General features: G+C 67.9%; 116 protein-coding genes and 5 tRNA genes (2 of these 121 cut by a window edge). 23 read left to right on the top strand and 98 right to left on the bottom strand.

Translation table 11 applies throughout. The annotated features are described in order from the left end of the window. The 4 genes from QJ043_RS06505 to QJ043_RS06490 form a co-directional block, all read right to left on the bottom strand. Nucleotides 1–528 carry the 5' portion of a vitamin B12 dependent-methionine synthase activation domain-containing protein gene (locus QJ043_RS06505; protein ID WP_283712850.1) on the bottom strand. 195 nt of this gene lie to the left of the window's left edge, so only the first 528 of its 723 coding nucleotides appear in the window; it begins with the start codon at nt 526–528; its stop codon lies off the left edge, out of view. A gap of 109 nt (nt 529–637) precedes the next feature. Beyond that, a complete protein-coding gene (locus QJ043_RS06500) occupies nt 638–1,495 on the bottom strand; it encodes a methylenetetrahydrofolate reductase (protein ID WP_283712849.1) in 858 nt (285 codons plus the stop codon). Nucleotides 1,496–1,623: 128 nt separating this feature from the next. Then, the gene (locus tag QJ043_RS06495) at nt 1,624–2,586 is read right to left on the bottom strand and encodes a DMT family transporter (RefSeq protein WP_283712848.1); all 963 of its coding nucleotides are present in this window, start codon (nt 2,584–2,586) and stop codon (nt 1,624–1,626) included. 163 nt (nt 2,587–2,749) lie between these two features. Next, entirely contained in the window at nt 2,750–3,697 is a 948-nt protein-coding gene (locus QJ043_RS06490; protein WP_283712847.1) for an undecaprenyl-diphosphate phosphatase, read from the bottom strand. Nucleotides 3,698–3,895: 198 nt separating this feature from the next. Between QJ043_RS06490 and QJ043_RS06485 the strand changes: the two genes are divergently transcribed. The 9 genes from QJ043_RS06485 (at nt 3,896) to QJ043_RS06445 (ending at nt 15,282) form a co-directional block, all read left to right on the top strand. Continuing rightward, entirely contained in the window at nt 3,896–4,342 is a 447-nt protein-coding gene (locus QJ043_RS06485) for a universal stress protein (protein WP_283712846.1), read from the top strand. Nucleotides 4,343–4,668: 326 nt separating this feature from the next. Beyond that, nucleotides 4,669–5,772 carry a coiled-coil domain-containing protein gene (locus tag QJ043_RS06480; RefSeq protein WP_283712845.1) on the top strand — a complete coding sequence of 368 codons (1,104 nt, stop codon included), beginning with the start codon at nt 4,669–4,671 and terminating at the stop codon, nt 5,770–5,772. Between the two features lie 79 nt (nt 5,773–5,851). Continuing rightward, nucleotides 5,852–6,811 carry a DMT family transporter gene (locus QJ043_RS06475; RefSeq protein WP_283712844.1) on the top strand — a complete coding sequence of 320 codons (960 nt, stop codon included), beginning with the start codon at nt 5,852–5,854 and terminating at the stop codon, nt 6,809–6,811. Between the two features lie 144 nt (nt 6,812–6,955). Further along, the gene (locus tag QJ043_RS06470) at nt 6,956–9,874 is read left to right on the top strand and encodes an insulinase family protein (protein ID WP_283712843.1); all 2,919 of its coding nucleotides are present in this window, start codon (nt 6,956–6,958) and stop codon (nt 9,872–9,874) included. A gap of 23 nt (nt 9,875–9,897) precedes the next feature. Beyond that, entirely contained in the window at nt 9,898–11,247 is a 1,350-nt protein-coding gene (locus QJ043_RS06465; RefSeq protein ID WP_283712842.1) for a 2-hydroxyacyl-CoA dehydratase subunit D, read from the top strand. Further along, nucleotides 11,248–13,122 carry an acyl-CoA dehydratase activase gene (locus QJ043_RS06460; RefSeq protein ID WP_283712841.1) on the top strand — a complete coding sequence of 625 codons (1,875 nt, stop codon included), beginning with the start codon at nt 11,248–11,250 and terminating at the stop codon, nt 13,120–13,122. Nucleotides 13,123–13,288: 166 nt separating this feature from the next. Then, nucleotides 13,289–14,128 carry a tyrosine-protein phosphatase gene (locus QJ043_RS06455; RefSeq protein WP_283712840.1) on the top strand — a complete coding sequence of 280 codons (840 nt, stop codon included), beginning with the start codon at nt 13,289–13,291 and terminating at the stop codon, nt 14,126–14,128. Nucleotides 14,129–14,257: 129 nt separating this feature from the next. Further along, complete coding sequence (locus QJ043_RS06450; RefSeq protein ID WP_283712839.1) at nt 14,258–14,626, top strand: YxeA family protein; 369 nt, start codon at nt 14,258–14,260, stop codon at nt 14,624–14,626. Between the two features lie 83 nt (nt 14,627–14,709). Then, entirely contained in the window at nt 14,710–15,282 is a 573-nt protein-coding gene (locus QJ043_RS06445; RefSeq protein WP_283712838.1) for a GNAT family N-acetyltransferase, read from the top strand. Between the two features lie 361 nt (nt 15,283–15,643). Here the strand turns inward: QJ043_RS06445 and QJ043_RS06440 are convergent, their stop codons facing one another. Continuing rightward, nucleotides 15,644–16,420 carry an IclR family transcriptional regulator gene (locus QJ043_RS06440; RefSeq protein ID WP_283712837.1) on the bottom strand — a complete coding sequence of 259 codons (777 nt, stop codon included), beginning with the start codon at nt 16,418–16,420 and terminating at the stop codon, nt 15,644–15,646. 165 nt (nt 16,421–16,585) lie between these two features. Between QJ043_RS06440 and QJ043_RS06435 the strand changes: the two genes are divergently transcribed. The 6 genes from QJ043_RS06435 to QJ043_RS06410 all read left to right on the top strand — a co-directional run bounded on the left by QJ043_RS06435 (nt 16,586) and on the right by QJ043_RS06410 (nt 22,084). Further along, nucleotides 16,586–16,894, top strand: coding sequence for a UxaA family hydrolase (locus QJ043_RS06435; protein ID WP_283712836.1), 309 nt, complete (start codon nt 16,586–16,588; stop codon nt 16,892–16,894). Continuing rightward, nucleotides 16,887–18,065, top strand: a complete 1,179-nt coding sequence (locus QJ043_RS06430) for a UxaA family hydrolase (RefSeq protein ID WP_283712835.1) — start codon at nt 16,887–16,889, stop codon at nt 18,063–18,065. Before QJ043_RS06435 ends, QJ043_RS06430 begins: the two co-directional genes overlap by 8 nt. Nucleotides 18,066–18,179: 114 nt before the next feature. After that, nucleotides 18,180–18,971, top strand: coding sequence for an SDR family oxidoreductase (locus QJ043_RS06425; RefSeq protein WP_283712834.1), 792 nt, complete (start codon nt 18,180–18,182; stop codon nt 18,969–18,971). A 71-nt stretch (nt 18,972–19,042) separates the two neighbouring features. Then, entirely contained in the window at nt 19,043–20,308 is a 1,266-nt protein-coding gene (locus QJ043_RS06420; RefSeq protein WP_283712833.1) for an MFS transporter, read from the top strand. Nucleotides 20,309–20,360: 52 nt separating this feature from the next. Next, the gene (locus tag QJ043_RS06415) at nt 20,361–21,182 is read left to right on the top strand and encodes an amidohydrolase family protein (RefSeq protein ID WP_283712832.1); all 822 of its coding nucleotides are present in this window, start codon (nt 20,361–20,363) and stop codon (nt 21,180–21,182) included. Continuing rightward, on the top strand, nt 21,182–22,084 hold the full coding sequence (locus QJ043_RS06410) for a dihydrodipicolinate synthase family protein (protein WP_283712831.1): 903 nt from the start codon (nt 21,182–21,184) through the stop codon (nt 22,082–22,084). The genes QJ043_RS06415 and QJ043_RS06410 overlap by 1 nt, the downstream gene beginning before the upstream one ends. A 121-nt stretch (nt 22,085–22,205) precedes the next feature. Here the strand turns inward: QJ043_RS06410 and QJ043_RS06405 are convergent, their stop codons facing one another. Then, on the bottom strand, nt 22,206–23,162 hold the full coding sequence (locus QJ043_RS06405) for a linear amide C-N hydrolase (protein ID WP_283712830.1): 957 nt from the start codon (nt 23,160–23,162) through the stop codon (nt 22,206–22,208). A 311-nt stretch (nt 23,163–23,473) separates the two neighbouring features. On the opposite strand from QJ043_RS06405, the gene QJ043_RS06400 reads away from it, so the two are divergent. Next, nucleotides 23,474–23,662, top strand: a complete 189-nt coding sequence (locus QJ043_RS06400) for a hypothetical protein (protein ID WP_283712829.1) — start codon at nt 23,474–23,476, stop codon at nt 23,660–23,662. A gap of 329 nt (nt 23,663–23,991) precedes the next feature. After that, nucleotides 23,992–25,293, top strand: a complete 1,302-nt coding sequence (locus QJ043_RS06395) for an MFS transporter (RefSeq protein ID WP_283712828.1) — start codon at nt 23,992–23,994, stop codon at nt 25,291–25,293. A 40-nt stretch (nt 25,294–25,333) separates the two neighbouring features. Here QJ043_RS06395 and QJ043_RS06390 read toward each other — a convergent pair whose 3' ends face one another. The 15 genes from QJ043_RS06390 to QJ043_RS06320 all read right to left on the bottom strand — a co-directional run bounded on the left by QJ043_RS06390 (nt 25,334) and on the right by QJ043_RS06320 (nt 41,986). Beyond that, nucleotides 25,334–26,668 (bottom strand): sensor histidine kinase, encoded by a 1,335-nt coding sequence (locus QJ043_RS06390; protein WP_283722775.1) that lies wholly within the window; start codon nt 26,666–26,668, stop codon nt 25,334–25,336. 80 nt (nt 26,669–26,748) lie between these two features. Next, nucleotides 26,749–27,441, bottom strand: coding sequence for a response regulator transcription factor (locus tag QJ043_RS06385; RefSeq protein WP_283712826.1), 693 nt, complete (start codon nt 27,439–27,441; stop codon nt 26,749–26,751). Between the two features lie 40 nt (nt 27,442–27,481). Beyond that, nucleotides 27,482–28,237, bottom strand: a complete 756-nt coding sequence (pstB, locus tag QJ043_RS06380) for a phosphate ABC transporter ATP-binding protein PstB (protein ID WP_283712825.1) — start codon at nt 28,235–28,237, stop codon at nt 27,482–27,484. A 185-nt stretch (nt 28,238–28,422) separates the two neighbouring features. Continuing rightward, a complete protein-coding gene (gene pstA / locus QJ043_RS06375) occupies nt 28,423–29,394 on the bottom strand; it encodes a phosphate ABC transporter permease PstA (RefSeq protein ID WP_283712824.1) in 972 nt (323 codons plus the stop codon). After that, nucleotides 29,381–30,409, bottom strand: coding sequence for a phosphate ABC transporter permease subunit PstC (gene pstC, locus QJ043_RS06370; RefSeq protein ID WP_283712823.1), 1,029 nt, complete (start codon nt 30,407–30,409; stop codon nt 29,381–29,383). Before pstC ends, pstA begins: the two co-directional genes overlap by 14 nt. 2 nt (nt 30,410–30,411) lie before the next feature. Further along, nucleotides 30,412–31,329, bottom strand: a complete 918-nt coding sequence (locus QJ043_RS06365; RefSeq protein ID WP_283712822.1) for a phosphate ABC transporter substrate-binding protein PstS family protein — start codon at nt 31,327–31,329, stop codon at nt 30,412–30,414. Between the two features lie 345 nt (nt 31,330–31,674). After that, the gene (locus QJ043_RS06360; protein ID WP_283722774.1) at nt 31,675–32,865 is read right to left on the bottom strand and encodes a transglutaminase domain-containing protein; all 1,191 of its coding nucleotides are present in this window, start codon (nt 32,863–32,865) and stop codon (nt 31,675–31,677) included. Between the two features lie 149 nt (nt 32,866–33,014). After that, entirely contained in the window at nt 33,015–34,121 is a 1,107-nt protein-coding gene (gene leuB / locus QJ043_RS06355) for a 3-isopropylmalate dehydrogenase (RefSeq protein WP_283712820.1), read from the bottom strand. Between the two features lie 4 nt (nt 34,122–34,125). Continuing rightward, nucleotides 34,126–34,644, bottom strand: a complete 519-nt coding sequence (locus QJ043_RS06350) for a 3-isopropylmalate dehydratase small subunit (protein WP_283712819.1) — start codon at nt 34,642–34,644, stop codon at nt 34,126–34,128. 128 nt (nt 34,645–34,772) lie between these two features. Further along, nucleotides 34,773–36,047 (bottom strand): 3-isopropylmalate dehydratase large subunit, encoded by a 1,275-nt coding sequence (gene leuC, locus QJ043_RS06345; protein WP_283712818.1) that lies wholly within the window; start codon nt 36,045–36,047, stop codon nt 34,773–34,775. 60 nt (nt 36,048–36,107) lie between these two features. Then, on the bottom strand, nt 36,108–37,640 hold the full coding sequence (locus tag QJ043_RS06340) for a 2-isopropylmalate synthase (protein ID WP_283712817.1): 1,533 nt from the start codon (nt 37,638–37,640) through the stop codon (nt 36,108–36,110). Between the two features lie 604 nt (nt 37,641–38,244). Next, entirely contained in the window at nt 38,245–39,432 is a 1,188-nt protein-coding gene (locus tag QJ043_RS06335) for a hybrid sensor histidine kinase/response regulator (protein WP_283712816.1), read from the bottom strand. Between the two features lie 205 nt (nt 39,433–39,637). Beyond that, on the bottom strand, nt 39,638–40,363 hold the full coding sequence (locus QJ043_RS06330; RefSeq protein WP_283722773.1) for a DNA/RNA nuclease SfsA: 726 nt from the start codon (nt 40,361–40,363) through the stop codon (nt 39,638–39,640). Between the two features lie 76 nt (nt 40,364–40,439). After that, on the bottom strand, nt 40,440–41,027 hold the full coding sequence (locus tag QJ043_RS06325; RefSeq protein ID WP_347177736.1) for an FKBP-type peptidyl-prolyl cis-trans isomerase: 588 nt from the start codon (nt 41,025–41,027) through the stop codon (nt 40,440–40,442). Between the two features lie 260 nt (nt 41,028–41,287). Continuing rightward, on the bottom strand, nt 41,288–41,986 hold the full coding sequence (locus QJ043_RS06320; RefSeq protein ID WP_283712814.1) for a YczE/YyaS/YitT family protein: 699 nt from the start codon (nt 41,984–41,986) through the stop codon (nt 41,288–41,290). Between the two features lie 179 nt (nt 41,987–42,165). On the opposite strand from QJ043_RS06320, the gene cydC reads away from it, so the two are divergent. Together cydC and QJ043_RS06310 are read left to right on the top strand one after the other, a co-directional pair. Beyond that, on the top strand, nt 42,166–45,654 hold the full coding sequence (gene cydC, locus QJ043_RS06315; protein WP_283712813.1) for a thiol reductant ABC exporter subunit CydC: 3,489 nt from the start codon (nt 42,166–42,168) through the stop codon (nt 45,652–45,654). Further along, on the top strand, nt 45,655–46,044 hold the full coding sequence (locus QJ043_RS06310; RefSeq protein ID WP_283712812.1) for a nitrous oxide-stimulated promoter family protein: 390 nt from the start codon (nt 45,655–45,657) through the stop codon (nt 46,042–46,044). Between the two features lie 451 nt (nt 46,045–46,495). Here QJ043_RS06310 and QJ043_RS06305 read toward each other — a convergent pair whose 3' ends face one another. The 63 genes from QJ043_RS06305 to QJ043_RS05995 form a co-directional block, all read right to left on the bottom strand. Then, entirely contained in the window at nt 46,496–46,867 is a 372-nt protein-coding gene (locus QJ043_RS06305) for a YbaN family protein (protein ID WP_283712811.1), read from the bottom strand. 110 nt (nt 46,868–46,977) lie between these two features. After that, nucleotides 46,978–47,952 (bottom strand): electron transfer flavoprotein subunit alpha/FixB family protein, encoded by a 975-nt coding sequence (locus QJ043_RS06300; protein ID WP_283712810.1) that lies wholly within the window; start codon nt 47,950–47,952, stop codon nt 46,978–46,980. A 42-nt stretch (nt 47,953–47,994) separates the two neighbouring features. Continuing rightward, on the bottom strand, nt 47,995–48,192 hold the full coding sequence (locus tag QJ043_RS06295) for a 4Fe-4S binding protein (protein ID WP_283712809.1): 198 nt from the start codon (nt 48,190–48,192) through the stop codon (nt 47,995–47,997). After that, complete coding sequence (locus QJ043_RS06290) at nt 48,189–48,986, bottom strand: electron transfer flavoprotein subunit beta/FixA family protein (protein WP_283712808.1); 798 nt, start codon at nt 48,984–48,986, stop codon at nt 48,189–48,191. The genes QJ043_RS06295 and QJ043_RS06290 overlap by 4 nt, the downstream gene beginning before the upstream one ends. 1 nt (nt 48,987) lies before the next feature. Further along, nucleotides 48,988–50,607: an FAD-binding oxidoreductase gene (locus tag QJ043_RS06285; protein ID WP_283712807.1), complete on the bottom strand. Its 1,620-nt coding sequence runs from the start codon at nt 50,605–50,607 to the stop codon at nt 48,988–48,990. Nucleotides 50,608–50,740: 133 nt separating this feature from the next. Further along, nucleotides 50,741–51,172, bottom strand: coding sequence for an FKBP-type peptidyl-prolyl cis-trans isomerase (locus QJ043_RS06280; protein ID WP_283712806.1), 432 nt, complete (start codon nt 51,170–51,172; stop codon nt 50,741–50,743). A 117-nt stretch (nt 51,173–51,289) separates the two neighbouring features. Then, nucleotides 51,290–52,357, bottom strand: coding sequence for a glycosyltransferase family 2 protein (locus QJ043_RS06275; protein ID WP_283712805.1), 1,068 nt, complete (start codon nt 52,355–52,357; stop codon nt 51,290–51,292). Nucleotides 52,358–52,561: 204 nt separating this feature from the next. Then, a complete protein-coding gene (locus QJ043_RS06270; RefSeq protein WP_283712804.1) occupies nt 52,562–53,596 on the bottom strand; it encodes a putative manganese transporter in 1,035 nt (344 codons plus the stop codon). 25 nt (nt 53,597–53,621) lie between these two features. Further along, on the bottom strand, nt 53,622–54,215 hold the full coding sequence (locus tag QJ043_RS06265) for an HD family phosphohydrolase (RefSeq protein ID WP_283712803.1): 594 nt from the start codon (nt 54,213–54,215) through the stop codon (nt 53,622–53,624). Nucleotides 54,216–54,374: 159 nt separating this feature from the next. Beyond that, nucleotides 54,375–55,196, bottom strand: a complete 822-nt coding sequence (gene truA, locus QJ043_RS06260; RefSeq protein WP_283712802.1) for a tRNA pseudouridine(38-40) synthase TruA — start codon at nt 55,194–55,196, stop codon at nt 54,375–54,377. A 3-nt stretch (nt 55,197–55,199) separates the two neighbouring features. After that, nucleotides 55,200–55,985, bottom strand: coding sequence for an energy-coupling factor transporter transmembrane component T family protein (locus QJ043_RS06255; RefSeq protein ID WP_283713142.1), 786 nt, complete (start codon nt 55,983–55,985; stop codon nt 55,200–55,202). Then, complete coding sequence (locus QJ043_RS06250) at nt 55,982–57,547, bottom strand: ABC transporter ATP-binding protein (RefSeq protein ID WP_283712801.1); 1,566 nt, start codon at nt 57,545–57,547, stop codon at nt 55,982–55,984. The genes QJ043_RS06255 and QJ043_RS06250 overlap by 4 nt, the downstream gene beginning before the upstream one ends. 121 nt (nt 57,548–57,668) lie before the next feature. Next, complete coding sequence (gene rplQ, locus QJ043_RS06245) at nt 57,669–58,121, bottom strand: 50S ribosomal protein L17 (protein WP_283712800.1); 453 nt, start codon at nt 58,119–58,121, stop codon at nt 57,669–57,671. Between the two features lie 41 nt (nt 58,122–58,162). Then, nucleotides 58,163–59,104 (bottom strand): DNA-directed RNA polymerase subunit alpha, encoded by a 942-nt coding sequence (locus QJ043_RS06240; RefSeq protein WP_283712799.1) that lies wholly within the window; start codon nt 59,102–59,104, stop codon nt 58,163–58,165. 24 nt (nt 59,105–59,128) lie between these two features. Then, nucleotides 59,129–59,722, bottom strand: coding sequence for a 30S ribosomal protein S4 (gene rpsD, locus QJ043_RS06235; RefSeq protein WP_283712798.1), 594 nt, complete (start codon nt 59,720–59,722; stop codon nt 59,129–59,131). Between the two features lie 24 nt (nt 59,723–59,746). Then, the gene (gene rpsK, locus QJ043_RS06230; RefSeq protein WP_283712797.1) at nt 59,747–60,151 is read right to left on the bottom strand and encodes a 30S ribosomal protein S11; all 405 of its coding nucleotides are present in this window, start codon (nt 60,149–60,151) and stop codon (nt 59,747–59,749) included. A 9-nt stretch (nt 60,152–60,160) separates the two neighbouring features. Continuing rightward, nucleotides 60,161–60,532 carry a 30S ribosomal protein S13 gene (gene rpsM / locus QJ043_RS06225; RefSeq protein ID WP_283712796.1) on the bottom strand — a complete coding sequence of 124 codons (372 nt, stop codon included), beginning with the start codon at nt 60,530–60,532 and terminating at the stop codon, nt 60,161–60,163. Nucleotides 60,533–60,553: 21 nt separating this feature from the next. Then, entirely contained in the window at nt 60,554–60,667 is a 114-nt protein-coding gene (rpmJ, locus tag QJ043_RS06220) for a 50S ribosomal protein L36 (protein WP_006363204.1), read from the bottom strand. A 128-nt stretch (nt 60,668–60,795) separates the two neighbouring features. Beyond that, the gene (gene infA, locus QJ043_RS06215; protein WP_135978829.1) at nt 60,796–61,014 is read right to left on the bottom strand and encodes a translation initiation factor IF-1; all 219 of its coding nucleotides are present in this window, start codon (nt 61,012–61,014) and stop codon (nt 60,796–60,798) included. Between the two features lie 171 nt (nt 61,015–61,185). Then, nucleotides 61,186–61,974 (bottom strand): type I methionyl aminopeptidase, encoded by a 789-nt coding sequence (map, locus tag QJ043_RS06210; RefSeq protein WP_283712795.1) that lies wholly within the window; start codon nt 61,972–61,974, stop codon nt 61,186–61,188. After that, complete coding sequence (locus QJ043_RS06205) at nt 61,971–62,597, bottom strand: adenylate kinase (RefSeq protein ID WP_283712794.1); 627 nt, start codon at nt 62,595–62,597, stop codon at nt 61,971–61,973. Before QJ043_RS06205 ends, map begins: the two co-directional genes overlap by 4 nt. Before the next feature lie 108 nt (nt 62,598–62,705). Then, nucleotides 62,706–63,995: a preprotein translocase subunit SecY gene (gene secY / locus QJ043_RS06200; protein WP_283712793.1), complete on the bottom strand. Its 1,290-nt coding sequence runs from the start codon at nt 63,993–63,995 to the stop codon at nt 62,706–62,708. A 2-nt stretch (nt 63,996–63,997) separates the two neighbouring features. Continuing rightward, nucleotides 63,998–64,438, bottom strand: coding sequence for a 50S ribosomal protein L15 (rplO, locus tag QJ043_RS06195; protein ID WP_283712792.1), 441 nt, complete (start codon nt 64,436–64,438; stop codon nt 63,998–64,000). A gap of 9 nt (nt 64,439–64,447) precedes the next feature. After that, on the bottom strand, nt 64,448–64,642 hold the full coding sequence (gene rpmD / locus QJ043_RS06190) for a 50S ribosomal protein L30 (RefSeq protein ID WP_283712791.1): 195 nt from the start codon (nt 64,640–64,642) through the stop codon (nt 64,448–64,450). Between the two features lie 3 nt (nt 64,643–64,645). Beyond that, nucleotides 64,646–65,167: a 30S ribosomal protein S5 gene (gene rpsE, locus QJ043_RS06185; RefSeq protein WP_283712790.1), complete on the bottom strand. Its 522-nt coding sequence runs from the start codon at nt 65,165–65,167 to the stop codon at nt 64,646–64,648. 13 nt (nt 65,168–65,180) lie between these two features. Beyond that, complete coding sequence (gene rplR / locus QJ043_RS06180) at nt 65,181–65,549, bottom strand: 50S ribosomal protein L18 (protein ID WP_283712789.1); 369 nt, start codon at nt 65,547–65,549, stop codon at nt 65,181–65,183. A gap of 65 nt (nt 65,550–65,614) precedes the next feature. Next, entirely contained in the window at nt 65,615–66,151 is a 537-nt protein-coding gene (gene rplF / locus QJ043_RS06175; RefSeq protein WP_283712788.1) for a 50S ribosomal protein L6, read from the bottom strand. Between the two features lie 27 nt (nt 66,152–66,178). After that, a complete protein-coding gene (gene rpsH, locus QJ043_RS06170; RefSeq protein WP_283712787.1) occupies nt 66,179–66,577 on the bottom strand; it encodes a 30S ribosomal protein S8 in 399 nt (132 codons plus the stop codon). Nucleotides 66,578–66,677: 100 nt separating this feature from the next. Beyond that, a complete protein-coding gene (locus tag QJ043_RS06165; RefSeq protein WP_283712786.1) occupies nt 66,678–66,863 on the bottom strand; it encodes a type Z 30S ribosomal protein S14 in 186 nt (61 codons plus the stop codon). Between the two features lie 70 nt (nt 66,864–66,933). Further along, nucleotides 66,934–67,500, bottom strand: a complete 567-nt coding sequence (gene rplE / locus QJ043_RS06160; protein ID WP_283712785.1) for a 50S ribosomal protein L5 — start codon at nt 67,498–67,500, stop codon at nt 66,934–66,936. 300 nt (nt 67,501–67,800) lie between these two features. After that, complete coding sequence (gene rplX / locus QJ043_RS06155) at nt 67,801–68,121, bottom strand: 50S ribosomal protein L24 (RefSeq protein ID WP_283712784.1); 321 nt, start codon at nt 68,119–68,121, stop codon at nt 67,801–67,803. Nucleotides 68,122–68,136: 15 nt separating this feature from the next. Further along, the gene (gene rplN, locus QJ043_RS06150; protein ID WP_283712783.1) at nt 68,137–68,505 is read right to left on the bottom strand and encodes a 50S ribosomal protein L14; all 369 of its coding nucleotides are present in this window, start codon (nt 68,503–68,505) and stop codon (nt 68,137–68,139) included. Nucleotides 68,506–68,593: 88 nt separating this feature from the next. Then, entirely contained in the window at nt 68,594–68,854 is a 261-nt protein-coding gene (rpsQ, locus tag QJ043_RS06145; protein ID WP_283712782.1) for a 30S ribosomal protein S17, read from the bottom strand. A gap of 19 nt (nt 68,855–68,873) precedes the next feature. Next, a complete protein-coding gene (rpmC, locus tag QJ043_RS06140) occupies nt 68,874–69,080 on the bottom strand; it encodes a 50S ribosomal protein L29 (RefSeq protein ID WP_283712781.1) in 207 nt (68 codons plus the stop codon). A gap of 5 nt (nt 69,081–69,085) precedes the next feature. Then, nucleotides 69,086–69,511, bottom strand: coding sequence for a 50S ribosomal protein L16 (gene rplP, locus QJ043_RS06135; protein ID WP_283712780.1), 426 nt, complete (start codon nt 69,509–69,511; stop codon nt 69,086–69,088). Beyond that, nucleotides 69,511–70,218: a 30S ribosomal protein S3 gene (gene rpsC, locus QJ043_RS06130; RefSeq protein WP_283712779.1), complete on the bottom strand. Its 708-nt coding sequence runs from the start codon at nt 70,216–70,218 to the stop codon at nt 69,511–69,513. The genes rplP and rpsC overlap by 1 nt, the downstream gene beginning before the upstream one ends. 4 nt (nt 70,219–70,222) lie before the next feature. After that, on the bottom strand, nt 70,223–70,588 hold the full coding sequence (gene rplV, locus QJ043_RS06125; protein ID WP_283712778.1) for a 50S ribosomal protein L22: 366 nt from the start codon (nt 70,586–70,588) through the stop codon (nt 70,223–70,225). Between the two features lie 21 nt (nt 70,589–70,609). Then, nucleotides 70,610–70,867, bottom strand: coding sequence for a 30S ribosomal protein S19 (rpsS, locus tag QJ043_RS06120; protein WP_283712777.1), 258 nt, complete (start codon nt 70,865–70,867; stop codon nt 70,610–70,612). A 27-nt stretch (nt 70,868–70,894) separates the two neighbouring features. Next, on the bottom strand, nt 70,895–71,728 hold the full coding sequence (gene rplB, locus QJ043_RS06115) for a 50S ribosomal protein L2 (protein ID WP_283712776.1): 834 nt from the start codon (nt 71,726–71,728) through the stop codon (nt 70,895–70,897). Between the two features lie 148 nt (nt 71,729–71,876). Beyond that, nucleotides 71,877–72,173 carry a 50S ribosomal protein L23 gene (gene rplW, locus QJ043_RS06110; RefSeq protein WP_283712775.1) on the bottom strand — a complete coding sequence of 99 codons (297 nt, stop codon included), beginning with the start codon at nt 72,171–72,173 and terminating at the stop codon, nt 71,877–71,879. Continuing rightward, a complete protein-coding gene (rplD, locus tag QJ043_RS06105; RefSeq protein WP_283712774.1) occupies nt 72,174–72,800 on the bottom strand; it encodes a 50S ribosomal protein L4 in 627 nt (208 codons plus the stop codon). A gap of 48 nt (nt 72,801–72,848) precedes the next feature. Continuing rightward, nucleotides 72,849–73,469, bottom strand: a complete 621-nt coding sequence (rplC, locus tag QJ043_RS06100) for a 50S ribosomal protein L3 (RefSeq protein WP_283712773.1) — start codon at nt 73,467–73,469, stop codon at nt 72,849–72,851. 346 nt (nt 73,470–73,815) lie between these two features. Continuing rightward, nucleotides 73,816–75,162: an MFS transporter gene (locus QJ043_RS06095; protein ID WP_283712772.1), complete on the bottom strand. Its 1,347-nt coding sequence runs from the start codon at nt 75,160–75,162 to the stop codon at nt 73,816–73,818. Nucleotides 75,163–75,399: 237 nt separating this feature from the next. After that, nucleotides 75,400–76,902 carry a M20/M25/M40 family metallo-hydrolase gene (locus QJ043_RS06090; RefSeq protein WP_283712771.1) on the bottom strand — a complete coding sequence of 501 codons (1,503 nt, stop codon included), beginning with the start codon at nt 76,900–76,902 and terminating at the stop codon, nt 75,400–75,402. Between the two features lie 615 nt (nt 76,903–77,517). Continuing rightward, nucleotides 77,518–77,826: a 30S ribosomal protein S10 gene (gene rpsJ / locus QJ043_RS06085; RefSeq protein WP_283712770.1), complete on the bottom strand. Its 309-nt coding sequence runs from the start codon at nt 77,824–77,826 to the stop codon at nt 77,518–77,520. Nucleotides 77,827–77,870: 44 nt separating this feature from the next. Continuing rightward, entirely contained in the window at nt 77,871–79,979 is a 2,109-nt protein-coding gene (fusA, locus tag QJ043_RS06080) for an elongation factor G (protein ID WP_283712769.1), read from the bottom strand. Between the two features lie 24 nt (nt 79,980–80,003). Then, entirely contained in the window at nt 80,004–80,474 is a 471-nt protein-coding gene (rpsG, locus tag QJ043_RS06075) for a 30S ribosomal protein S7 (RefSeq protein WP_283712768.1), read from the bottom strand. Between the two features lie 35 nt (nt 80,475–80,509). Next, on the bottom strand, nt 80,510–80,878 hold the full coding sequence (gene rpsL, locus QJ043_RS06070) for a 30S ribosomal protein S12 (protein ID WP_283712767.1): 369 nt from the start codon (nt 80,876–80,878) through the stop codon (nt 80,510–80,512). Between the two features lie 250 nt (nt 80,879–81,128). Beyond that, nucleotides 81,129–81,377 (bottom strand): helix-turn-helix domain-containing protein, encoded by a 249-nt coding sequence (locus QJ043_RS06065; RefSeq protein WP_283712766.1) that lies wholly within the window; start codon nt 81,375–81,377, stop codon nt 81,129–81,131. A 274-nt stretch (nt 81,378–81,651) separates the two neighbouring features. Continuing rightward, entirely contained in the window at nt 81,652–86,097 is a 4,446-nt protein-coding gene (locus QJ043_RS06060) for a DNA-directed RNA polymerase subunit beta' (RefSeq protein ID WP_283712765.1), read from the bottom strand. A 6-nt stretch (nt 86,098–86,103) separates the two neighbouring features. Further along, complete coding sequence (gene rpoB, locus QJ043_RS06055; protein WP_283712764.1) at nt 86,104–89,598, bottom strand: DNA-directed RNA polymerase subunit beta; 3,495 nt, start codon at nt 89,596–89,598, stop codon at nt 86,104–86,106. Between the two features lie 271 nt (nt 89,599–89,869). Further along, a complete protein-coding gene (gene rplL / locus QJ043_RS06050) occupies nt 89,870–90,247 on the bottom strand; it encodes a 50S ribosomal protein L7/L12 (RefSeq protein WP_283712763.1) in 378 nt (125 codons plus the stop codon). Nucleotides 90,248–90,334: 87 nt separating this feature from the next. Then, nucleotides 90,335–90,865: a 50S ribosomal protein L10 gene (gene rplJ, locus QJ043_RS06045; RefSeq protein WP_283712762.1), complete on the bottom strand. Its 531-nt coding sequence runs from the start codon at nt 90,863–90,865 to the stop codon at nt 90,335–90,337. Nucleotides 90,866–91,174: 309 nt separating this feature from the next. After that, complete coding sequence (gene rplA, locus QJ043_RS06040) at nt 91,175–91,879, bottom strand: 50S ribosomal protein L1 (RefSeq protein WP_283712761.1); 705 nt, start codon at nt 91,877–91,879, stop codon at nt 91,175–91,177. Between the two features lie 91 nt (nt 91,880–91,970). Next, the gene (rplK, locus tag QJ043_RS06035) at nt 91,971–92,402 is read right to left on the bottom strand and encodes a 50S ribosomal protein L11 (protein WP_283712760.1); all 432 of its coding nucleotides are present in this window, start codon (nt 92,400–92,402) and stop codon (nt 91,971–91,973) included. A gap of 95 nt (nt 92,403–92,497) precedes the next feature. Then, entirely contained in the window at nt 92,498–93,040 is a 543-nt protein-coding gene (nusG, locus tag QJ043_RS06030) for a transcription termination/antitermination protein NusG (RefSeq protein WP_283712759.1), read from the bottom strand. Nucleotides 93,041–93,044: 4 nt separating this feature from the next. Further along, on the bottom strand, nt 93,045–93,440 hold the full coding sequence (gene secE, locus QJ043_RS06025) for a preprotein translocase subunit SecE (RefSeq protein WP_283712758.1): 396 nt from the start codon (nt 93,438–93,440) through the stop codon (nt 93,045–93,047). An 88-nt stretch (nt 93,441–93,528) separates the two neighbouring features. Next, a tRNA-Trp gene (locus QJ043_RS06020) sits at nt 93,529–93,604 on the bottom strand. A 15-nt stretch (nt 93,605–93,619) separates the two neighbouring features. Then, a complete protein-coding gene (gene rpmG, locus QJ043_RS06015) occupies nt 93,620–93,769 on the bottom strand; it encodes a 50S ribosomal protein L33 (protein WP_283712757.1) in 150 nt (49 codons plus the stop codon). A 330-nt stretch (nt 93,770–94,099) separates the two neighbouring features. Continuing rightward, the gene (tuf, locus tag QJ043_RS06010) at nt 94,100–95,290 is read right to left on the bottom strand and encodes an elongation factor Tu (RefSeq protein WP_283712756.1); all 1,191 of its coding nucleotides are present in this window, start codon (nt 95,288–95,290) and stop codon (nt 94,100–94,102) included. A gap of 110 nt (nt 95,291–95,400) precedes the next feature. Further along, nucleotides 95,401–95,477 (bottom strand) — tRNA-Met (locus tag QJ043_RS06005). A gap of 10 nt (nt 95,478–95,487) precedes the next feature. Continuing rightward, nucleotides 95,488–95,563: transfer RNA gene (locus QJ043_RS06000), tRNA-Thr, on the bottom strand. A 1-nt stretch (nt 95,564) separates the two neighbouring features. Then, nucleotides 95,565–95,648: transfer RNA gene (locus QJ043_RS05995), tRNA-Tyr, on the bottom strand. 275 nt (nt 95,649–95,923) lie between these two features. On the opposite strand from QJ043_RS05995, the gene QJ043_RS05990 reads away from it, so the two are divergent. Next, nucleotides 95,924–95,999, top strand: a tRNA-Thr gene (locus QJ043_RS05990). A gap of 69 nt (nt 96,000–96,068) precedes the next feature. On the opposite strand, the gene QJ043_RS05985 is transcribed toward QJ043_RS05990, so the two are convergent. The 8 genes from QJ043_RS05985 to disA form a co-directional block, all read right to left on the bottom strand. After that, on the bottom strand, nt 96,069–96,686 hold the full coding sequence (locus tag QJ043_RS05985; RefSeq protein WP_283712755.1) for an NYN domain-containing protein: 618 nt from the start codon (nt 96,684–96,686) through the stop codon (nt 96,069–96,071). Beyond that, nucleotides 96,687–96,896: a CBS domain-containing protein gene (locus QJ043_RS05980; RefSeq protein WP_283712754.1), complete on the bottom strand. Its 210-nt coding sequence runs from the start codon at nt 96,894–96,896 to the stop codon at nt 96,687–96,689. Beyond that, nucleotides 96,889–97,971 (bottom strand): 23S rRNA (guanosine(2251)-2'-O)-methyltransferase RlmB, encoded by a 1,083-nt coding sequence (gene rlmB, locus QJ043_RS05975; protein ID WP_283712753.1) that lies wholly within the window; start codon nt 97,969–97,971, stop codon nt 96,889–96,891. Before rlmB ends, QJ043_RS05980 begins: the two co-directional genes overlap by 8 nt. A gap of 10 nt (nt 97,972–97,981) precedes the next feature. Then, entirely contained in the window at nt 97,982–99,463 is a 1,482-nt protein-coding gene (cysS, locus tag QJ043_RS05970; protein WP_283712752.1) for a cysteine--tRNA ligase, read from the bottom strand. Between the two features lie 2 nt (nt 99,464–99,465). Then, nucleotides 99,466–100,200 carry a serine O-acetyltransferase gene (cysE, locus tag QJ043_RS05965; RefSeq protein WP_283712751.1) on the bottom strand — a complete coding sequence of 245 codons (735 nt, stop codon included), beginning with the start codon at nt 100,198–100,200 and terminating at the stop codon, nt 99,466–99,468. Between the two features lie 87 nt (nt 100,201–100,287). Then, nucleotides 100,288–100,782 carry a 2-C-methyl-D-erythritol 2,4-cyclodiphosphate synthase gene (gene ispF, locus QJ043_RS05960; RefSeq protein ID WP_283712750.1) on the bottom strand — a complete coding sequence of 165 codons (495 nt, stop codon included), beginning with the start codon at nt 100,780–100,782 and terminating at the stop codon, nt 100,288–100,290. Between the two features lie 28 nt (nt 100,783–100,810). Next, nucleotides 100,811–101,584, bottom strand: a complete 774-nt coding sequence (gene ispD / locus QJ043_RS05955; protein WP_283712749.1) for a 2-C-methyl-D-erythritol 4-phosphate cytidylyltransferase — start codon at nt 101,582–101,584, stop codon at nt 100,811–100,813. 4 nt (nt 101,585–101,588) lie between these two features. Continuing rightward, nucleotides 101,589–102,617: a DNA integrity scanning diadenylate cyclase DisA gene (gene disA / locus QJ043_RS05950; protein WP_283713140.1), complete on the bottom strand. Its 1,029-nt coding sequence runs from the start codon at nt 102,615–102,617 to the stop codon at nt 101,589–101,591. A 220-nt stretch (nt 102,618–102,837) separates the two neighbouring features. On the opposite strand from disA, the gene QJ043_RS05945 reads away from it, so the two are divergent. Next, the gene (locus tag QJ043_RS05945) at nt 102,838–103,662 is read left to right on the top strand and encodes a spermidine synthase (RefSeq protein WP_283712748.1); all 825 of its coding nucleotides are present in this window, start codon (nt 102,838–102,840) and stop codon (nt 103,660–103,662) included. Between the two features lie 96 nt (nt 103,663–103,758). Here the strand turns inward: QJ043_RS05945 and QJ043_RS05940 are convergent, their stop codons facing one another. The 5 genes from QJ043_RS05940 to QJ043_RS05920 all read right to left on the bottom strand — a co-directional run bounded on the left by QJ043_RS05940 (nt 103,759) and on the right by QJ043_RS05920 (nt 110,096). Continuing rightward, on the bottom strand, nt 103,759–106,344 hold the full coding sequence (locus tag QJ043_RS05940) for an ATP-dependent Clp protease ATP-binding subunit (RefSeq protein ID WP_283713139.1): 2,586 nt from the start codon (nt 106,342–106,344) through the stop codon (nt 103,759–103,761). A 285-nt stretch (nt 106,345–106,629) separates the two neighbouring features. Beyond that, nucleotides 106,630–108,126 carry a lysine--tRNA ligase gene (gene lysS / locus QJ043_RS05935; RefSeq protein ID WP_283712747.1) on the bottom strand — a complete coding sequence of 499 codons (1,497 nt, stop codon included), beginning with the start codon at nt 108,124–108,126 and terminating at the stop codon, nt 106,630–106,632. Between the two features lie 121 nt (nt 108,127–108,247). Then, entirely contained in the window at nt 108,248–108,721 is a 474-nt protein-coding gene (greA, locus tag QJ043_RS05930; protein WP_283712746.1) for a transcription elongation factor GreA, read from the bottom strand. Nucleotides 108,722–108,772: 51 nt separating this feature from the next. Further along, a complete protein-coding gene (tatA, locus tag QJ043_RS05925; RefSeq protein WP_283712745.1) occupies nt 108,773–109,006 on the bottom strand; it encodes a twin-arginine translocase TatA/TatE family subunit in 234 nt (77 codons plus the stop codon). Between the two features lie 280 nt (nt 109,007–109,286). Continuing rightward, a complete protein-coding gene (locus QJ043_RS05920; RefSeq protein WP_283712744.1) occupies nt 109,287–110,096 on the bottom strand; it encodes an MTAP family purine nucleoside phosphorylase in 810 nt (269 codons plus the stop codon). 159 nt (nt 110,097–110,255) lie between these two features. On the opposite strand from QJ043_RS05920, the gene QJ043_RS05915 reads away from it, so the two are divergent. Continuing rightward, on the top strand, nt 110,256–110,720 hold the full coding sequence (locus tag QJ043_RS05915; RefSeq protein WP_283712743.1) for a low molecular weight protein-tyrosine-phosphatase: 465 nt from the start codon (nt 110,256–110,258) through the stop codon (nt 110,718–110,720). An 80-nt stretch (nt 110,721–110,800) separates the two neighbouring features. Beyond that, a complete protein-coding gene (locus QJ043_RS05910; RefSeq protein WP_283712742.1) occupies nt 110,801–111,583 on the top strand; it encodes a GntR family transcriptional regulator in 783 nt (260 codons plus the stop codon). 10 nt (nt 111,584–111,593) lie between these two features. Here the strand turns inward: QJ043_RS05910 and vsr are convergent, their stop codons facing one another. Beyond that, a protein-coding gene (gene vsr / locus QJ043_RS05905; protein WP_283712741.1) for a DNA mismatch endonuclease Vsr crosses the window boundary here: on the bottom strand, nt 111,594–112,151 show its 3' portion. 564 nt of this gene lie beyond the right edge of the window; 558 of the gene's 1,122 nt are visible here — the last part of the coding sequence; its start codon lies beyond the right edge, outside the window; its stop codon occupies nt 111,594–111,596.

The following is a 112,151-nucleotide window of genomic DNA, read 5'->3' as shown; positions in this document are numbered from 1 at the left end:
GCCCACGGTGCGCTCCGCGTCGAGGGCCGCGAGCACGGCCGGCTGCACCGCGAGGGGAAGGTCGCCATAGCCGGGGCTGAAACGCCAGCCGGTGACGAGGCCCTGCTCGGCGGCGAAGGCGGCCACCTCGGCCCCTGCGGCGTCGGCCGCGAGTTCCACGGCGTCGATGCCGCAGGCGTCCCAGACGAGCGCGGCCACCGGCTCGCGCCGCTGGAGCGTCCGGGTCTTGAGGTCCGGCGTCGAGCCCGCAGTGGCGCAGAGCAGCGCCGCCTGCGTGGCACCGGACAGGTGCTCGGCGATCGAGGCGCCCGGAAGGGTGACGCCGGACCCCGCGAGCCCGATGCCGTCGCCCGCGTGCTCGACGGGCCAGGTCTCCCAGACCCACCGGCACTGGATCTGCTCGGCGGCCTGGGCGCGCACGGACTCGATGCGCGCGGCCAGCTCGTCGTCCACCGCCTGGCCGCAATGGCCGAGGTACCGGAGCACCTCGCCCTCACGCGCCTCGAAACGTCCGTGTCCTCGCTGCACGATGTCTCCCCTCCGACGGAACGCGCACGGGACGCACGTGTCCGGCACCTCTGTCCCTGGCCGCCGGGTGGGACGCACGTGTCCGGCACCTGCCTCCCCGGCCCGTGCCCTACGCCCCCGCCAGCGCCTCCATGGCCGCTTGTGCCACGGACGGGCGGTTCATGATGTACACGTGCAGCCCGTCGACGCCGTGGCGCTTCAGATCCACGAGCTGGTCGCAGGCGTACTCGATGCCGGCCTTGCGAAGCGACACCGGGTCGTCCTCGTAGCGGGCCAACAGCTTGATCACCTTGCTCGGCAGACTCGCGCCGCACATGAAGATCATGCGGCTGACCTGCGACTTCGAGAGGAACGGCATCACCCCGTAGGAAATGGGGACCCGGATGCCCGCCTTCTCCGCCTTGTCCTGGAAGCGATAGGCCACCTCGTTGTCAAAGAAGAGCTGCGTCACGAGGAACTCCGCACCGGCGTCCTGCTTCTCGCGCACGTGTTTGACGTCCTCGTCCAGGTCCAGGCAGCCCACGTGTCCCTCGGGATAGGCGGCCGCCCCCACGCAGAGGCCCTGCTCGGCCAAGAGCGGAATGAGGTCGGACGCGTGGGCAAGGTCGCCCTGCTCGCCGGGCACGGGGTCGCCGCGGAGCGCCAGCACGTTCACGACGCCCGCGTCCTTGAGCGTCTGGGCCACACCGGCCACCTGCTCGCGCGGAAGGCCCTGGCAGGTAAGGTGGGCCACCGCCGTGACGCCGTAGTCGCGCTGGATGAGGGACGCGACGTCGCAGGTGGCGCGCTTGTTGCCGGAGCCGCCCGCCGAGTACGTCACCGAGATGTAGGCGGGGTCGAGCGGCGCCAGCCGGCTCGCCAGCGTGACGGCGTCCTCTTGGGCCAGGTCGCCCTTGGGCGGGAAGACCTCGAAGGAGACGGGCTGCGTGCGCTCCTGATGCACCTGCGTGACGGTCTTGGCGGTCATGGGGCCTCCCCCAACGAATCGGCGCGGCTCGATAACAACCGATAAGAAAGGCGAGGGTACCAGTCCCGTGTTACCGGGACGGGTCGGACGATGCCGCGCCGTCCCGAAGCGTGCGAACCCGCTGCCGGTTACGCCCCGCGCCGCGCCTTCTCGGGGCGGTCCACCAGCCAGATCCCCAGGCAGATGAGCACCAGCGCGAACACTCCGCGCAGACCGAAGGGGTCGCCCTCGTCGCCGAGCGTCACGAGCGCGATGGTCACCCCAAAGAACGGCTGGGTGAACGAGAACGCGACCACCGAGCTCACGGGGTGGCGCGTCAGCAGCACCGACCAGAGCGAGTACGCGACCGAGGACACGAACACCAGCCACAACAGCACCGTGAGCGCCGGTACGCCGTCGAGCCGGATGGAGCCGCCCATCGCGGCGCCAATGAGCCAGAGCACCGCGCCGCCCATCGCGAACTGCGTGCCCGCCAAAAGCACCGGGTCCCAGGTGCTGCCGTAGTCGGCCGTCATCACCGACGCGACGGCCGCGAAGACGGTGCCGCAGACGAGGATCCCCTCCCCCTGCCACGTGAAGCCCACTTGTCCGCCCCAGTTGAACAGCGCCAGGCCCGCGACGCCGATGAGCGAGCCGGCCACCTTGCGGGTGGTCAGGCGCTCGCTATGGAACAGGCAGGCCGAGACCACGAGCGCCACGAACACCTCGAAGCCTTGGATCAACGAGGTGGAGACGCCCGTCGCATGCGCGATGCCCAGGTAGTAGCAAAAGTACTGGCCCACGGTCCAGAAGAGGCAGATCCGGAAGGCCTCCCACAGCTCGCGAGCCGTGTACCTCGGCAGGCGCCGCTCGCACACGGACCAGAACGCGATGATGGCCACGCCCGAGAGCAAGAACCGAACGCCCGCGAAGACCAGCTGGCCGGCCGGGTCGTTCTCCGCGATGCCGAGGATCGCGTACCCGCCGCGCGTGACCGATATGGCGCTCCCCCACAGAAGGTTGCAGAACAGGGCCGCGGCCACGAGGCCCCCGGTGGTGGAGAGGAACGGACGCCCAGCGCGCAGGGCTGGCTTCTCGGGAATATCGGGCACGAACGGCTCCTTGGGGACGGCGCGGCAACCGCACCATTGTAGGGAGCGCCGCCGGTTGCAGGGGCGTCGCCGGTCTCGCGAGAAACGTCCCCGGCCCGCAAGTGCCGCATAAAGAAAACGGCCCCGTGCCCCAAGGACACGAGGCCGGACGCACCGCGAGGGTCTAGCGCACCAGCAGGAAGTACGCGATGACCACGACGCCGAGGACGATGCGGTACCAACCGAAGGGCTTGAAGTCGTGACGGCGGATGAAGTCCAGCAGGAACTTGATCACGACGATCGACACCGCGAACGCCACGGCGCAGCCAATGGCGAGCACCCAGCCCTCGGTGGCCGTGATCGCGTTGCCGCCGAGGAAGAACTTCACAAGGCGAAGCCCGCTCGCGCCGAGCATCACGGGGATCGCCAGGTAGAACGTGAACTCCGCGGCCACCTTGCGCGTGCAGCCCAAAAGCAGGCCACCGATGATGGTGGAGCCGGAGCGGCTCGTGCCCGGCACAAGCGACAGCACCTGGAAGCAGCCGATGCCCACCGCGCGCTTCATGTCCAGCTCGGCGATGGACTGGATGGGCTGGTCCTCGTCGGCCAGCTCCGCCACCGTCTGGCCGACGAGCAGCTCGCCGCCGTCACCGGCCGTGCGCATGTGCCGCGGCGCGTGCGCGTGGGCGCGCTCCTCGGCGATCGCGATGGCCTTACGCTCGCGGACGTTCTCGATCACGATGAACGCGACACCGTACACGATGAGCGCGGCCGCGATCACGAAGGGGCTCGAGAGGTGCTCCTCCATCCAGTTGTCGAGCGGCAGGCCGATCACTGCGGCCGGGATGCAGGCCACGACGATCTTGCCCCACAGGCCCCAGGTGGCGTGCCGGCCCTCGGCGCCCTTGCTCGGCGAGAACGGGTTGAGCTCGCGGAAGTACAGCACCACGACGGCGAGGATCGCGCCCAGCTGGATCACGACGAGGAACGTGTTCCAGAAGGCCTCGCTCACATCGAGCTTCATGAACTGGTCCAGCAGCAGCAGGTGGCCGGTGGACGAGACGGGCAGCCACTCGGTGACGCCCTCCACGATGCCGTAGACCGCGGCCTTGATCATCTCGATCAGGTTCACAAGAGTCCCCTCTTCAACAAAACTGCAATCACATGGGGTGTGCGCGCCCGGAGCCACTATGAACGCGCGACGGCACGGGTGCCCCATATCCACGGGAACTCCCGCAAGCTGGCGAGCCCGCCGACGCCCACGCGGCTTGCCGCTAGAATCGTTTCAGCGACACGCCCGGCACAGCCGGGCGCAATCAAAGGAGAAGGAATGAGCACGTACCAAAACCTTGGTTACAAGAAGGTCTTCGTGTCCCTGGACGGGTCCGAGCAGATGCCCGAGGTCCTCGACCGGGCCATCACCGTTGCCGCCAACAACGGCGCCGAGCTCGTGGTGGGCCACATCGTCGACACCGCCTCGCTGGACGGCGCCCCCATGCCCGAGGGCTACTTCGAGGAGCGCGAGCAGAAGTTCCTCGACGCCGTGACCCCGCAGCTGGACGCCGCCCGCGCCCTCGACGACATCCCCGAGGTCACGGTCCTCATCGAGGCCGGCCGCATCCGCGAGACCCTCAAAGAGAAGCTCGTGGACGTCGTGAAGCCGGACATCGTGATCTGCGGCGCCCGCGGCCTTTCCAACATCAAGTACGCGCTGCTCGGGTCCATCTCCACGTTCCTCGTGCGCAACTGCGACTGCGACGTGCTCGTGGTCAAGTAGCGCGACCTGCACGCCCAGCACGCCCCGGCCGCCGTCCGGCGGGCTTTTTTGTGCCGCCGGACCGCAGCTCACAGTCCAAAAACGAGGCCGAGCGCGACCGAGGTTCCCGGGTTCAGCCCTCTGGAGAGTGTTTGGAGCGCCCCGAGAACGGCACTGGCCGGACCTAGACTGGTGTGCGCATTTGCTGAACCGTCCCTGTCGCATGGCTTGAAGACCGGCCGCACGGGGTACACGACGGCCGCGTCCGGGCCGTCCTTCCGGGCCTTTTTCGGGTGTCTCGTCCCCGCCAGGCCAGAGCCCCGTCAAAAGGAGCGTCCGTGCGTCCGATGCGTTCTGTTCTCACCCTCGCCTTGACCGGCCTGCTGGCCTTCGGCGCGATGCCCGTCTCGGCCTTCGCCGACACCGAGGAGAGCCTGGACGAGCTCCAGGCGAAGGTGGAGCAGTCGGGCGCGACCTACGACGAGGCCTGCTCCGCGCTGGACGCCCTCAACGGGCAGATCCAGGAGAACCAGGACGCGATCGACAAGGTGCAGGCCGAGCTGCCCGGCCAGCGCGAGAAGGCGGCGGCCGCGATCAGCGCCGACTACAAGATGCAGCAGAACACGCCGGGGATCGTGGAGCTGATCCTCTCGTCCACGGACTTCAACGAGTTCCTCAGCACCATCCGCTACCTCAACGCGGTGCAGGGCCAGAACGCCGACGCCACGACACGGCTCGTGGAGCTGGAGGACGAGCTCACCCGCAACCAGCAGGAGCTGGAGCAGAAGCAGGCCGAGGCGGAGCGCCAGAAGGACGCCGCCGAGACCGCGCTGGCCGAGGCACAGGCGGCCCGCGAGGAGGCCCAGAAGAAGGCCGAGGAGCAGGCCAGGGCCGAGGCTGCGGCCGCCGCTGCCGCCGTCGCCGCCGAGAAGGCCGCAGCTGAGAAGGCGGCCGCCGAGAAGACCGCAGCCGCCACGGCCACAGAGACGACCGCCGCGGACGCCAGCCCGCAGGCACCGGTGAACCAGCCGGCGTCCAGCACCACGGTCCCGTCGGCCTCCACGCCCTCCTCGGTGAACTGGTCGACAGACAAGACGGCCTTCGTGAACCAGTGGGCGCCCCGCATCGACGCGTACCTGGCAGGCTCGCCGATGGCGGGCACCGGCCGGACCTTCGCCGAGGCCGCCTGGGACTACGGGGTCGACCCGCGCTGGTCGCCGGCCATCGCCTATGTGGAGAGCTCCAAGGGCGCCGTGTGCTTCAAGCCGTACAACGCCTGGGGCTGGGGCTCCGCGAGCTGGGGCAGCTGGGACGAGGCGATCCGCGCCCACGTGGCCGGCCTCGCCCGCGGGTACGGCTCGACGCTGACCTACGAGGCGGCCAAGAAGTACTGCCCGCCCAACGCCGACCACTGGTACAGCACCTGCCTGTCCCAGATGGAGCTCATCTAGGGCCGTCCGAACCCGAGGTTTTGTGAATCCCGGGACGCCCCGCTAGGATGCGGGGCGTCCCGTTTTTGTTGGAGGAACCGTGTCCCAAGAGCAAACGACCGAGCAACCCATCGCAGACCCCGGCGAGCCCCTGCGGGAGCCGGGCGCCTCGCCGGCGCAAGAGAGGTCGCTCGTGCGGCGCGGCGTGGCGTACACGCTCATCGGTGGCGCGTTCTGGGGCCTCTCCGGCACCTGCTCGGGCGTGCTCATGGACACGTTCGGCATCCAGCCCCTATGGCTCGTCTGCGTGCGCATGTTCTTCGCGGGCATCCTGCTCTGCCTGCTCGCCGAGTTCCAGCAACGGGGCAGCGTGCGCAACGTCTTCCGCGGCAGGCGCATCGTGGCCCAGATGCTCGTCACCACGTTCTGCGGCCTCATGCTCAACTCCATCGCGTACCTCTCCTGCATCCACGCGACGGACTCCGGCACCGCCACGATCCTCCAGTCGCTCAACATCCCGATCATCCTGTTCTGGGTGTGCCTGCGCGCGAGGCGCCTGCCTCGGGGCAAGGAGTGGATCGGCCTCGTGCTGGCGCTGGTGGGCGTCGTGCTCATCGCCACGCACGGCGACCTGTCGAGCCTGCACATGAGCCCCGAGGGGCTGGCCTGGGGGCTGGTCTGCGCGACGGGCGCGGCCGTCGCCGGGGTGGGCAACCGTCGCGTGCTGGCCGAGAAGGGCTCCGTGCCGGTGATGGGCGTCGAGATGCTCATGATCGGCATCGCGATGGGCCTCGTGCTGCAGCCCTGGACCCAGTGGCCGGCCTTTGACGCCAGCGGCTGGGGGCTCTTCGCGTTCACGATCATCTGCGGGTCCGCGGCGGCGTTCGGGCTGTTCTACGCCGGCCTGCGCATCCTCGGCGCCTACCGGGCGAACCTGCTCGGCACAATCGAGCCGGTCACGGCCTGCGTGGCGTCGGTGGTGTGGCTCGGCGTCGCGTTCTCGCCGGCCGAGGTCGTCGGCTTCGTCGCGATTCTGATCATGGTCGTGATAACGGGCTGATCAGCGCCGGTGAGACGATGTCGGGTGAGACGATCTCGTCTCTTTGCACTGTCTCATGTGTCCCACGGCACCCCTTAAAAGCTGCTTCTCTCCTAGTTCGCTACCATGCTTTAGCGACAAACGAACCGCGAGAAGGGCTCATCCATGGCGGATTTCTCGAACCTCCTCACCCCTGGCGACCAGCTCAACGGCTTCACGGTGGTCTCGGCCGAACCCCTCCCCGAGGTGGAGGGATGGGCCTACGTGCTCGACCACCCCGCGACCGGGGCGCAGCTGCTGTGGCTCGCCAACGCCGACGACAACCGCGCCTACGCGATCAGCTTCAAGACCCCGCCGGCGGACGACACGGGCGTCTTCCACATCCTCGAGCACTCGGTGCTCGACGGCTCGGACAAGTACCCGGTCAAGGAGCCCTTCGTCAACCTGCTCAAGACCAGCATGCAGACGTTCCTCAACGCCCTCACGTTCCCGGACAAGACCATGTACCCCGTGGCCTCGACCAACGTCCAGGACCTCGAGAACCTGATGGACGTCTATCTGGACGCCGTGCTGCACCCGGCCCTCTACCACCGCGAGCGCATCTTCGAGCAGGAGGGCTGGCACTACGAGCTCGAGTCCGCCGAGGCCCCGCTCACCACGAACGGCGTCGTCCTCAACGAGATGAAGGGCGCCCTCTCGGACCCCGAGGACGTGCTCTTCATGCACGTGAAGCGCCGGCTCTTCCCGGACACCGCCTACGCCTTTGAGTCCGGCGGCAACCCGAGCGCGATCCCCACCCTCACCTACGAGGGCTACTGCGACACCCACGCGCGCCACTACAACCTGGCCAACTCCAAGTCCGTGCTCTACGGCGACCTCGACATCCGTCGCGAGACGGCGTTCCTCAACGAGCGGTTCTCGAACGAGACCGACCGCAACGCCGGCGCCCCGAACGTCCTCGACCTGCAGGCGCCGGTGCGCCCCGAGCCCGCCACCGTGCAGCTCGCCACCGCGCCCGAGAACGCGTGCGTCGGCATCGGCTACGTCTTCGGCACCTGGGCCGACCGCGAGCAGGTGCTCGCCGCGGACATCCTGCTCGACGCGCTCATGGGCTCCAACGAGGCCCCGCTCAAACGCGCCCTGCTCGACGCGGGCCTCGGCGACGACGTCTCGGCCTACCTCATGGATGGGCTGGCGCAGCCCTTCGTGCTCTTCGAGGTGCGGGGCGCCCAGCCCGGCGTCGGCGAACGGTTCCAGCAGGTCATCGAGGCCACGTGCGCGGAGCTCGTGGCCGACGGGCTGCCGGTCGACCGCCTCGAGGCCTCGCTCGCCCAGGCGGAGTTCAACCTGCGCGAGAACGACATGGGCTACCCGGACGGCGTGGCCTACGCGATGATGGCGATGAACGGCTGGCTCTACTCGGACGACGCGCCCACGCTCTACCTCAAGTACGAGGACGACTTCCGCGACCTGTCCGACTCCATGGGCCTTGGCGTCTTCGAGAAGCTCCTCGACAGGATGGTCGTGCACAACGACCACCACGCCCTCGTGACGCTGGAGCCGGTCGAGGGCACCGGGACCGCGCAAGAGGCCGCCGACCTCGCGAAGGTCAAGGAGGCCCTCACCGACGAGCAGCTCACGGCCATCATGGCCGAGCAGGCCGCCCTCAAGGCCGAGCAGGCCGCGCCGGACAGGCCCGAGGACGTGGCGAGGCTGCCCCACCTCACGGTCGCGGACATCGACGACGGCCCCTCTGAGCCGACGAGCCGCACCGTGGACGCCCCGTACCCATGCACCGTCTATGACATCGACACACACCGGATCGACTACTGCTACCTGTACTTCGACCTCCGGCGCGTGGGCTGGGCGGAGCTGCCGTACGTCTCGGTGCTCGTGACCCTCCTCGGCAAGCTGGACACCCACCGGCACACGGCCGCCGAGCTGGACACCCTGATCGAGGCCAACCTTGGCTCCTTCTCCACCTTCATCGAGACCTATAACGACGCCGACGACCCGCTCAACACCGTGAAGCCCAAGCTCGTGGTGGCGGCGGCGTCGCTGTCCGAGAAGGTCGACATGCTCGCGACGCTGCCGGCCGAGGTCTGCCGCGAGACGCTCTTCGGCGACACGGACCGCATCAAGGCCATCCTCACCCAACAGCGCGTGGCGCTCGAGCAGAGCTTCGTCAACGCCGGCCACACGCTTGCGATGAGCCGCTGCTGCGCGGGCTTCTCGAAGACCGCGCTGCTCTCGCAGCAGACGTCGGGCATCGACTACTACCGCTTCCTTGTGAAGCTGCTCGACCGCTGGGACCGTCGCGCCACCGGCACCTGCGAGCTGCTCCGCAACCTGTGCGGGCGCATCTTCAAGGGTGACGACGTGGAGATGAGCTTCGCGGGCGCGCCGGGCGACGTCGAGCGGTACTGGCAGGTGGCCGGCGACCTCGGCCTCGAGCGGGACGGCCATGCCACCAAGGACCAGCTGGAGGTGCCGACGCCCCGGCCGGTCAAGGAGGCCTTCACCGTGCCGTCGCAGGTGTGCTATGTGGCCGAGGGCGCCGCAGGCCAGCTCCTGACCCACCCGACGGTCTACGACGGATCGTGGCTCGTCGCCGCGAAGGCCCTCGGTTATGGGTACCTCTGGAATGAGGTGCGCGTGCTCGGCGGAGCGTACGGGGCCGGGTTCTCCTGCTCGTCCGCGCCGCTGCTCACGTACTACTCCTACCGTGACCCCGCGGTGGACCCGACGCTCGAGCGCTATGCCAGGGCCGGCCAGTGGCTGGAGGCCTGGACGCCCACGGACGAGGACCTCGAGGGCTACATCGTCTCGACGGTGGCCGCCCTCGACGCGCCCGTGAAGCCCCGCGCGCTGATGCGGCGCCAGGACACGCTGCGCCTGGCCGGCCGTCCCGCCGGCTGGCGCCAGACGATCCGCGCGCAGGTGCTCGCCGCCACGGTGGACTCCGTGCGCGCGCTCGCGCCGTCCCTCGCGGACGTGCCGGCCGCCGGCGCCGTGTGCGTGGTGGGAGGCGCCGACATCGTGGCCGCGTCCAACGCCGGGCTCACGGTGCAGGAGCTGCTGTAGGAACCGCCGCGAAAGGAGGGCTCGTGGCCCGCACCGTCAAGTGCGACGACGAGAAGCTCGGCATCAAGATCCTCGACACCTGGGCCGAGGCGATCGACAACGTGATGGAGGAGCGCCCGGACATCACCGCGTTCTGGCTGCTCAAGGCGTTCCAGGTGAAGCGTGCCCAGACCGTCGTGCTGCCGGACCGCAAGACCCTGCCGAGCGCCCGGCTCGCATCGCGCCTGGCCCTCGAGTCCGTGACCGACGCCCTCGAGCACCCCGACGACGTGGTCCTCACCTCGATCTTCCTGCCCAACGAGCTGTTCCAGGCCATGGGGCTCTACCCGCTTATGGCCGAGGCCCTGGCGAACTTCGTCACCGGCGCCCACGCGGAGCCCTCCTTTGTGCAGGCGGCCGAGCAGAACGGCGTGCCCGAGACCTACTGCTCCTTCCACAAGGTGCTGCTCGGCGGCGCGTTCGCGGGCGTCATCGAGCCGGTGCGCTTCATCGCGAACTGCTCGGTGGCCTGCGACGCCAACAACATCTCGTTCAAGCTGTTGGCCCGGAGGTTCGGCTGCCCTCACGTTTATGTCGACGTGCCGCCCGAGTACTCGGAGGAGAGCTGCTCCTACGTGGCCGGCCAGCTGGAGGCGCTCGGCACACAGCTGCAGGAGGCCTACGGGCGCGCGCTGGACCCGGACCTGCTCGTCGAGCACGTGGCCCGCTCCCAGCGCACCCTCAAGAACCTCGTGCGCACGCTGCCGCTGCGCCCGACCCGGTTCATCAAGAACGGCATGGGCCTCGAGATGCAGCACGCCCTCGCCTTCCACGCGCTGCTCGGCACCGAGGACGTGGAGCACCTGTCCAAGCTCATGCTCCGCGACTACCGCGAGGCCGACGGCTATGACGGTCTCAACCTCCTGTGGTCCGCGACGGCGCCGTTCTTCTCGTCGCCGCTCCAGCGGGTCCTCGACTCCAACACCTCGCAGCAGATCGTCGCGAGCGACATGTGCTTCGACCAGGTCTCCTTCGAGCCGTGGGCCCACGAACCCGACGAGCCCTACCTGGCCATGGCCGAGCGCCTGATCAAGAACGCCTACAACGGCGGCGCCGAGCGCCGCGCCGAGCAGCTGCGCCGCGTGGCCGAGCGCTGCGACGCCGACGGGTGCGTGGTCTTCTGCCACTGGGGCTGCAAGGAGACGATGGGCGCGTCGCAGATCATCCGGCAGACGCTCGAAGCGGAGGGCCGGCCGGTGCTCGTGCTCGACGGGGACGGCTGCAACCGCGCGAACTTCCCGGACGGCCAGGCCGCCACGCGGCTCGAGGCGTTTCTCGAGATGCTCGAGGCGGAGCGCGCCGAGAAGCCCGACAACGACGAGGAGGTCGCCTAGATGGAGGAGCCCCGCACCCCCGCGCCACGGCGCACGAAGGCGGCGGTCGCCCCGTCCCGCTCCCGCGACGTGCACACCTACGACTTCTCGGCAGGCCCCACCAACGCCGAGGTGCAGGCGCGCCAGCAGCGCACCGTGATCCACTACCCCTGCAAGTACGTGCCGGTGGAGCTGCTCCGCGGCTTCGGCGCGACCCTGGTGCCGGTGGACTTCGAGGCGGAGTCCTTTGAGGACGCGGACCGGCTCGCGCACCCCAACCTCTGCGGCTACGGCAAGTCGCTCATCGCCTACGCGCTCAAGCCCGAGGTGCGCTGCCTCGTGCTGACCAGCTGCTGCGACGTGATGCGCCGCGCGTACGACGTGCTGGCCGCGCAGGGGTGCCTCGACTTCCTGTGGCTCGTGGACCTGCCGCACCTCCTGGGCCCTGCGGAGGACGCGCGCTTCCGAGAGGAGCTCGAGCGGCTCGCGGACGCATGGGCCGCGTTCTCGGGCGAGGCGTTCGATGTGGGACGCGCCATCGCGGCCTTCTCGCCGAAGGTGCCGCGGTCCGACGAGCGCGTGACGCTGCTCGGCGCCCATGGCCCGAAGTCGCTGCTCACAGCCACAGAAGAGGCCTTCGAGGTGCCGGTGGAGAACCTCACCTGCACGGGCGGACGCTTTGTGGCCTCTCCCCCGCCGGACCTGGGACGCGCGCCCCAGAGGGCGTGCCACCTGGAGTGCGACGCCTCCGCGCCCGAGACGTCGGCGCGGGAGCGCTTCTTGGACTGGTACGCGCCGGCGCTGCTCCACCAGATGCCGTGCCTCCGCATGGCGGACGTCCGGGCGCGCGAGACCCAGGTGGGCACGCCGGGCCAGACGGGCATCGTGTACCACACGATGAAGTTCTGCGACTACTACGGGTTCGAGTACCTGCAGCTGGCGGCGGAGTCGCCGGTGCCGGTGCTCAAGGTGGAGACCGACGGGACCGCCCAGAGCGCAGGGCAGCTGCGCACCCGGTTGAAGGCTTTTGACGAGACATTGGCAGGGAACGTGGAGACGCACCTTTTCAAGCGCGGCAAACGCGCCGACAACGAGGCCGAGACGGACGTCGAGAAGGCCGTGTACGTGCTGGGCGTGGACTCCGGGTCCACGTCGACGGACGCGGTGATCCTCGACGCCGACGGGCAGAGGGTCGCGAGCGCGATCGTCCCCACCGGCTCCAAGGCCACGGAGAGCGCCCGGAAGGCGATCGACACGGTGCTCGGGGACGCGGGGCTCGAGCGCGAGGACATCACGCTGGCCGTGGCCACCGGCTACGGGCGCGAGGGGATCCCCGACATGGACACGAGCATCACCGAGATCACGTGCCATGCCCGTGGCGCCCACGAGCTGGCACCCGAGGTGCGGACGATCATCGACATCGGCGGCCAGGACTCCAAGGTGATCGTGCTGGACGACGCCGGCAACGTGGCGAACTTCGTGATGAACGACAAGTGCGCGGCCGGCACCGGGCGGTTCCTCGAGATGATGGCCCGCACGCTGGAGATGCCGCTCGACCAGTTCTGCGCGGCCGGGCTCCAGTGGAAGAAGGACGTGAAGATCAGCTCCATGTGCACGGTGTTCGCGGAGAGCGAGGTGGTCTCGCTCGTGGCCGACGACACGCCGGTGGCCGACATCATCCACGGCCTCGACAACTCCGTGGCGTCGAAGATCAAGAGCCTGGCCAAGCGCGTGAAGGCGACCGGGCCCTACCTGATGACCGGCGGCGTCGCGAACAACGAGGGCGTGGTGACGGCGCTCGGCGAGGCGCTCGGCGCCGACGTGGCCACGCACGAGGACTCGCAGCTGTGCGGAGCCCTGGGGGCGGCGCTGCTGGGCCTGGAGAGCCTGCGCTGACGCGGACGCTTCGGAGAGAGCCATTTGTCCACGGTTGGACGCTTCGGAGAGAGCCATTTGTCCACGCTCCAGCCGGCGACAGCGTGGACAATTGGCTTTGACGCAAGCGTCCACGCTCGGGGTACGAACCGACGGTGTGCACCCCCGCCCGGAAGGAAGGACCCTTGTGGAGACCGCGGACAAGAAGACCGGCATCACCGTGAGACCCCAGCTGCCCGAGGCCGTCCCCGGCTTCAAGGACTTCGGCCACGTGCCGCTCAAGAGCGTGCACAACTGCCGCGACCTCGGCGGCATGCCGGCCGCCGATGGCAAGCACATCAGGCCGGGGCGCCTGCTGCGCTCCGCGTCCCTGCACGCTATGACACCCGAGGACGCCAACGCTCTGCTCGACGAGCATGCGCTCGTCGAGGTGGTTGACTTCCGCATGTCCGGCGAAGTGGACCGGGCCCTCGACAAGGTGGGCGAGCTGCCGTTCGTCACGTACCGTTTCCTGCCGGTCCTCCCCGAGCATCGCGACACGGCCGAACCGCCCCAGCCCCGCCCCGGCATCGATGCGTTCTCGATGATGGAGACCGTGTACCGCACGTTCGTGACGAGCCGCGAGGGCATCACGGCATACACGGAGTTCCTCAACGGCCTCCTGGAGCGCGAGACCGGCGCCACGCTCTGGCACTGCACCCAGGGCAAGGATCGCACGGGCACGGGCGCCATGCTCGTGGAGCACGCGCTCGGCGTGTCGGAGGAGAACATCCGGCGCGACTACTTGGCCACGAACCTCTTCGCGGACGACATGATGGACGAGCTGGCCAAATTGCTCGAGCACGTGCCGCTCATGGACAAGGCCGCCGACCAAGCCGGCGCCGCGCTGTTCGCGTACCCGCGCTACCTGGACACGGAGCTGAGCGCCATCAAGGAGGGATGGGGCTCGGTGGACGCCTACCTGGACCAGGCGCTGGACTTCGGCCCGGACAAGCGGGCCCGGCTGCGGGAGCTGTACCTCGCGTAAGGACGACGCGCGGGACCCCGTTGCCTGAATGATGCTTACGGTTCTGTGCGTCCCCCGTAAGGGACGATATCGGCTGCCAAGAAGAGCCTCCCCGACCATGGGGTCACACCCACGACCGAGGAGGCCTCCATGAAAAAAGGAACCAAAGCCGTCATCGTTGCCGTCATCGTGGCGGGAGCGGCCGCGCTCGCCCTCTGGGGCTGGCGCAGCGGCGCGCTCATCTCTGGCACGTGGTACGTGCGCGTGGACAGCCGGGCGATGACCGAGAAGCACGGGCGCGACGGCGTCGTGGACTTCTCGGGCAGCGAACCGTATCAATACGAGCTGCCCGCTGCGAACGCCGACGGCCTGCGAACCACGGTGCACTTCGGCGCAGCCAAGCAGTTGAGCAACGGCGCCTATCTCAAGCTGGAGGTACAGCCCGTCCGCGGCGTCGTGAGCTGGGAAGAGGTGGCCGAGAGCGCACTGCCCCCGAAGGTGCGAACCGCATTGGCATAGCCGGCGCAACAGATCGGGCCCTTCGATGGGACAATGGGCTCCGGCACCGTTGTCCCGCTTTCGCACCCGTTTGGAGCAACCCCATGGACTACCGCACCGACGTCATTCTCAAGGACGGCACACCGTGCACCATCCGAACCGGCACGGCCGACGACGCGGCCCAGATGCGGGAGGAGCTGCTCGTGGAGCTGGCCGAGACCGAGTTCCTCCGCAGCTACCCGGACGAGATGAAGCTCGACGTGCAGCAGGAGGCCGAGTGGCTCGACGGCCGCGCAACGGACCCGCGCGCCGTCGAGCTCGTGGCCGTGGTCGACGGCGCGATACTCGGCCACTCGGGCATCTGGCCGGTGGACACCGCCGACAAGGAGCGGCACCGAGCGGAGTTCGGCATCAGCATCGGACGGCGCGCCTGGGACAACGGCCTTGGGCGGGCGCTCGCGGAGGCAGCGCTCGAGTGCGCCCGCCAGGTCGGCTACCGGCAGCTGGAGCTTGAAGTGGTGGCCGAGAACGAGCGGGCCCGCGCGCTGTACCAAAAGGTCGGCTTCCGCGAGCACGGGCGCGTCCCGCGCGGCTTCCACACGCGCGACGGCCGCGACCACGACCTCATTCTGATGTGGTTGCCGCTCGACACAGAGGCCCCTGCTGCATATGTATAATAGTTTTTGAATCACCTACGAAGTGCTGCACCCCCAAAGCGCTCGAACCGACGCAACATGCGCGCGTTCGAGCGCTTTGGGGGTGCGTTACGACGCTATCCGACAAACGTTTGATGCGTTGATACATACGGCGCCGTCCGCCGGCATAGACCCCCACCTTTTTCATCCGCGTTGGGCGCCATTCCATGCAAAACCGCCGTTTGTACGGGGGCGGTGCACAAACCGCACCCCATGGGGCACCGGCCTGGGGGCATCCAGCACGGGACGCCGCACGCGAAGTGAACAGGCGGGGCGCCGCCCCGAGGGTCGCGACAACGGGGACACTCTCCAGGGCGGGCGCGCCGGAGCGCCCCGCCGGATTCTAGAGCGTGTCTGTCAGCTCCTTCTGCGCGGCGCGAAGCGCTTCCAGGATGCGTCCGCGCTTCTCAACGCTCATCCGGTAACTCGGCGTCGAAACGCTCATACCGTATGCCACGTGCCCGTCTCGTGAGATCGGCACCGCAATGCACTCCACATCTGGGAGCACCTCGCCGGGGTCCTCGGCAAAGCCCAGCTCTCGCACGCGCTCCAGCTGCGCGTCCAGCTCCGCGCGCGTCCGCGTGGTCATCGGGGTGTGCGCCTCGAACTCCCGCGGAAGGATCCGGTCCAGTTCTTCGGACGTCTTGTCAGAGAGCAGCGCCTTTCCCACGGCGGTGCAGTGCAGCGGCATCAAGCGCCCGACGTCCGTCACCAGCTGCACCGAGGCCGGCGAGTCCACTTTCGCCACATAGAGCGCCTGCGACCCATCGAGCACCCCCAGCTGACAGGTCTCACCGCAAGAGTCCACCACGCCTCGCATCACGGCCTCGATGCGCGCGAGGTCGTCGCTCGTGCGCTCGTAGGTGCGTCCTGCCAGATAGGCCCGCATTCCGATCCTGTAGCGCCCAGTGCCGACGTCAAACCGCAAAAAGCCCGTGTCGCGCATCGTATGGAGGATCGGCGAGAGCGTGCCCTTGGGAATCCCAAGCCGTCCGCCGATCTGCGCCATCGTAAGGCCGTCGTCCTCGGTGGTCAAAAGCTCGATCACCGTCAGCACGCGCAGCGTCGCCTTGTGGGCGGTCGGTAGGTCCCCATGCTTCAGTATCGTTTCAGAAACCATTTCAGAAACCTTTCCGATTACCCATCGACCGCCATTATCGTACCGTTCGCCCACGAGCGGCCACGGGATCCCTCTGGTTCGTCATCATCTTCGGTAGTTCGTTATTCCGAATTGTGTTCGTAATTACGAACACACATGAAGCCCACGAGAGCGCCAGGAGGCCTCATGAGCACGCCCAGAAACGCCGTCATCATCGACCCAGCCGACACGGTGGCTGTGTCCATCCAGGAGCTGCGCGCCGGCGATATGGCCTGCGCCACGCTCCCCGACGGCACCACCGAACAGATCTCGATCACCACGGACGTCCCGCTCTTCCACAAGTTCGCGCGGCGCCCGATGGCCGAGGGCGAGGCCGTCGTCAAGTATGGCGCCTACATCGCCACGGCCACCGAGCCCATTGCCCGGGGCGCGTGGGTCCACGTCCACAACGCGGCGAGCAGCGACGCCCAGAAACAGGAGGCAGACCGTGGCTAACGACACCCGCACCTTCCTCGGCTATCCTCGCGCCACCGGGCCGGCCGGCATCCGCAACCACGTGCTCGTGCTTCCCACGAGCATCTGCGCCTCGGACACCACCGAGCGCATCGCCAACGCCGTCGAGGGGTGCGTCAGCTTCCACAACCAGAACGGCTGCTCCCAGGTGCCCATCGACCAAGACGTCACGATGGCCGCGCTCGCCGGGTTTGCCGCGAACCCCAACATCGGCGCCGTCCTCTGTGTGTCCCTCGGCTGCGAGGGCTGCCAAAACGACCTCGTGGTGGACGCGATCCGCGAGCGCACCGACAAGCCCCTCCGCACGCTCGTGATCCAAGAGGTCGGCGGCTCCATCCGCGCCGTCGAGGACGGCACCCGCATCGCCCGCGAGCTCGTGGACCTCATCGGCAGCCAGCAGCGCGTGCCAGTGCCCGTCTCGGATTTGGTGCTCGGCACCAATTGCGGGGGCTCGGACACCACGAGCGGCCTCGGCTCCAATCCGCTCATCGGCGAGGTGTCCGACTGGCTGGTCCAGCAGGGCGGCACTTCGGTCCTCTGCGAGACGAGCGAGTTCTTTGGCGGCGAGCAGCTGCTCGCGAATCGTGCGGCGACGCCCGAGGTGGCCGAGCAAATCCTCAAGATCGTCCGCGACTACGAGGAGTACGTTCACCTTTTCGGCCAGGAGATGCGCCAGGGCAACCCGAGCCCCGGCAACATCGCCGGCGGCCTCACGACGCTCGAGGAGAAGTCCCTGGGCTGCATCCACAAGGGTGGCCACGCGCCCATCAACGCCGTGTACCCCTACGCGGGGCAGCTTGCGGCCGGCGAGGGCCTCGTGATCATGGACACGCCGGGCAACGATCCCAGCTCCGTGGCCGGTCTCTTTGCCGGCGGCTGCCAGCTCGTGGTCTTCTCCACCGGCCTCGGCACGCCCACCGGCAACGCCATCGGTCCGGTGTTCCGCATCACTGCGAACCCGCGCACAGCCACGACCATGGCCGACAACATCGACTTCGACGCGAGCGAGACCATCTACGGCCCTCGCTCGATGGCAGAGCTCCGGGACGCCCTCATCGACGAGCTCATCGCCTGTTGCAACGGCCGGAAGAGCCGCGCCGAGGCGCTCGGCTACACGGAGACCGCGCTGCCGCACATCTGCAACTACATGTAACGACCCTCAGCGCCCCACGTTAGGCATCACGGTCGGGAGGCCCCAGCGCCCCTCGGCGGGACGGTTGCGCCGAAAAACGGCCAGCACAGACACCCCAGATAGAAAGAAGGCACCATGGATCTCAAACTCGACGGCAAGGTCATCATCGTCACGGGCGGCTTCAAAGGCATCGGCAAGGGCATCGTGCTGCGCCTCGCCCAAGAGGGCGCCATCCCCGTGGTCGTGAACCGTCCCAACAGCGCGCAGGCGGCCTTCGAGGAGGAGCTCGCGGCGATCACGGACACCTATTCCATCTATGCCATCGACCTCAACGACACCGACGCCATCAAGCCGATGGTGGAGGACGTCGTGGCCACCTACGGCCACATCGACGGCGTCGTGAACAACGCCGGCCGCAACGACAACCTCGACCTCGAGACCACCACCTGGCAGCAGTTCGAGGAGTCCCTGCACGGCAACCTGACCCACTACTTCGAGCTCGTGCACGAAGCGGTGCCCTACCTCAAACAGTCCCAGGGCGCCATTGTCAACATCGCGAGCAAGGTGGCGTTGACCGGCCAGGGCAAGACGAGCGCCTACGCCGCCGCGAAGGGCGCCATTCTCGGCCTCACCCGCGAGTGGGCAGCCGCGCTGGTGGGCGACAACGTGCGCGTGAACGCCATCGTCGTGGCCGAGGCGTGGACGCCGCTCTACGCCGATTGGATCAAGACCTTCGGCGACGAGGCGGCACAGCAGGAGCGCCTCGCCCTCATCACCGACAAGATCCCCCTGGGCCACCGCATGACCGAGGTCTCCGAGATCGCCGACACCGCCGCGTTCCTCATCTCGCCGGTCTCCAGCCACACCACCGCCCAGTGGGTCACGGTCGACGGCGGCTATGTGAACCTGGACCGCGCCCTGAGCTAGCCCTTTGCCCCTGCCGCCCGTCGGGACCCAAGCCCGGCGGGCGGCTCCCCCACCCGAGAAACGGAGCCGGCATGGCAACTAGAACCGACACTCGGAGCACATCGCGCGGCGCCAAAGCAACTGTCGCCATCGTGCTCGTGACCTCGCTCTTCTTTGTCTGGGGCCTCACGATGAACCTCGTGAACGCCCTCAACAGCCCCATGGGCAACTACCTGCAGCTGGACGGCGTCCAAACGGCGCTCCTCCAGGTGGCCTACTACGGCGCCTACTTCGTGATGGCCATCCCGGCCTCGCTCGTGGCCAAGCACTTCGGCTACAAGGGCGGCGTCATCATGGGCCTCCTGCTGTTCGTGGTGGGCTCGTTCATCACGGTCCCGGCCACCAACGTCGCAAGCTTCGCGCTCTTCCTCGTGGCCATGTTCGTGATCGCGGCCGGCGCCTCGACCCTCGAGACCAACTGCAACCCCTACATCACGAAGCTCGGCGACGAGAAGCACGAGGAGATGCGCCTCAACCTCGCCCAGTCCTTCAACGGCGTCGGCAACATCGTCGGGCCCTTGATCCTGGCCCAGATCCTCACCACCACGGTCGCCCCTGGTCAGCCGGGCTTCGAGCAGGCCAAGACGGCGTTCCTCACCAACATGGGCACCATCTACATCGTCATCGGCATCGTGCTCGCCGTGGTCCTCGCCGTGTTCGTGTTCATCAAGCTCCCGACACCTCCCGGTGACGTCGAGGAGGAGTCCGGCCAGACCGAGAAGGTCACGTTCGGCCAGATGGTCAAACGGCCGTACTTCGCGCTCGGCGTGCTCGCCGAGTTCATCTTCATCGGCCTGCAGGTGGCCGGCATGGCGCTCTTCTCCAGCTATGCCCTGCAGCAGTGGGACGGCATGACCGCCGGCATGGCCGCGACGCTCCTCTCCGTGCTGTCGCTGCTGTTCACCGTCGGCCGCTTCGCGACCACGCCGCTCATGGCCAAGATCCCCGGCGGAAAGATCCTCGGCGTGTACATGCTCCTCTCCGCCGCGCTCATGTTCGTCGTGTTCCTCGGGCTCGGCCCCGTGTCCGTGATCTGCTTCATGGTCGCGTACCTCTTCATCTCCATCGGCTACCCCACCGTGTTCACGCTGACGCTCAAGGGCTTCAAGGGCACGGCCGTCAAGACCGGCTCCTCCGCGCTCATCATGTCCATCGTGGGAGCGGCCGTCATCCCGCTCGTGCTGTCGGCCATCGCCGACGCCGCCGGTCTGCAGGTGGCCATGCTCGTGACGGTGCCGGGCTTCCTCTACGTGGCCTGGTACGCCCTGAAGGGCTGCAAGATCGGCCTGCAGCAGTAGCCATGTCGCGGCCGCCCCGAGCGGCGGCCGCGTTTCCGAGAGAGGACCTTCCATGGAGAACCTCAAGCTCATCGACACGCACTTCCACCTCTGGGACCTGGACGTGCAGAACCTTCCCTGGCTCGCGGGGACGGACGGGTCCATCACCCGCACCTATCGGCTGTCGGACCTCGAGGGCGCCTACGCGGCGCTGCCGGGCGTCGACTTCCTCGGCGGCGTGTACGTGGAGGTGGACGGCGACGACCCGGTCCAGGAGGACGAGCTCACCTACGCCATCTGCATCTCCGACCCCAAGGTGCTCGCAACGATGATGCGCGTGCACGTCTCCCCCACCATGCGCGTGCCGGTCTTCGCCACGGGCATCCGCGAGCCCCTGCACATCGACAGCCAGCCCCAGGGTCGCTGCCTGCAGCCGGAGTTCCTTGCCGGCCTCGCCGCCATGGCCGACCACGGCCTGCCCTTCGAGGCATGCGTGCGCATGGAGGAGCTGGCAGACCTCGCCACTGCCTGCGAGACGGTCCCCGGCGCCACCGTGGTGGTGAACCACATGGGCAACTGCGTGGACCTCGCAGGCCTTGAGAGCGCCGGGTACCGTGCCGCCATGGAGCGCCTGGCCGCGTGCCCCAACGTCTACCTCAAGGTCTCTGGCTACCCCACGGCCGACCGCGCCTTCGTGGACGCGATCGTCTCGTTCGCCCGCGAGACCTTTGCGGCGGACCGCCTGATGTATGCGAGCAACTGGCCGGTCATCGACCTGTACGGCTCGCTGCCCGAGCACATCGCCGCGCTGCACGACGCCTTTGGCGACGATGCCGGCTTCTGGCGCGAGAACGCCATGCACTGCTACAACATCAATCCGGAGGTGATCGGTTAATGACGGAGACCACCGAGTCCCCACTCTTCGAGGGCATCTACTGCCCGAGCATCACGGTGACCGACGAGCACGGCCAGATGGACTTCGACCTCTGGGGGCGCCACTTGGACCACCTGGTGGAGGCCGGGGTGGACGGGGTGCTCGTGTTCGGCTCCATCGGCGAGTTCTACTCGTTCACGCTCTTCGAGAAGATGAAGGCCATCCAGTTCGCCGGCACGCACCTCGCCGGGCGCTGCCAGCTGCTGGTGGGCGTGGGCTCCACGTCCATGGACGAGACGATCACGCTGTGCGAGGCGGCCGAGCGCGCCGGCGCCGCGGCCGTCGTGGCGGTGTGCCCCTACTACTTTGGCCCTTCGGACGACGCGGCCATCGCCTACTACCAAGCCATTGCGGCCAGCTGCTCGCTGCCGATCATCCTGTACAACTTCCCGGCCCGCACCGGCAACGACCTCTCGCCGGAGCTCGTGAGCCGCATCGTGGCCACCGTGCCGCAGGTCAAGGGCATCAAGGACACGGTGGACACCATCAGCCACACGCGCAAGGTGATCGCCGCAGTTCGACCCATGAACCCGGGCTTCTCGGTGCTGTCCGGCTTTGACGAGTATTACCTGCCCAACCGCATCGCCGGGGGCAACGGCGTGCTCTGCGGCCTCACCAACGTGGAGCCCGAGACCTTGGTGGCCATGCACCGAGCCTATCAGGCGGGCGACATGGACGAGGCCGTGGCCTGCGCCGCGCGGGTCTCCAAGCTCATGGAGCTCTACGACCAGGCCGACCTCTTCATTTCTGCCGTCAAGGGCGGTGTGAAGGCCAAAGGCCTGCCCATCTGCACACGGATCGCCGAGCCGGCGGTGCAGCTCACGGACGAGCAGTACGCCGCCGTTGAGGCACTGCTTGGCTAGGGCTTAACCGGCCTTGGCTGGCAAACACGAACGCGCGAGCGCACAACCGCCGCAGCGCCCAACAAAAAAACGCGTGGCCCCCCAAGAGGTGCCACGCGTTTCTCGTGAGCGTCGGGCCCGCCTACGCGGCGACGACCTTCACGCCCTGGAGCCCCTGGTAGTCATCGAGGCACACGGACTTGGTGTTCATGTCGTCATAGGTGTTGTAAGTGTACGTCTTGGACACCGTGGAGTAGCCGCCGGTGTACACGGTGTACTCGTAGCTGCCGTCCTCCATCTTGCAGAGGCCCTTGAACATCGCCACGGAGCCCAGCTCCTTGAACAGGCGGTTCACGTTCTCGGCGTCGGTGTCCTGCACCGGATAGAGGTTGTTGAGGATCGCGGCGCGGATGAAGCGGCTGATCGAGGACTGGTCGCCGGGAAGGCCCATCATCGAGGGGCCGGTGCCAAGGGCCGTGAGCTGGGTGGTGCCGAGGGTCTCGGGCTCCGTCCACGCGGTGTCCAGGTGGATGTAGTTGCGCTGCAGGTTCACGTGGAACGGGAAGTCCGGCTGGTTGGTCAGCACGCGCAGCCCGTTCTCATAGACCCTGCAGCCCTCGGAGGTCTGCTCGATGACGATGGCGCGCTCCTTGTCGGCGATGATCCAGTGGAGCGGCGACGGGTCCATGCCGGGAAGCGCGGACTCGCCGGTGACGTTGAGGTTCTTCGCGGCCTCGGCGGCCTCGTCGACCGTGGAGAACTGGCTCACGAACCAGAGGGGAAGCTCGTAGCTCGTGACGTTGGTCTTGCCCTCCTGCGCCTCGGTGAAATCGCAGAACCCGGCGGCGAAGGACAGGCCGGCGACATAGAGGCCGTCCTCGTTGGCGCAGTCAAAGTAGAGCGGGCACGGAGCGCCCTCCGGGAAGATGCCCATGCCGATGACGGCGGTCTTGGTCTTCTGCTCGCCGGTGTGGAGCGCCTTCCACTCATAGCCGGCACCGGTGATCACCGGCGACTCGCCGAAGCCGCAGCCCCAGTCCAGATTGCGGCCAGCGTAGAGATTGCCGCTGGCGTCGGTAAAGGTGACACAGGTGCACATAAACGGGCTCCTTAGAACGGTCCTCGTGGGTTCAGGCGACGGCTCGCCTTCCGTGGGAACCTACCCGCCAGGATGCCCAACCAGTCGAGAAGCCGGGGAGATGCACCTGCGGTTCAAACGATGACACAGGCCCGGTTCGATCCGTCTTCGAGCCGCTGACCCCATAATTCAGATTGCTGCTAGAAAATCCTTATGAATCGCCTACACTGACATACGAGTTGACCGGGAGCATCACACCTTGAACGCGCCTCCTCCCGGGCTCTTCTGGTCATGTGCTTGCTGGAGCCAGCCTTTGGGATGTGGGAGGCGTCGTGGGCCGCGGATACGGTTTTCCCGCTCGTCAGACCCGGTCGGTCGTCTCCCTCTTCACGTCGCTCAGGGCGCTGTGGTGCAAGTGGCGCTGGCATCGTCCGAAACCCCGCAAAGGGCGCACGCTCATGCAGCCGGCGGGCGTGACCGTGGGCGGCTCTCGTTGGGTGGGCAAGCGCTACACGCTGTAGGACGTCTTGCGACGCTTTGCCGGCGAGCAGCCTTGTGCGGAAACGTTTGCCCGCAAAACTCGGGTGGCGGTTGCGGGGAAATGACGGCGCTCAGCGCCCGATGCCGACCGTCTCCTGCGGTTTTGTCGCCGCACCGGCTTGCGGGGAACCGTTTCTCCGCAACCTTTTGCGGGGAAACGTTTGCCCGCAACCACAAACCCCGCCCATGCACCCCCCCCTCCACGCCGTTGGGGACGCACGTGCCCGAGCCAAACGTCCCGGTGCATGTGGAGCGCGAGAGCGGGCACCTTCCGAGGGACACGATCGAACACAACCGATTCGAGGCTCCCATGGCCGAGAAACCGTCCCCAAAGCCGGTGTCCGCGAAGCCCGCGCCCATCGTCAAACCACCGCGCCCGGAGCTCGTCACGGCGCCGTTCGTCGTGATGATCGCCATCACGTTCTTCAACGGCCTCTACTACAAGGGCATGGACGCGGGCATCCCGCTCCACTACGACGACCTCGGCATGGCAGCGACCGTCGGCGGCACGTTCGTGGCGGTCTACACCATCGCGAGCACCGTCACGCGCCTCTTCGCGGGACAGCTCTCCGATGACCACGACCACGTGCAGGTGCTACTCGGCGGCCTGGGGCTCTTGCTGCTCGGGGCGCTCATCCCGGCGCTCTGGCCTGAGTACGCCGTGGTGCTCGTGTGCCGCGTGCTCCAGGGCGTCGGCTTCTCGATCGCCACCAACGCGATCACGGTGATCTGCCTCGGCCTCTCCCCCAAGAAGAAGATCGGCCAGACCGTCGGCCTCAAGGGCGCCGGCTCGTCGCTCGCCACCATGCTCGGGGCGCTGCTCGCGACGGTGCTCTTGACCATGGTGGGCTACCAGGGGTTCTTCTGGTTCTACGTTGCCTTGATGGCCGTCGGCATGGTGGCCGCGGTGCTCGCCGCCCGCTCGCGCCGCATGCAGGCACAGCGGGACTACCACCGGCAGGAGATCGCGAAGCGCCGCGCCGCCGAGAAGGCCGCCGAGGCATCGGGCCACGGCGAGAACGCCTTCCAGCGCTGGCTGCGCTCCTTCTGGCTGCCGGGGGCCTTCCCCTACGCGCTCATCGAGTTCGCGCGCCGCTGCCCCAAGGGCATCTGCATCACGTTCGTGCTCATCTATGCCAAGCACCTGGGGCTCGGCACGGGCGCGTACTTCTTTGTGATCGCCGGCGTCTTCACGCTGTTGGGGCGCCTCCTCGGCGGCAAGCTGTACAACAACGCCCGACCGTGGCTGCTGGTGCCCATGGTGGGCGTCGGCGCGGTGGGCTTCCTGCCGCTCATGTTCTGCCCCACGGTGTGGGCGCTCGGCGTGGCCGGCGCGTTCTACGGCATCACGATCGGCACGAGCAGCCCGCTGCTCAAAACCCTGACCGCCAAGGCGGTGTCCAAGGAGCATTGGGGCGTCGCGAACAGCGAGCTGTACTTCCTGGGCGACCTGGGACTGGCGCTCGGCGCCTACGGAGGCGGCATTCTGGTGGACGCGCTCGGCAAGGCCGCGCTCCCGGCCATCGCGTTCTGGACCGGCGTCGCGGCCACGGCGCTGACGGCGGCCGTCCTGGTGTGGGCGAAGCGCCGCAAGGGCGTGCAGGCAGCCTGAGCATCCGGCCGAGCACGGGCCGTCGACGGCTCCGGTCGCCCTAGAACGTCACCGTGAACGAGCAGCGCCCCGGCTCGCTCTCCAGCGACACCGTGCCGCCGTTGAGCGCTGCCGCGTGTTTCACGATGGCGAGCCCGAGGCCCGTGCCGCCGCCTTCTCGGCTGCGGCTCTTGTCCACCCGGTAGAAGCGCTCGAAGACCTTCTCCTGCTCGTCGGCCGGGACGCCCGGCCCGCGGTCGGTCACGGTGAGCTGCGCGTGGCCGTCCCTCTCGAGCACGCGCACCGTCACCGGCGTCCCGCCGTACCGGATCGCGTTGGACACGAGGTTCCGGCAGATCTCGTCCAGCTGGCGCGGGTAGCCGTCGACCACGGCCGCGATGCCCGCCACGCGGATCTGCACGCCGTGCCGCTCGGCCAGGGGCTCGAGCGACATCGCGACGTCTCGCGCCACCGCAAGCAGGTCCACCGGCTCGCGGGCGCCGAACACCTTGGTCGCGTCCCGGGCCCGCTCCCCCGCCTCGAGCTTCGAGAGCAAGAGGATGTCGCTCACGAGCGCGCTCAGCCGTCGCGCGTCGCCATAGATCCTCTCGGCGAAACCACCTATGTCCTCCGGCCGGCAGATGCCGCTCGCGATGAGCTCGGCGGCGCCCTGGATGCTCGCGATCGGGGTCTTAAGCTCGTGCGTCACGTTGGCCATGAAGTGCGCGCGCATGGAGTCGGCCTCGCGGAGCTGCTCGTTCTGGCGCTTGAGCTCGGCGTGCTGCTCGTTCAGGCGGTCGACCAAGGGCCCCAGCTCCACGTACGGCGCCCGGGCCTTGTGGGCGGGATCGATGGCGAGCACGGGAGCCACGAGCCGCCGCGCCAGCCGATGGCTCACTGCTGCGGACACCGCGACGAGCACGACCACGATGAGCCCGATCCAGAGCAGGTCGCCCATCAGCACGCTCACGAGACCGGCGCGCTCCTCGGAGAGACGCAGCACGTCCCCGTTCGCAAGCCGCTGGGCCGCGTACAGGCTCACGTAGCCGAGCGTCTCGCTCTCGCGCTCGGCCCAGCCGGTGCCGTCGTCAGCGGCCAGCGCGTCGTGGACCTCGGGTCGGTCGCCATGATTGGGCAGCGACCCCGCGTCCTCTTGAGAGTCGTACAGCACCGTGCCGTCGGCCGAGATCAGCGTGACCCGCAGCCCGTCCATCGAGATGCGCGCCACGGCGTCCACCGGGTCCTGCTCTGCGCCGACCACGTCGGCGATCGCGGCGGCCTGCCGTTGCATCTCGCGCCTGGCGTCGCTCACCACGGTGGCCTGGTACACGAGCACCGCCCCCAGGGCCATCACCACCGCGACGGCCACCGACACGTAGGCCAGCAGCTTGAACACGCGCCGGGCCAGTGATTGGGGCTGCTGGAGGGAAAGACCCGCCCGATCCGCTGTGCCAGAAGGCCTCGCCGCACCCATCGCTAGCCCCGCAGTCGATAACCGACGCCGCGGACCGTCTCCACGAGACCGGCGCGGTCGCCGAGCTTCGCGCGCAACGTGTTCACGTGCACGTCCACGGTGCGCGTGCCGCCGTCGAAGTCCCAGCCCCACACGCGGCGGAGCAGCTCGTCCCGGGACACGGCACGGCCTGGCTCGCGCATCAGGTACAGGAGCAGGTCGAACTCGCGGGGGGTCAGGTCCAGCTCGGCTCCGTCGAGGGTCGCCTCTCGGCGGTCCGGCCACAGGGTCACGGGCCCCGCCGAGACCGGCGCGGACGGCCGCACCGTCCGCGAGCCGCGGGCGCGCAGGCGCTCCGCCTGCCGGAGCAGCACGCGCACTCGGCTCACCATCTCCATCATGCCGAAGGGCTTGGTGAGGTAGTCGTCCGCGCCGGCGTCGAGCGCGCGCACGGTGTCCAGCTCGGTGTCGCGCGCGGTCAGCATCATCACGGGTGCGTCCTGTAGCCGGGGATCCTGGCGCATGCGCCCGAGGATCTCCAGGCCGTCGGCGCCCGGCAGCATGACGTCGAGCAGCACCGCGTCCGGCGCACGACGGACGCACGCCGCCTTGAACGCCGCCTCGTCCTCACAGCCCTCGGCCTCGATGCCGGCCTGCGTCAGCGCGTAGACCGTGAGGTCGCGGAGGTTCTTGTCGTCCTCGACGTAGTAGACCACCCGGGCCAGCTCCTTTGCGTGGTGAGAGACCGCCGTCACGCTATCCTACCCGTCCGCTCAGGTAGTCCTGGGTGCGCGGGTCCCGAGGGTTGTCGAAGAAGCCCTGGGTGGGGGCCGTCTCCACCAGCTCTCCCAGGTAGAAGAACGCACACTTGTCGCTCACGCGCGCGGCCTGCTGCATGTTGTGGGTCACCATCGCGACGCAGATGCCCTGCGCGGCGAGCGAGCGCACGGTGTCCTCGATGGCGAGCGTGGCGATGGGGTCGAGGGCCGAGCAAGGCTCGTCCATCAGCAGCACGTCCGGCCTCAGCGCCATCGCGCGGGCGATGCACAGGCGCTGTTGCTGGCCGCCGGACAGGGCAAGGGCGCTCGTGGCGAGCTTGTCCTTGACCTCGTCCCAGAGGGCGGCGTCGCGAAGGCTCTTCTCCACCAGCTCGTCGAGGTCCTGTTTGCCCTTGACGCCGTGGCGCTTGGGCGCGAAGGCCACGTTGTCGTAGATGGACATGCGGAACGGGTTGGGCTGCTGGAACACCATGCCCACGTGGCGGCGCAGCGCGAAGCTGTCGACGGACCCGTCGTTGACCTCCTGGCCGTGGTAGAGGATCGATCCCTCCACGGTGCAGCCCGGGACCTCGCGGTTCATGAGGTTGAGCGAGCGCAGGTAGGTGGACTTGCCGCAGCCGGAGGGGCCGATGAGCGCCGTGACGGTGCCGGCGTCGAAGGCGAGGCTCGCACCCTGGAGCGCCCGGTGGTCGCCGTAGAGCACGGAGACATCCTTGGTCGCGAGCGTGTGCACGTGGACGCTTCGGTCAGAGCCGTTTGTCCACGCCTGGACGCTTCGGTCAGAGCCGTTTGTCCGATCCTGGACATCTGGCTTTGACTCGTGCGTCCGGGCACCGCGCGGAGTGCGCGTGCGAGTGTCGCCTGAGCGGCCGAGCAGGTCCAGCACGGTGAGCTGGCGGCGGTTGCGGTTCATCACGTTCATGAGGAGGTCATCCGTTTCTCGAGGAGCTTGCCGGCGAAGCGGGCCAGCAGGTTGAAGACCAAGAGGCTCGCGAGGAGCACAGCGGCGGTGCCAGCAGAGACGGCGGCGAGGTCCGGCACCACGCCCTCCGAGTTGATCTTCCAGATGTGCACGGCGAGGGTCTCGGCCGGCCGAAAGACGTTCCACGGGCAGGTGGGGCTGGAGAGGTCGAGGCACGAGAAGTCCAGGACCGGGGCGGTCTGTCCCGCCGTGTAGATGAGCGCCGCGGCCTCGCCGAAGACACGACCGGCCGAGAGGATCACGCCGGTCACGATGGCCGGCGTCGCGCTCGGCAGAAGCACGCGCCAGGTGGCCTCCCACCGGGTGAGGCCGAGCGCCAGGGCGGCGTCGCGCTGGCTGCGCGGCACGGACTCGAGCGCCTGCTGGATGGTGCGCACGAGGATCGGCAGGTTGAACAGCGTGAGCGCGCACGCGCCCGAGAGGATGGAGAAGCCCCACCCGGCGCCGATCACGAAGACCGTCATGCCAAAGAGGCCGACGACCACCGAGGGCAGCGAGGAGAGCGTCTCGATGGCGGTCTTGGCCGCGCTCGCCACACGCCCCTGCGGCGCGTACTGGGTCAGGAACACGGCGGCGCCGAGCGCCAACGGCACCGAGATGAGCATCGTGATCACGAGCAGGTAGAAGGAGTTGAAGAGCTCGGGCCCGATGCCGCCCCCCTCCAGGAACTGCTGCGGCGCCCCGGTGAGGAAGCCCCAGTCGAGGGCCTTCTCGGATCCCTGGACCACGAGCGCCCCCACAAGCAGGGCAATCACGGCGGTCGCGGTGACGCAGACGACTCCCATCGCGCGGGTGCCCACGACGTTTGCCAGACGGGCGCGCGCGATGCCCTTGTCAGCCAGCAAGGGTGCCTCCGGAGCCACGCCGGGAACCGCCGCGACCTTGTTGAATTCCTCAAGCAGTGCCATGACGGTCCTCCGCACGCTTCCCGATCCAGTGGACGATGCCGACGAACACGAGGGACATCACGAGCAGCACGAGCGCCAACGCCCAGAGGGCGTGCGCGGCCGGGGTGCCCGGGGCCTCGTTGGCCATGCCCATCGTGAGCACGGAGGTCAAGGTGGCGGCGGGCCCCACAAGGCCGCTCGGGACGGCCGCCGCGTTGCCGACCACCATTTGCACGGCCAAGGACTCGCCAAAGGCACGGGCCATACCCATGACGAGAGCGGTCAGGATGCCCGGGAGAGCCGCCGGGAGCACAGCGCCGCAGATGGCCTGCCAGCGGGTGAGTCCCAGGCCGAGCGCCGCCTCGCGGTAGCTCTGCGGCACGGCCTTGAGGGTGTCCATCGTGAGCGACGTGATGGTGGGGAACACCATGAACGCGAGCACGACCGCGCCGGCGAGGATGCCGTAGCCGGTGGTGCCGGTGGCGTCGGCCACGAGCGGGATCACAACGGTGAGGCCGAGCAGGCCGAACACCACGGAGGGCACGCCGGCGAGGAGCTCCATCACCGGGCGGAAGACGCGGGAGCCAAAGGACGGGGACACCTCGACCGCGTAGATCGCGCACGCCACCGAGACCGGCAGCGCAAAGGCGCAGCTCAGTGCCGTGACAGCGAGGGAGCCGAGGATCATCGGCGCCGCGCCGTAAGCGGCCTCGCCCGCATGGGGCGCCCACACGGCCCCCGTGAGGAACGCGACCGGGTCCACGCCGTCCGCAAGGAACGCGGCAAGGCCCTGCCAGGCGACCGAGACGATCAGCGCCGCCACGGCGCCCATCACCACGAACACGCAGGCGCCGGTCAGCAGCTTGCCGCGGCGCTCAAGGCGGCGCTTCTCGGGAGCCGAGAGAACCGCCGGGTCGAGGGGCGTCTCGGCAGGCGCGGCGGCGGCACGCTCAGCGGTGCGGTCGGCAGCGCCGGTCAGGCCGACCGGCAGCACGGGGAACTCGGCAGCGGCAGCGCCGCTCGTCTCGGGCGCCATGGCTAGCGGCTCCGGATCGTGCCGTCGGCGTCCTTCGCGACGGTCATGTCGGCCACGGGGATGAAGCCCACGGACTCCACGAGCGAGCCCTGGACGTTATCGGACAGCAGGTAGTCGATGAAGTCGGTGACCGCCCGGTCGCAGCTCTCCTGGGTGTAGGCGTGCATGTACGCCCAGATGGGCCACTCGCCCTGCTCGACGGTCTCGCGGGTGGGCGCGACGCCATCGATCGAGAGGGCGAGGATGTCGTCCGCGAAGTACGAGAAGGCCAGGTAGCTGATCGCGCCCGGGGTGGCCTTGACCATCTTGGCGACGGTGCCGGAGGAGTCCTGCTCCTGCGGGGTGAAACTGCTCGGGACCTCGTCACCGCCAAGGACGGCCTGCTCGAAGGTGGCGCGGGTGCCCGAGCCGGCGGCGCGGTTAATCACGGTGATGGCAAGGTCGGCGCCGCCCAGCTCGGACCAATTGGTGACCTGGCCCATGAAGACGGCCTTGAGGTCGGCAAGGGAGACGTTCTCCACACCGCAGTCCGGGTGCGCCACGGGGCCCATGCCACAGATGGCGACCTGGTGGTCGACGAGGGCCGCGAGCTTGTCGGCGTCCGTGATCTTCGCCTCGGCGAACACGTCCGAGTCGCCAATCTGCGCGGTGCCTTCGGAGACCTGCGTGAGGCCCTGGCCCGAGCCGCCGCCCTGAACGGAGATGCTGACGGACGCGCCCTGCTCGGTGGAGCCGTAGGCCTCGGCGGCGGCCTCCATCAGGGGCTGCATGGCCGTGGAGCCGACGGCGAGGATCGCGCCGGTCGTCGCGGCCTGCGCGGCGTCGCTGGAGGAGCCGCAGCCGGCAAGGCCGAGACCAGCGGCGACGGCGAGCGCGGAGGCGCCGGACAGGAACGCGCGACGAGAAACGCCAGTGGACATGGAGTGGTGCTCCTTTCACGTGACCCCCGGGTGGGGTCGGTCGTGATGGAGCATGGCAGCGCACGGGCGCACTGAACGCGCGCTGGAGGGATGCTTACGGAGGGCTGACGGGAGCTTACCGGGGCTTTACAAAGGCGGGTGGCGGCCCCCAGCTGAGATTGCGGTTCTCGGCTGGATTCACATTGCAACTCTGGCTGACATTGCACTTCTGAGCGCACGGCACCCCCGAAGCTGCCGTTCAAAACACCCACATGGCAGTTCCGAGGGTGCCTCGGCTTCAGAACTGCGATATGAACGCGGGCAAGAAGCGCAATACGAGCCGGGCCTCCGAGAATCACGCAACGCTCACTCCGCCGAGTAGTCCTCCACCACCAACAACGTGCCGTCGTCGTACTGGATGGCCTGCGCCTTGAGCGACAGGCCGCGGCCGAGCCTCTGTGCGGCCGCGTTCGCCGCCGTCTGGCGGGCGTCGGCCAGCCGGCTCGCAAGGTCTCCCGTCGCCACAAACACGGCGCGCGTCCTTCCCTCCGAGACGGACCGCACCACCAGGTCCGTGTACTCGGGCACCGTGGAGACCGTCCCCTCCACCGAGAAGCCGGCGCTCTCCAGGGTGAGCACGGGGCCCGTCGCCCCCAACGCCTCTTCCAGGGGGTATTCCGCAGAGGCTGTGCCCGGCAGCGGCGCGCTCTCGCTCCCGCGCCGGTGCGTGGCCGAGAAGCCCGCCTCCGTCCCGTTGAACCACCGGTAACTGAGCCCCGCCGAGCCGAACAGGTCGGCCTGCATCCACGTGGGGTCCACGGCGTACCAGCCCTGGTCGGTCTTCACGAGGTTCCAGGCGTGGCTGCCCCAATCGCCGGAGCTGTTCTCGGCACCGCCCTCCCCCTGGCCGCTCACGTAGTAGCAGGGCACACCGAGCTGGTTCATCAGCAGCTGGAACGCGCGGGCGTAGCCTCCGCACACGGCGCGGCCCTGGACCAGCGCGTTGTACGCGGTCTGACCGGCGTCGGGGGCCGTCGGGTCGTAGGTGACGGCGCCGGCAATGGCCTCGAGAACCGCCTGCTCTTGCTCGGCAACGGGGCGCCCGGCGAGGCCCGCCGTGATGGCTTCCGCTCTCTCGTCCAGCTCCGCGCGCTGCCGGGCCAGCTCGTCGCCCGTGGCCGTGAAAGTGAACTCGACGCTCTCGACCACGCCGTCCCGACTCCAGACCTGGCCGTCGCCCAGCCAGAAGAGCTCCGGCTGGTCGGCCCGGATGGCCGTCACGACCGCCTGGACCTCGGCCTCCCCAAGCTCGACGTCCAGGTCGACCCGTGCCTGGTCGGTGAGAATGGCGTTCACGAGCTGGCGATAGGCGGCCTGCCCGTCCGAAGAGAGGGCCGCATACGCGGGCCGGAACTCCGGGTCAAAGCGGGTGTCGGTCTCGGAGGCCGCGTGCTGGACGGCCGCAGGGGCCCCCTCCGAGAAGGACGGCGCAGGGACGGGCAGGTCCGGCCTCAGGTACGCGACGACGGCCGCAGCGGCGGCGAGCAGTATCGCCACCGCCAGCAGCCGTCGCAGGCAGCCCTTCCTTTTCCGGCGCCGCGCCACGGGCTAGTCCTCCCATCAATCGTGAAACGTGAAAACAGGGACAGTCCCCTTTTGCACATCAAGTTTACAACGTGAAATGAGGGACTGTCCCTGAATGCACATCAAAGTCTTTCGAGCACCTTGTCGCACATCGCGTCGGTGCCGAGGATGCAGCCTTCCGGCGTGCCGGGCGCCGCGATGTCGCGCGTGCGCCAACCGTCGTTCAGTGTCTGCTCGACGGCGGCTTCGATCATGTCGGCCGCCTTGGCCTCGCCCAGCCCGTGACGGCAGAGCAGGGCCACGGACAGGATCTGCGCCAGCGGGTTTGCGATGCCGAGGCCCGCGATGTCCGGCGCCGACCCGTGGCTCGGCTCGAACAGCGGCGTCCCGGAGCCGAGGGACGCGCTCGCCAGCATGCCGAGGGACCCGGTGAGCATCGACGCCTCGTCGGACAGGATGTCGCCAAAGGTGTTCTCGGTCACGAGCACGTCGAACTGCGCCGGACGCGCCACGAGCTGCATCGCGCAATTGTCGACGAGCATGTTCTCAAAGGGGATGTCGGGGTTCTCGGCGGCGACCCGCTCGGCCACGTCGCGCCACAGCTTGGAGGTGCCGAGCACGTTGGCCTTGTCCACCGAGCACACGTGGCCGCCCGGGCGTCCCGCTGCGGCCTCGAACGCGAAGCGCACGACGCGGTCGATCTCGCCCTCGCCGTACTCGAGCGCGTCCGAGCACCACACGCCCGGCGCGCCGTCCACGCCCTTGCCCGGCGCGTCCTCGATGCGCTCGCGGGCGCCGAAGTAGAGGCCGCCGGTGAGCTCGCGCACGATCAGCATGTCGACCCCGCGCACGAGCTCCGGCTTCAGGGAGCTGGCGTCCACGAGGGCGTCGAACACGTGCACCGGGCGCAGGTTGAGGTAGAGGCCGAGCGCCTTGCGGATCCCGAGCAGCCCCTGCTCCGGGCGCGGGGCGGCAGGGTCCGTGGTGTCCCACCTGGGGCCGCCGACGCTCGCGAGCAGCACGGCGTCCGCAGCCTCTGCGGCGGCGAGGGTCTCGTCGGGAAGCGGGGTGCCGGTGGCGTCGATGGCGACGCCACCAATCGCGTGATTCTCGCAGCGCACGGCGAAGCCGCACCGCGCGGCCACGGCCTCGAGGACGCGCACGCCCTGGGCGAGGATCTCGGGGCCGATGCCGTCGCCGGGCAGGCAGCAGATCTGGTAGCTCTTCATGGCCCTAGGCCTCCTTCCCGGCCGCGCTCTTCTCGGCCAGCGTGCGGCGCGTGCGCTCCACGAGGCCGCCCGCCTCGATAATCTCGACCAAGAACGGCGGGAAGGGCTCTGCGGTCCAGGACTCGCCGGTGCGCTCGTTGGTGATCACGCCCGTATCGGTGTCGATGGTCACCGGGTCGCCGCCCTCGATACCGTCCACGGCCGCCGGGCACTCGAGGATCGGCAGCCCCATGTTGATGGCGTTCCGATAAAAGATGCGCGCGAAGCTCTTGGCCACGACGCAGCTCACGCCGGCCGCCTTGAGGGCCACCGGCGCGTGCTCGCGGGACGAGCCGCAGCCGAAGTTCTCCTCCGCCACGATGATGTCGCCCGGCTGAACCCGGGCGGCGAAGGTCTCGTCGATGTCCTCCATCGCGTGCTTGGCCAGCTCGGCCGGGTCGCTCGTGTTGAGATAGCGGGCCGGAATGATGACGTCGGTGTCGACGTCGCGCCCGTAGCGGAACACGTTGCCGCTGAATTCCATGGGTCTCCTCTCAAGGTGTGGACGCTTCGGAGAGAGCCGTTTGTCCACGTCTGGACGCTTCGGTCAGAGCCAACTGTCCAACCGTGGACAAGAAGCTTTGACGCAAGCGTCCACGGTCGCGGGATTGGCTACGCCACGGGGGCGAGGTCGCTCGGACACGCCAGATGCCCGGCCACCGCGCTCGCGGCCGCCACGGCCGGCGAGGCCAGGTACACCTCGCTCGTCTTGGCGCCCATGCGGCCCACGAAGTTGCGGTTGGTGGTGGACACGCTCTTCTCGCCCTCGGCGAGGATGCCCATGTAGCCGCCCAAGCACGGCCCGCAGGTCGGGGTCGAGATCACGCAGCCGGCGTCGAGGAACACGTCCATGAGGCCCTCGACCAGGCACTGGCGGTACACGTCCTGCGTGGCGGGCAGGATGATGCAGCGCACGTTCGGGTGCACCGTGCGCCCCTCGAGCACATCGGCCGCCGCGCGCATGTCCTCGATGCGCCCGTTGGTGCAGCTGCCGATGACCGCCTGGTCGATGACCACGTCGCGGCTCTCGGCCACCGGCCGGGCGTTGCCGGGCAGGTGCGGCCACGCGACCGTCGGCACGATGTCCGCGGCATCGATCTTCAGCACGCGGGCGTACTCGGCGTCAGGGTCCGGGTGGTACTCCTTCCACGGGCGCTCGGTGCGGCCGTCGAGCCACGCGCGGGTCGTCTCGTCCACCTCGAAGAGCCCGGCCTTGCCGCCGGCCTCGATGGCCATGTTGGCGATGGTCAGGCGCCCCTCGACCGAGAGGGACTCGATGGCGGACCCGCCGAACTCCATGGCCTGGTACAGCGCGCCGTCCACGCCGATAAGGCCGATCACGTGGAGGATCACGTCCTTGGCGGACACGTCCTCGCCCAGCTCGCCGTCCACTTCGATGCGCAGGGTCTCCGGCACGCGGAACCACGCGCGGCCGCTCGCCATGCCCACGCCGGCGTCCGTGGAGCCCACACCGGTGGAGAACGCCCCGATGCCGCCGTAGGTGCAGGTGTGGGAGTCGGCGCCGATCATCAGGTCGCCCGGCACGACGACGCCCTGTTCTGGCAGCAGCGCGTGCTCGACGCCGGCGCGGCCCTGCTCCCAGTAGTGCGTGATGCCCTCCTCGTGGGCGAAGTCGCGCATCACCTTGGTCTGCTCGGCGGACTTGATGTCCTTGTTGGGCGCGTAGTGATCGGGCACGAGGCACACGCGGTCCCGGTCCCACACGCCGGCACCGAGGTCGCGCACCACGTCGATGGCGATGGGCGCGGTGATGTCGTTGGCCAGCACGAGGTCCAGGTCGCACTCCACCAACTGCCCGGGGTGGACCTCCGGGAGGTGGGCGTGGTCGGCGAGGATCTTCTCGGCCATGGTCATAGGTCTGGTCATGGGTCTCCTTAGCTCATCGATCAAGAAACGAGACGGCACCCGTCGGGGTCTGGCTCAGCGCTACGCGGCGCGCTCGGCCTGGTCCGTCAGGAGGCGGTTCATCGCGTTGATGTAGGCGCGGGCGCTCGACACCACGATGTCGCCGTCGGAGCCCCGGCCGATGTACACCTCGCCGTCGGCGGCGGTCACGCGCACGGTCACCTCGCCGAGCGCGTCGATGCCGCGGGTCACGGACTTCACCGAGAACTCGGAGAGGTCGTTCTCCACGCCGATAATCTTGTTCGCGGCCTTGTACACGGCATCGATGGGGCCGGTGCCGTAGGCCACCTCGGTGTACTCGGTGCCCTCGGCGTCCTGCAGCGTGATCGTGGCGGTGGGCTTGAGCGGGAAGCCGCAGCTGATCTGCACGGCGTTGAGCGCCCACACGGCCGTGGCCTCGCGCCGGCGCTCGTTCACGATGGATTCCAAATCGCCGTCGTAGACCTCCTTCTTCTTGTCCGCCACCTCGAGGAACGCCTCGTACACCGGCTCGAACTCGGCGTCGGTGAACGTGTAGCCCAGCTCCTCGTAGCGATGACGCAGCGCCGCGTGGCCGGACCGGGCGGACAGGATGATCTGGGAGCCGCCCGCGCCCACGTCGGCCGGGTCGATGATCTCGTAGGTGTCGCGGGCCTTGAGCACGCCGTCCTGGTGGATGCCCGAGCTGTGCGCGAACGCGTTGGCGCCCACGATGGACTTGTTGGGCTGCACGTTGATGCCGGTGATCGAGGAGACCAGGCGGCTCGCGCGCGTCAGCTCGGTGGTCACGATGTCGGTGTGCGCGTCCAGCTCGTCGCCGTGCATGCGGATCGCCATCACCACCTCTTCCATGGCGGTGTTGCCGGCGCGCTCGCCGAGGCCGTTGATGGTGCACTCCACCTGGGTCGCGCCGTTGCGCACCGCCTCCATCGCGAGGGCCGTGGCCATGCCGAGGTCGTTGTGGGTGTGGACCGAGACGGTCACGTCCTCGATGCCGCTCACGTGCTCCATCAGGTAGCGGATCCTCTGGCCGAAGTCCCAGGGCAGGTTGTAGCCGGTGGTGTCCGGGATGTTGACCACCGTCGCGCCGGCCTTGATGACCTCCTCGATGATCCGCGCCAAGAACGGCAGCTCGGCGCGGCCGGCGTCCTCGGCGTAGAACTCGACGTCGTCCACGAAGGACTTGGCGAAGCGCACGGCGTGCACGCCCCGCTCGATGGCCTGCTCCTCCGTGAGGCGCAGCTTGTCGCGCAGATGGCTCGGCGAGACGCCAAGGCCGGTGTGGATGCGCGGGCGCTCGGCCGTCGCCAGGGCCTCGGCGGCCACCTGGATGTCCTTGTCGACGGCGCGGGTCAGGCCGCACACCACGCACGCGTCGCCGGCCAGCCGACCGATCTCCTGCACGGACTTGAAGTCGCCGGGGCTCGAGACCGGGAAGCCCGCCTCGATCACGTCGACGTTCATGCGAATGAGCTCGCGAGCGATCACGAGCTTCTCCTCGGTGTTCATCGAGGCTCCGGGCGACTGCTCACCGTCGCGCAGCGTGGTGTCGAAGATGGCGATCTTGCGGGTCATGCGTCCTCCTTCGGGACTCGTCGTGGCTGCTAGCGCTGGGGCTGCGTTCAAGCCGCGCGGTCGAGAAGGACCGAAAGAAAAAGCACGCGCGGCCGATCGGGTCCGGGCGTGCTAGCGAGGAGATGGTTCCTAGCGCGCGCCCGAGCAGGTAAGCGCGCCAAGAAGGAAGGACCGGCCGACGGCCGGGCTCGTTCCTGCGATGTGGCTGCGCTCGCTCACGCGCCGCTCCTTCTCCCAGTGGTCGTTGTTTCGCGGCCAGTGGTACGAGAGTATAGCCGCTTCGTGAAGGAAGAGCCACCGAGACCCAAAGAAAGCTGAGTCCACTCGCTCGCGCTCCCGTGGACGCTTCGGAGAGAGCCATTTGTCCGGCCCTGGACGCTTCGGAGAGAGCCATTTGTCCACGCTGTCGCCCGGTGGAGCGTGGACAATTCGCTTTGACCGAAGCGTCCAACCGTGGACATTTCGCTTTGACCGAAGCGTCCACGGGCGTGTGCAAGAGCGACCGCCGCGCTCCTTGTCGACCTCGCGACGGCAGCTAAAGAGACAGGATCGTCTCACGCACGGGCAGAGCCCACAGGACCGCCCCCAGCGACGGCACGGCCCGTCACGCGCAGAAGCCCATGCGCCGAACCCGGGCCTGCGCGATGGCCTCCCCCACGGACTCCATCCGCACCGGCTTCACCAGATGGCCGTCCATGCCCGCGTCGAGCGATGCCGCCACGTCCTCCGCGAAAGAGTTCGAGGTCAGCGCGACGATGGGCACCGAGAGCGCGTCGGGATGCCCGCACTGGCGAATGGCGCGCGACGCTGTGAGGCCGTCCATCACCGGCATGTTGTGGTCGAGCAGCAGGGCGTCGAAGGTCCCCGGCTCCGAGTGAACGAACGCGTCGAGCGCCTGCCTGCCATCGGGAACCACGAGCGTCGTGGCGCCCTCCAACTCGAGCAGCTGCTCGAGGACCGCCGCCGAGAAGGGGTTGTCCTCGGCGGCCAGCAGGTGCAGCCCCGCGAGGCCCACCGGCCCTGCCGCATCGGCGGGCCGAACCGGGGCCGGCTCCAGCGGCACCTCCACCGTGAAGAGGCTCCCCTCCCCCGGCTCGCTCTGCACCGTGATGGTCCCGCTCATCAGCTCCACGAGGCCGCGCACGACCGACAGGCCGAGCCCGAGCCCGGACACCTGGTTCACGCGGGTCTCCACCTCGCGGGAGAACGGCTCGAACGCGCTCGTCGCAAACCCACGGTCCATGCCCTGGCCGCTGTCGCCCACCGACAGGCGCAGCCACACGGCGCCGTCACGGCCGCGCGCCACGGTCTCCACGGCCAGGATCACCGTGTTGCCGGGCGGGGTGAACGAGAACGCATTGGCGAGGAGCGCGCGCCCAATGGCGGCCAGGCGGCTCACGTCTCCGAGCAGCTCCACCCCTTCGTCGCAGGCCACATCGGCCACGAAGTCAACGCCACAGGCTTCGGCCTCACTCTGGGCGTCGCCGATCAGGGCCGCCACAAGCTGGCCGGGCTCAAAGGGCACGGGCGTGACCGAGACCTCCCCCGCCCGGAGACGCGCCATGTCCACCATGCAGTTGAGCTGGTGCAGGAGCGCGACGCCCTCCTTCACGATGGCAGCGGCATGCTCGCGGACGGCCGTCGGGTCCTCCGCGTCATGCTCGAGCAGCGAGCAGGTGCCGAGGATGACGTTGACCGGCGTGCGCACACCGTGCGTGACCTGGGAGAGCAACGCGTTCGCCGGTTGTTCCCTGTCGACCGCCGGCGCGGCCTTCGCAGACGCCTGGGCCATGGCGCCCTCCGTCCCTGAGAGCGGCTGACCGAGCAAGGTGTCTCGACCGCCTGAAACCATCATGGAGGGGCGCCCCGGTCTGGTCAATTGGAAACGCAATGAATCTGGTGAACAGGCATCACTAAACCGCAGATGGCAGAAACGATAGGCAACTGATACCGTGGTTTATGCGCCAACCTCGGCACCTGGGCCGATGGACAGCGCCCTACCAGTCCTCAAGCGGTCGGCAGTCCACCAACCGCACCTCGTGGGCGTCCTGCCCAAAGGTGCACTGCCACAGCTCCACGCCGGCCTCCTGCACCGCCGTGACCGCCCGCTCCACCTCGTCGAACGTGGTGCCGCGCAAAAAGCGGAACCCGTGGTTCTCGTAGTACAGGCAGTAGAGGACCACCGCGCGCTGATGGCCGGCGAGCGAGTCCGCGAGCTCGCGCAGGTGCCGCAGCGCTCGGCCCGTGGACGAGAACGGCGCCACGTCGAGCCGGGGAACGAAGGGCGGGATGTCGCACTCAAGCTGAGCGAGCGGGGTCTTGACCTCGATGAAGCACTCGTCGGCGATGGCGAAGTCCAGGCGCGACTCGCCGAACCGCACCTCGCGGCGCAGCTCGCCCGGACCCGGCGCGAGGCCGGCCAGCGCCCCCTGCTCGAGGAAGTGGGCCACGTAGCGGTTCGAGGCGGTCTGGTTGATGCCGACCCACCGCTTCTCGGCGTCGCCGGGCTCCTGCCACGAGAAGGCCTCGACCGTGCGGCTGAACTTGCGCCGCGGGTTGTCCGAGCGGCTCACGAGGCAGGGACGCCCCGTCGTGTCGATGCCGCCGATGCGCGACACCACCGGGCAATGGCAGCGCGCCCGCTCGCCGTCCAGCTCCACCTCCATGATGAAGCGGTTGGGGCGCCCCAGGATGACGCCCTCCCGCAACGGCTCCTCGAACACGTAGGGTGAGACAGTGCAAAGAGACGAGATCGTCTCATCCGCGCGAGGTGAGACAATCTCGTCTCTTTGGATCGTCTCAGTCAATGGCCACCAGCTCGATCTCGAAGATGAGGGTCTGGCCGGCGAGCCGCGGGTTCGCGTCCACCGTCACGGTCGTAGCAGTGACCTCGGTCACCGTCCCCGTGGTGGTCGCCCCGCCCGACGTCTGCAGCCCGAGCGTGTCGCCCACCTTGACGTTGACGGGGTCCGGCACGTCAGTGCGGTCGAACGTGTAAACCAGCGAGTCGGACCGCTCCCCGTAGGCCTCCTCCGGCGACAGGGTGACGGTCTTGGTCTCGCCCACCTTCATGCCCTCGACCGCGGCGTCGAAGCCGCTGATCATCTGGCCGGAGCCCACCGTGAACGTGAGGGTCTCGCCGCGGTCGTAAGAGCTGTCGAACTGCGTGCCGTCCTCGAGCGTGCCGCGGTAGTTGACCTCGACCTTGTCGCCCTTCTCGGCGACGGTCTTGGCGCTCGCGTCAGCGGAGGCGCTCGAGGCTCCCGCGTCACCTGCGGCCTCGGCCTTCTCGGTGTTCGCGGGCGTGGCGGGAGCGGGGCCGCAGCCGGTGAGTCCAAGCACCAGCGCAAACGAGCAGAGGCCGACGCCGACAAGCGCACGGTTCATGGGCGGTCCTTTCATCAAACTCGATTCAGGAAGCTCATGGTACCAGCGGTGCCCGGAGTGGCACGGCCGCTCACAAGAACCGCTTCATGCTGAGGGGGTCAGACGAGACGCGCCCCGTGCCGCCGAGAGAGCCATTTGTCCACGCCTGGACGCTTCGGAGAGAGCCGTTTGTCCACGCGCACCCACCCCGAGCGCCCAAACCTCCCGAGATGCGTGGCACCTGGGGAGGTTCGCACCTGGGGAGGTTCGAACCTTCTCCCCTATCGTGCCGGCTCGTCCGACGTGTCCCGCCGCCCCAGAATCCAGTCCATCGAGCCGTCGAGCACCGTGCCCCACACCGCGATCGAGGGCCCCACGAGCAGCGCCGAGACCAGCGTGCCCTCTCGCACGTGATACAGGCCGCCGAGCAGCGAGAAAGAGAGCACCGTCCCGAGACACGCCAGCGAGATGTCCACAATCACCTTGTCCCGCGAGTATGGGTGCCCCGTGACCTGCGCCAGCGCCCGCACGAATGCGTCGCCGGGCGTCATGAGCAGCCCCGCCCGCAACTCGAGGTGCACGCCGAGCCCCATCACGACGGCGCCGAGAAAGCAGGCCGCCAGTCTCGGCGGATAGCTGTCGAAGACGATGGAGTCGAAGAGGGACGCCCACAGGTCGACGCAGGTGCTGAGCACGAGCAGCACGGCCAGCTGCAGCGTCTGGAGCGGCTGGAAATCCCGTCGCAGCAACAGAACCTGGCCAAGGAACAGCGCAAGGTTGAGGAAAAACGTCGTGACGCCCAGGGTCAGCCAACCGACGCCCGCGCGACGTGCGGCCTCGGCCGTCACGGCAGCCGGCCCGTTGATGGCCGTCGTGCCGATGCCCGCGTGACGACACAGCGCGATGGCACAGGCGACGAGCGCGACCCCGGCGACCATCGTCAAGACGCGGAGGGCGAGGGTGCGGGACTTCTCGGCCATGGAGTCCTTTCGAGCGGTCAATTAACGGACTCCACTGTAGCGCAGCAACTGGGACGTCCGCCCGCGTCCCTTCAGTTCACCTGATGTAACTTTTGAGAAGTAAGCGAAGGATTACTCTTCGGCCTTTCCTTCCGGTATCGTTCGAAAGCCTGTGTGTTCCCGACCTCGCAGGAGGTTTCATGTTCGATAAACGGTTGGTCTCGCTCGTGCCCGGGTGCCTCGGGCTCGTGCTCGCGTCCGTTGCCGGCAAGTGGGTCGCCCTCGTCGCCACTATCGGCATCTTCTGGACCCTCTCGGGCTTCGTGGCCACCCTCGCGGGTGCCGGTGCGCCGGTCTTGGCGCCGTTGCCGGCCATCGCGCTGCTCGGCACCCTCGTTGTGCTGCGCGCCGTCGCGCTGTACCTCGGCCAGGAGGCCGGCGACCGTCTGGCGCTCCGTGCCAAGGCGACGGTGCGCGCCCGCGTGAACGCCCGGCTCACCGAGCTGGGCCCCGCCTACGCTGAGACGGTCTCCACCTCCGAGGCCGTGCAGACGGCCGTCGAGGGGGCCGAGCAGCTGGAGGTCTATTTCGGCGGCTACCTGCCACAGCTCTTCTATGCGGTGCTCGCCCCGGTGACGCTGTTCGTCGCGCTCGTGGGCGTCGCGGGGCTGCCCGCCACGCTGCTCCTCGTGTGCGTGCCGCTGATCCCCATGTCGATCATGGCGGTGATGCGCCGCGCCAAGGAGGTAGGCGCCGCCTACTGGGACTCCTACGTGGACCTCGGCGGCAGCTTCCTCGAAGCGGTGCAGGGCCTCACCACCCTCAAGGTCTTCGGCGCCGACGAGCGCTGGCACCGGTCCATGAACGAGGAGGCCGAGGGCTTCCGCAAGGCCACGATGCGCATGCTGATGCTGCAGCTGCGCTCGATCGCCGTGATGGACCTCGTGGCGTTCGGCGGCGCGGCGCTCGGCATCGTCGTCGCCGTGTGGCAGCTGTCGACCGGCGTCGTGACGCTCGCGGCCGCCTTCATGGTCGTCTTCCTTTCGCAGGAGTTCTTCCTGCCGATGCGTCGGCTCGGCTCGCTCTTCCACACGGCCATGAACGGCATGTCCGCCGCGCGCTCCCTCTGGGCGCTGCTCGACGCCGAGAGCCCCGAGCCGGGCACTCAGCAGGTCTCCGGCGGCTCCGCCATCGCGCTGCGGGACGTCGGCTACCGCTACGGCGAGCGCACCGTGCTGGCGGGCGTGACCCTCGCCATCGAGCCCGGGACGCTCACCGCGCTCGTCGGCGAGAGCGGGTCCGGCAAGTCCACGCTGGCGAGCATCATCGCCGGCCGCAAGCGCGCCTATGAGGGCGACGTCCGCATCGGCAATGTGGAGCTCCGTGACGCCGACCCCGCCTCCCTCATGGGCCAGGTGGTGCTCGTGGGCACGGACGCGCACCTCTTCTGCGGCACCGTGCGCGAGAACCTGCTGGCAGCGGACGCGACCGCCACCGACGAGCAGCTCTGGAAGGCCCTCGAGGCCGCGCGGGTCGCCGACTTCGTGCGCGCCTCCGGCGGTCTTGACATGGCCGTGGAGGAGAACGCGTCCAACCTGTCCGGCGGCCAGCGCCAACGCCTCGCCGTTGCCCGCGCCCTCGTGGCGGACGCGCCGGTCTACCTCTTCGACGAGGCCACGAGCAACGTGGACGCGGAGTCCGAGGCGGCCATCGACGACCTGGTCGCGTCGCTGGCGAGCGCCGGCAAGACCGTGATCGTCGTGGCCCACCGCCTCGCGTCGGTGACCGGCGCCCACCGGATCGTCCTCCTCGAGCATGGCCGGCTCGCCGAGCAGGGCACCCACGAGGAGCTGCTCGCCGCAGACGGAGCCTACGCGCGGCTTTGGGACACTCAGGAGCGCTTGGGCGCGTGGGCCGCGCCGAGCGGCGAGCCCGTCGCGACCCGGCAGCCGGAGCAGCCCGTAGCCGCCCCTGCTCCGACGGCGGCCGCCCCCGACAGGCCCGCCCTGGCCGGGCGCCCCGGCGTCCTTCGCACCCTGTGGCGCCTCTCCGGCCTCGTGAGGCCGATGGCCGGCTGGCTGGCACTGGCCGTCATCATGGGCTCGCTCGGCTCGCTGGCCGCCACGCTCCTTATGGCCTTCGGCGCGTTCGGCCTCATGGATGCCGCAGGCCAGAGCACCGGCGTCCCGATGGTCACGGCGCTCGTCCTCGTCGGCCTCTGCGGCCTGCTCCGCGGCCCCCTGCACTACGCCGAGCAGCTGCTCAACCACTACATCGCCTTCAAGCTGTTGGCGCGGGTGCGCGACGTGGTCTTCTCAGCGCTGCGGCGCCTGGCGCCGGCCCGTCTCGAAGGGCGCCGCGCCGGCGACCTCGTGAGCCTTGCCACCACGGACATCGAGCTGCTCGAGGTCTTCTACGCCCACACGCTGTCGCCCGTGGCCATCGCCGTCGTGAGCTGCGTCGTGATGCTCGCCTTTGTCGGAGTGCTCGCGCCGAGCCTGCTTCCCGTCGCGTTTGTGGGCTATGTCGTGCTCGGCGTCGTGCTCCCGTGGGTCGGCAACCGCCTCTGCGGCGACGCGGGCCACGAGGCGCGCCGGCAGGCCGGAGCCATCAGCGCCTACGTGCTCGACGGCCTGCGCGGCCTCGCCGAAACCCTCCAGTACGGGGTGGCCGACGACCGCGCCCGCGAGCTGGCCGACCGCACGCGCGCCGCAGCCGTGCCCGAGCGCGCGCTGCAGCAGAGGAACGCCCTCAACGAGTCGGTCGCCGACACCGTGACCTGGGTGGTGTCCCTCGCGATGCTCGGCCTTGCCTGGCATGAGGTGCAGACGGGCACGCTGAGCCTGGCGCCGGCCTTCGTGGCCGCCTTCGCGTACCTCTCGAGCTTTGGGCCGGTGCTCGCCGTGTGCCGTCTCGGAACCTCGCTGCAACGCACCATCGCCGCGGGAGGGCGCGTGCTGGCCCTTCTGGACGAGCAACCCGAGACCGAGGACGTCACGGAGGGCGAGAGCCTGGGAACCGAGCATCCCCGCGTCACCGCCGATGGCGTGAGCTTCTCCTACGACGGGGCCGCGTGCGACGGCCCCGCGGTGCTCGACGACGTGAGCATCGCCGTCAAGCCTGGCTCCATCACCTGCGTGTCCGGAGCGAGCGGCTCCGGTAAGTCGACGCTCCTCAAGTTGATGATGCGGTTCTGGGACCCGACGGACGGTTCCGTGCGGATCAACGGCCAGGACCTGCGCACCGTCGAGACCGTGTCGCTGCGCGCGACCGAGGGCTACCTCACGCAGACGGCACAGCTCTTTTGCGGCACGCTCCGCGACAACCTCGCCATCGCGAAGGCCGACGCCACGGACGACGAGCTTCTCGCCGCCCTGCACGACGCGGCGCTCGACGGGCTGCTCGCACGGCTGCCGCACTGCCTCGACACGCCCGTGGCAGAGCTGGGCTCGTCGCTCTCCGGCGGGGAGCGGCAGCGCCTGGGTCTTGCCCGCGTGTTCCTGCACGACGCCTCGCTCGTGCTGCTCGACGAGCCGACGAGCAACCTGGACGCGCTCTCCGAGGCGTCGGTCATGGAGGCCATCGCCCGCTCCAAGGGCAGGCGCACCGTGGTGCTGGTGAGCCATCGCACCTCGACCACCGGTTTTGCGGACGCGTTCTATTCCGTGCAGGACGGGCGGGTGAGCTAAGTGGCGGCTTCGACCGAGAACCGCGGGGCGGACCAGGGCCTGGCGGCCAAGCGCGCGCAGGAGCTGGAGATGGTGTCGCTCATGACGAGCGTGTACTGCCACGGGAACCACGGCACGCCGGGAAAGCCGTGCCCACACGACCCGCACCTCTGCGACGAGTGCCGCGAGCTGGTCGAATACGCCGAGGCGCGCATCCGTCGCTGCCCGCGCATGGCCGAGAAGACCTTCTGCTCCGTGTGCCCGCGCCCCTGCTACCGCCGCGCCATGCAGGAGCGCATGCGCGCCGTGATGCGCTACGCGGGGCCGCGCATGCTGCGGTACCGACCGCTCGCGGCGCTGCGCCACGTGGCCGCGACGATGCGGGCAAAGCACCGGTCCTCCCGCGCGTAAGGACGCTTGCGAGAGAGCCATTTGTCCACGCCTGGACGCTTCGGAGAGAGCCATTTGTCCACGCGCGACGGCCCCGACCGCCAACCGGCAGCCGGGGTCGTTCCTGTTCCACAGCTCGCGGCAAAAACCTCCTGGGGTGCGTGGCACCTGGGGCGGAAACCTCCTGGGGTGCGTGGCACTACAGGAGGACTGGTTGCGGGGAAACGGTTCCGCGCAAAACCGACCCGCCCTTTGCGGGGAAACGGCGCCCGCAGACCGCCCATCTGTGTATATCCCGAGATAAACCCTTTGCGGGGAAACGGTTCCCCACAAAGACGGGGCGCCCGTTGCGGGGAACCGCCCAAACCTCCCGTAGTGCGTGGCACCTGAGGCGGAAACCTCCTGGGGTGCGTGGCACCTGAGGAGGTTTAGGCTTCCTGCGGAGATGCGCCCTGCGGGATCGTCGGGACCTTCACCGCGAATACCACACGTGGCCGAGCCACACGCAGAACATCACGCCGCGCACCCACAGGAGGGGCACGAACGCCATCGCGACGAAGATCATCGCGCTCACCGGCACCATCAGGCGCAGCTTCGCGCGCACGGTCATCTCGCGCTTGGACACGTAGTCCTGCAGCACCTCGCGATAGAGGCGCGTGCCGTGGAACCATCGCTCCCACCGCTCGGAGCTGCGCGCGAAGCACAGGGCCGCCAGCAGCAGGAACGGCACCGTCGGAATCAACGGCAGAATCGCGCCGAGCACCGCGCAGCCAAAGGCAACGAGACCCCCGGCGCACCAGAGGCCCTGGGCAATGCGGGAACGGCGACGAGCGGGCATGGTCATGGGCATCTCCCCTCACCCAGGCCAGGCCCGAGTGCTAGACAAGTTTTACTCGGCTAACACTATCGGAGTTCCCCACAGATGTAAACTAAAGCTAACTCAAAGACGACCGTTCACCGAACCCCCTCGAGCCGGGCGATCAGCTCCGGCAGCACCTCGCGGCAGTCCCCCACCACACGGTACTGCGCCGCCGAGAAGATCGGCGCGTCGGCATCCTCGTTGACGGCCACCACGCACTCGGCGCCGCCCATGCCGGCCAGGTGCTGCACGGCGCCGGACACGCCCACCGACACCAACAACCTCGGGGCCACCGAGCAACCCGTCTGCCCCACCTGCTGCGAACGGTCGAGCCAGCCCTGCTCCACCAAAGGGCGCGTGCAACCCAGCTTGCCGCCGAGCAGGCCCGCCAGCCGCTCGCACAGCGCAAGGCCCGTCTTGTCCCGGACGCCGCGGCCCGCCACAACCAGCACCTCGGCGTCGGCGACGGTCTCGCCGCTCGACGCGTCCTCGCAGCTCAGCACCTCCACGAGGCCGCAGGTCTCGGGGCGCCACACCTCCGAGCAGGGCACCGACGGCACCTCAATCGCCATCTCGGGCACCGGGAAGATGCCCGGGCGCACGGTGGCCATCTGCGGGCGCCGCGCAGGGCAGGCGATGGTGGCCATCAGGTTGCCGCCAAAGGCGGGGCGCGTTTGGAGCAGAAGGCCGCTCTCCGGGTCCATCTCCAAGCGCGTGCAGTCCGCCGTGAGGCCCGTCTGGAGCTGCTCGGCCACCTGCGGCGCCAGCTCGCGGCCAAAGTCCGTGGCGCCGAAGAGCACCACGGCCGGTCGCAGCTCTCGGGCCACCGCGACGGTCTGCGCCGCGGCCAGCTCGGAATCGAGGGCGTTGGCCCCTGCGTTCCAGCCCACGGTCACCTCGTCCGCGCCGGCGGCATAGGCCTGGTCGGCCGCGCCCTGCGGGTCCCGCTCGCCGCAGCCCAGCACGAGCGCCTGCACGCCGGCGTCCACCTGCGCGGCCAGCTCGTTGGCCTTCCACAGCAGCTCGCGGCCCACATCGACAAGGTCGCCCGCGGCGTCTGTCTCGCACACGACGAGAAAGCCCTCGCCCTCATCGGCGGCCCGGTCGTCGCGCTAGATGGTGATGGCGCCCACCGGGCACGCGTCCTTGCAGAGGCCGCAGTAGATGCAGCCGTCCGTCTGGCGCGCCAGACGGCGCGCACGGCCGGCACCGCTCGTGTAGGAGAACAGCTCGATGCCGTCGTTGGCGCAGGTGCGCACGCATATCCCGCAGCCAACGCAGCGGTCGGCGTCCACGTAGAGCCCGCTCATGCGAGCACCTCCCCCATCAGGTACGCAAGGGTCGCGGCCTGCTCCGCGGGCGTGCCCTCGATGGCGACGGCATCGCTCGCGCGCTCCGGCACGAAGCACGAGACCACCTGGGTGGGCGAACCGGCGAGGCCGCACCGGTCCAGGTCGGCGCCCAGGTCGGCAGCCGTCGCCACGGGGACCGAAGTCCGACGGGCCGCCAGCACGCCCTCGATGGACGGCATGCGCAGCGTCGCGGCGTCCTTGTCCACGGTCACAACGCCGGGCCCGTGCATACAGAGGCGCCGGCGCGCGCCGTCGAAGACCTGCTCCACGTCCACGGCCGCCCCGTGGCGCTCCACCGTCGTGGCGCCCGTCACCACCGGCAGCCGAAGCGCGGCAGCCAGCATGGGGCCGATCTGTGCGGTGTCGCCGTCCACGGCCATCTTGCCGCAAAGGATGAGGTCCGGCTCGGCGCAGAGGCGCCCGATGCCAAGCGTCAGCGCGTAACACGTGGCGATGGTGTCGCTGCCGGCAAAGGCCCGGTCCGAGAGGAGCAGCGCCTCGTCGGCGCCGCGCGAGAGCGCGTCCTCCAGAAGAGACGCCGTGGCCGGGATGCCCATCGAGACCACGCCGACCCACCCCTCCTGGCCGGCCGCTCGCGCCTCGTCCTTGAGCCGGAGCGCCACCTCGAGCGCGGCGGTGTCGTAGGGGTTCCAGACGGCGTCGCCGCCGTCGCGGACGATCGTATGGGTCACCGGGTCCATCGCCACTTCTGTCGAGGCCGGCACCGCCTTCAGGCAGACGACCAGTCGCACCTCAGACCTCCTCGCTTCCCAGCAGCGCCTCGTCGAACAGATTGCCGCGACCGAGCAGGCCGTCCGGGTCCAGCGCCCGCTTGGTGGCGGCCATCGACGCCACGCCCTCCTGGCCGTACATCGGGATCAGGAACGCCCGCTTGAGCTTGCCCACGCCATGCTCGGCCGAGACCGCTCCGCCCATGGCCGAGACCTCCTCGGCCCACCGCTCGAAGAGCGCCTTGCCCCGCCGGTAGTCCTCGATGGTGCGGGGCAGGACGTTGACGTGCAGGTGGTTGTCGCCGATATGGCCCCAGACGGCCGACTGCAGGCCCTCCTCGGCGAGCGTGCGGCGGTACAGGCCCATGACGTCCAAGAGGCGCCCGTTGGGCACCGACATGTCGCTGCCCAGCTTGGTGATGGCCCGATCCGTGCGGCGGCGCTCGTCGACGAGCATGTTCACGGACTCCGGCACCGCATGGCGGAAGAGCCGCTGGCACTCGCGATCCACGTCCGTGCGGCCCACCCAGGTCCTGGCAGGCGTGGACCCGGCCGCGACCATCGCGTCGGCCACGCGCCCGAGCGCGTCGGCGACGGCCTCCTCGCCGGGCCCCGCCAGCTCCACGTACACGCAGAAGCGCCAGTCCTCCGGAATCACCGGCAGCGTGGCGAACGCGCCGCCGGTCGCGCGCTGGGCGCGGAGCACGTCGAGGGCGTCCGCGTCGAAGTACTCCACCGCAACGGCCTCGGGCACCGACGGCCGCACGTCCTCGACAAAGGCCAGCGCCTCGGCCTCGGTGCCGAAGAAGCAGTTGACGCCCCACGTCACCGCCGGGGACGGCAGCAGCTCAAGCTCCACCTCGGTCACGACGCCCAACGTGCCGTCCGATCCCACGAACAGGTCCACGGCATCCATGTCCGGCGCCGCGTGATAGCCGCTCGCGTTCTTGGCGTGCGGCATGGTGTAGGTGGGCACCGGCACCGTGCGCGTGGTGCCCTGCTCGGTGACGAGCGTGAGCACCCGGCCCTCCGCCGCCACGTCTCCGCGGCTGAGCGCCAGAGTCTCGCCGTCGGCCAGCACCACGCGCAGCGCCTGCACGTGCGGTCGCACGGGGCCGTAGCGGAAGCTGCGCGCGCCCGAGGCGTTGCAGGCCACCATGCCGCCGATCGTGGCCGAGGTCTCGGTGGGGTCCGTCGGGAAGAACCAGGGCCCGGCCTCCCGGAAGGCCGCAAGGGCGGCCAGCGACTCGTCGCTCCAACCCGTCGTGGCGAAGCGCTTCTGCCGCAGCGCGTTGCGCAGGTCCTGCAGCACGACGCCCGGCTGCACGGTCACAAAGAACCGCTCCCCCTCCTGGCGAAGGCCCGTCACGCGCTTCATGCGCGAGAGGTCCATCACCGAGCCGCCAAAGGGCACCGCGCCCGCGGCGAGGCCCGTGCGCGCCCCTTGCACGGTCACGGCCGTGCACCCCTGCTCGCGCAGCTGTGCGAGCACCGCGCGGACATCGTCCTCGCTGGTCGGGAACGAGATGGTCACAGCAAAGCCGGTGGTGCGCGACTCGTCGCGCAGGTTGCCGGTGTACCCGTCGTCGACGGGAAACAGCTCCGGGGCGCGAGCGGCCGCACGGGCCTGAGGTTGGGCCATGGAACCCCCTCGAATGGGAGGGACAGGGCTATCCACCCTAGGGCTTGCGGGTTGCGGCGACGTTACTGGGGACGCAAAAGGCCCCTCCCGGCTCTGCCGAGAGGGGCCCTCAAGGGCTGCATGCGTCCGAGGACTAGTCCTCGACCTCCACCAGCTCGATCTCGAAGTTGAGCGGCTTGCCCGCCAGGTCGTGGTTGGCGTCCACGACGACCTCCTTGTCGTCGACCTTGGTCACCTTGGCCGGCACCGGGTTGCCCATGGGGCTGCGAAGGAAGATGCGCTGGCCCACCTCGAGCTCCTCGACGTTCGGCACCTGGTCCCGTGGGAACGTGACCACCAGGTCCTCGCGCGGCTCGCCGTAGGCCATGTCCGGCTCCAGGTGCACGGTCTTCTTCTCGCCCAGCTCCATGTCGCGCACGGCGATGTCGAAGCCCGGGATCATCATGCCCGCGCCCACCGTGAACTCCAGCGGCTCGTTGCGGTCATGGGAGCTGTCGAACTTGGTGCCGTCGTCCAGCGTGCCGGTGTAGTGGACCTTGACCTTCTTGCCGTCGTTCTTGCCCATGGGTTCCCTTTCTCATCAGCGCCGCTTCCGCGCGACGCGCTCATGGGTGCCTACCCAACGGGCTCGGTCGCTGTGTCCGGAGCAGGGCACCTGTGTGTTTTCCACGCGGGACGAACGCTAGCGCCGTCCCTTCAAGGTCGCGAACAGCTTAACGTTGCCCCGCTTCACTGCGGAGATAACCCGGCCCTCGGCGATGGCCATCGAGACGTTCTTCTGGCGGATCGGCAGCAGCATCGCGCGCATCATCCACGTGCGCGGCACGGCCAGCTCCACGGCCTGCTGGGCGCGCGGCGACTCGATCATCTGGGACACGGCCGCCTTGAGGTCCGCGCCCGCGAGCTCGCTGGCCGGGTTGCAGGCGTTCTCGATGCATCCCACGAGCCGCTCGATGTAGCGCCGCTGGATCATCTCCACGCTCACCGGGTCCGCCGAGAGACCCCAGTGGTCGTAGAGGTCGAGCATCCAGGTGTGCTCCTCCTCGCGCTTGTCGTACATGTTGGGGCGCCAGCGGGCCGTCTCGGACTCCTCCCGGCTGCGACCGAAGTGATAGAAGCAGCGGTCGATCACGCCCACGCGCTCCACGTCGCGGATGTAGTCGAGCACAAAGGGGAAGTCGTCCCAGAACGTCGGCCGGAAGCGCAGCCCCAGGCGCTCGATGCGCTCGCGCAGGAACAGCTTGTTCCAGGGCGTGTAGAGGAGGTTCTGGTCGAACAGGCGCCAGGCCTCCGAGCGGAACTGCGCCCGCGTGTCGAAGACCTGCGTGGGGACGCGCTTCTCCTCAGTGAGGTGCTCGTCGTCGGTGTAGTAGGTCTCGATCGTGAAGCCGGCCACCACGAGCTCGAGGGCGTGCACCCGCGCGAAGGCCACCTCCTGCTCGAGCATGTCCTTCTCGACCCAGTCGTCGGCGTCGATGAAGTGCACGTAGATGCCGCGGGCGCGGTCGAGCGCGACGTTGCGCGCGGCGGCGGCGCCCTGGTTCTCGGTGTGGATGACCTCGATGCGCCAGTCGCGAGAGGCCAGACGGTCGAGCACAGCGCCCGAGCCGTCAGAGGACCCATCGTCCACACAGATGAGCTCCCAGTCGCGGAAGGTCTGGTTCTGGATGGACTCGACGGCCCGCGCGACGTACCGCTCGACGTTGTACACCGGCATGATCACCGAGACTGTGGGCGGTTTCGCGACCATCGAACCTCCCTCCGCTGACGTGGCTGTTCGGGCTCCAGCGCCCGCGTGTCCAATGTATCAGCGCGCAAAGCGAGGTGCCCAAGGCCCGTCCGGAGCATCACAGAGGGCACACCGAGGCTTCAGCAAACAAACACGTTGCTTTCGTTCGTCACATTGGGGGCGCGCCCGGCGCGCACGAATGCGGGAGCACCGACGGCCACGGGCTCAGAACGTGAACCCGCTGGCGGTGACGATGAGCCCGCACAGCACGCCGATGCCGTAGAGCACAGCGACGATGCCCACGTTCTGTTTGAGGGGCCGGTTCGCGCGGAACAGCACGAGCAGCCCCACGCCCGCGCCGGTCAGCAGGCCGGCGATCATGGCGCCGGAGCCGAGCGCGCCCTCCAGGTACAGCTCGGAGATCACGACGCTCGCCGCGCAGTTGGGGACCAGGCCCACGAGGCCGCTCACGAACACCGACTGCTCGGGGTGGTCGAGCATGAACTGGGCGAAGACGTCCGTGCCCACGGACTCGATGACGAGCTCCAGCACGAGCGTCACCAGGAAGATGAACACCGTGACCTGCACCGTGTGCACGAGGGCGCTGCGCCATATCGAGCCGTGATGGTGGTGCGCCCCGTGCTCATGATGGCCGTGGTGCTCGTGGTGCCCGCACGCCGCGCACCCCTCGGCCTCGCGCAGGTCCCCGTCGTCCTCGTAGACCTTCTCGGCCAACGCCTCGTCCTGGCCTGCGGTCAGCTCCTCGAACCCGCAGTCGCAGCCGTCCTTCTCGCACAGCTCGGAGATGCGGAGCCGCCTGTCCACCGGGATCCGGAACACCCGCAGGCTGAGGTCGACGAGCAGGCCGGCCACCATGCCGATGGCCACCTTGAAGCCCACGATGGCGACGATCTGCGCGACCGGGGCGCCGTTGGCGATAAAGACCGGCAGCATCTCGTCGCTCGTGGAGAGGACGACGGCGATCAGCGTGCCGAGCGTCACCACGCGCCCCGCGTAGAGCGTCGCGCCCATGGCCGAGAAACCGCACTGCGGCAACGCGCCCAGCAGGGCGCCAAGCACGGGGCCCGCCTTGCCGGCGCGCACGATGATGCGCTCCGACCAACCGGCGGCCCCGTGCTCGAGGGCCTCCATTGCCAGGTACGTGAGGTAGAGGAACGGGATCAGGACGAGCGTGTCCTCCACGCTCTCCGTCAGCACGTCGCGGAGCAGCTCCAGGACGTCGCCTTCAAAGCCGTGCATGGGCCTCCTTCTTCAGACCCTCGCGCTACTCAGCCCCGAAGGTGTCCTTGTCCGGTGCGAAGGACTTCATACCCTCGATGACCATGGCGAACAGCTCGTCCAGCTCGAGCCCGTTGAGCTCGGCCCCGCGGCGGATGTCGTCGCGGTTGCAGCCGGCGGCGAAGGACTTGGTCTTGAACTTCTTCTTGAGCGACTTCACGTTGAAGTCCATCACGGACTTGCTCGGGCGCATCGCCACACAGGCAGTGATGAGGCCCGAAAGCTCGTCCGAGGCGTAGAGCATCTTCTCCATCTTGAGCTCGGGAGCCGGCAGGTCCGGATTGAGGTCGCTCTGGTGCGTCTGAATCGACTTGGCCAGCTCGGGGGAAGCGCCGGCCTCGGCGAGCAGCTCGGCGGTCTTGAGGGTGTGGAGCTCCGGGTCGAACATCTCCCAGTCGAGGTCGTGCAACAGCCCCACCTGGTACCAGAAGTCCTCGTTCTCCGGGTCGTACTCGGCCGCGAAGTAGCGCATGAGGCCGCCGACGGTCTCGCCGTGGCTCACGTGGAACGGGTCCTTGTTGTAGGTGGTGAGCAGGTCGTGCGCCTGCTCGTCGGTGATGCCAGACTGAAGCGTTGCCATGGCGGCCTCCTAACCGTGCGGCCCCTCGGGGCCGATTGGAATGCGGACCCAGGTGCTGCGCACGCGGAAGACCCGCGCCACTCCCCTACCAGGTTGCTGACAGACATGCAGTCTACCGTACTTTGGGCCTTCGGCGTCCCCTTACGGGCCGGGCGCGCCTCACCAGGGCGAGAGCGCGCCGTCCGGATAGGCCACGTCCACAAAGGTCAGGCCCTTGGCAGGCGCCGTCGGGCCTGCGGCGCGGCGGTCGCGAGCCGCGAGAATCTGCGCCATGCCGTCCACCGGCCGCAGCCCGCGGCCCACCTCGACGAGCGTGCCCACGATCGCGCGCACCATGTTGTGCAAGAACGCGTTGGCCTGGATGTCGACCGCCACGAGGTCCTCGCCCGCCTCGTTGGCGCGGCTCACGTGGCAGCGCGTCACGTTGCGGCAGGTGGGCTTGTCCTGGGCGGACGCCGTCTTGCAAAAGCTCTTGAAGTCCCGCTCGCCGAGCAACGCCTGGGCCGCCGCGTCCATGGCGTCCACGTCGAGCTCCGAGCGCAGCCACCAGGCGTGGCCCCAGGCCAGCACCGGCTGCGGCCCGCACGCGATCCGGTAGCGATAGGTGCGGCTCAGCGCGTCGAACCGTGCCGAGAAGCCCGGCGCGGCCCGGTAGAGCCCCCGAATGGAGATGTCCTCGGGGGTCAGCGCCGTCAGCGCGCCCATCAGCCGGCGCCCCGTCAACGTCTCCGCCTCCTCGGGCGTCACGGGCAGGCTCACGTGCTGCGACAGCGCGTGCACCCCGGCATCGGTGCGCCCCGCACAGGTGAGCTCGACCGGGCGCCGCAGGAACGTCTCGAGCGCCCGCTCGAGCTCGCCCGCCACGGTGCGCAGCTGCGGCTGGTTCTCTTGGGCCGCAAAGCCCGAGAACCCGCCGCCGCGGTATCCCAGCTTGATCACCAACGTGGGGTCCGCCGCCGTTCCTTCGAGCCTCTCGGTCATGCGTCACCTCCCGACGCCGCAGCATGCGACGCACAGCACGATACCGCAGCCCAAGGCCAGCCAGCCGCCCACCCCGAGCGGCCGCCTCTCGTGCGCCCAGGGCTCCTCGCCCCAACAGCGGTCCTCCATGGCCTCCGCCACCTGCAGCGACCGGCGGAACTCGGCCACCGTCAGCGGGACGAGCAGCGCCGCCATGCGCCGCACGCGACGCACCGGCCCGCCGGCCGCCAGGTCCACGCCCCGCGCTGCCTGGGCGTCCCGCAGGTTGGCGAGCTCCCCGAGCGTGTCCGGCACGAAGCGCACCGCCAACGACAGCGTCATCGCCCAGGCGTCCACCGGGACCCCAGCCCCCCGCAGCGGCGCCGCGAACGTCGCGACCGCCTCGCACAGGTCGGCCGAGGACGTCGTGGCCGAGAAGACCGCGCACCAGGCCACGAGCGACAGGATCCGCGCCACCACGAGCACGCCGCGGGCGAGGCCGTCCCACGACACCCCGAAGGAGCCGAAGAGCGTGACGTCGCCGGTGCCGTCGGCCACGAGCGCGTTGGCCAGGAACGCGAACACGAGGACCACCGCCGCCGGCACAGCGGCCGCCGCAAGAGAGCGCGGCGCCACTCCCACGAGCACCGCGCAGGCCACGGCGCCACCGAGCAGCGCGAGCGCCGCCCCAAGGTTCGCCGCGCCAAAGGCGGCCACGGTCGCAAGCAGCAAGAGCAGTACCTTCACGCGCGCGTCCAGCCGGTGCGCGAAGCCGTCCCCCGCCACGTAGGCGCCAAAGACCGGGCTCATTGCGACCACCCCGTCGCCTCGCGCAGCATCAGCAGGCCGAGGGACGGCCGCATCCCCGCACGCTCGACCACGCCGGGCGCGAGCACGTCGCGCGGTGCCCCGCTCCATACCAGGCGCCCATGGTCGATCAGCGCCACCGAGTCGGCGACGGCCAGCCATTCGTCCAGGTCGTGGCTCACGACGAGCACGGCGGCGCCCTCCTGAGCCAGCGTGTCCACCAGGCGCCGCACCTCCTCCCGAGACGGCCCGTCCAGGCCCGCCGTGGGCTCGTCGAGCACGTACGCGCGCGGACGGCACGCGACCACGCCGGCCATCGCGGCCTTGCGCGCCTCCCCGCCCGACAACGCGAACGGCGATAGGCCCCACACGTCCGGACTCAGCCCGACACTCCCGAGCGCCTCCCGCGCAGCCGTCATGGCAGTGTCACGAGCCATCCCGAGCTGTCGTGGCCCGAAGGCCACGTCTTCCAGCACCGTGTCACAGAACAGCTGGTCAGAGGCTCGCTGCAAGCACAGGCCCACGTCGCCCGCCCGCACCGGGCGCCCGTCGAGCAGAGCTCGGCCGCCGTCCAAGCGGAGCAGCCCCGCCAGCGCCCGGGCGGCCGTGGTCTTTCCGGACCCCGACCTTCCGGCGAGCACGGTCACGGCGCCCCGGGGAACGCTCAGGCACACGTCATCGAGGAGCTTCGCGCGCCCGGCGCGCACCGTCGCGCCCTGGAGCACGAGTGCACCGTCTGCGGTCGGCTCACCGTGGAGCTCCGGGGCCTCGAACCGGAACCCGGACGCCTTGAGAGCGCGCACCGCGTCCCGTGGCTCTGCCAGGGCATCCAGCCCGGCATCCTTCTCCACAAGGAACGACGCCGCCTCGGCGGCGAGCGAGCCAGCCAACGAGGAGTCCGCCAGGAGCGCGGAATCTCCGAACAGCTCCTCCGGGGACACCTGTCGGCCGCCACGGGCGAGTACCAAAACCGAGTCTGCTGCGGCCACCTCCCGGACGTAGTGGGTGGCACACACCACGCCGGCAGCGCCGCGGCCGTGACCGAGCGCCCGGCGAACCGTCGCGCGCGCCGCCTCGTCGAGCATCGCGCAGGGCTCGTCCACCGCGAGCCACGCCGGCTCCATCGCGAGCACCCCGGCCACCGCGAGCCGCTGCAGCTCGCCGCCCGAGAGCGTCTCGGCGGCGCGGGCGCCCATGTCGGCCAGCCCCACCTGCCCCAGCGCGTGTTGAGCCCTCTCGCGCGCCAGCGCGACGGTGAATCCCAGGTTGCGCGGACCGAACATGGCCTCGTCAAGGACGCGGCCGCTCACCAGCTGGCACCGCGGGTCCTGTCGCACGAGCCCCACGAGCCTCCGCAGGGCGCGTCGAGCGTCTCGGGAGCCGTCGGCCCGCACGCCGTCGACCACGATGGAACCACTGGCCATCGTGTCAAGACCGTTGAGCAACCGTAGGAGCGTCGACTTGCCGGCGCCGTTCGGGCCGACCAGAGCCAGGGTCTCGCCGTCCGCAACGGAGAAGCCCGCCCCGCGGAGCGGTCCTGCAACGATGTCCCGAGCCTCGATCACGCGCGCTCCCCTGTGTGTGCGACACCTGAAGCGTGCGGAACCCTCAAGGCGCCCCCGCACGCAAAAGGGCCCACAGGTCTCCCTGCGGGCCCTTCCATGCTATCCAAAAGCGGTAGGTGCGCTACTCAGCGTCCTCGGCGCTCTTGTCGGCCGCGTCCTGCTCGTCCACCTTGACCGGGGCCGGGGCCTCCTTCTTGGCCTTGGGGGTGCAGGGCTCGGTCACGAGCTCGATGATGGCCATCTCGGCGTTGTCACCCTTGCGGGGGCCGAGCTTCACGATGCGGGTGTAGCCACCGGCGCGGTCCTGCCACATGCCCTGGGCGGCCTTCTCGAAGGTCTCGCGGACGAGCTCCTTGTCGTTGGTCAGCGCGATGGCCAGACGGCGGCTGTGCAGGTCGCCCTTCTTGGCCCAGGTGATCACGCGGTCAGCGTCCGTGCGGATGGCCTTGGCGCGCGGCAGCGTGGTCTTGATGCGCTCGTTCTCGAGGAGGGCGCACACCAGGCTCCGCTTCATCGCCTTGGTATGGGCCGGGCTGGTCCCGAGCTTCATACCGTGCTTCTTCTGATGCCTCATGGTTCAAAACTCCAATGCGAATACGGTCCGGCGGCGTGCGGTTAGGACTTGAGCCCGAGGCCCATGGACTGCAGCTTGTCCTTGACCTCCTCGATGGACTTCACGCCGAAGTTGCGGATGTTGAGCAGGTCGTTCTCGGAGAACTCCACCAGCTGGCGCACGGAGTGGATGCCCGCGCGCTTCAGGCAGTTGTAGGAGCGGACCGAGAGGTCGAGGCCCTCGATGGCCTTGTCCAGCTCGGAGTTGTCGTCCTCCACGCCGGCGGCGAAGATCGAGACCTCCTCCTCCTGCTCGCCCTCCTCGTCGAGCGTCATGAAGGCGCTCATGTGCTGGTTGATGATGTTCGCGGACTCGACGACGGCCTCACGCGGGGTGATGGCGCCGTTGGTCTCCACCTCGAGCACGAGCTTGTCGAAGTCGGTGTGCTGGCCGACGCGGCAGGCCTCGACGCTCTTGGCGCAACGCTTGACGGGCGAGAACAGGCTGTCCACGTGGATGATCCCGATGGGGTCGTCCTCGCGCTTGTTCTCGTCGCCCGGCACGTAGCCGCGCCCGCAGCCCACGTGCATCTCCATCGTGAGGTGCGCGCCCTCGCCGAGGTGGCACACCACGAGGTCAGGGTTCACCAGCTCGAAGCCGCTCGGCACGTTGAAGTCGCCACCGGTCACGGTCATCGGGCCGTCCACGTTGATGGAGACCGTGGTCTCCTCGAGCGAGCCGGTGCGCTGGAAGACGAGCTGCTTGACGTTCAGGACGACGTCGGTGACGTCCTCGTAGACGCCCGGGATGGTCGAGAACTCGTGCTGCACGCCGTCGATGCGAATCGCCTCGACCGCGGCGCCCTCGAGCGAGGAGAGCAGCACGCGGCGGAGCGAGTTGCCGAGCGTGTCGCCGTAGCCGCGCTCGAGCGGCTCCACGACCACGCGGGCGACGTTGTCCTTGACCTCCTCGACGGACACGGTGGGTCGGATGAATTCAGACATGTATACCTCCAACCGGGCCGGTCGCTACTTGGAGTAGAGCTCGACGATAAGCTGCGCGTCGATTTCCAGGTCGATCTGGTCGCGGGACGGGAGCTGGAGCACGTTGCCCGTGAGCTTCTCGACGTTGACCTCGAGCCACGCCGGGACGGCCATGTGCTCGGTGGACATCACGGCCTCCTTGATGGGGAGGAGGTCCGAGTACTTCGGGGCGACGGACACGACGTCGCCGGCCTTGACGCGGTACGAGGGGATGTCCACGCGCTTGCCGTTCACCTGGATGTGCCCGTGACGCACGGTCTGGCGGGCCTCCTTGCGGGTGCGGGCGAAGCCGAGACGGAACACGACGTTGTCGAGGCGGCTCTCAAGGATGGTCATCAGGTTGTCACCGGTGATGCCCTCTTCCTTGATGGCGAGGTCGTAGTAGTGGTGGAACTGGTTCTCGAGGACGCCGTAGATGAACTTGGCCTTCTGCTTCTCGCGGAGCTGACGGCCGTACTCGCTCTCCTGGCGGCGCTGGCGCTTAGGCTGACGGTTCGACTTCTTGTTGTAGCCCATCACGATGGGGTCGATGTCAAGAGCCCTGCACTTCTTGAGGACAGGAGTCCTATCAACTGCCATGCTGGTTACCTTCCTGGTTCCGAATTAGTTGCGACGACGCTTGCACGGACGGCAACCGTTGTGCGCGATGGGGGTCTTGTCCTGGATGCTCGAGACCTCGAGGCCGGCGGCCTGGAGGGAGCGGATGGCGGTCTCGCGGCCGGAGCCGGGGCCCTTCACAAAGACGGCCACCTTGTGCATGCCGTGCTCCATGGCGGTCTTGGCGCAGGCCTCGGCAGCCATCTGAGCGGCGAACGGGGTGGACTTGCGGGAGCCCTTGAAGCCCACGGTGCCGGCGGACTGCCAGGCCACGACGTTGCCCTGCGGATCCGTGATGGTCACGATGGTGTTGTTGAAGGTGCTCTTGATGTGCGCCTGGCCGGTCGCGATGTTCTTGCGCTCGGAGCGACGAATGCGCGTGTTCTTGACGTTCTTCTTCTGTGCAGCCATGTCTCTCCCTTAGCCCCTCTTACGCGCGCCGATTTGACGCTTCTTGCCCTTGCGGGTGCGAGCGTTGGTGTGGGTGCGCTGGCCACGGACGGGCAGGCCCTTGCGGTGACGGAGGCCGCGGTAGCAGCCGATCTCCATCAGGCGAGCGATGTTCTGCCGGGTCTCACGACGGAGGTCGCCCTCGACGGTGAGGTTGTGGTCGATGTAGTCGCGGATCTTCGCGATCTCGTCCTCGGTGAGGTCCTTGACGCGCGTGTCCGGGTTGATGTCAGCGGCTGCGCAGATCTTGCTGGCGGTCGTGCGACCGATGCCGTAGATATAGGTGAGGCCGATCTCCACGCGCTTGTTCGCGGGAAGGTCGACGCCGTTAATACGGGCCACCTTGTGACTCCTCTCGCTGGGTTAGCCTTGACGCTGCTTGTGACGAGGGTTCTCGCAGATCACGAGGACCTTGCCGTGGCGACGGATGATCTTGCACTTGTCGCACATCTTCTTGACAGAAGGCCGAACCTTCATGACCGTTCCTCTCGGTTGAACTTCCTATATCATCGCCCAGCCGCTGGCGGTTGTTGCCGGCTGATGGAGTGCGAGGGCGGGCCCGCGTGTCCGAGACACACACAGGCCAGGGTTCCCTCGGCGCCTCCCTACTTGTAGCGGTACGTGATGCGACCGCGCGTGAGGTCGTACGGGGAGATCTCCACCACCACGCGGTCGCCCGGGAGGATGCGGATGTAGTTCATCCGAATCTTGCCCGAGATGGTGCAGAGGATGGTGTGACCGTTCTCCAGCTCGACGTTGAACATGGCGTTGGGCAGCGGCTCGATGACCTTGCCCTCCAGCTCGATGGCGTCCTGTTTACTCACGCAGCTACCTCTCTTTGGACACGAATGCGCCAGTTGTCCAGTGTAGCAACGTGACCGCCAGGATGCGAGCCATCGCAGGATTTTCGATCACCGCGCCTGTGGCGGCGATGATGCGGAAAACACAAAGGGGCGGCCGTCCCGTCTCCGAGAGGGCCGCCCCGGAGAGCCGTCCTAGAGCGAGCCGCCCTCCATCGCGCACCACGGCCCCTGGTCGTCCTCGGTGAGGATGACCGGGCCGTCCTTGGTGATCGCGATGGTGTTCTCGTAATGGGCCGCTGTGCTGCCGTCCCGCGTCACCACGGTCCAGCGGTTCGGCATCGTGCGCGTCGCATAGTCGCCGCGCACGATCATCGGTTCGATGGCGATGACCATGCCGGGCTGCAGGCGGACGCCGCGCCCATGGCGCCCGTAGTTGGGCACGTTGGGCTCCTCGTGCATCTCGTGGCCCACGCCGTGGCCCACGTACTCACGGATCACGCCAAAGCCGTGGCGCTCGGCGTGCTCCTGCACCGCATGTCCGATGTCGCCCAGGTGGTTGCCCGGAATCGCCTGCTTGATGGCCAGCTTCAGGCAGTCGCGCGTGACCTCGCAGAGCTCCTTGTCCTCGCGGCTCGGGGTGCCGCAATAGAAGGTCCACGCGTTGTCCCCCACCCAGCCGTTGAGCACGGCGCCGGTGTCGATGGACACGATGTCGCCGTCCTTCAGGCGGATATCGGCGGACGGGATCCCGTGCACGATCTCCTCGTTGATCGAGCAGCAGATGGACGCCGGGAATCCGCCGTAGCCCTTGAACGCCGGCACCGCGCCGTGCATGCGGATGATGCCCTCGGCCACACGGTCCAGCTCCAACGTGGAAACGCCGGGGCGGATCTGGGCACCGACGCGCCGGAGCGCCATCTTCGACAGCGCGCCGGCCGGCTTCATCGACTCGATCTCTGAGGGGGTTTTGATCTTGATCATAGGGAGAGCAGGTCCTTCACATCAACGTAGACATCATCGACGGGGCGGTCGCCGTCCACCTCGCGCAGCAGCCCCTTCTCCTGGTAGTACCCCACGAGCGGCGCCGTCTGCTCGGCGTACACGTCGAGGCGGTTCTGCACGGTCTCGGGCTTGTCGTCGTCCCGCTGGTACATCTCGCCCGAGCACTTGGGGCAGCTCGCGTCGTCGGCCGTGCCGGTGTAGCCGCAGGTTCTGCACACGCGGCGGGAGCTCAGGCGGTTCACGATCACGGCCGGCTCCACCGAGACGAGCAGCGCGGCGTCGATGGTGGCGCCCATCTCGGCGAGCGCCTCGTCGAGCGCCTTGGCCTGCGCGGTGTTGCGAGGGAAGCCGTCGAGCAGGATGCCCGCGCCGTCGCCCTCCTGGCCCAAGCGCTCCTTCACGAGGCCGACGACCACCTCGTCCGGCACCAGCTGGCCGGCGTCCATGTAGGTCTTCGCCTCCTTGCCCAGGTCGGTGCCCTCCTTGACGGCGGCGCGGAGCAGGTCGCCGGTGGACACGTGGTCGAACCCGAACTCCTCGACGAGCTTCTGGGCCTGGGTGCCCTTCCCGGCGCCGGGGGCGCCCAGCAGAACGATGTTCATGAGTTCCCTCTCCTCTTGAACCTATGTGCCCTCACACAAGACGGGCCTCGGGGTCTGTTCACCCGAGGCCCGTCCTCTCAATGTAGCGGATATGTCGCCCGCGCCCGACTAGCGAATGAACAACCCCTCGTAGTCGTGCGTCTTCAGCTGGCTCTCCACCTGCGTCATCGTGTCGAGCGCGACGCCCACCATGATCAGGATCGACGTGCCGCCGAAGGCCTGGATCAGCGTGTTGCTCGTGAACGTGAACAGGATGGACGGGACCACCGCGATCAGGGCCAAGAAGAGCGACCCCGGCAGCGTGATGCGGTTCAGGACGTTCTTGATGTAGATGGCCGTGGCCTTTCCGGGACGGACGCCCGGGATGAAGCCGCCCTGCTTGCGCAGCTGATCGGCCGTCTCCTCCGGGTTGAACACCATCGAGGTGTAGAAGTAGGCGAAGGCGACGATCAGGACCACTGACAGGATCCAGTTGAGCCAACCGGCGGACACCGCGTTCGCGAAGGCGTTGATCCACCCGACCGTCGGGAAGAACACGGCGATCTGGGCCGGGAAGTACAGGATCGCGGACGCGAAGATGATGGGGATGACGCCGGCCGTGTTCACCTTGACGGGCAGGTATGTTGCCTGGCCGCCCATCACGCGCCGACCCTGCACGCGCTTGGCGTACTGGATCGGGATGCGGCGCTGGCCGCGCTCGATGTAGATGATGAACGGGATGACCGCGAGGATCACCAGGATCACGAGGATCGTCATGAGCCAGCCGTTGCTGCCGGTGTTGACCGAGCTAAAGATCGACGTCGGCAGGCCGCTCATGATGTTGGCGAAGATGATCAGCGACATGCCGTTGCCGACGCCGCGCTGGGTGATCACCTCGCCGAGCCACATGATGATCATGGCGCCCGCGAGCATCGTCACGACCACCATGACGTCCATCAGCCACTCGGGAGCGCCGATGCCGCTGAAGTCGATGCCGTAGGAGTCGCTCTTGAACAGGAAGAGGTAGCCGACGGCGTTGAGCAGGGCGAGACCCACCGTGATGTAACGGGTGTACTGGGTGATCTTGCGCTGACCGGCGTCACCCTCCTTGGCCATCTCGCCCAAGGAGGGAATCACGGCCTGGAGCATCTGCATGATGATCTGAGCCGTGATGTAGGGCATGATGCCCAGGCTGAAGACCGACACGCGGGCCAGAGCGCCGCCGCTGAAGAGGTTCAGCAGCGCGAGCGCGCTCTGGTCGCTGAGGGCGGTTTGGAACTGGTTGAGCATGCCCTCGAAGGGAATGCCGGGCAGCGGCACATAGGCGCCGATGCGGTAAAGGACGAGAATGCCGACCGTCAGCAGGATTTTGTCACGGAGTTCCTTGACACGGAACGCGTTGGCAAGCCCTTTAAGCACGACTACTCGACCTTTCCTCCGGCGGCCTCGATCTTCTGCTGAGCGGTCTTGGAGACCTTGGCCACCTTCACGGTGAGCGCCTTCTCCAGGTCGCCGTCACCGAGGACCTTCACGAGGACCGTCGGCTTCTTGATGATGCCGGCAGCCGTGAGGGACTCGCCGTCGACGACGTCGCCGTCGTTGAACTTCTCGTTGAGGCGGCTGACGTTGACCGGCGCGTACTCGACGCGGCTCGGGTTACGGAAGCCCGGGAGCTTCGGCAGCCGCATCGCGAGCGGGTTCTGGCCGCCCTCGAAGCCGGCGCCCTTGCCGCCGCCGGAGCGGGAGAGCTGACCCTTGGTGCCGCGGCCGGCGGTGGTGCCGCCGCCGGCGGAGTTGCCACGGCCCACGCGCTTGCGGGCCTTCTTGGCGCCCTTGTTGGGCTTCAAGTCGTGAAGCTGCATGAGCCTCTCCTAGTTCTCTTCGATCTCCTCGACCTCCACGAGGTGCTTGATCTTGAAGATCATGCCGCGGATGCCGGGATTGTCGGGCTGGACGACCTCGTCGTTGATGCGACGGAGGCCGAGGGCGCGGGCGGTCGCGGTCTGGTCCTTCTTGACCTGCGTGACAGCGCTGCGCACGAGCTTGATCTTGAGCTTGTCGGCCATGGCTTAGTTCTCCTTCCGACCGAACATGTAGTCGACGGAGATGCCACGGCGGGCAGCCGTCTCCTCAGGGCTCTCGAGCTGCTTGAGGCCGTCGGCCGCCGCCTTGATGACGTTCATGGCGTTGGAGCTGCCGAGGGACTTGGACATGATGTTCTTGATGCCCGCGAGCTCGTAGAGCGGACGCACCGGGCCGCCGGCGATGACGCCGGTACCCTCGATGGCAGGCTGGATCAGGATCGAGCCGGCGCCGAAGTGGCCCACGACCTGGTGAGGGATCGAGCCCTCCTCGGTGACGGGCACGTGGAACATGTTCTTCTTGGCGTCGTCGACAGCCTTCTGGATGGCCAGGGGCACCTCGGCGGACTTGCCCATGCCGAGGCCCACGTTGCCCTTGCCGTCGCCGACGACCACGAGGGCCACCAGGCTGAAGCGACGACCGCCCTTGACGACCTTCGACACGCGGTGGATGAAGACGACGCGCTCCTGAAGATCGGAGGCCTCGCGCTGCTTCTGGTTACGAGCCATGTGTGAATACCTCCTAGAACTTCAGGCCCGCTTCGCGGGCACCGTCGGCGAGGGCCGCGACGCGGCCGTGGTAGATGCGGCCGCCACGGTCGAAGCAGACCGTGTCGACACCCTTGGCCAGCGCGCGCTCGGCGATCATTTTGCCGACGATCTCCGCAGCCTCCTTGTTGGAGCCCAGCTTGCCGCTGTTGCGGAACTCGGGATCGATGGTGGACGCGGAGCAGATGGTGTTGTGGGTGGTGTCGTCGATGATCATCGCGTAGATGTTCGCGTTGGTGCGACGGCACGCGAGGCGCGGGCGCTCGGGCGTGCCATAGATCTTGCCGCGGACGCGACGCTGGCGACGCTTGAGGCCTTCCCTCTTGGCCTTCATCTTGTTCATGGAACACTCCTTGTTCTGTGCCGACACCTGACGGGGTGCCGGTCTTAGCGATGCCGAAAGGGAGGCTACTTGGCGGCCTTGCCGAGCTTGCGGCGCACGTGCTCGCCCTCATAGCGGATGCCCTTGCCCTTGTAGGGCTCGGGCGGACGCTTGGCGCGGATCTCGGCGGCCACCTGGCCGACGCGCTCCTTGGAGATGCCCTTGACGGTGATGTGCGTGTTGTCGGGCACCTCGAAGCTGATGCCCTCCTCGGCCTCCATGATCACCGGGTGGGAGTAACCGAGGGAGAGGTCGAGGTTCTTGCCCTTGAGCGCGGCACGGTAGCCGACGCCCACGAGCTGGAGCTTCTTCTCGAAGCCCTTGGAAACGCCCTCCACCATGTTGTGGACGAGGGTGCGGGAGAGGCCCCACTGCGCGTTCGCGTCGCGGGTGTCGTCCGCCGGGCTGACGATGACGTCGTCACCCTCCTGAGTGAAGGTGACGAGCGGAGAGAAAGTGCGGGTGAGGTCGCCCTTGGGGCCCTTGACGCTCACGGTGGAGCCGTCGATGGTCACGGTGACGCCGGAAGGGATCGCGACGGGCTTCTTGCCAATACGGGACACGGTGTCTCCTTTCTTGTCTGGGCTGGGTTACCAGATGTAGGCGATGATCTCGCCGCCGACGCCGGCCTTGCGGGCGTCGCGGTCGCACATCATGCCCTTGGAGGTGGACACCACGGCCGTGCCCAGGCCGCCGAGAACGCGGGGCAGGTCCTGGGCCTTGCAGTACTTGCGGAGACCCGGCTTGGAGATGCGCTTGATGCCCTTGATGGTGCGGGCGCGCTTCTTGCCGTACTTGAGGGTGATCACGAGGGTCTTGGCAGGGGTGGTGTCCTGCACGGTGTAGCCCTCGACATAGCCCTCCTCCTGCAGGACGCGAGCGATCTCCACGAGCACCTTAGTGGAGGGCATGGAGACGTCGGGCTTGCCGACGGTGTTCGCGTTGCGGATACGTGTGAGCATGTCGCTCACGGGATCGGAGATGTGCATCTAGATGCTCCTCTGATTCGTAGGTTCAACCCCTTGCGCCGGTTCGCCCACACCCATGGCGTGGCCGCCTCGCGCTCGAGGCCTTCAAGCGTTGACTGGCCTACCAGCTGGCCTTCTTGACGCCGGGGAGCTTGCCCTCGTTGGCGAGCTCGCGCAGGCAGACGCGGCACAGCCCGAACTTGCGGTACACCGAGTGCGGGCGCCCGCAGCGCTGGCAGCGACGCTGGACGCGCGTGGAGTACTTGGGCTCACGGTTGGCAGCAACGATCTTTGAAGTCTTAGCCACAGATTCCTCCTCACAGAACAAACCAGGCCCCCGCCGGCTGTGGCGCCAGCGGGAGCATCGGTCAAAAGCCCTACTTGCCGTTCTTCTTGAACGGGAAGTTGAAGCCGTCGAGGAGCGCCTTGGCCTCCTCGTCGGTGGCGGCAGTGGTGACGATGGTGATGTCGAGGCCGCGCGTGCGGTCCACCTTGTCGAAGTCGATCTCCGGGAAGATGGTCTGCTCGGCGACGCCGAGGGAGTAGTTGCCACGGCCGTCGAAGGACTTCACGGAGAGGCCGCGGAAGTCGCGGATGCGGGGGATCGCGATGGCCACGAGACGGTCCAGGAAGTCCCACATGCGGTCCTGGCGCAGGGTCACCTTGGCGCCAATGGGCATGCCGGCGCGCAGGTGGAAGGTGGCGATGGACTTGCGGGCACGGGTCACGAGGGGCTTCTGGCCGGTGATCTGGGCCAGGTCGGCCACGGCGGCGTCGATGGCCTTGCCGTCGGTGGCGGCCTCGCCGACGCCCATGTTCACCACGATCTTCTCGATCTGCGGGATGGTCATCGGGTTGGTGTAGCCGAACTGCTCCACCAGGGCCGGACGGACCTCGTTCTCGTACTTGGTCTTAAGGCGCGGGACGTACTTCTCTTCTGCCATTGGTCACTCCTTTGGAGGTGTTCAGCGCGCGGACCCGAGGCTGCTCGAGCCTCCCGCGCGCCCCCTAGAGACGGCATATCCCTAGGAGCCTACACATAGCAACCTAGAACTATAGGCGCTCTGAGGCCCATGAGCTGCGAGAATTTCGCGCTGTGGATCCACTCCATAGCGCGTTTCCTCCCGAGGTGCCACGCACCCGGGGAGGAAACCTCCTGGGATGCGTGGCACCTCGGGAGGTTTCGCAAAAGGAAGGGCCCCGGTCTCCCGGAGCCCCTTCGCGCTAGAGCCTGTGCCTGCGGCTTAGAACTGGTTGCCGCACTTCTTGCAGACGCGGACCTTCTTGCCCTCGTCGTTGGTGGCGTGGCCCACGCGGGTCGCCTTGTCGCACGCCGGGCACACGAGCATGACGGTGGACACCGGAACCGGCATCTCCTTCTGCTCGAAGCCGCCCTGCGGGTTCTGCTGCGAGGGGCGCACGGCCTTCTTGGCCACGGCGACGCCCTCCACAACGACCTTCATCTCCTTGGGGATGGAGCGCAGCACGTGACCGCGCACCCCCTTGGACTTGCCGGAGAGCACCTCGACGAGGTCGCCCTTCTTGATGGTCATCTTGTTAGCCATGATGAGGCGTCCTCCTTACAGCGTCTCGGGCGCGAGCGAGACGATCTTCATGTACTTCTTGTCGCGCAGCTCACGCGCCACGGGCCCGAAGATACGGGTCCCGCGAGGGTTGCCGTCGTTGTCGATCAGCACGGCCGCGTTCTGGTCGAAGCGGATGTAGCTGCCGTCCTTGCGGCGGATCTCCTTGGCGGTGCGAACCACCACGCAGCGCACGACGTCGCCCTTCTTGACGTTTCCGCCAGGGGTCGCCTCCTGCACGGCGGCGATGAACACGTCGCCGATGCCGGCATAGCGGCGCTTGGAGCCACCGAGGACCTTGATGCACTTCACCTTTTTGGCGCCGGAGTTGTCGGCGACGGTGAGCATGGTCTCTTGCTGGATCATGGATTCCTCCGAGTGTTGGATCTAGGGTTCCGAGAGGTGCGACCGGACGAGCCTTGCGCACATCGGAGCCCGAGGCGCGAGAAGCGCCCTACTTGGCCTTCTCGACGATCTCGACGAGGCGCCAACGCTTGGTGGCGGACAGAGGACGAGTCTCCATGACCTTCACCAGGTCGCCGAGGCCGCACTCGTTGTTCTCGTCATGAGCGTGGAGCTTCTTCGTGACGTTCATCATCTTGCCGTACTTGGGGTGCGCCTTGCGCTCGGTGATGCTGACCACGATCGTCTTGTCGCCCGAAATGGACGTCACAACGCCGGTGCGCACCTTGCGCGAGTTGCGGGAATCGCTCATTTTCTTCTCTCCCTCGCGACTAGTTCGCCTTGGCGGCCGCGATCTCGCGAGCGCGGATCTCGGTCTGAATGCGGGCGATGTCCTTCTTCACGGTCTTCACGCGGGCCGTGTTGTCGAGCTGGCTGGTCGCCATCTGGAAGCGGAGGTTGAACAGCTCGGCGCGGTTCTCCTCGAGCTTCTTGGCGAGCTCGGCGTCGCTCAACTCGCGAATCTCTTTGGGCTTCATAGGGTCTATTCCTCCCCGTCCTGGTCGGCGCGGGAAACGATCTTGGTCCGGATGGGCAGCTTGTGCTGCGCGAGGCGCAGGGCCTCCTTGGCGACCTCTTCGCTCACGCCGTCGATCTCGAACATGATGCGGCCCGGCTTGACGACGGCCACCCACTCCTCGGGGTTGCCCTTACCGGAGCCCATGCGGGTCTCGGCCGGCTTCTTGGTGATCGGCTTGTCCGGGAAGATGGTGATCCAGACCTTGCCGCCACGCTTCATGTAACGGGTCATGGCGATACGGGCGGCCTCGATCTGGCGGTTGGTGATCCAGTGGGCCTCCTCGGCGCGGATGCCATAGGAGCCGAAGCTGAGCTTGGTGCCGCCCTTGGCCTGGCCCTTCATGGAACCGCGCTGGACCTTGCGGTGCAGGACGCGCTTAGGTGCGAGCATTAGTTGCCCCTCCTCTCATTGCGGCGACGGGGGCGGCTGGTGCCCTCGAGCGCGGGGTTGGGGGCGGGCTGGCCGGGGAGCTTCTCGCCCAGGTAGATCCAGGTCTTCACGCCGCAGGCGCCCATGATGGTGCGCGCGGTGGCCTCGGCGAAGTCGATCTTCGCGCGGAGGGTCTGCAGGGGCACGCGACCCTCGCGGTACCACTCGCGACGGCCCATCTCAGCACCGCCCAGACGGCCGGAGCACTGGATACGGATGCCCTTGGCGCCGGACTTGGAGGCGGACTGCACGGCCTTGCGCATGGCGCGGCGGAAGGCGATGCGCTGCTCGAGCTGCTCCGCGATGGACTGGGAGACGAGCGACGCGTCCAGCTCGGGGCGCTTGATCTCCACCACGTCCACGGAGACCTCGCCCTTGCCGACGCCGGCGATCTTCTCGAGCTGCTTGCGGAGGGCGTCGATCTCGGAGCCCTTCTTGCCGATGACGATGCCGGGGCGCGCGGTGTAGATGATGACCTTCACCTTGTTGCCGGCACGCTCGATCTCGACGCGGGAGAGCGCAGCGCGGGCCAGCTTCTTCTCGAGGAAGCGGCGGATCTCAATGTCGTTGCCGACGTTGGCGGCGTAGTCCTTGTCGGCGTACCAGCGGGAGCGCCAGTTCTCGGTGGTGCCGAGGCGGAAGCCGGTCGGAGAGACTTTGTGGCCCATTCGCTTACGCCTCCTTTCGGGGAGCGACGGTGATCGTGATGTGGCTCGTGCGCTTGTTGATGCGAGAGGCGCTGCCCTTGGCGCGCGGGCGGATGCGCTTCATCGTGGGGCCCTCGTCGACGTAGGTCTCCACAACGACCAGGTCGTCCGGGCGGAAGCCCTTGTTCTGGTACGCGTTGGACACCGCGGACTTGAGGACCTTCTCCACGTCCACGGCCACGGCGCGGCTGGAGAACTGCAGGATCTCGAAGGCCTGCTGCACGGTCTTGTTGCGGATCTGGTCAACCACGAGGCGCGCCTTGCGGGGCGCGACGCGGACGTACTTCGCCGTCGCGCGGACGTGGTTGGGGTTGGTCAGGGTCTTAGCCATTAGTGGTTACGCTCCTTCCGGTTAAGCCTTGTGACCGCGGAAGGTGCGCGTCGGGGCAAACTCGCCCAGCTTGTGACCCACCATGGATTCAGTGATGTACACGGGGACGTGCTTGCGGCCGTCGTGAACGGCGATGGTGTGACCCACCATGTCCGGGAAGATGGTGGACGCGCGGCTCCAGGTCTTGATGACTTCCTTGGTGCCGGCCTCGTTCTGAGCGATCACGCGCTGAAGGAGGCGTGTCTCCACGAACGGGCCCTTTTTGAGGCTACGGCTCATTAGTGATGCTCCTACTTCTCGTGGTCGCTACTTGGTCTTGCGACGACGGATGATCAGGCGGTTGCTCTGCTTCTTCGGGTCACGCGTCTTGGCACCCTTGGAAGGCTTGCCCCACGGAGACAGGGACGGACGGCCGGAGGTGTGGTTCTTGCCCTCGCCGCCGCCGTGCGGGTGGTCGACCGGGTTCATGACGGTGCCGCGGACGGTCGGGCGCACGTTCATCTTGCGGTGACGGCCGGCCTTGCCGATCACGATGTTGTTGTGCTCGGCGTTGCCCACCTCGCCGATGGTGGCGCGGCAGGTGAGGAGCACGCGGCGCATCTCGGAGGACGGCATGCGGAGGATGGCGTACTTGCCCTCCTTGCCCATCAGCTGCACCGAGGTGCCGGCGGAACGGGCGATAGCGGCGCCCTGGCCCGGCTGGAACTCGATGGCGTGGATGAGCGTGCCCACGGGGATGTTGGCGAGCGGCAGGGCGTTGCCCGGCTTGATGTCCGCGTCCGCGCCGGAGACCACGTGGTCGCCCACGTTGAGGCCCTTGGGGGCGAGGATGTAGGCCTTGGTGCCGTCGGCATAGTGGAGCAGCGCGATGCGGGCGGAGCGGTTGGGGTCGTACTCGATGGTCGCGACCTTGGCGTCCACGCCGTCCTTGTTGCGCTTGAAGTCGATCTTGCGGTACCGACGCTTCACGCCGCCGCCCTGGTGACGGGTGGTGATGCGGCCCTTGTTGTTACGGCCGGCCTTCTTGGGCAGAGGCTCCAGCAGGGACTTCTCGGGCGTGGTGCACGTGATTTCCGAGAAGTCGGAGACGGTCTGCCAACGACGGCCAGGGCTCGTCGGCTTGAGTCGTTTAACTCCCATTGCGGTGTTCCCTTTCAATCATTCCGTTGGCCTGGGCGCCCAAAGGGGTGGGCACCCAAACACCGGACTACCACGGTACCGCGCGTATCCCTCACTCGCACGGCACCGGGCACGCCCGGAATCCTCCGGACGTGCCGCATTGGACAGGCTACTCGGCCACCTGAGACCCGAAGATCTCGATGGTGTCGCCCTCGGCGAGGGTGACGATGGCCTTCTTCCACTTCTTGGTCTTACCGGCGACGTAGCGGACGCGCTTCGTCTTGGGCTTGACCCAGAGGGTGTTGACCTTGACGACGTGGACGTCGAAGAGCTTCTCGACGGCGTCGGCGATCTCGATCTTGTTGGCCGTGGGCGCCACCTCGAAGGTGTACTTGTTGAGGCCCATCTGGTCGAACGAGCGCTCGGAGACGACCGGGCGGATGATCACGTTGTAGACGGAGTTCATTTATGCGAGCACCCCCTCAAGATACTTCGCGGTCTCCTCGGTCAGCAGCAGGGCGCTGTTGTCGATGAGGTTGTGGGCGTTCGCGCCGAAGGTGTCGACGATGCGGACGTTCGGCAGGTTGCGGAACGACAGGTAGGCGTTCACGGCGTCCTCGGGAAGGACGACGGTCACGCGCTTGCCCTCGAGGCCGAGCGCCTCGAGGATGGCCTTGGCCTGCTTGGTCTTGGGCGCCTCGAAGTCGAGGTTGTCCACCACGAAGAGCTCGCCGTCGGCCAGCTTGCCGGACAGCACGGAGCGCATGGCGAGCTTGACCTCTTTGTTGTTCGAGCGCTTGATGTGCTTGTGGGGGGTGGGGCCGAAGACGACGCCGCCGCCCTTCCACTGGGCAGCGCGGATGGAGCCCTGGCGGGCACGGCCGGTGCCCTTCTGGCGCCACGGCTTCTTGCCGCCGCCGGACACGTCCGAGCGGCCCTTGGTGGAGTGGGTGCCGGCGCGCAGGGACGACAGGTAGTTCACGACCACCTGGTGCGTCACGTTGATGTTCGGCTCGATGCCGAACACGCGGGAGTCGAGCTCGACGGTCTTGACCGTCTGGCCCTCCGCGTTCTTGACGTCGATGTTAGACATCTGGAATCTCCTTCAAAGCCTAATGAGGTGACTGGTGATGAGGCCCCGTTAGGCCTTGCGAACCTCGACGAGACCGTTCTTGCCACCCGGCACGGCGCCCTTGACGAGCAGGAGGTTCTGCTCGGGATCAATGCGGACCACCTTGAGGTTCTTGACGGTCACGCGCTCGTCGCCCATGTGGCCGGCCATGTGCAGGCCCTTGCGGACGCGGGAGGGATAGGCGCACTGGCCGATGGAGCCCGGCTTGCGCTGGTTGCGGGAGCCGTGGGTCATCGGGCCGCACGCGAAGTTCCAACGACGGATGGTGCCCTGGAAGCCCTTGCCCTTGGAGGTGCCGGAGACGTCGACGGCCTCGGTGCCCTCGAAGTCGGCGATGGAGACGACCTCGCCGGTGTGGTGCTCGGACGGGTCGTCCACGCGCACCTCGCGCAGGTAGCGCATCGGCTCGACGCCGGCCTTGGCGAAGTGACCAGCCATAGGCTTGTTGACCTTCTTGGCCTTGATGTCGCCGAAGCCGATCTGAACGGCGTTGTAGCCGTCAGTGGCCTCGGACTTGACCTGCGACACCACGCAGGGGCCGGCCAGGATGACCGTGACGGGCACGACGTTGTCGTCCTCGTCCCAAACCTGGGTCATCCCGAGCTTGCGGCCAAGGATCATGTTGACCATGCTCTGTCCTTACCTTCGGTGGTCTTGGGACCTCACCGGCCGCACCCCGCGACCGACCCCAGCGGACCACATCCTTTGGGATTCTGCAGCCAGAGTGGGATACGCCCGGAACCGTGGTATGGCAATGGGCATAGCTCACCCCAACATGCAGCCCGTCTAGTATAGGGAGTTGGCCGGCTTTTCATAGATTCAGCGCAAAAGTCGCTGGTGAGCTGGGGCACGACAGCACGAGGTGCTGGTCGTTCTGCAGGTTTGACCGGCATCGTGCGTCCGATGTGCAGAGCCGAGCCCTCGTTCGGTGGTTTTCGCGACGATCCCACCGAGCCGGGCCACTTGGTTCTGTAGGTCACGCCGACGCTGCGGTGGCCTCCTCGAGCAGGTCGCCCTTGTCGGGCTTGTCGGCCAGGTCGCCGAGCAACACGCCGTCGCCATGGCGCGCCAGGGCCAGCGAGCCTGTCATGAGCGCGCTCATCAGCGTGATGTAGCCAAAGAGCACGGCCGGAGCCACGTCCATCACGACGCCAGAGAGAATCGGCGTCACCATCTGCGCGGCCATCGAGACCGTGTAGTAGTAGCCGGAGTAGCGGCCCACAGAGCCGGAGTCGCACAGCTCGAGGAGCATCGGGTACACGCAGAGGTCGAACGCGCCGAGACCCACGCCCATCAGCAGGAACACGCCATACAGCGCGGGCGAGAAACCCGGGGTCAGCCACACGATGAGCGGGCACACCACCATGATGGCGCCGGCGATCAGGCCGGTCTTCTTGCGGCCGACCTTGAGCGACAGGTTGGCCATCGGCACGTACGTGAAGAGCGCGCCGAGGATCACGGTCATGTTGATGATCGCGAAAGAGCCGCCATCCATGCCAAAGAATGCGTCGGCGTAGCGGGACACATTGGTGGTCATGGCGTTGTAGCTCATGTAGTAGAAGAACGTCGCGCCGAGGATCATCACGATGGACCAGAGCTTGGAGCGGTCGGTGATGCGACGCGTGCCGCCGGCCTCCGGGGAGTCGTCGCGCTCGATATCGTCCTCGTCGATGCCGAACTCCAGGCTCTGCTCGTGCATCTTCTCGACGAGTGCCGGCTCGCGCACCTTCCAGGCGAACACGAGGGTGCCGAGCGCGATGAGGGCCGCTTGCATGAGGAAGAGCGGCACATAGTCGGGGTGGGTGCCCGAGGGCACCATCACAGCAATGGCCACGAGCATGATGCCGGTGCCCGCGTAGCCGACGATCTTCTGGATGGAGTCGGCCTTCGAGCGCAGCGGGCGCGGCGTGATGTCGGCCACGACGGCGAGCGTCATCGTGCGGTACATGCAGATGGCAAAGAGCGTGAGCAGGATCATCGCGATGAGGAGGGGCAGGCTCTCGGCCTTGTCAGCGAACGCAATGAGCGGCACGGCCACCACGGCGAGCGCCGAGCCGAGCAGGATGAACGGCGTGCGGCGGCCGAGCCGGCTGGCGCAACGATCCGAGAGAACGCCGAAGAACGGAAGCAGGAACAGGCCAAAGAGGTTGTCGAGCGCCATGATCGCGCCGGTGACGGAGTTGTCGAGGCCAAAGGTGTTGGTGAGGATCTTTGGCACGATGCCGTCGTAGACCTGCCAGAAGCTGATCATGCCCATGAACGGCAGGGACGCCAGAGCGACGACGCGGTAGTCGAGCCTCGCGGTGGAGCGGGTGGTTGCCAAAACAGCCTCCTTGGTCGCGGTTGCGACGAGCCACTATGACGGTTCACAAAGGCAACCGTCAATGCGTCTCGAAGAGAAGCCCGTGGCCCTGGACAAGTGGGATATCAAACGAACAACCGTGGACGCTTCGGTCAAAGCCATTTGTCCACGCTCTCGCGTGGTGGAGCGTGGACGTTTCGCTTTGACCGAAGCGTCCGGAGGAGCGAGGAGCCTGGGCTCGACGGGCGCCGGCTCGTCTCACAGCTGGTCGAGGTTGCGCAGGAACGCGACGTAGAACTCTAGCCCGCGCTTGTAGACGTCCACGCCGATGCGCTCGTTTGCGCCATGTATCAGGCCTCGCGCCTCGCCCGAGAGGAGGAAGCCGCCGAAGCGGTACACACGCGGGCAGATGGCCGAGAACTCCGTGGAGTCGCTGCAGGAGTTTTGGATGTAGGCCGTGAAGCCGGCCTCGGGATAGACCCCGGACACGCACCGGTGCAGGTACTCGAACGCGGGGTCGTCTTCGAAGGGGCTGATCGGCGCCGGCTCGTGGAAGCCAGCCTGCTCGTTGATCTTGACCCTCACGTGATCCGGCGAGAGGCCGGATGCCCCACACTCTGCGACCGCTGCGTCGCGAATGCGCTGCACGGCGTCCGCGATGGTCTCGAACGGCGCCACGCGCACGTTGAAATTGGCCTTGGCCACGGGAGGCAGCACATTGTGGGCCGGCGAGCCCTCGAGCATGGTGAGCGCATAGGTGGTGCGCACCATCGCGCCCGTCTCGGGCCCGTTGCTCAGCACGTGAGCCACCAAGTGACGCGTGAGCCACAGGTTCGTAAAGACGGCCTTCATGACCCCGCCGGCGCGAGCCGCGAGCTCGGTCATCGTGGCGTCCACGGCCGGGATGAAGCGCGGCGCGGGAGGGTTGCTCAGCACGCGGTCGCACACCCGGACGAGCAACGCCGTCGCGTCGTTTGTCGACGGTGTGCTGGCGTGGCCACCATCCGCAAGGGCCGTGACGGTCACGTCCACGTGACCCTTCTCGGAGACGCCCACCATCGCGACGGGCTCCTCGACACCGAGCGGGCAGTCCCCCGCCACCGCGCCGCCCTCGTCAAGCACCAGGTACGGCCTGACGCCCCGCTCGGCAAGCCACGCCACCGCATCGGCGCAGGTGGGGGCCGTGACCTCCTCGCCGTTTGACGAGAAGAACCAGACGTCGCGCGGCGGGACATAGCCCTGGCCGAGCAGGTGCTCGGCGGCCTCGAAGAAGTCGCCAACGATGCACTTCGTGTCGAGCGACCCGCGTGACCAGATTTCACCGTCGACGATCTCGGCACCGAACGGGTCGCGCTCCCAGTCCTGACCCTCCACTGGCACCACGTCGTGGTGCGCCATCATCACAACCGGGTCGAGAGACGCGTCCTTCCCCGGCCAGCGCAGCAGGACGCCGAGCTCGTCGATGTAGGTAAGCTTACAGGCCGCGAACACCTGCGGGTAGAGGCGCTGGAGGGTCGGCACCCAGGCGTCAAAGGCCGCGCGGTCCACGTCGGCTGGGTCGGGACGCGAGACGGTGGGAACGCGGAGCAGCTCTTGGAAGCGCGCGACGACGTCATCACCCGCGTGATAGCCGCCAGCGTCGAGCGGTGCACCGTGGGCTCGCGACGGCTTGAGCTTGACCGTGTTGACCGCGCACACACCCGCCAGCGCGCCGAGCGCGATCCCTGCTCCCGAAGCGAAGGCCTTCGCCACTTTGCTCATGCTGCCCCCCATCTGAAAGTTCGCTGGCTTTCGATACTAGGGGATCCGGACAGCGCCTTGTCAGTGCCGAGCGACTGGTAGCCGACCGGCAACACCTCAGCCAGCAGCACGCCCGAGTTCCTTCGAGCACTGATACCGAGAACTAGCTCCCGCGCGATGCGCCAATCTCGGGATCACGCCAGCAATCATCTTCGCCATATGAGACGCAAGACACCACGAAGTGTACGATTGCCGGACTTTGTGGGAGTCAAAACACTGGGAAGCGTGGCCAATCCGACCCTGTGATTCCATACTTGATTCCGAGTTGAGCCTCTCGCGCGAAGCGCCTAGGTCGGGATCAGCAGTCATATTATCTCCGTCCGACGCACGCTCTCGCCTGCACTTCGACGAGCGGCGCGCCTCCCCTTCGCGCCATCGGCCGGGACACTGCCGAAACGTCGGGCGCCCCGGTCAAGGCGCAATGTCCAACCGTGGACAAATGGCTCTCTCCCAAGCGTCCAGACGTGGACAAATGGCTCTCTCCCAAGCGTCCACGAAGAAGGCGCCCCGGGCCAGTGCCCGGGACGCCTGTCAGTACACGTTGCAGCCTGTCGGCGCATCGCCGCGTGCTGGAACTTAGAGCTTGATCTCGATGTCGACGCCGGCCGGCAGGTCGAGACGCATCAGCGAGTCGACGGTGGTCGGGGTGGGCTCGAGGATATCGATGAGGCGCTTGTGCGTCTTCATCTCGAACTGCTCGCGGGAGTCCTTGTCCTTGTGCGGCGAGCGGATCACGCAGTACAGGTGACGCTCGGTGGGCAGAGGGATCGGGCCGGACACGCGGGCGCCGGTCTTCTGGGCGGTCTCGACGATCTGCTTCGAGGACTGGTCGACGATCTCGTGGTCGAAGCCCTTCAGGCGGATCCTGATCTTGTTGCTGGGCACTTTGAATACCTCCATCGGTGTGCGGGGCTTAACCGCGGTCTCGTTTAGGCGTTGCCGCCGGCCTTGCTGACGATCTCATCGGCGACGTTCTTGGGCACCGGCTCGTACTCGGCGAACTGCATCGTGTAGCTCGCGCGGCCCTGCGTCTGCGAACGCAGGTCGGTGGCGTAGCCGAACATCTCGCCCAGGGGCACCTTGGACTTGATGACCTTGGTGTTGCGGCGGTCTTCCATGCCCTCGATCTTGCCGCGACGGCTGGACAGGTTGCCCATGACGTCGCCCATGTACTGCTCGGGGGTCTCCACCTCGACGTCCTCGATCGGCTCGAGCAGGACCGGGTTGGAGCGGCGCAGGGCCTCCTTGATGGCCATGGAGCCGGCGATCTTGAAGGCGGCCTCGGAGGAGTCGACCTCGTGGTAGGAGCCGTCGGTGAGGGTCACCTTGACGTCCACGACCGGGTAGCCGGCGACGACACCGGACTGCAGCGCCTCCTGGATGCCCTTGTCGATGGACGGGATGTACTCCTTGGGCACCACGCCGCCCACGATGGCATTGACGAACTCATAGCCAGCGCCCGGCTCGTTGGGCTCGAGGTCGATGACCGCGTGGCCGTACTGGCCGCGACCACCGGACTGGCGGACGAACTTGCCCTCGACGTGGCTCACCGGCTTGCCCGCCGTCTCGCGGTAGGCGACCTGCGGCTTGCCCACGTTGCAGTCCACCTTGAACTCGCGGCGCAGGCGGTCGACGATGATCTCCAGGTGCAGCTCGCCCATGCCGGCGATGATGGTCTGGCCGGTCTCGTGGTCGGTGTGGACCTGGAAGGTCGGGTCCTCCTCGGCCAGCTTGGCGAGGGCCACGGACATCTTGTCCTGCTCGGCCTTGGTCTTGGGCTCCACGGCGACGTCGATGACGGGGTCCGGGAATTCGATGGACTCGAGGATGATCGGGTGCGCCTGGTCGCAGAGCGTGTCGCCGGTGGTCGTGTTCTTGAGGCCCACGACGGCGACGATGTCGGCGGTGGAGCAGGACTCACGGTCGATGCGCTGGTTGGCGTTCATCTCGAGGATGCGGCCGAAACGCTCGCGGTCCTGCTTGGCGGAGTTGTAGACGTAGCTGCCGGCGTCCGCGGTACCGGAGTAGACGCGGATGTAGGTGAGCTTGCCGACGAACGGGTCGGTCATGATCTTGAACGCCAGCGCGGAGAACGGCGCGTCATTGGAAGCGTCGCGGGTCTCCACCTCACCGGTCTTGGGGTTGACGCCCTCGACGGGCGGGATGTCGAGCGGGCTCGGGAGGTAGTCCACCACGGCGTCGAGCAGCTCCTGGATGCCCTTGTTCTTGTAGGCGGAGCCCACGAACACCGGGTTCATCTCGTTGGCGAGGGTCGCCGCACGGATGGCGCCCTTGAGCACGTCAACGGGGATCTCCTCCTCCTCGAGGACGAGCTCCATCAGCTCGTCGGAGAAGTCGGCCGCAGCGTCGACCAGCTCGGTGCGCTTCTCCTCGGCAAGCTCCTTGAACTCGTCGGGGATCTCGTCCAGCGGCTCGGGATAGATCATGCCCTTGGCGTCTTCCTTGAAGTCCCAAGCGGTCATGGTCACGAGGTCGATGAGGCCCCAGAAGTTGTCCTCGGCGCCCATCGGGATCTGAGCCGCGACGGCGGGGGCCATCAGGCGGTCCTTCATGGTCTCGATGGCGTTGAAGAAGTCGGCGCCCACGCGGTCGTACTTGTTGATGAAGGCGATGCGGGGGACGTTGTAGTTGGAGGCCTGACGCCACACGGTCTCGGACTGCGGCTGCACGCCGGCGACGGCGTCGAACACGGCCACAGAACCGTCGAGCACGCGCAGGGAGCGCTCCACCTCGGAGGTGAAGTCCACGTGGCCCGGGGTGTCGATGATCTGAATCGTGTACTCCTGGTCGCCGACCTTCCAGAAGCAGGTGGTGGCGGCGGAGGTGATGGTCACGCCGCGCTCCTGCTCCTGGACCATCCAGTCCATGGTAGCGGCGCCGTCGTGCACCTCGCCGATCTTGTGGGTCTTGCCGGTGTAATAGAGGATGCGCTCAGTCGTGGTGGTCTTACCGGCATCGATGTGGGCCATGATGCCGATGTTGCGCATGTGCTTGAGCGAGTACTTGCTCTTTGCCATAGAAAGGGTCTCCTACCTGCGGTCTTACCAGCGATAGTGCGAGAAGGCGCGGTTGGCCTCGGCCATCTTGAAGACGTCCTCGCGCTTCTTCACGGAAGCGCCGACGCCGTTGGAGGCATCGATGATCTCGTTGGCGAGACGATCGGCCATCGTCTTCTCCTTGCGGGCGCGGGAGAAGTTCACGATCCAGCGGATGGCGAGCGTGGTGGAGCGACGGGAGTTGACCTCCATCGGCACCTGGTAGGTGGCACCGCCCACGCGCTTGGGCTTGACCTCGAGGGTCGGGCGCACGTTGTCCATGGCCTTCTTGAAGACGGCCAGCGGGTCCTGGCCGGTCTTCTCGGCGACCTGGTCGAACGCGGTGTACACGATGCGCTCGGCGACGGACTTCTTGCCGTCCAGGAGCACCTTGTTGATGAGCTGGGTCACGAGCCGGTTGTTGTAGACGGCGTCCGGCTGGACCTCACGACGAGTAGCTGCGGCACGACGCGGCATGTTGTCTCCTCTAGTTCGAGATACAGGTCAGATGGTTAGGAGCGCTTGGCGCCGTAGCGCGAGCGGGCCTGCTTGCGGTTCTGCACGGCAGCGCAGTCGTAGGCACCGCGGATAATCTTGTAACGCACACCAGGGAGGTCGCGGACGCGGCCGCCGCGGATCAGGACGATGGAGTGCTCCTGCAGGTTGTGGCCCTCGCCCGGGATATAGGCGGTGACCTCGATGCCGTTCACCAGGCGCACACGGGCGACCTTACGAAGGGCGGAATTCGGCTTCTTCGGGGTGGTGGTGAACACGCGGGTGCACACGCCGCGCTTCTGGGGGTTGGCCTGCAGTGCCGGGTTCTTGGACTTGGCCTTGGTGGTCTTGCGGCCCTGGCGGACCAGCTGGTTGATGGTAGGCAAGCTTCTTCCTTTCGTACCTTCACCTGTGCGCTAAATCTGACCAATAAGAAGGCGACGCAGCACGACATCGCCCCGAATGGGCGCGATGTCGTAAGTTACGCTGCAGATAGCTCGCTGTCAAAAGTCCACGCATCCGGGTGTATCCTAATCCACGGGGGGACCACGCTGATTTCTGCCGACTTCGGCGACGCGCGAGACACAAAAACGGGCGCCCCGAAGGACGCCCGCCTCTCGCAGCTCTCTCCCCCGCTCAGTGCTGGTCGGAATGCTGCTCGTGCTCGCTCGTGCGCACCATGCGAGGACGACCACGCTTCTTCGGGCGCAACGCCGCCGCGCCGCCGTCACGATACGCGGCGCACCAGCGGAAGAACGCGCTCTTGCTGGCGACGCCGTGGGAGAGCATGGCGTCCGACGCCGTCATGCCACGATCCAAGTGATCCTCGACGGCTTTGAGCTTCGTCTCGTACGTGTACGAGTTCCTCTGAGCTCCGGTCTGCATTGATCCCACCTCAACTGATCTTGAGCGGCTGAGCCTCAAGGGGGCGTAGGAGCCCCAGGTCGGAAAGGCTTTCGAGCCGCGTCATCCGTGACGCTCGTGACCCCTACGTACCCGACCTCAAGGGACAGCTATCGACCAGACCGGATACGTGAAGTCCTAACGCGAAGCCAACACAAACGGGAACCCGATTCTGAAGTGATCGGGTTCCCGCTGGTAAAGGCTTGTTTCAAGTGCTTGAATCGAAGGACGGTCTCTTAAATCCCTCTATCAATGTTTATTCGCCGAGCAGATCCTCCTGGTGGGCCACCTGCGTCAGCAGGTCGTCCAGCGAGGTGAAGTCCTCGTTGATGACGTTGGCCGCGAGATGGTCCGTCGATGAGGAGCCACCGATCAGCTCGTCGTCGAAGCTCCGGTGCGTGGCCGGCGCCGCAGTGCCGAGCATCACGTTGTCCGCGTCCGGCGAGAACACCATGTTGAGCAGCTGCGACAGGTCGTCGGCGTCCGCCGCGTCGTCGTCGTCCGCCTCGAGGATGTAGAGCAGGCCCTTCTCCTCCAGGCCGTCGCGGAGCTCCTCGATGGCCTTGGCGCCGATGCCGTCGATGCGGAGCAGGTCCTCCTCGGTCTTGCCGATGAGGTCGCCCACCGTCTCGATGCCCACCTCGGAGAACTTGTTGGTCCAGCGCTGCGACACGCCGAGGTCGTCGAACAGGTAGAGCTTCGCGTCCTCGCTCGAGAGCGTGCGGCCGTTCTTGGAGTAGCCGCTGTAGGACTCGTCGCCGATCCAGTCCATCTCCTGCGGCAGCTGCTCCTCGAGCTCCTGGAGCTCGACGGGCGCCCACTCGGGCAGCGACTTCGCGAGCGGCGAGGTCGGGCCCTCGATGGGCTGGCCATGGTAGGTGAGCTGCACGTCGCGGTAGGCCTTGAGGCCGGTGCCGGCCGGGATCATGCGGCCCGCGATGACGTTGGACTTGAGGTCCATCATGTGGTCCACCTCGCCCTTGATGGCGGCCTCGGTGAGGACGCCCGCAGTGCGGATGAACGACGCGCTGGACAGCCAGGAGTCGACGGAGCTGGCCACCTTGAGGGTGCCGAGGATGGTGGGCTCCGCCTCGGGCGGGGTGCCCCCGGCCAGGTCAATCTTCTGCACGGTGTCCGCGAACTCGTAGCGGTCCACGTACTGGCCGAGCAGGTAGCGGGAGTCGCCGGGGTTGGTCACCTGGACGCGGCGGAGCATCTGGCGGGCGATGACCTCGATGTGCTTGTCGTTCAGGTCGACGCCCTGGCTCGTGTAGACGTCCTTCACGGACTTCACGAAGGTGTGCATCGTGGACTCGATGTCCGTGAGCTTGCGCAGGTTGCGGAAGTTCACGAAGCCCTTGGTGATCTGGTCGCCGGCGCGCACCTCGACGCCGTCCTCGATGCCCGGCATGAAGCGCACGGACGCGGGGACGTTCTTGGTGTCGAGCACGCGGCTCGGATCCTCGGGGTCGACGATGGTGAGCACGTACTCGTTCTGCACCGGCTCGATGTGCAGCACGCCGGAGTACGGGGCCAGGTCGGCCTCGCGGCCGAGGATCTTCTCGTTCACGTTGCCCACGACGTCGAACATGCGGCCGACGGTCGGCAGGCCCTGCGTGATGTCCTCGGCGCCGGCGACGCCGCCGGAGTGAATGGTGCGCATCGTCAGCTGCGTGCCCGGCTCGCCGATGGACTGTGCGGCGATGATGCCCACGGCGGTGCCGATGTTGACCGGGCGGCTCGTGGAGAGGTCCCAGCCGTAGCACTTCTGGCAGACGCCGTACTTGGATCGGCAGGTGAGCAGCGCGCGCAGCTCCACCTTGCGGATACCGGCGTCCACGAGGCGCCGGATCGTCTCGTTGGAGTCGATGTACTCGTCCTCGTTGAGGAGGATCTCGCCGGTCTGCGGGTGCACCACCGGGTGCATCACGCAGCGGCCGATGAGGTCGCTGTTGAGGGTCGTGGAGCCCGGCAGCAGCAGGTCGTAGGTCACGCCCTCCTGGGTGCCGCAGTCGGCCTCGCGGACGATGACGTCCTGGGCCACGTCGACGAGGCGGCGGGTCAGGTAGCCGGAGTCCGAGGTGTGGGACGAGGTGTCGACGAGGCCCTTGCGGGCGCCGTAGGTGGAGATGAAGTACTCGAGCGGCCGCAGGCCCTCGCGGAAGTTGGCGCGAATGGGCAGGTCGATCGTGTCACCGGACATGTCGGCCATCAGGCCGCGCATGCCGGCTAGCTGGCGCAGCTGGGTCTTGGAACCACGGGCGCCGGAGTCGGCCATCATCCAAATGGGGTTGTCGTCCGAGAAGCCCTCGAGCATCTTGGAGCCCACCTCGTCGGTGCAGCGGGTCCAGGCGTCGACGACCTCGGTGTGGCGCTCGGCCTCGGAGAGGAAGCCCATCTCGTAGTTCTCGTTGATGGCGTCGACGGCGGCCTGGGCCTCGTCGATCAGGTGCTCCTTCTCCTCCGGGATGACGGCGTCCCACAGGGAGACGGTCAGACCCGCGCGGGTGGCGTAATGGAAGCCCGCGTACTTGATGGCGTCGAGGATGGGCTCCACGTCCGCCATCGGGTAGCGGTCGCAGCAGTCGTTCACGAGCCGGCTCATGTCGGAGCTGACCATCTTGTAGTTGATGAACGGATAGTCCGCGGGCAGGCACTGGCGGTTGAAGATGATGCGGCCGGCAGTGGTCTCGAGGCGCGCGGGGCCGTCGGTGACGTCGAGCTCGGTGGCCACGACGCGGGACTTGCCGTCGAGCTCCTCCTTGTTCATCACGCGGAACAGCTTGCGGCCGTCCTCGGTCACCACGTTGGCGTCATCGCCGTCGACGCGCACGATGACCTTGGCCTGCAGGTCGAGGTCGGCATGGGCGTCGTAGGCCGAGACCACGTCCTCGAAGCTCGCGTAGACGTGGCCCTCGCCGGCCGCGGCGTCCTTCGCGGTGGTGAGGTAGTAGACGCCGAAGACCATGTCCTGGGACGGCACGGTCAGCACCTTGCCGGAGGCCGGCGAGCGCAGGTTGTTGGAGGACAGCATCAGCACGCGGGCCTCGGTCTGCGCCTGCGTCGACAGGGGCACGTGCACCGACATCTGGTCGCCGTCGAAGTCCGCGTTGAAGGGCTTGCAGACGAGCGGGTGCAGGTGGATGGCCTTGCCCTCGACCAGGACCGGCTCAAAGGCCTGGATGGACAGGCGGTGCAGCGTCGGGGCGCGGTTGAGGAGCACGAGGCGGTCGTTGATGACCTCGTCGAGCACGTCCCACACGCCGGGGGCGAGACGGTCGATGGCTCGCTTGGCGCCCTTGATGTTCTCCACCTTGCCGAGCTCGACCAGACGGCGCATGACGAACGGCTTGAACAGCTCGAGCGCCATGGTCTTGGGCAGGCCGCACTGGTGCAGCTTGAGCTGCGGGTCGACCACGATGACGGAACGGCCGGAGTAGTCGACGCGCTTGCCGAGCAGGTTCTGACGGAAGCGGCCCTGCTTGCCCTTGAGGGACTCGGCGAGGGACTTGAGCGGGCGCCCGCCACGGCCGGTGACGGGACGGCCACGACGGCCGTTGTCGAACAGGGCGTCGACGGCCTCCTGCAGCATGCGCTTCTCGTTGTTGACGATGATCGCCGGGGCGTCGAGGTCGAGCAGGCGCTTGAGGCGGTTGTTGCGGTTGATCACGCGACGGTACAGGTCGTTCAGGTCGGAGGCCGCGAAACGGCCGCCGTCCAGCTGCACCATGGCGCGCAGGTCGGGCGGGATCACCGGGATCACGTCGAGGATCATGTTCGCCGGGTCGTTGCCCCCCTCGAGGAAGGCGTCAACCACCTCGAGGCGCTTGACGGCCTTCTCGCGCTTCTGCTTCTGGCCCTTGTCGTTCTCGATGATCTCGCGCAGCTCCTTGGAGGTGGCCTCCAGGTCGATGGCGCGGAGCAGGTCGCGAACGGCCTCGGCGCCCATGCCGCCGTCGAAGTACAGCGAGTAGTAGCGCTTCATCTCGCGGAAGAGCGCCTCGTCGGCGATGAGCTCGCGCTCCTCGAGGGACATGAACTTGTCGTAGGCGTCGGTGCGGAGCTGCTTCTCCTCGGCGTACTCCTCCTCGAGGTCGGCGATCTCCAGGCGGAGCTCCTCCTCGGTCATCGGCTCCTCGTCGGCGAACTCGTCGCCGCCGGCGGCTTGCTCGCGGAGACGGGCGATCTGGTCGTCGCGCTCGGCGTCGAGCTGCTCGAGGTCGGCGGCCAGCTCCTCCTTGAGGTCGGCCGCGTCGGCCTCGCGGGCCTCGGTGTCCACGTGCGTGATGATGTAACTCGCGAAGTAGAGCACCTTCTCGAGGTCCTTGGACTTGATGTCGAGGAGGCGGGCCAGAGGGAAGCTCGTCGGGCTCTTGAAGTACCAGATGTGCGAGACCGGCGCGGCCAGCTCGATGTGGCCCATGCGGTCGCGGCGCACCTTGGAGGTGGTCACCTCGACGCCGCAGCGCTCGCAGGTGATGCCCTTGAAGCGGATGCCCTTGTACTTGCCGCAGGAGCACTCCCAGTCCTTGGAGGGGCCGAAGATCTTCTCGCAGAAGAGGCCGTCCTTCTCAGGCTTGAGGGTGCGGTAGTTGATGGTCTCGGGCTTCTTGACCTCGCCGTGGGACCACTCGCGAATCTGCTCGGCGGAGGCCAGCGAGATCTTGATGGCGTCGAAACCCGGGGTGTCGAAATCTGCCACGGTTCGCTACTCCTTCACAGTGTCGATGCTGCCCACCAGGTCGTCGACCGCGGGCTCGGCGGCGAGGGGCGCGCCGATAAGGTCGTCGTTGGCGAAGGTGCCCACGACGTCCGCCTCGACGGACGTGGCCACCGGCTCCTCGACCTTCTTGTACGAGAGGGGCTCGATGTCGAGCGCCAGGGAGCGGATCTCCTTCACGAGCACGCGGAAGGCCTCCGGGATGCCCGGCTCGGGGACGTTCTCGCCCTTGACGATGGACTCGTAGGTCTTGACGCGGCCGTTGGTGTCGTCGGACTTGACGGTCAGGATCTCCTGCAGCACGTTGGCGGCGCCGTAGGCGTAGAGCGCCCAGACCTCCATCTCGCCGAAGCGCTGGCCGCCGAACTGCGCCTTGCCGCCCAGCGGCTGCTGGGTGATGAGGCTGTAGGGGCCGGTCGAGCGGGCGTGGATCTTGTCGTCGACCATGTGGCCGAGCTTGAGCACGTAGTTGGTGCCCACGGTGACCGGGTCGCGGAAGGGCTCGCCGGTGCGGCCGTCGTAGAGCGTGGCCTTGCCCATGGCGTTGAGCTGCGGGACGAAGACCTCGTCCATCTTGTCGCCGTACTGCTCCTTGGCCTTGTTGATGAGGTTGATGTTGGTGCGACGGATGCACTCGGCCACCTCGTCGCCGGTGGCGCCGTCAAAGACCGGCGTCGCGACGGGCATGGGGCCGGGCACGTAGTGGTCGGACTCGGCGGAGTCGATGTCCCAGCCGTTGGCGGCGCACCAGCCCAGGTGACACTCGAGCAGCTGGCCCACGTTCATACGGGACGGGACGCCGAGCGGGTCGAGCAGCACGTCGATGGGCGTGCCATCGGCCATGTAGGGCATGTCCTCCACCGGCAGCACGCGGCAGACGACGCCCTTGTTGCCGTGGCGGCCAGCGATCTTGTCGCCCTCCTGGATCTTGCGGCGCTGGGCCACGAAGACGCGCACCATCTCGTTGACTCCGGGCGGCAGGTCGTCGCCGGCCTCGCGGCTGAAGCGCACCACGTCGACGACGCGGCCATAGGCGCCGTGCGGCATCTTGAGGGAGGTGTCGCGCACGTCGTGGGCCTTCGCGCCGAAGATCGCGCGGAGCAGGCGCTCCTCGGCGGTCAGCGCGGTCTCGCCCTTGGGGGTCACCTTGCCGACGAGGATGTCGCCCGGGCCCACCTCGGCGCCGATGCGGATGATGCCGTCGTCGTCGAGGTCCGCGAGCATGTCCTCGGAGAGGTTCGGGATCTCGCGCGTGACCTCCTCGGGGCCGAGCTTGGTGTCGCGGGCGTCGATCTCGTGGCGGGAGATGTTGATCGAGGTGAGCAGGTCCTCCTGCACCACGCGCTCGGAGACGACGATGCCATCCTCGTAGTTGAAGCCCTCCCACGGCATGTAGGCCACGGTGAGGTTGGCGCCGAGCGCGAGCTCGGAGTGCTCCACGGAGGTGGAGTCGGCGAGCGGCTGGCCGGCCACTACCTCGTCGCCCGCATGGACGATCGGGCGATGGTTGATGCAGCTGCTCTGGTTGGAGCGCTCGTACTTGGGCAGGTCGTAACGCTGGAGGCCGTTCTCGCCGGCGTCCACGGTCACATGGCAGGCGTCGGCCTCGACCACGGTGCCGTCGAAGTCGGCGGTGATGAGCTCGCCGGAGTCGAGCGCGGCGCGGTACTCCATGCCGGTGCCCACAAGCGGCGCGGTGGGCCGGATCAGGGGCACGGCCTGACGCTGCATGTTGGCGCCCATGAGGGTGCGCTTCGCGTCGTCGTGCTCGAGGAACGGGATCAGCGTGGCCGCGACGGACAGCAGCTGGCGCGGCGAGACGTCCATGTAGTCGACCTCGGACACCGGGCACTCGGCGGGCGCGCCGAAGGTGCCGTCGTAGTCACGGGTGCGGGCGATGATGCGCTCGGCCTCGGTGACCGCGCCGGTCTGCGGGTCGATGTCGACGAAGCGGCCCGTCTTCTGGTCCACCGGCTGGTCGGCCGGCGCGATGACGTGGTCCTCCTCCTCGTCGGCGGTCATCCAATCGATGATGTCGGTGACCTCGCCGTCCACCACGCGGCGGTACGGGGTCTCGATGAAGCCGTAGTCGTTCACGTGCGCGTAGAGGGCGAGCGTGCCGATCAGGCCGATGTTCGGGCCCTCCGGCGTCTCGAGCGGGCACATGCGCGCGTAGTGCGAGTTGTGGACGTCGCGGACGGCCGTCGGCACGTTGGTGCGGCGGCTCGAGCCGGACTTGTGGCCGGCAAGGCCACCGGGGCCGAGGGCGGACAGGCGCCGCTTGTGGGTGAGGCCGGAGAGCGGGTTGGCCTGGTCCATGAACTGGGACAGCTGGGAGGAGCCGAAGAACTCCTTGATGGCCGCCACGATCGGGCGGATGTTGATCAGGGACTGCGGCGTGATGTCGTCCGGGTCCTGGGAGGCCATGCGCTCGCGGATCACGCGCTCCATGCGGCTCATGCCGATGCGGAACTGGTTCGCGACGAGCTCGCCGACGGTGCGCACGCGGCGGTTGCCGAAGTGGTCGATGTCGTCGACCTTCTTGGAGGAGTCACCCTCGTGGAGCGCAAGCAGGTACTGCAGCGCGGCCACGATGTCCTCGGGCGTCAGCACGGTGACGTCGGCCGGCACGTCGATGCCGAGCTTCTTGTCGATCTTGTAGCGGCCCACCTTGGCCAGGTCGTAGCGTTGGGGGTTGAGGTAGAGGCCGTCGACCAGGGAGCGCGCCGCGTCCACCGTGGGCGGCTCGCCCGGGCGCTGGCGCTTGTAGATCTCGATGAGCGCCTCGTCGCGGGTGCGGGCGGTGTCGGAGAGCAGCGTGTCCTTGACGACGTCGGAGTCGCCGAGCAGCGCGACGATCTCGTCGTCCGACTCGGCGATGCCGAGGGCGCGCAGCAGCAGCGTCGCGCTCTGGCGGCGCTTGCGGTCGATAGAGACCACGAGCTTGCCGCGCTTGTCCACCTCGAACTCGAGCCACGCGCCGCGGGCCGGGATGAACTGGACCTTCTGCACCTCGACGTTGGAGTCGAGCTCCTGGGAGAAGTACACGCCCGGCGAGCGCACGAGCTGCGACACGACGACGCGCTCGGTGCCGTTGATGATGAAGGTGCCGCGGTCGGTCATGAGCGGGAAGTCGCCCATGAACACCAGCTGCTCCTTGATCTCGCCGGTCTCCTTGTTGGTGAAGCGGACCTCGACGAGCAGCGGCGCCTGGTAGGTGATGTCCTTGGCGCGGCACTCGGCGATGGTGTGCTGCGGGTCGCCGAACTCATGGTTGCCGAAGGTCAGCTCCATGGTGCCGGCGTTGTTCTCGATGGGAGAGCTCTCGGCGAAGGCCTCCGCCAGGCCCTGGCCCATGAAGCGCTCGAACGACTCCTTTTGAACGGTGATGAGGTTGGGGAGCTCCATGGCGGGCGGGATCTTGCTGAAGTTCACGCGCCCCGTGGCGTCCACGGAAGGATTGGAAGAGTTTGCGGTACGCACCAGGCATTTCCTCCTTCAAAACGGCATACGGCGGCAATTGTCGCAAATTAGTAATCTAGCCAACGCACCAGGCGAGGTCAATGAACAGTATTGACTTTCGCAGGACGTTGGATAAACTATCTCGATTTGCGGCTCTGGCTGCGGTTTTCGTTTCTACTGCTGATCTTGGCTTTTGTGGTCCGTCTGTGGGCACGCCCGAGAGCCCCCCCCAACGACAAAAAGAGCCCCGCACGCAGCGCGCGGGGCTCTGAAACCTCTGGTGAGGCGGAAGCTACTTGATGGTGACGGCGGCGCCGGCCTTCTCAAGCTGCTCCTTGGCGGCCTCGGCCTCGTCCTTCTTGACACCCTCGAGGATGGGCTTCGGAGCGGACTCGACGAGCTCCTTGGCCTCCTTCAGGCCGAGCTTGGTGAGGGCGCGGACCTCCTTGATGACGGCGATCTTGTTGTCGCCGAAGCCGTCGAGCACGACGTCGAACTCGGTCTTCTCCTCGGCCTCCTCGGCAGGGGCAGCGCCCGGCATGGCGCCCATCATCACGGGGGCGGCGGCGGAGACGCCGAAGGTCTCCTCGAGGTCCTTCACGAGCTCGGAGAGCTCGAGGGCGGGCATGGCCTTGATGGCCTCAATGATCTCATCCTTGGTGACAGCCATTGCTGTGCTCCTTCTTTCGTGTCGGGGGACGTATTCGCCCCCGGGCTGGAAATGCTGGCGCGGCGATCCCGCGCCGGGATACCGCGTCTACGCGGCCTTCTGCTCGTTCTTCTGGTCCTCGATGGCGTGGAGCGCCGTGACGAGACCCTGGGCCGGGCCGTTGAGCACGCGGACGAACTGCGCGAGCGGGGCGGCCACAGCGGCGGCGAAGCGAGCGACGAGCTCTTCGCGGCTCGGGAGGTCGGCGATGGCGAGCGCCTGGTCGGCGTCGATGGCCTGGCCGTCAGAGATGCCGCCCTTGAACTCGATCTTGTTGAGCTCCTTGGACGTCAGCTTGATGACCTTGGCGGCCTCCACGGGGTCGACCTCGTAGAACACGCAAGCGGTCGTGCCCGCCAGGATGTGGTCCAGGTTGGGCATGTCCTTCTCGGCGAGCGCCAGCTTCACGATGTTGTTCTTGTAGACCTTCATGTGAGCCTGGGCGTCGGTGAGCTTGCGGCGGAGCGACTGGGCCTCCTTCACGGTGAGGCCGCGGTAGTCGATCACGAACAGGCCGTTGGAGTTGTCGAGGGACTCGAGCACCTCCTGGAGCATGACTTCGTTCTTCTTCGATGGCATGGTTCGATACACCTCCTTGTTGATGAATCGGGCATGCCGTGCGAAGGACAAAGAAAAAGCCCCCGGCCGACAGAGGACGGGGGCTCAAGACTCAAGGAATCTCAAAACCACCTCGGCTGGTGGGAAGCTCCCATTAAGCCGCTCTCGCGGCGCCGGCTGTCTCTGGCAGCAGCATGCGTCTGGACGCAACAGGGCAAGTATGGGGTCGCGGCACCTCCGCGTCAACCGTGACCACAACCTCGTCAAACAAGAAATGTGCAGCCAGGGACAGTCCCCGGCTGCACATTCATGGTTGCCAATGCTTGAGGGCTAGGCCTCGAGCAGGTTGCGCGTCATGGTCGGGTCCACCTTGACGCCCGGGCCCATGGTGCTGGAGAAGGTCACGGTCTTGACGTACTTGCCCTTGGCCGTGGACGGCTTCACGCGCAGCAGCTCGTTGATGAGCGCGCCGTAGTTCTCCACGAGATCCTCGGTCGAGAAGGACACGCGGCCCATCGGCACGTGCACGATGCCGTAACGGTCGGCGCGGTACTCGACGCGGCCGGCCTTGAGCTCCTGGACCATCTTCGCGACGTCCATGGTCACGGTGCCGAGCTTGGGGTTCGGCATGAGGCCACGGGGGCCGAGGATCTTGCCGATGCGGCCGACCTTGGCCATCATCGGCGGCGTGGCGATGGCCGCGTCGAAGTTGATCTCACCGGCCTGGATCTGGGCGACGAGGTCGTCGGAGCCCACGACGTCGGCGCCGGCCTCCTCCGCCTCGCGGGCCTTCTCGCCCTCGGCGAACACGGCGACGCGGACGCTCTTGCCGGTGCCATGGGGCAGGGAGATGGAGCCGCGGACGTTCTGGTCGGCCTTGCGGGTGTCGACGCCGAGCAGGATCGAGGCCTCGATGGTCTCGTCGAAGTTGGCGAAGTGGATGGCCTTGACGGTCTCCATGGCCTCCTTCGGAGTGTGGAGCTTGTTGTCCACCTTGGCAGCGGCGTTGAGGTAGTTCTTTCCGTGCTTGGGCATAGGTGCCTCCCTGTGGTCAACGAGGCGCCCTGCGCCCCTCCCACAACGTACGAACGGCCGCCCTAGAGGGCGGCCGGGATTACCGAAACGGCTACTCGGCGACGGTCACGCCCATGGAGCGGGCGGTGCCGGCCACGATGCGCTTGGCGGCGTCGATGTCGTTGGCGTTGAGGTCCGGCATCTTGATCTCGGCGATCTTCGTGAGCTGCTCCTGCGTGAGCTGACCCACCTTGTCGCGCTGCGGCACGGCGGAGCCGCTCTGCAGGCCGAGCTCCTTGAGGATCAGGCGCGCCGCCGGCGGGGTCTTGGTGACGAAGTCAAACGTGCGGTCCTCGTACACGGAGATCTCGACCGGGATGATGTCACCGGCCTGGTCCTTCGTGGCGGCGTTGAACGCCTGGCAGAACTGCATGATGTTGACCTGGGCGGCACCCAGGGCAGGGCCGACGGGAGGCGCGGGGTTCGCGGCGCCGGCCGGAATCTGCAGCTTAATGAAATGGACGACCTTCTTCTTGGGGGCCATGGTGAGAGCCTTTCAAACCGATGCTGTGCTTGCTATAAAGCGCGCCCCACAGAAGCGTCTCGGGCAGAGAACGAAGGACGCGGGAATGCCTGTGCTTACGCCACCGTTGCGATCTGGTCCACCGTGAGCTCGACGGGCGTCTCGCGGCCGAAGATCGTGAGGGTGACCTTGACCTTGCCGGACTCCGCATTGACCTCCGAGATGGTGCCGTTGAAGTCCGCCAACGGGCCGGAGGTCACGCGGATGGCCTGACCCGGCTCCAGGTTCGTCATCGTGCGCTGCGGCGCGCCCTTCTCGCCACGGACGGAGCGGCCCATCATCTTGTTGAACTCGGCGCGGGTGAGCGGGGCGGGCTTGCCGTCGATGCCGACGAAACCGGTCACGCCGGGGGTGTTGCGCACCACGGACCAGGTGTTGTCGTCCACTTCCATGCGAACGAGCACATAGCCCGGGAAGACCTTGTTCTCCTTGGTCTCGCGCTTGCCGCCCTCTTTGACCTCGGTGACCTCCTCGGTGGGGATCTGGATGTCCACCACGCGGTTCTGGAGGCCGTAGCTCTCGATGCGGCGCTCGAGGTCCGCCTTCACCTTGTTCTCGTAGCCCGAATAGGTGTGGACCACGTACCAGCGCTTTGCCATGCGACTAACCCCTCAGTCCCGAGTACCCGACGAGCGCGGCGACGACGCCGGTGTCGATGAGCCAGACCGCGACGCCGAAGACGACGAGCAGGACGACGACGGCCACCGTGAAGTTCTTGAGCTCGGTGCGCGTGGGCCACACGACGCGACGCATCTCGGAGCGAACGTCGCCGAAGTAGGTCTTGGTGCGCTGCACGAGACCCGGCTTCTTGCCCGGCTCCTGCTTCTTGGCCGGCTGCTTCTTGGCCTCGGCCTTCTTGAGGGCCTTCTCCTGAGCCTTGGCAGCCTGAGGGTCGCTCGCAATCGCCGCGGCCTGCGCGGCCTGGGTGGCCTCCGCCTGCTGGCGCTTGGCCTGCCGCGCCTTGCGCGCCGCGCGCTTGTTTCGATCCTTGTTCGCCATCTGTGAGCTTCTCCCCCGAGGTGGCAGTGACAGTACAGGTGCAATGAAAAACCGGCCCGTCCCTAGCGGGAGGGCCGGTCGAAGTGTCTGGCAGCCCAGGTAGGACTCGAACCCACAACAAACGGTTTTGGAGACCGCCGCTCTACCATTGGAGCTACTGGGCTGTGCTAAGAAACAGTCTAGCGCGTCTCTTTGTGCACGGTGTGGTGACGGCACCACTTGCAGTACTTCTTGAGCTCAAGACGCTCGGGCGTGTTCTGCTTGTTCTTGTAGGTGGTGTAGTTGCGGCGCTTGCACTCGGTGCAGGCGAGGGTAACCAGGGTGCGCATGAGTCGTATCCTTCCCAATCAGGCAGCCCCTGCTCACACTCACAAGACGGCAGAGACGCGAAGAGATACGCTAGCACCGGGACGGCGAGCCTGTCAACTCCCCCACGACTTCGATCCACATCTAGGCGAGAAGATCGAGGCTCGCGCGTCGCGGCGAGCGCTTCGGGTTGCCACGTGCGGCGATCGCCCTCCACTGACCCGACAAGACGAGCGCCCAGCTCCGCGCCGCGATTGGGCGCGCGATGCCGTTCGCCTTCGCGGCCGACGGCACATGAAAAAGGAGGGTCTGGAAACCCAGACCCTCCCTCATGGTGCGGTTCTCGACGGGAACTAGTCGAGGATGGTGGCGATACGGCCGTCGCCCACGGTGTGGCCGCCCTCGCGGATAGCGAAGCGCAGGCCCGGCTCCATGGCGACCGGGTAGATCAGCTCGCCGGTGATGGTGACGTGGTCGCCCGGCATGGCCATCTCGGTGCCCTCGGGGAGGGTGATGTTGCCGGTGACGTCGGTGGTGCGGAAGTAGAACTGCGGACGGTAGCCGTTGAAGAACGGGGTGTGACGGCCGCCCTCGTCCTTGGTCAGGACGTAGACCTCAGCGGTGAACTTCTTGTGCGGGGTGCAGGTGCCCGGCTTGGCGAGAACCTGGCCGCGCTCGATCTCCTCGCGCTTGACGCCACGGAGCAGCACGCCCACGTTGTCGCCGGCCTCGCAGAAGTCCATGGTCTTGCGGAACATCTCGATGCCGGTGGCCACGGAGGAGCTGGTCGGCTTGATGCCGACGATCTCGACCGGGTCGTTGAGGCGGAGCTCGCCGCGCTCGACACGGCCGGTGGCGACGGTGCCGCGGCCGGAGATGGTCATGACGTCCTCGACGGCCATCAGGAACGGCTTCTCGTTGTCACGCTCGGGGGTCGGGATGTAGTTGTCGACCTCGGTCATGAGGGCGCGCACGGAGTCGACCCACTTCTCGTCGCCCTCGAGGGCGCCGAGCGCGGAGCCACGGATGACGGGGAGGTCGTCGCCGGGGAAGTCGTACTCAGAGAGGAGGTCGCGGGTCTCCATCTCGACGAGGTCGATGAGCTCCTCGTCGTCGACCATGTCGCACTTGTTCAGAAACACGACGATGTAGGGCACGCCGACCTGACGGGCGAGCAGGATGTGCTCGCGGGTCTGGGCCATCGGGCCGTCGGTGGCGGCGATGACGAGGATGGCGCCGTCCATCTGAGCGGCACCGGAGATCATGTTCTTGATGTAGTCAGCGTGGCCGGGGCAGTCCACGTGCGCGTAGTGGCGGGTCTCGGTCTCGTACTCGACGTGGGCAACGGAGATGGTGATGCCGCGCTCGCGCTCCTCGGGAGCCTTGTCGATGTCCTCGAACGCGGTGAAGTTGGCCTTGCAGCCAGGGGTCTCGGCGAGAACCTTGGTGATAGCCGCGGTCAGCGTGGTCTTGCCATGGTCAACGTGACCAATGGTGCCGATGTTGACATGCGGCTTAGTGCGCTCGAACTTCTCCTTCGCCATGTGCCATCCTCCTTCTGGATGCGACCTTGGCGTGCCGCATCTCAGCCAATACTGACGCCTACTTAATATGTCTAACGGGACGCACCCGAGGGCACGTCCCGCAAGATGTCTGGTAGCGGTGACTGGATTCGAACCAGTGACGCCGCGGGTATGAACCGCGTGCTCTGACCAGCTGAGCTACACCGCCGGGCTTGAAATGGAGCCTGCGACCGGACTTGAACCGGTGACCTCCTCGTTACCAACGAGGTGCTCTACCGACTGAGCTACACAGGCATGGTGGGGGTACTTGGACTCGAACCAAGGAACCCAGAGGGAGCGGATTTACAGTCCGCCGCAGTTGCCGCTGTGCCATACCCCCATGCTGTTTCAAGCTGCCCGCACGCCGCTGCTCGCGCCGCGCGTGCGAAGAGGATAGTACGACCCACCCCAGACGATGTCAATCCATACCTCCCAGCCGGGCGTCTCTTCTATCACGGTTCCTGCACATGAGCTTACGAGAACGCCCGGGGCGGCCGCTTGTGAAGCAGCTCGGGCGACGACTGCGGGCGCGTCGTAGCCGCGTTGGTGGCGCCGGGAACCGGCCCGACGCGCCGCTCGGCCCGTGCCCCCGGTTTCAAGTAGAATGGCACCCGCGCCGCGATGGCTCAGTTGGTAGAGCATCTGACTTGTAATCAGACGGTCGCCGGTTCGAGTCCGGCTCGCGGCTCCAGAGAAGAGGCACGGGCGCGTCCCCAAGCGGGATGCGCCCGTTCTGTTGTTGCGTTCCGCCCGCAACGCCCTAGGAGCGGCACCCGCGCAAGGCGTCCAATTTGGCCCGGGTCTCGGGGTCGAGCCGGTCGCTCACCCGGAGCCGGGCGTAGCTGCGCTCCTCGCGCTCCTGCTCGATGCCCGCGTTCATGACCCCCAGGTCGCGGGCGATAAGGTCGCTTGAGAGGAACGAGACGTGATCGCCGTGCACGGTGGCTCGGATCGTGGAGTCCGACGTCACGACGACGGCCTCCCTCCCCTCCTCCTTGGCCTGGGTCACCAGGCGCTCTATCACGGCGTCCGCCGACTGTCCGGTGCGGGAGAACACCACGCGCACCCCGGCTCGTGACGTGTCGGGACGCGCGTCGCTCACGTTGTTGGCGCCGTCAAAGACGAGCACCGCGTCGTAGTCGCCCTGCGCGTAGGCCGCGACGTCGGCCACCATGGCCTCGCGGGCGCCCTCGTAGGGGTCGCTCGAGAGGTTGTAGGCCCGGTCGGCGCGGGTCATCGGGTCCGAGGGCAGGCTCGCGCGCGACGCGCCGGACCGGCCGCCCACCCCTTCGCGAACGAGCGCCGCGTATCGCGGCGTCGCATGCAACAGGTTGTAACCGTCCACCGCCAGGAGCGGCAGCTTGCGCCTTCTGGCCATCTACCCGCGCACGCCGTCGTCGGTGATGACCGGGCCCATGTCGAAGCCCTCCTCGACCATGCGCTCGCGCGCGGCCTCGGGGCTCGCGATGCCGGTGTCGGGGCCGAGGGTGTCGGTCGGCGCACCGGACAGGGCCTTCTTCTCGTCCGCCTCGATCCGGGCGAAGACGTCCTCCTCGTCCCTCTCGGGGCTCTCCAGCTGCTCACTCATCACCGAACTCCTCCTCGAGCACGTCGAAGGACCAGCCGTCCTCCGTCCCTGCAGGAGCGTCCTCGACCGTCGCGAGCGTGGCCTCTTTCCAGGTGCGGCGCAGCCACTCGTAGGCCATCACCGTCGTGGCCTGGGCCACGTTGAGGGACTCGATCCTTCCCCGTTGGGGCAACCGCGCAGCGAAGTCGCACTTCTCCTGCACGAGACGACTTACCCCGTCGCCCTCGGAGCCCATCACGAGCGCAAGACGTCCATGCATCGGCGCGCCCCAGACCGTTTCGGCCGCATGCTCGGTGGAGCAGCAGGCCCAGAACCCGGCGTCCTTAAGTTGGTCGACGGCCTTGGCCAGGTTCGGGACCTGCGCGATGGGCAGGTGCGCGACGGCGCCCGCGGACGTCTTGTAGGCGCCAAGGCCAACGCCGGCCGCGCGCGCCTTGGGGATGACGACGCCGGCGGCGCCCACCACCTCCGCCGTGCGCGCGATGGCGCCGAGGTTGCCCTCGTCGGTCACGTGGTCGAGCAGGATCACGAGCGCGTCGCCGTCCCCGGCGGCGTCGATGACGTCCTCGAGCGCGACGTAGGGGAACGGCTCGGCGACGAGCACCACGCCCTGGTGCGCCCCGCGCACGGACAGGGAATCGAGGCGCGACTTGGGGACCTCCTCGACGTCGACGCCCGCCGCCTCGAGTTCTTTCCCGAGGTTCACGAGCGCCTGGTCCGGCGTGCCCTTGTTCGCAGCGATGTAGGCCCTGCGGAGCGGCACACCGGCCGCCAGCGCCTCGTGGGCGGCACGGCGCCCCTCGATCAGCATGCCCTTGGGCGTGCGCGAGGCGGCGCGGCGGTCGTTGTGCACGCGACCCTTGGGCGGTTTGCGGTTGGAGTTGCTCACACCGGCCGCACCGGTCTTGCCCGCAAGCCCCTGCTTGCGGCCGTCCGGGGCCAGGTTTCGCTTGCGGCCCTTGGCGTCGCGCGGCGCGCCCTTGCCGCGGTAGCGGCCATGGCCCACGCCGCCGGGACGGCCGCCCTTGTTCCCGTTGCCTCGCCCGCCGGAGCGCCCCTTGCCGGTCCCTGCCATACCGATGCCCCTACCCTTCCTGCGCGATGATGCGCGTGCCGGCCGCGGTGTCCTCCACCACGAGGCCGAGCGCGGAGATGCCGTCGCGGATCGCGTCCGCGCGGCCCCAGTCCTTGTTCTTGCGGGCCTCGGCGCGGGCCTCGATCAGAGCGGACACCGCGCCGTCCACGTCGTCACCCTCGTACCCGCAGGTCTCGGCCGCGAGCGCCACGAGCTCGCGGGGCAGCCCCGGGTCCTCGCTCGGCCGCACGGACTCCACGCCGAGGACGTCGAGCAACTCCACCAGCGTGTCGGCCGCACGGAGCGCCACCGAGGCGCAGACCTCTGTGCCGGTCTCGTCCAGGTACGTGTTGGCCTTGGTGGCCAGCGAGAAGATCGCAGCCAGGGCGGAGCTCGTGTTGAAGTCGTCGTCCATCGACGAGACGAACGTGGCCTGGGTCTCGTCGATCGCCGCCGCGAGCTCCTTGGCCCTCTCGTCGGGGGCGCCGGCGCCGGCGGCGTTGTCGGCGGCCCAGCGCAGGTTGCGCACGGTGTTCTTGAGGCGCTCGAGCGTGCCCACCATGCCGTCGAGGCGCTCGTAGGAGAAGTCCAAGGGGCTCCGGTAATGGGTCTGCAGCATCAGCAGGCGCACGGCGTCGGCCGGGTACTGGTCGAGCACCTCTTTGAGCGTGTAGAAGTTGCCGAGCGACTTGCTCATCTTCTCGCCGTCGACGCGCAGCATGCCGGAGTGCATCCACACGTTGGCGAGCGGCTCGTGCCAGCAGCTGCAGGCCTGGGCGGCCTCGTTCTCGTGGTGCGGGAAGACGAGGTCCGAGCCGCCGCCGTGGATGTCGATCGGCGTGCCGAGGTAGCGGTGCACCATCGCGGAGCACTCGGTGTGCCAACCGGGGCGCCCCTCGCCCCAGGGGCTCTCCCAGGAGGGCTCCCCTGGCTTCGCGGCCTTCCAGAGGGCGAAGTCGAGCGGGTCGCGCTTGTCGGAGTTCTCCTCGATGCGGGCGCCCACCTGCAGATCGTCGATGTTGCGGCCGGAGACGTCGCCGTAGCTGGGGCAGCTGCGCACCGAGAAGTACACGTCGCCGTTGCCGGCCTCGTAGGCGTGGCCCTGCTCGATGAGGCCCTGGATCATCTCCACCATGGCGCCGATCTCCTGCGTGGCGCGCGGGCGGATGTCCGGAGCCAGCACGCCGAGGCGGTCCATCTGCTCGATGAACGCCTGGCTGTACTCCGCCGCCACCTCGGCGGCCGTGCGGCCCTCCTCGTTGGCGCGGTTGATGATCTTGTCGTCCACATCGGTGAGGTTCTGAGCGAACGTGACCTGGTAGCCCTTGTAGATGAGGTAGCGGCGGATCACGTCGAAGGCCAAAAACGTGCGGCCGTTGCCGATGTGGATCTGGTCGTAGACGGTGGGGCCGCACACGTACATGCGGATCTTGCCGGGTTTGACGGGCGTCAGCTCTTCTTTGGCGTGGGTCTTGGTGTTGTAGACGAGCATGGTCACTCCTCGGCAGTCGCGGGGTTGGAATCGAGCGGGGTCTCTCCGGATGATAGGACGGGTTCGCCCGGCGCGGGCCCCGCGGCGCTCAGGCGCTCCACCTCGGCCTCCAGCTGCGCGATGCGGGCCTCGAGGATGTCCATGGTCTGCTGCACCGGGTCCGGCATCGAGTCGAGGCGCGCGCTCGTGCGGTAGGGCTCGGCGGCGCGGCGCACGCGCACGCCGCAGCGAGTGGTGATGTGGCCCGGGATGCCCACGACCGTGCAGTCGGGCGGCACGTCCTTCACCACGACCGCGCCGCCGCCCACCTTGGAGCCCTTGCCCAAGGTCACGTTGCCGAGCACCGCGGCGCCCACGCCCACGGTGACGTTGTCCTCGAGCGTGGGGTGGCGCTTGCCGGTCTCCTTGCCGGTGCCGCCGAGCGTGACGCCCTGATAGAGCATGCAGTCGTCGCCGATGACCGTGGTCTCGCCCACGACGATGCCGTTGCCGTGGTCGATGATGAAGCGGCGGCCGATCTGCGCGCCGGGGTGAATCTCGACGCCAAAGCGATGGCGGCTCCAGGTGGAGAGCGTGCGCGCGAGCAGCGGGTGGCCGTGCTCCCAGAGCCAATGCTGGCGACGGTAGGCCCAGATGGCGCGCATGCCGGGCGAGTTGAGGACGATGGAGATGGTGGACGTCGCCGCCGGGTCATGGGCCCGGAACGCCGCGATGTCCTCCTTGAACGAGTCGAACACTGAGGCTCCTTGGATCAGCGCGGACGCTCGCGTCAAAGCCCTCTGTCCAACCGTGGACAAATGGCTCTGACCGAAGCGTCCGGCACGCTAGCTGCGACGGACGAGGCAGACCGCCCAGGCCTCGATGCCCTCGCGCCGGCCCACAAATCCGAGTCCCTCGGTGGTGGTGGCCTTCACGCCCACGCACTCCACCGGCACGGACAGGGCGGCCGCAAGGTTCTCCCGCATGGCCTCGCGGTGCGGGGCCAGCTTGGGAGCCTGGGCGGCCACGGTACAGTCGCAGTCGAGCAGCTCGTAGCCGGCCTCGCGGGCGAGCGACGCCACCCGGGAGAGCAGCACGAGCGAGTCGGCGCCCTCGTAGGCGGGGTCGGTGTCGGGGAACAGCTTGCCGATGTCGCCGAGACGGCAGGCGCCGCACAGGGCGTCCGCCAGCGCGTGAGCCAGCACGTCGGCGTCGGAGTGGCCGGCCAACCCGCGGTCGTGGGGCACCGCCACGCCGCCGAGCATGAGCGGCCGCCCCTCCTCGGGGTCCGCGAACGCGTGAACGTCGTAGCCGTGACCGATGTGGAGGCCGTCCGTCATGCCCCGCCTTTCGTCGTGCGCCCCGCGATCAGGCCAAAGGGCGCTCCTCGCGCTCCCGAGCCTCCAGCTGTGCCTCGATCGGCACTAGGTCCTCAGGATACGTCAACTTGCCGTTCGCCCGCAGCACCTGTGCCACGGCCACCTTGAGGCCGAAGCGCTCCACGAGCGACGCGTCGTCCGTGCCCTCGAAGCCCTCGGCCGCCGCACTGCCATGGGCGCGGCGCAGGTCCTCAGACCGGAAGGCCTGCGGCGTCTGCACGCACCAGTACTTGGAGCGGTCCGGCGTCCGCACGATCTGGCCGCCGGCCCCGACCACCTTGAGGGTGTCCACCGAGGGACACCCGGCCACAAGGCCGGCCAGCCCCAGGTCCGAGCGCAGCCGGGCCGCCAGCCGCTCGAAGGCCTCGGACGTGACGAGCGGCCGCGCGCCGTCGTGCACCGCCACGAGCGAGAGCCTCCGGTCGAGCACGGCCAGGCCGCGGCGCACGCTCTCCTGGCGGGTCGCGCCACCGGCCACCACGGTCACGGGCGAGACAAGCGGAAGGCCGTTCGCGAGCCGCTCCACCTCCTCGAGGTCACGGGCGCGGGTCACCATGACAATCTCGGCCACCGAGGGCGCGCTGTCGGCCGCCAGGAGCGACCAGGCCACGAGCGGACGACCGGCCACGGGCACAAGCGCCTTGCCCTCCGGACGCCCGAAGCGTTCGCCGGAACCGGCCGCGACCACGATGACGCCCAGGTCGCGCGGATGCGGGGACGTGACGGGCCGATGAAGCTGGGGCGCGGGAATGCAGGAGGACACCGTCTCAGCCCTTCCTTCCCCACATGCGGTACAGGCTGTCCGCAAGGATCGACGGGTTCTTGACCCCGATGTCGTCCAAGCGCTCGGGGTTGTCCTCGATGTCGTCCATCAGCTCCTGGAGCGAGCCGTACTCGTCCACGATCTTGTCGGCCATGCCCTCGCGCACCACGGAGACGCGGTTCAGCGTGCGGAGGCCCAACGGCGCCATCACGGAGTCCTCGGTGATGTCGTTGTAGCCAAGCATCCGCCCCACGCGCTTGGGCTGGTGCAGCAGGCTCGCGTCCACATTGTGGAACGCCTTGCGCACGCGCTTGGCGTTCTCCTCCGAGGAGTCGTGGGCGTAGTCACGGATCATGAGGGTGTACTCCTCGTCCATGTCGCCCACGAGCTGCTCGCGCTGCATCGCGATGGTGCGCCCCTCGCTGCCGAGCTGGACGATGAGGTCGTCCAGCTCCTCGGCCGCGGTCATGAGCACCTCGAGGTACGAGAAGATGTTCGAGACGTCCGCCAGCGTCACGTAGTTGTCCAGCTCGAGCGTCGAGAGCCGCAACAGGTTGCGGTCGAGCGCCTGGCGCGTGGACTGCAGCGTGACGAGCAGCTGGTTCACCATGCCCATGAGCTCTTGGACCGTGCGAATCTCGAAGGAGCGGCCGTCCAGGTACACGTTGACCACCTGACGGCGCTCGGACACCGAGATGACCATCGCGTCCGTGAGGATCGACACGCGGGCGGCCGTGCGGTGGCGCATCCCCGTCTCGGACGTGGGCAGCGACGGGTCCGGGTTCAGGTGGAAGTTCGCGCGGAGGATCTGCGTGAGGTCCTTGTCGATGACGATGGCGCCGTCCATCTTGGACAGCTCGAAGAGGCGGTTGGCCGTGAACGAGATGTTGAGGGGGAAGCCGTCGTTGCCGCTCGCGAGCACGTGCGCCACGTCGCCCACGCAGATGAGGGCGCCGAGATGGCCGGCGATGATCATGTCGAGGGCTCGGCGGAGGGCGGTGCCGGGCGCCGTGGCCCGCATGGCCTCTTCCATGCGCACGTCGAGAGGGATGGGGTCCTTGGACAGTTCGGGCACGGGCGCTCCCCTCTCGGCGACAGTGAACGTGAGCTCAGTGTTTCGATTGTGCCCTTTCAGGAGTCCGAGCGAAGGCAGACCGGAGGTTTGGTCGCAAGATCCAGAGGCGGCCGCAGGACGGGCATAGTGGTAACGGCGCACCCGGACACGCCGGGTCGCGGACGAGAAGGGCGGCGCCGTGCTCGCGTGGTGGATTTGGACGACGGTCATCGGACTGGCCCTGGTGGCCATCGTGGCGGCGCTGCCGTCGCTTCTGGCGCGCCGCGGCGTGGCGATGACGAGGACCAGGTTCGGCGTCACGTTGGTGTTCGACTCCGAGGACGAGGACGGCACCACGGTGCGGCTCTTGAACGTCAACGGCACGTTCCAGTCGCTGAGCTACGTGGACCCGGACCTGCGGTTCGAGCTGGTGGCCCAGTACCATCGCGACATGGCCGACGTGGTGCTCGGGCTCGGGCGGCCAGTGCGCGCCTGCGTGCTCGGAGGGGGCGGGTTCTCGCTGCCCAAGTACCTCGCGACCCATGAGGGCGCGTCCTCCGTGGACGCCGTGGAGATCGACCCGAAGATCGTGCGCATCGCCCGGGAGTCCTTCTTCCTCGAGGAGGCCGAGCGGCGCGTGAACGCGCTCCGGCCGGGCACGCTCAACGTGGTGACCGAGGACGCGTGGGCGTTCCTCGACCACGTGACCGAGCCGTACGACGTGATCGTCAACGAGGCATTCACCGGCAAGAAGCCCTTGGGGCCCATGGCCACCGACGAGGGCGCGCGGGCGATCAAGCGCTGCCTGAGGCCGGGCGGCGTCTTCCTGAGCGACGCGCGCTGCCCCATCGAGGGACGAGGGTCGGCGCCCCTGACCGAGGCGTGCGAGGCCTTTGCGGCCGAGTTCGAGCACGTCGCGTACCTTCCCGAGCGACCCGAGGAGCCGAGGAAGCCGGGCAACAACGTCCTTGTGGCGACCGACGCCGATGTGCGGTTGCCGGAAGGCTGGGTGGTCGTGCAATAGCCGGGAGGGGTGCGCGAGCGTGGCTCGCGCGCCCCTCCTTGGAGTATCAGCCAGGCAATGGGCCGTCACCCTCCGGCTGACGGCCCATTGTTGGTTTTATGAGCTGGCTTCCGCCGTGCCACCGCCGGGGAGGCTGCGGCCGTGGCTCGGCGCGGCTCCGTTGCCGGTGAGCGCGCGGCTCGCCTTGCGGTAGTCCGGCTCGGTGATCTCGCCCTCGCCCTTGGTGAACGTGAGCCGCTCGGTGCCGTCCTCGTCGGTCTCGGTGCCCACGACCACGATGTCGCCGGGGGCCCACGCGCCCTCGAGCAGCTGCTCGGAGAGCGGGTCCTCGATCATCGTCTGGATCGCGCGACGCAGCGGGCGCGCGCCGTAGACCTGGTCCGTGCCCTCCTTGGCCACAAGGTCGCGCGCGGCGTCGGTGAGGTCGATGGACATGCCCTCGAGCACGAGGCGCTCGCGGAGGTCGCGCACCATGAGGTCGACGATCTGGCGCAGCTGCGCCGGCTCGAGCGACTTGAAGACCACGACCTCGTCGACGCGGTTGAGGAACTCGGGGCGGAACTGTTTCTTGAGCTCGGACATCACGCGGCTCTTGATCTCGTTGTCCGAGAGGCCCTTCGTGGCGCCGAACCCCATCGGCGACGTGGTCGCGATCTCGCGCGCGCCGATGTTGCTCGTCATGATCACGACGGTGTTCGAGAAGTCCACGTGGCGGCCCTGACCGTCGGTGAGGCGCCCCTCGTCGAGGATCTGCAGGAGGATGTTGAAGACGTCCGGGTGCGCCTTCTCGATCTCGTCGAACAGCACCACCGAGTAGGGCTTCCGGCGCACGGCCTTGGTGAGCTCGCCGCCCTCGTCGTAGCCCACGTATCCCGGGGGCGCGCCGACGAGCTTCGACACGTTGAACTTCTCCATGTACTCGGACATGTCGAACGAGATGAGCGCCTCGTCGGAGCCGAAGAGGAACTCGGCGAGCGACTTGGCCAGCTCGGTCTTGCCTACGCCCGAGGGCCCGAGGAAGATGAAGGAGCCGCCCGGACGGCGCGGGTCCTTGAGCGGCGAGCGGCTGCGGCGGATCGCACGGGACACCGCGGAGACCGCCTCGTCCTGCCCGACCACGCGCTCGTGGAGCACCGACTCGGCGCGGAGCAGCTTCGAGGCCTCGGTCTCGGTGAGGTTCGAGACGGGCACGCCGGTGATGAAGGACACGACGTCGGCGATGTCCGCCGAGGTGACCTCCACCGTCACGGCGTTGAGCTCCTCGTGCCACGCGCTCTCGAGCTGCTCGCGGCGCTCGGTCAGCTCCTTCTCGCGGTCGCGGAGCTTCGCGGCCTCCTCGAACTCCTGCTTGGCGGCCGCCTCGGCCTTCTCGTCGTGGATGCGAGCCAGCTCCGCGTCGCACTCGGCGATCGCGTCGGGCACGACCACCTTGTGCACACGGGTACGGGCGCCGGCCTCGTCGATCACGTCGATGGCCTTGTCCGGCAGGAAGCGGTCCTGGACGTAGCGGTTGGCGAGCACCACGGCGCTCTCGAGGGCGTCGTCCGTGTAGTGCACGTGGTGGTGCGCCTCGTAGCGGTCGCGGAGCCCGTGGAGGATGGAGATCGCGTCGGGGATCGTGGGCTCGTCGATGTAGATGGGCTGGAAGCGGCGCTCGAACGCCGAGTCCTTCTCGATGTGCTTGCGGTACTCCTCCGCCGTGGTGGCGCCGATCACTTGGATCTCGCCGCGGGACAGGGGCGGCTTGAGGATGGCGGCGGCGTCGATGGAGCCCTCGGCGGAGCCGGCGCCGATCAGGGTGTGGATCTCGTCGATGAAGAGGATGGCGTCGTCGGACTCCATCACCTCGTTGATCACGCGCTTGAGGCGCTCCTCGAACTCGCCGCGGTACTTGGAGCCGGCCACGAGGGCGGCGACGTCGAGCGTCCAGACCTGCTTGCCGCGGAGCACCTCGGGCACCGTGCCGGAGGCAATGAGCTGCGCGAGCCCTTCGGCGATGGCGGTCTTGCCGACCCCCGGGTCGCCGAGGATGAGCGGGTTGTTCTTCTGGCGGCGCGCGAGCACCTGCATCACGCGCTCCACCTCGCGCTCGCGCCCGATGACCGGGTCCAGCTTGCCCTCGGTGGCGAGCTTGGTGAGGTTGCGGCCGTACTCCTCCAGGGTCGACCCATCGCCGGACTGGCCGCCGCCGATGTCGGAGCCCATGCGCACCTCGGCCATGGCCGGCCGCGGGCGGGAGTCCGGGTCCTTGGCGATGAGGTCGTTGACGGCGTTGCGCACGGCGTCACCCGAGACGCCCATGCGGGAGAGGGCCTCCATCGCGACGCCGTTGCCCTCGCGCACGATGCCGAGGAGCAGGTGCTCGGTGGAGATGTAGGTCTGACCGCGCGACAGGGTCTCGCGGTACGAGCCCTCCAGCACGCGCTTCGCGCGCGGCGTGAACGGGATGTGGCCGCCCGGGACGGGCTCGGCCTCGCGGCGGGTGATCTCGCGCACGATGGCGAGGGTCTCCTCGTAGGTGACCTCGAGCTGGCCCAGGGCCTGCGCCGCGATGCCGTCGTTCTGCTTGATGAGGCCGAGCAGCAGGTGCTCGGTCCCCACATACATCTGCCCCAAGGAGCGGGCCTCTTCCTGGGCGAGGCTCATGACCTTGCGGGCCTTCTCGGTGAACTTGTCGAACATTCCCATACAACAACCCTCCTTCTTGGGTTGGTGAACCTGTGCCCAGAACACCCTCCCCTAAAAGGGGATTCCCCGATGCCATCACATCGTCAGCTCTGGGCGCAGCTCAGTTTGTACAGTACATTGTAGCCTTACGGCTTTCTGAACGCGACGTGGACGCTTCGGTCAAAGCCATTTGTCCAACCGTGGACAAATGGCTCTCTCCGAAGCGTCCACCGAAGCGCGACCGTGGACAAATGGCTCTCTCCGAAGCGTCCACGGCCCAGCGCCGAGTGCCGCTTTTGCTTACGCCTCGGGACGCATGTGCGGGAACGGCAGGACGTCGCGGATGGAGGCCTGGTCGCACAGCAGCATCGCCATGCGGTCGACGCCGATACCGATGCCACCGGTCGGCGGCATGCCGTACTCGAGCGCGCGCACGTAGTCGTGGTCGTACTCCATGGCCTCCTCGTCGCCGGCCTCCTTGGCGGCCACCTGCGCGGCGAAGCGCCCCTCTTGGTCCACCGGGTCGTTGAGCTCGGTAAACGCGTTGGCGTACTCGTGGCCGCAGATGACGAGCTCGAAGCGGTCGGTCAGGCGCTCGTCCGACGGCTTGCGCTTGGCGAGCGGCGACACCTCGACGGGGTAGTCGCACACAAAGGTGGGGTTCACGATGGTCTCCTCCACCAGCTCGTCATAGAGGTTGAAGAGCAGCTTGCCGGCGCCCCAGGCGTCCTCCACCGCCAGATGGTGCTCGCGGTTGATCGCGCGGAGCTCGTCCGCCGGCGTGTCGATGGAGACCTCGCGGCCGACGACCTCGCTCACGAGCTCGCCCATCGTCGCGGAGCGCCAGGTGCCGGAGAGGTCGACCTCGACGCCCTGGTACACGATCCGCTCGGAGTCGCAGATCTCGTGGCAGGCGGCCTTGAAGATGCCCTCGGCCAGGCGCTTCATGGACTCCACGTCGCCGTAGGCCTGGTACGCCTCGATGGTGGTGAACTCGGGGTTGTGGGTCTGGTCCATGCCCTCGTTGCGGAACTGCCGGCCCAGCTCGTAGACCCGGTCCATGCCGCCCACGATCAGGCGCTTCAGGTGCAGCTCGGTGGCGATGCGCAGGTAGAAGTCCATGTCGAGCGCGTTGTGGTGCGTGATGAACGGGCGCGCGTTGGCGCCGCCGAGGGTGTACTGCAGGATCGGCGTCTCGACCTCGTAGTAGCCCTCGCCGTCCATGTAGCGGCGGATCGCCGCGATCATGCGGCTGCGCTTCTTGAAGACCTCGAGCACCTCGGGGTTCACGATCATGTCGGCGTAGCGCTGCCGGTAGCGGGTCTCCTTGTCGGAGAGCCCGTGGAACTTCTCAGGCAGCGGCCGGAGCGCCTTGGCGAGCATCGTGAGCTCGGTCGGCGCCACGGAGAGCTGGCCGCGGCGCGAGCGCATGACCGTGCCGGTCACGCCGATGATGTCGCCCAGGTCGACGGTCTTGAGCAGCTCCCAGTCGTGATCGGAGAGGTTGTTGATCCGGAAGAAGAGCTGGATCGTGCCCTGCTTGTCCTGAAGGCCGACGAACGCGATCTTGCCCTGGCGGCGCAGCGAGCGCACGCGCCCGGCCACCGTCACGACGTCGCCGGTGTCCTCGCCATCGGCCAGGTCCGCGTAGCGGTCCTCCAGGTCCGCCGAGAAGGCCGTGGCCTCGAAATGGGAGGGATAGGGGCTCTCGCCCGCGTCGAGCATGGCCTGCCGCTTGGCGCGGCGCAGCGTGCGCTCGTCGGTGGTGTTCTCGATGATGGTCTCGGTCTCTGCCATGGAGGGCCTCTCCGTTCCCTTGGGGCCATGCGGCCTCGGTGTCGCTGGGGTGAATAGCGGAAAAGCGCCCGGCCGATGACTCACGGCGGGGCGCTCGATTCTCGCTGGTGAAAAGGAGCGCCTAGCGCTCGATCTTCTCGATCGTGTAGGTGCGCACGGAGCCGTTCGGAGCGGTCACGGTGACCTCGTCGCCCTTGCGACGACCCATCAGCGCGGAGCCCACCGGGGACTCGTTGGAGATCCGGTGCTTGAGGGAGTCGGTCTCGGTGGTGCCGACGATGGTGAAGGCCATGTCCTTGCCGGTGGTCTGGTCCTTGATGGTCACCGTGCAGCCGATGGACACGGTGCCCGTTCCGGCGTTCTCCACGATCTTGGCCGTGGCCAGGATCTTGCGGATCTCGTTGCAGCGGGCCTCGTTCCTGGCCTGCTCCTCCTTGGCGGCGTCGTACTCGGCGTTCTCGGAAAGGTCGCCGAAGTCCTTGGCGGTCTTGATGGACTCGGTGATCTCTTTGGCATGCTCGCCCTCGCGCCACAGAAGCTCTTCCTCGAGCTTCGCGCGGCCGTCGGGGGTCAGGATGATTTCAGAGCTTTGCATGCGGTGGGCAGCCTTCCTCGCCGTGAGTGACAGATGGTCCGAGGGCGGGGACTACTTGTCGTCCTTGTCGCTGTCGGAGTCGTCAACCACGGTAACATCCTCGGCCTCGACCTGCTTGGAGTCCTTGGAATCCTTGGAATCGTCCGTGGACTCCATGCCCTCGCGCAGGTTCTTGACGGTCTTGCCGAGAGAGGCGCCGAGCTTCGGAAGGTTCTTGGGGCCAAAGATCACCAGCACGATGACCAAGATGACGACCAGCTCGGGGATGCCCAGTCCAAGAATCATGTGGTTCCTCCTGTATCAGGTTGCCGGCATATGCCGGCACAGCCCGCTTGATTTCCGAGAGAACAGTCTAATGAGCTGCCCACGCTAGCACAAACCCCTCCACTCCGCTGAAATGAATCTGCACAATCTGAGGGCACCCTGAGAATTCCATTGGGCGCGAGCTAGGGTTTTATGAGGTTTTGGCAACCCGTTGCGAATCCTGCGGACGGCTCGGCGGGGGCCGCTCGCCCCGTGCGACGCACTGGTCGTCCGGAACGCAGGGCCCCCGCCGGTGCGCCGGCTACTCGACGAGGCCGGCGGCGCCGGTGCACCCGTCGTCGATCGCGCTCGGCAGCGCCGGCACCATCGCGCCGACGAGCGCGCGCACGTGCTCGATGTTCGCGGCGAACGTCTCCTGCACCATCTCCCAGGTCACCGGCGCGTGCTCGCCGCAGCCGGCGTCGTAGTCGGTGACGAGGCTCACGTTGCAGTAGTGGATGCCGAGCTCGCGGGCGAGCCAACACTCCGGGTACTGGGTCATGTTCACGACGTCCCAGCCCATCGCGTGGAACCACTCGCTCTCGGCCTTGGTGGAGAAACGAGGGCCCTGGATGGTCACGACGGTGCCCCCCTCGTGCACGGTGATGCCGAGGTCGCGGCAGCACTGCGCGGCGATCCGGCCCATCTCGGCGCAGTAGGGCTCGGCGGACGAGAGGTGCTGCACCGCGAGGGTCCGGTCGTGGGTGAAATAGGTGTCCGGGCGGTCCTTCGTGCGGTCCACGAACTGGTCGCAGATCACAAAGTCGCCGGGATGGATGTCGAGGCGGAGCGACCCCACGGAGCAGGGGCCAATGATCTTGTCGACGCCGAGCAGCTTCATGCCGTAGACGTTCGCGCGGTAGTTGACCTCGGCGGGGCCGATGGAGTGGTTGCGACCGTGGCGCGGAAGGAAGGCGACGCGGCGGCCGCCGATGGTGCCGATGGTGTAGACGTCGCTCGGGCGCCCGTACACGGTGTCGAGGAGCACCTCCTCGCACTCGCCCTCAAAGAGCTCGTAGAAGCCGGACCCGCCGAAGATGCCCACCTCGGCCTGGGGCAGCTCGTGCGCCATGGGAACCCCCTCTTTCAGAAGCCTTTGATGGGGCTCATCATGCCATAGTGAATCGATGCGTGAGGCAGCGAAACCGGCACGTCCCCTCACGCGGCGTCGTCCGTTGGCCTGGGGCCTGGCAGAAAAAGCGCCCGGCCCCTTCTCTCATGGGAGGTCACCATGCCCCGCGTCCTGTTCGTCTGCCACGGCAACATCTGCCGGTCCACGATGGCGCAGTCGGTGATGCGAGACCTTGCGGACCGTGCGGGCGTGGCCGACGACTGGGTGATCGACTCTGCAGCCACGAGCACCGAGGAGCTGGGCGCGGGGCCGCACCCGGGCACGCGCCGCAAGCTGGCCGAGGAAGGCGTGCCCCTGGTGCCCCATCGCGCCCGCCAGATCCGTCGCGACGAGTACGGCGACTGGGACCTCATCGTGTACATGGACGACGAGAACCGCCGCTGGCTGGGTCGCATCCTGGGCGGAGACCCGGACGGCAAGGTGGTGCCGCTCCTCTCGTTCGCCCCCGAGCACGCCCGTGGGCGCGACGAGGTGGCGGACCCGTGGTACACCGGCAACTTCGACGACACCTGGGACGACGTGCTGGCCGGATGCGAGGGACTGTTGGAACGCTACGCAGGCTAGGCCCTGTTTGTTCAGCACCTACAGGACAAGGAGTCCTATACTTAACCTGAAACGCTGAATCCCGGAGGCCCGGAGGGTCCATGGACGTGCTCGCGATGATCTCGCAGGAACCGATAGACCCGGACTCCGACCTCCCGCTGTACCAGCAGCTCCGCGGGCGCCTGCTCCAAGTGATCGCCAGCCACTCGCTGGACGAGAGCACGCCGCTGCCCACCGAGGTGGCCATCGCCGACGCGCTGCACCTCTCGCGCGGCACCGTGCGGCGGTGCTTCGAGGAGCTGGTGCGCGAGGGCTGGGTCGTGCGGCGCCGGGGGCACGGTACCTACATCAACCACGGGCGCCAGGACCGCCGCAGGGACGCCACGTTCAACTACACGGCCGAGATCCAGTCCCTGGGCAAGACCCCCAGCTCCAAGGTGTTCGGGTTCCGCACGGTCCTGGCCCAGCCCTCGCTGATGCAGCGGCTCAACGTGCCGATGGGCGAGCCGGTGTGGGAGGTGCGGCGCATCCGTTACGCCAACGACGACCCCATGCAGTACGCCACGGCCTACGTGCCGGTGCGCTACTGCCCCGACCTCACGCGCAAGGACGCCGAGCAGTCCCTGTACGCGGCCATCGCGCGACAGTCGGGCGCGATGCCCGCGAAGGCCGTGGAGCTGTACGAGGCGATCTCGCTGGACGCGAAGGAGGCGATGGCGCTGCAGGTGCCGTGCGGGGCCGCCGCGATCCGCATCATGCGCACCACCTACGAGCAGCACGGCGGCACGATGGAGACCTCGATCATCACCTGCCGCGGGGACCTCAACCGGCTCCTCGTCACCATCGAGGACGGCAAGTCGTCCTTCCAGAAGATACTGAGCTGACGGCGCGCGCTCACTCCGGCTCGATGTCCTCGCCGATTCGGAAGCGCTCCTCCCTCCCCAGCTCCTGTGCCAACGACGGCAACAGGGTCGAGAAGGTCTCCTCCCGCCGGTCGCGCTTGAGCTCGCACTCCCAGACCACGTGCACGGTCCAGCCCTCCGCCTCGAGCGCCGCCACGTTGCGGGCGTCGCGCTCTTGGTTGCGGGCGAACTTCTCGGCCCAGTACTCCGTGTGCGTGCGGGGCATCCGCGGGTTGCAGCGGGGGCACCGGTGCCAGAAGCAGCCGTTGACGAAGATCGCGACCTTCTTGCCCGGCCATGCGATGTCCGGGCGGCCCGGCGCCTTTTTCCATTGGAGCCGGTAGCCCGTGAGGCCGCACGCGCGCAACCGCTCCCGCACGAGCAGCTCGGGCTTGGTGTCCTTGCCCTTGTTGCCCTGCATCGAATGGCGCACCGCCTCGCTCGACGCCTCGGGGGCGCGCCGCTTGGGCGCTCGAGGCGCCCCGGGGTCGGTGAGCCCGGGGAGCGCCCCGCCGGCGACGGCCCAGTAATAGAGCGCCGCCGTCGACCC

Source organism: Kribbibacterium absianum, assembly GCF_030067705.1.
GTDB classification, from domain to species: domain Bacteria; phylum Actinomycetota; class Coriobacteriia; order Coriobacteriales; family Atopobiaceae; genus Kribbibacterium; species Kribbibacterium absianum.
Note: the sequence above shows the minus strand (reverse complement) of the source record. Positions and strands in the feature narration are given on the sequence as shown.

What these genes read in the sequence shown, in the direction of transcription:
- QJ043_RS06500 (WP_283712849.1), bottom strand. Translation starts at nt 1,495, where the DNA reads ATGACCGCCAAGACCGTCACGCAGGTGCATCAGGAGCGCACGCAGCCC.
- QJ043_RS06485 (WP_283712846.1), top strand. Translation starts at nt 3,896, where the DNA reads ATGAGCACGTACCAAAACCTTGGTTACAAGAAGGTCTTCGTGTCCCTG.
- QJ043_RS06480 (WP_283712845.1), top strand. Translation starts at nt 4,669, where the DNA reads ATGCGTTCTGTTCTCACCCTCGCCTTGACCGGCCTGCTGGCCTTCGGC.
- QJ043_RS06470 (WP_283712843.1), top strand. Translation starts at nt 6,956, where the DNA reads ATGGCGGATTTCTCGAACCTCCTCACCCCTGGCGACCAGCTCAACGGC.
- QJ043_RS06460 (WP_283712841.1), top strand. Translation starts at nt 11,248, where the DNA reads ATGGAGGAGCCCCGCACCCCCGCGCCACGGCGCACGAAGGCGGCGGTC.
- QJ043_RS06450 (WP_283712839.1), top strand. Translation starts at nt 14,258, where the DNA reads ATGAAAAAAGGAACCAAAGCCGTCATCGTTGCCGTCATCGTGGCGGGA.
- QJ043_RS06445 (WP_283712838.1), top strand. Translation starts at nt 14,710, where the DNA reads ATGGACTACCGCACCGACGTCATTCTCAAGGACGGCACACCGTGCACC.
- QJ043_RS06440 (WP_283712837.1), bottom strand. Translation starts at nt 16,420, where the DNA reads ATGGTTTCTGAAACGATACTGAAGCATGGGGACCTACCGACCGCCCAC.
- QJ043_RS06435 (WP_283712836.1), top strand. Translation starts at nt 16,586, where the DNA reads ATGAGCACGCCCAGAAACGCCGTCATCATCGACCCAGCCGACACGGTG.
- QJ043_RS06425 (WP_283712834.1), top strand. Translation starts at nt 18,180, where the DNA reads ATGGATCTCAAACTCGACGGCAAGGTCATCATCGTCACGGGCGGCTTC.
- QJ043_RS06420 (WP_283712833.1), top strand. Translation starts at nt 19,043, where the DNA reads ATGGCAACTAGAACCGACACTCGGAGCACATCGCGCGGCGCCAAAGCA.
- QJ043_RS06415 (WP_283712832.1), top strand. Translation starts at nt 20,361, where the DNA reads ATGGAGAACCTCAAGCTCATCGACACGCACTTCCACCTCTGGGACCTG.
- QJ043_RS06410 (WP_283712831.1), top strand. Translation starts at nt 21,182, where the DNA reads ATGACGGAGACCACCGAGTCCCCACTCTTCGAGGGCATCTACTGCCCG.
- QJ043_RS06405 (WP_283712830.1), bottom strand. Translation starts at nt 23,162, where the DNA reads ATGTGCACCTGTGTCACCTTTACCGACGCCAGCGGCAATCTCTACGCT.
- QJ043_RS06395 (WP_283712828.1), top strand. Translation starts at nt 23,992, where the DNA reads ATGGCCGAGAAACCGTCCCCAAAGCCGGTGTCCGCGAAGCCCGCGCCC.
- pstA (WP_283712824.1), bottom strand. Translation starts at nt 29,394, where the DNA reads ATGGCACTGCTTGAGGAATTCAACAAGGTCGCGGCGGTTCCCGGCGTG.
- pstC (WP_283712823.1), bottom strand. Translation starts at nt 30,409, where the DNA reads ATGGCGCCCGAGACGAGCGGCGCTGCCGCTGCCGAGTTCCCCGTGCTG.
- QJ043_RS06365 (WP_283712822.1), bottom strand. Translation starts at nt 31,329, where the DNA reads ATGTCCACTGGCGTTTCTCGTCGCGCGTTCCTGTCCGGCGCCTCCGCG.
- leuB (WP_283712820.1), bottom strand. Translation starts at nt 34,121, where the DNA reads ATGAAGAGCTACCAGATCTGCTGCCTGCCCGGCGACGGCATCGGCCCC.
- QJ043_RS06350 (WP_283712819.1), bottom strand. Translation starts at nt 34,644, where the DNA reads ATGGAATTCAGCGGCAACGTGTTCCGCTACGGGCGCGACGTCGACACC.
- leuC (WP_283712818.1), bottom strand. Translation starts at nt 36,047, where the DNA reads ATGACCAGACCTATGACCATGGCCGAGAAGATCCTCGCCGACCACGCC.
- QJ043_RS06340 (WP_283712817.1), bottom strand. Translation starts at nt 37,640, where the DNA reads ATGACCCGCAAGATCGCCATCTTCGACACCACGCTGCGCGACGGTGAG.
- QJ043_RS06335 (WP_283712816.1), bottom strand. Translation starts at nt 39,432, where the DNA reads ATGGCCCAGGCGTCTGCGAAGGCCGCGCCGGCGGTCGACAGGGAACAA.
- QJ043_RS06325 (WP_347177736.1), bottom strand. Translation starts at nt 41,027, where the DNA reads ATGAACCGTGCGCTTGTCGGCGTCGGCCTCTGCTCGTTTGCGCTGGTG.
- QJ043_RS06320 (WP_283712814.1), bottom strand. Translation starts at nt 41,986, where the DNA reads ATGGCCGAGAAGTCCCGCACCCTCGCCCTCCGCGTCTTGACGATGGTC.
- cydC (WP_283712813.1), top strand. Translation starts at nt 42,166, where the DNA reads ATGTTCGATAAACGGTTGGTCTCGCTCGTGCCCGGGTGCCTCGGGCTC.
- QJ043_RS06305 (WP_283712811.1), bottom strand. Translation starts at nt 46,867, where the DNA reads ATGACCATGCCCGCTCGTCGCCGTTCCCGCATTGCCCAGGGCCTCTGG.
- QJ043_RS06295 (WP_283712809.1), bottom strand. Translation starts at nt 48,192, where the DNA reads ATGAGCGGGCTCTACGTGGACGCCGACCGCTGCGTTGGCTGCGGGATA.
- QJ043_RS06285 (WP_283712807.1), bottom strand. Translation starts at nt 50,607, where the DNA reads ATGGCCCAACCTCAGGCCCGTGCGGCCGCTCGCGCCCCGGAGCTGTTT.
- QJ043_RS06280 (WP_283712806.1), bottom strand. Translation starts at nt 51,172, where the DNA reads ATGGGCAAGAACGACGGCAAGAAGGTCAAGGTCCACTACACCGGCACG.
- QJ043_RS06275 (WP_283712805.1), bottom strand. Translation starts at nt 52,357, where the DNA reads ATGGTCGCGAAACCGCCCACAGTCTCGGTGATCATGCCGGTGTACAAC.
- QJ043_RS06270 (WP_283712804.1), bottom strand. Translation starts at nt 53,596, where the DNA reads ATGCACGGCTTTGAAGGCGACGTCCTGGAGCTGCTCCGCGACGTGCTG.
- QJ043_RS06265 (WP_283712803.1), bottom strand. Translation starts at nt 54,215, where the DNA reads ATGGCAACGCTTCAGTCTGGCATCACCGACGAGCAGGCGCACGACCTG.
- truA (WP_283712802.1), bottom strand. Translation starts at nt 55,196, where the DNA reads ATGACCGAGAGGCTCGAAGGAACGGCGGCGGACCCCACGTTGGTGATC.
- QJ043_RS06255 (WP_283713142.1), bottom strand. Translation starts at nt 55,985, where the DNA reads ATGAGCCCGGTCTTTGGCGCCTACGTGGCGGGGGACGGCTTCGCGCAC.
- rplQ (WP_283712800.1), bottom strand. Translation starts at nt 58,121, where the DNA reads ATGAGGCATCAGAAGAAGCACGGTATGAAGCTCGGGACCAGCCCGGCC.
- QJ043_RS06240 (WP_283712799.1), bottom strand. Translation starts at nt 59,104, where the DNA reads ATGTCTGAATTCATCCGACCCACCGTGTCCGTCGAGGAGGTCAAGGAC.
- rpsD (WP_283712798.1), bottom strand. Translation starts at nt 59,722, where the DNA reads ATGGCAGTTGATAGGACTCCTGTCCTCAAGAAGTGCAGGGCTCTTGAC.
- rpsK (WP_283712797.1), bottom strand. Translation starts at nt 60,151, where the DNA reads ATGGCTGCACAGAAGAAGAACGTCAAGAACACGCGCATTCGTCGCTCC.
- rpmJ (WP_006363204.1), bottom strand. Translation starts at nt 60,667, where the DNA reads ATGAAGGTTCGGCCTTCTGTCAAGAAGATGTGCGACAAGTGCAAGATC.
- map (WP_283712795.1), bottom strand. Translation starts at nt 61,974, where the DNA reads ATGATCAAGATCAAAACCCCCTCAGAGATCGAGTCGATGAAGCCGGCC.
- QJ043_RS06205 (WP_283712794.1), bottom strand. Translation starts at nt 62,597, where the DNA reads ATGAACATCGTTCTGCTGGGCGCCCCCGGCGCCGGGAAGGGCACCCAG.
- rplO (WP_283712792.1), bottom strand. Translation starts at nt 64,438, where the DNA reads ATGCAGCTTCACGACTTGAAGCCCAACAAGGGCGCCAAGAAGGCCCGC.
- rpmD (WP_283712791.1), bottom strand. Translation starts at nt 64,642, where the DNA reads ATGGCCGACAAGCTCAAGATCAAGCTCGTGCGCAGCGCTGTCACGCAG.
- rpsE (WP_283712790.1), bottom strand. Translation starts at nt 65,167, where the DNA reads ATGGCTCGTAACCAGAAGCAGCGCGAGGCCTCCGATCTTCAGGAGCGC.
- rplR (WP_283712789.1), bottom strand. Translation starts at nt 65,549, where the DNA reads ATGAACAAGATGAAGGCCAAGAGGGAAGGCCTCAAGCGTCGCCAGCGT.
- rpsH (WP_283712787.1), bottom strand. Translation starts at nt 66,577, where the DNA reads ATGCACATCTCCGATCCCGTGAGCGACATGCTCACACGTATCCGCAAC.
- rplE (WP_283712785.1), bottom strand. Translation starts at nt 67,500, where the DNA reads ATGGCAGAAGAGAAGTACGTCCCGCGCCTTAAGACCAAGTACGAGAAC.
- rplX (WP_283712784.1), bottom strand. Translation starts at nt 68,121, where the DNA reads ATGGCTAACAAGATGACCATCAAGAAGGGCGACCTCGTCGAGGTGCTC.
- rplN (WP_283712783.1), bottom strand. Translation starts at nt 68,505, where the DNA reads ATGATCCAGCAAGAGACCATGCTCACCGTCGCCGACAACTCCGGCGCC.
- rpsQ (WP_283712782.1), bottom strand. Translation starts at nt 68,854, where the DNA reads ATGAGCGATTCCCGCAACTCGCGCAAGGTGCGCACCGGCGTTGTGACG.
- rpmC (WP_283712781.1), bottom strand. Translation starts at nt 69,080, where the DNA reads ATGAAGCCCAAAGAGATTCGCGAGTTGAGCGACGCCGAGCTCGCCAAG.
- rplP (WP_283712780.1), bottom strand. Translation starts at nt 69,511, where the DNA reads ATGCTCGCACCTAAGCGCGTCCTGCACCGCAAGGTCCAGCGCGGTTCC.
- rpsC (WP_283712779.1), bottom strand. Translation starts at nt 70,218, where the DNA reads ATGGGCCACAAAGTCTCTCCGACCGGCTTCCGCCTCGGCACCACCGAG.
- rplV (WP_283712778.1), bottom strand. Translation starts at nt 70,588, where the DNA reads ATGGCTAAGACCCTGACCAACCCCAACCACGTCCGCGCGACGGCGAAG.
- rpsS (WP_283712777.1), bottom strand. Translation starts at nt 70,867, where the DNA reads ATGAGCCGTAGCCTCAAAAAGGGCCCGTTCGTGGAGACACGCCTCCTT.
- rplB (WP_283712776.1), bottom strand. Translation starts at nt 71,728, where the DNA reads ATGGGAGTTAAACGACTCAAGCCGACGAGCCCTGGCCGTCGTTGGCAG.
- rplW (WP_283712775.1), bottom strand. Translation starts at nt 72,173, where the DNA reads ATGAACTCCGTCTACAACGTGATCATCCGCCCGGTCGTCTCCGAGCGC.
- rplD (WP_283712774.1), bottom strand. Translation starts at nt 72,800, where the DNA reads ATGTCTAACATCGACGTCAAGAACGCGGAGGGCCAGACGGTCAAGACC.
- rplC (WP_283712773.1), bottom strand. Translation starts at nt 73,469, where the DNA reads ATGGTCAACATGATCCTTGGCCGCAAGCTCGGGATGACCCAGGTTTGG.
- QJ043_RS06090 (WP_283712771.1), bottom strand. Translation starts at nt 76,902, where the DNA reads ATGAGCAAAGTGGCGAAGGCCTTCGCTTCGGGAGCAGGGATCGCGCTC.
- fusA (WP_283712769.1), bottom strand. Translation starts at nt 79,979, where the DNA reads ATGGCAAAGAGCAAGTACTCGCTCAAGCACATGCGCAACATCGGCATC.
- rpsG (WP_283712768.1), bottom strand. Translation starts at nt 80,474, where the DNA reads ATGCCGCGTCGTGCCGCAGCTACTCGTCGTGAGGTCCAGCCGGACGCC.
- QJ043_RS06065 (WP_283712766.1), bottom strand. Translation starts at nt 81,377, where the DNA reads ATGCAGACCGGAGCTCAGAGGAACTCGTACACGTACGAGACGAAGCTC.
- rplL (WP_283712763.1), bottom strand. Translation starts at nt 90,247, where the DNA reads ATGGCTGTCACCAAGGATGAGATCATTGAGGCCATCAAGGCCATGCCC.
- rplJ (WP_283712762.1), bottom strand. Translation starts at nt 90,865, where the DNA reads ATGCCATCGAAGAAGAACGAAGTCATGCTCCAGGAGGTGCTCGAGTCC.
- rplA (WP_283712761.1), bottom strand. Translation starts at nt 91,879, where the DNA reads ATGCCCAAGCACGGAAAGAACTACCTCAACGCCGCTGCCAAGGTGGAC.
- rplK (WP_283712760.1), bottom strand. Translation starts at nt 92,402, where the DNA reads ATGGCCCCCAAGAAGAAGGTCGTCCATTTCATTAAGCTGCAGATTCCG.
- nusG (WP_283712759.1), bottom strand. Translation starts at nt 93,040, where the DNA reads ATGGCAAAGCGCTGGTACGTGGTCCACACCTATTCGGGCTACGAGAAC.
- secE (WP_283712758.1), bottom strand. Translation starts at nt 93,440, where the DNA reads ATGGCGAACAAGGATCGAAACAAGCGCGCGGCGCGCAAGGCGCGGCAG.
- rpmG (WP_283712757.1), bottom strand. Translation starts at nt 93,769, where the DNA reads ATGCGCACCCTGGTTACCCTCGCCTGCACCGAGTGCAAGCGCCGCAAC.
- tuf (WP_283712756.1), bottom strand. Translation starts at nt 95,290, where the DNA reads ATGGCGAAGGAGAAGTTCGAGCGCACTAAGCCGCATGTCAACATCGGC.
- QJ043_RS05985 (WP_283712755.1), bottom strand. Translation starts at nt 96,686, where the DNA reads ATGGCCAGAAGGCGCAAGCTGCCGCTCCTGGCGGTGGACGGTTACAAC.
- QJ043_RS05980 (WP_283712754.1), bottom strand. Translation starts at nt 96,896, where the DNA reads ATGAGTGAGCAGCTGGAGAGCCCCGAGAGGGACGAGGAGGACGTCTTC.
- rlmB (WP_283712753.1), bottom strand. Translation starts at nt 97,971, where the DNA reads ATGGCAGGGACCGGCAAGGGGCGCTCCGGCGGGCGAGGCAACGGGAAC.
- cysS (WP_283712752.1), bottom strand. Translation starts at nt 99,463, where the DNA reads ATGCTCGTCTACAACACCAAGACCCACGCCAAAGAAGAGCTGACGCCC.
- ispF (WP_283712750.1), bottom strand. Translation starts at nt 100,782, where the DNA reads ATGACGGACGGCCTCCACATCGGTCACGGCTACGACGTTCACGCGTTC.
- disA (WP_283713140.1), bottom strand. Translation starts at nt 102,617, where the DNA reads ATGGAAGAGGCCATGCGGGCCACGGCGCCCGGCACCGCCCTCCGCCGA.
- QJ043_RS05940 (WP_283713139.1), bottom strand. Translation starts at nt 106,344, where the DNA reads ATGTTCGACAAGTTCACCGAGAAGGCCCGCAAGGTCATGAGCCTCGCC.
- lysS (WP_283712747.1), bottom strand. Translation starts at nt 108,126, where the DNA reads ATGGCAGAGACCGAGACCATCATCGAGAACACCACCGACGAGCGCACG.
- greA (WP_283712746.1), bottom strand. Translation starts at nt 108,721, where the DNA reads ATGCAAAGCTCTGAAATCATCCTGACCCCCGACGGCCGCGCGAAGCTC.
- tatA (WP_283712745.1), bottom strand. Translation starts at nt 109,006, where the DNA reads ATGATTCTTGGACTGGGCATCCCCGAGCTGGTCGTCATCTTGGTCATC.
- QJ043_RS05920 (WP_283712744.1), bottom strand. Translation starts at nt 110,096, where the DNA reads ATGGCGCACGAGCTGCCCCAGGCCGAGGTGGGCATCTTCGGCGGGTCC.
- QJ043_RS05915 (WP_283712743.1), top strand. Translation starts at nt 110,256, where the DNA reads ATGCCCCGCGTCCTGTTCGTCTGCCACGGCAACATCTGCCGGTCCACG.
- QJ043_RS05910 (WP_283712742.1), top strand. Translation starts at nt 110,801, where the DNA reads ATGGACGTGCTCGCGATGATCTCGCAGGAACCGATAGACCCGGACTCC.